Source organism: Streptomyces sp. NBC_00846, from assembly GCF_045207325.1.
In the GTDB taxonomy this organism is placed as follows: domain Bacteria; phylum Actinomycetota; class Actinomycetes; order Streptomycetales; family Streptomycetaceae; genus Streptomyces.
Window position 1 is genome coordinate 5,571,180 of the sequence record NZ_CP108846.1, and the last position, 114,665, is coordinate 5,685,844.

Here is a 114,665-nt window from a genome sequence, read left to right on the forward strand (position 1 = left end):
CGGGTGCAGGGCGAGGCTCCACGGGAAGTACGGCTCTTCGTCGCTGAATCCCGGGCGTGGCCCCGCCGATCCGTTGTGCGGTGCGCGCACGACCCGGTGTTCGGGGTCGTAGTTCGGCCCGCCGGGCAGATAGAAGTCGGCGAAACGGCGCGCTAGTTCGCGCAGTTGGGGGTCGCCGGGGTCGGCCAGGCACAGGCCGTAGAAGAGCAGCAGGCCCTCGCCCTGGTGGAACCAGTCGTAGCCGCGCTCCAACCCGTTCTGGAGCATGCCCATCTCGGTGAGCTGCGCGGACACACCGCTCCAGTGCCGCCGTGCGGCCGCCAGGAGATCCGCGCTGCCACCGAGGACGTACAGCGTGGGCCAGTTGAAGAACGGCTCGTAGAAGTCGTCCACGCCGTCGCGGCCGTCCGGGCCCACGCCGAGCGTGTCCCGGAAGACGAGGCGGCCGTCGCCCTCGGTGTAGCGGTCGGCGAAGAGCCGCCAGGCTTTGTCCTGGTAGGCGAGCAGCTCCCGCTGGAGCGTGGCCCAGCGGGGCATATCGGCGATGCTGCGGGTCGCCCGGAGCCGGGGACCGGGCACGGTGACGGCCGTCATCGACCCACCCCCTCACCCATGTTCGAGCCGCTGGTCCGTTGGTCCCTGGACATCGAGAACATCCTCCCCTCGCAATCGCCCATCGATAGCCGATGGTTAGACTCACCGGCGTGAGCCAGCCTGTCAATACTCGGGAACGGCACCTCGGGAGGATCCCGACCGTGATCGACTGCCATGTGCACCTGTGGGACCCGGCGTCGGGATTCCCATGGATCCGCCCGGGAAGCGTCCATCACAGGGCGTTTCGCATCGACGACCTGGGTGCCTCGGGGCCGGACGCGGCCGTGACCGGGGCGATCCTGGTCGAGGCGTCCCGCGGCGACGCCGGCGAGACACTTGCCCTGCGCGCATGGCGGATGAGCCGCCCCGACCTCGTCGCGGGGTACGTGGGAAACCTGCACGTCCATGGCGACGGCGGCCCCCGGCGCTTCCGCGCCCTGCTGCGCGATCTGGGCGACAGCCGCCCGAACGGCATGCGCCTGGGCGGTGCGAGCTGGGCGGACATCCCGGAAGCCGCTCACGTGCTGGTGCCCGAACTCGCGTCGGCCGGGCTGGTGTTGGAGATCAATCTGGGCTCCGGGGCGCTGCGGGCCGCGGCCGAGGCGGCCACCCGGCACCCCGGGCTCACCGTGGTCGTCGACCATCTCGGCAACCCGCCGAACCTCCGTACGGACCCGGGGGAGTGGTACCGGGACCTGGAGTGGGCCGCCTCGGTGCCGAACGTGGTCGTCAAGATCTCCGGCCTGCTCACCCAACAGCACGGCGTACCGCCCGAACGGACCGCGGAGTTGGTCAGGCACGTGGTGGGCGCGCTCGGCCCCGACCGGTGCCTCATCGGCTCCGACTGGCCGATCTGCCTGCCCCGCGGCAGCCGCACCGACTCCCTGGAGCTGTCCTGCCGCGGTCTCGACCGGCTCTCGGACGACGAGCGCGAGCGGGCCCTGCACACCAACGCCGTCCGGGTGTACGGACTGCGTGGTTGACAGTCGTCGAAGCACCCTGATTCGATTCCTTCGATGATCGATAGGCGATGAAAACTGCCCGGGCCCAACCGGCCCCGACCTCCGCGGAGATGCGACATGGCGTTGTTCGACCTGCCCCTGGAAGAGCTGGAGCGATATCGCCCGGCTCTGGACGAGCCCGACGACTTCGACGCGTTCTGGCTCGAAACCCTCAGTGAACAGGGGGACTTCGCTCCAACCGCGACGTTCGAACCGGTCCACAACAGGCTTGCCACGATCGATACGTACGACGTGACGTTCGCCGGATACGGCGGGCATCCCATACGCGGCTGGCTGCAACTGCCCGTCACCCGCACCGGACCGCTGCCCGCCGTCGTGGAGTACCTGGGATACGGCAGCGGACGCGGGGTCCCGCACGAGAAGCGGCTGTGGGCATGCGCCGGCTACGCGCACTTCGTGATGGACACCCGGGGGCAGGGCGCCGAGACGCCCGACCCCGATCCGGCCTCCGGCGACATCGCCTCGCCCGGCTTCCTGACCCGCGGCGTGCTCGACCCGCGGCGCTACTTCTACCGCCGCCTGTACACCGACGCCGTACGCGCCGTCGCCGCCGTACGCACCCACCCCGCGGTCGACCCCACGCGCGTCGCGGTCACCGGCACCAGCCAGGGCGGCGGCATCGCGCTGGCCGCGGGGGGCCTGGTCCCCGACCTCGTCGCCGTCATGCCGGACGTGCCGTTCCTGTGCCACTTCCCGCGCGCCACCACGATCACCGACAAGCCGCCGTACGCCGAAGTCACGCAGTTCGTGAAGCTGCACAGGGCGCACGCGGGCACGGTCGCCCGCACGATGGCGTACTTCGACGGCGTCAGCCTGGCCCGCAGGGCGAATGCGCCGACCCTGTTCTCGGTCGGACTCATGGACCGCATCTGCCCGCCCTCGACGGGGTACGCGGCGTTCAACCACTACGGCGCCGAAGGCGAGGTGGACCAGGCCGACAAGCACATACGCGCCTATCCGTTCAATGATCACGAAGGCGGCGGCCCCACCCACGAGGTCGTGAAATTGGAATGGCTGGCCAAGCAGCTGAACAGCGCGGCCTGATATTTTTCGGGATCCTTTCCTCCTGCGCCCCCACCGAGATTCCATCGATAGACGATGAGCGCGTACCATGAAGTAACTGGCTCGCCCCATCGCAGGATTGGGAATTCATGGCATCGAATGCGTCGGCTGGATTCGTCTCCACGCTGGCCACCAACAAGGACCGGTTCCGCAAGACCCTGATCTCCGACCAGGTCTACGAGCTGCTCCGCCAGGCCGTCGTCGACGGCGATCTCGCACCGAACGAGCGCGTGGTCGAGTCGGAGATCGCCCGGCGCCTGGGGGTGAGCCAGGCCCCGGTGCGGGAGGCGGTCAAGCGCCTGGCCCGTGAGGGCCTGCTCATGCACGTCCCGCGCCGCGGCCACTTCGTCGTCGAGATCTCCGCGCAGGACGCCGAGTACGCCCGACAGGTACGCGAGCCGCTGGAGCGACTCGCCGCGCAGCTCGCCACCGAACACCTCACCGACGACCACCTCCGCGAGCTCGACGCGCTGGTCGAGCGGATGCGGGACGCCGTCGCCGCGAATGATGTGAGCCTGTTCCGCGACGCCGACATCGAGTTCCACACCGTGGTGAGCCAGATCGCGGGCAATCCGTTCCTGGCCCGGATGTGGGAGGTCATCGAGCCGAGCCTGCGGACCCTGCGGGCCATCTCCGACCCCCTCTTCGAGGGGGACTGGAGCGCCATGGCCGAGGAGCACGGCCGGCTCGTCGGACTGTTGCGGTCCGGGGACGCCGGGCTGGCGGCCGCGGCGTTCGCCGACCACGCGGCCGGCCGCGGACCGGTCCCGGACGCGCGCGAGGTGAAGAGGAAGCCGCGCAAGGCCGCAGCCAAGAAGTGAGCACCACCCCAGCGCCACAGGCCCGAGCCAGACATCCGGCTCGGGCCTTCTTGCGGGGAAGCGGTCGTGGCTAACGGCGTGCGCCCGCCGTCCACTTCGGTGCCCCGTACTGGTAGGCGCCGAGGCTCGGTGTCGCATCCGTCGAGCCGTCATTGATGCCCGGCAGCGCGATCGCCTGGTTGCGCGCGGGAGAGTCGGCGGTCAGCCGGTAGTCGTGCCCGGCCGCGTCGACGAAGAGCGGATCGGTTTCGGCGGGCAGATTGTTCGAGAGTACGAGCCCGCCGTCGGTGGCACCGGTCAGACCGCGAATGGTGCCGATGTTGTTGTAGATCTTTGTGCCGGTCGACTGCCCCGGCTCCTTGACGTAGAACAGCGTCATTCCGCCGGTGTTGTTGTACACACCGTTGTTGTGCGAGCCGGTGCCCAGACCGTTGAGCATCACCGTGCCCTCCCGGTTGCCCCAGCCCACGTTGTTCGCGATCACCAGGTCGCTCTGCCCGTTGTCGGCGTAGACACCCGAGATCCCGAACGTGGTGAGCGTCGTGGCCGGCTCCGGATCGTGCAGCACATTGTGATCGATGGACGTCCCCATCATGAAGTCGCTGCAACAGGTGTAGATCGCGGCGACGTCGAGGCTGAGGCGGGCGTACCCCGAGATGTCGTTGTACGCGATCAGGTCCTTGCCCGGGGTGAGGCCCTCCACGGTGTTCCACTGGAGGTTGATGCCGCTTCGGCCGACCCGGCTGATCGTGTTGTGCGTGACCGTCTGGCTGTTGCCCTGTACGGCGACGCCCGCCGCGTACGTCCCCATGTAGTCGACATCGTGGATCACGTTGTTCGTGGCGGTGTTGTTCTGTCCGCGCAGCGCGATGCCGTTGCCCGCGCTCAGCGACAGATTACTGTTCACGATCTTGTTGTACGTTCCGTCGAGGACGATGCCGGTGTCGCCGACGCCGCGCGTCACCGTGCTGCCGCAGTCCGTGGCGCCGCGCGTGATGTCGGTGTAGTGCGACAGATATGTACCGTTGATCCCGTCCAGCGTCACGCCCGTGCTGGTCGGGCCCGTCTTGATGGTGGAGGCGAACAGTCCGACGCCCGCCACCGTGGTGTGGCTCGCGGCCGTCAGGTCGAAGGCCAGCGCCCGGGTCTTCGCCTCGATGGTGTGCGCGGCGGGGCTGTCCTCGCTGTAGAGGTACAGACGCTTGGCGGCCGGGTCGTAGAACCACTCGCCGGGGCGGGAGAGTTCACCGATCTTTCCGGCGAGGGCGTACCGCGTCTCCTTCGGTACGACCTTGTGCACGCACGGGGGCGCCACGTCGAGCGTCACCGAGCCGACGGCGGAGCTCTTCACCGTGCCGGTCGCCGAGATGTACCAGTAGCCGGTCAGGGCCCGCGCGCCGTCCCAGTACCCGGCGGGCCGAGTCAGGGCCTCGTCCGCGATCGTCGCCTCCGCGCTCCCCGCACCCGCGTACTGCAGCGTGGGGTCGAGCAGGTCGAGCCCCGGGTAGGGCCATTGCGCCTCGACGCCCGCCTTCTTGTCGGTGAAGACCTGCACGGTCGTCACGTCGGAGCCCAGGTCGACGGAGGTGCTGTAGACGTGTCCGGCCGCCACGGCGTCGCTGAACGCCGAGTTCTGGGCGTACGGATCACTCTTGGCGATCTCCATGACGTCCGCGCCGGTGACGGGTGAGAAGCCGCGCACCGGCGCGGTCCCGCTCAGTGTCACCTTCGCCCCTGGCGCCGCCCGGTAGGTGATCGGCAGCCCGGCGGTGCCCGACCGGGCCGGCGCGACGGTCTCGGCGTACGTACCGGACTGGATCAGACAGGTGTCTCCGGGCTCCATGACGTCGGCACACCGCTGGATGTGTTGGAATGCCTGACCCGTGGTGGTGCCCTTGTTGGAGTCCCGGCCCGACGGAGCGACGTGATAGACCGCGCCCGCCTGGGGCTTGTGCGGGTGCGCGGTGGCCGGAACGGCGGCCGCCACCACGGACAGCGAAGCGAGCAGGGCGGCTGCGGACCACGACCCCTTACCGGGGCGTGGCCACCATCTCCTCGACATTGGATGGTCCTTTCTTCTCTGGAGGGGAACGATCCGCCCGCTCATCCCTTCACCGCGCCCACCGTCAGACCGCTGATGATGTGGCGCTGCATGTAGATGAAGAAGATGATCACGGGCGCGACGGCGAGCAGAAGGTTGGGGAACACCTTCGTCAGATCGGTGGAGTACTGGCTGATGCCTGCGTAGATCGCCGTCGTCACCGTGTAGTGACCGGACGACGGGCTGAGCAGGATCTGGGGCGAGATGAAGTCGTTCCAGATCCCGATGGAGTTGAGGATCAGGACGGTGACGACCGCCGGACGCATCAGCGGGAAGACGATGGTCCAGAACGTCCGGTAGCGGCCCGCGCCGTCGATCGTCGCCGCATGGTCGATGTCCACCGGGATCGTGCGGATGAAGCCCACGAACAGGAAGATGCTGACCGGCAGCGTCGAGGCCACGTCGTGCGCGACCAGACCGGTCACGGTGTTGGCGAGACCGACCTCGCGCAGTACGTAGATCACCGGGATGATCACGGCTGCGCCGGGGATGAACGTGCCGGCCAGGAAGTACAGCAGCACCAGCTGCGTCCGCTTCTTGAGGCTGCGCGCGATCGCGTACGCCGCCGGTCCCGCCAGCGCGATGCACAGCACGTCCACGGTGACGACGAGGAACAGCGTGAAGCCGTAGCCGCCGATGACGTTGTACTGCGGATTGCTGATGGCGGCGGACATGTGCTCGAAGGTCAGACCGCTCAGCGGGATCGAGAACGGGCTGTCGAGGATGTCCTGCTGTGACTTGAAGGCGTTCACGACGAGCAGGTACACCGGCACGATCATGACGACGAACAGCGGGCCGAGGAGCACCCAGCGCAGGGGCGAGCGGGACTCCCGCTGTTCCGTCAGAGAGACCTCCGGGGCGGGAACCGGTGCGATCCGCGGTCTGTCGTGGACCTTTGGTTCAGTGATGACCACCCTCGGCTCCTAACCGGTCGCAGCTTGGTCTTGGCGGTTGCGCAGCGCGGTCACGACGAGGGCGAGCACGGCGGAGACGACCATCAGGAAGACCGCCTGGGCCGTTGCGTAACCGACCTTGGTGCCCTCGAAGGACCGGGCGAGAATGAGATAGGTGAAGGTCTGCGTCGAGCCGGCCGGACCGCCGCCGGTGAGGCTGACCACGATGTCGTACGCCCTCAGCAGGCCGACCAGGTTCAGTACGGTCGCCACGGTGACCACGGGCGCGATCATCGGGATCACGATGCGCAGATTGATCTGCCGCCTGCTGGCGCCGTCGATCGCCGCGGCCTCCAGGAGCTCGGCCGGGACGGTCTGCAGGGCGGCCACGAACAGGACGACGTTGAAGCCGAATCCGGCCCACACGATGACACCGATCAGCGTGTACAGCGCGAACTTTTCGTCGAAGAGAAAGCCGATCGGCTCCATGCCGAACTTGGCGAGGGTGTTGTTGACCGCCCCGTTCGTGCCGAGGATCGCCGCCCACAGATAGCCGAGGATCAACGCGCTGATCACGTGCGGGAAGTAGGCGACGGCGCGGAAGAACGAGTTCGTACGCGACCGGCTCTTGAGGATCAGTGCGTACACCAGGCCCGCGCCGACCATCAGGGCGGTGCCGATCAAGGTGATCAGCGCGGTCACGTACCAGGCGTCCGTCGAGCTCGGGTCGTCGAAGAGGTGCTTGTAGTTCTCCCACCCGATGAGGTTCGCGGTGGAGAAGCCGTCCCAGTCCGTGAAGCTGAGGTAGATCGCCACGCCCACGGGCACGACCGTCAGCACCGTGTACAGGAGCACGGCCGGGCCCATCATGCCGAACGTGACGGCCGCCTCGCGGAAGCGGGCTCGCCTGCGGCCGGAGCCGGGGGCCGCCGGGGCGGCGACGGAGCGCCGCCCCGGCTGCGTCAGTTCTGCGAGTTCCACCACTTGTCCAATCCGCCCGCGGCATCCTTCGCGGAGGTGCCCGTGTACAGGGACTGGATCTGCTTGTTGAGCTCGTCGCTGAACCCGGCGATCGGCTGGTTCTCACCGGACTTCACGAGCACCGACGGCGTCTTGTCGAGGATCTTCTGCACCGCGGTGCCGAGGCTGGACATCGGGTAGCTGAAGCCCGTGCGCAGATTGCCGTCAGCGGCGAGCTGGCTCTTGATCGCTTCCTTGTCGGTGACCAGCCACTTCACGAATTCGATCGCCTCGGCCTTGTGGTGCGACTGGTTGACCACGGCGTAGGGGTTCGAGACGTTGCCGAACTGGCCGGACGGGTAGGCGCCGTCGGTCGGCATCGTGAAGACACCGATCTCGTCGCTCTTCTTCGCCGCGTCCGCCGCGGGCACGAAGAAGGAACCCATCATGTACATCGCCGACTTGCCGTTGAGGAAGGCCGTCTGCCCGTCGGCGTACGTCAGCCCCAGCGCGCTCTTCTCGAGGTACCCCTTGTCGATCCACTGCCCGTAGCGCTTCAGGTACGGCACATAGCCGCTGTCGGCGAAGGAGACCTTGCCGTCGTTGCGCTGTTTGATCCATTGGGGGTTCTCGGTGAGCACACCGGCGTCGGCCATCATCGAGAACTGCCCGCCCGTCACCCACTGGCCCGCGGTCTGCAGCGGCTTGTAGCCCGCGGACTTCAGACTGCCCATGGCGGCGGTGAACTGATCCAGCGTCTGGATCTTCGACGCGTCCACGCCGGCCTTCGCGAAGGCCGCCTTGTTGTAGAAGACCAGCGACTGGATCTGCTCGCCCACGCCGACCATGTATGTCTTGCCGCCGACGGCGTACTGGTCGACCAGCGGTGTGTCCTTCGTCCAGGCCTGGTCGGACAGGTCGGCGAAGAGCTTGGTCGTGTCGGGGGCCGGGATGATCTGCTGGGCGATGTCGGGCGGGTCGCCGGCGGCGAGGTCCTGGGTGAGCTTGGCGTTGGCCGAGATCGTCCCCGTCAGCTCCAGCTTCACCTTCACGCCGGGATGGCTCTTCTCGTACTTCGTGAAGAGGCCTTTCCAGTACTGCTCCGTCAGGTTCGGCGAGATGTTGACGATGATGCGGAGAGTCGTACCCTCCGCGGCCCCGTCGGACCCGCTTCCCCCGCAGGCGACGGCGGATGCCATCACGAGCGGAGCCACGGCGAGTGCGGAGGCTCGGTGCCACATGGTTCTCATCGGACACGCTCCATTGCATAGTCGTGAATAATCGATAGCTGACGTGCAAGTGCAGGCGTTCGTTCGAGTTCGTCAAGAAGGGGAAGGGGGCGCGTCCGAACGGTGCGGTCGGGTCCCGGTAGGAGCTCGTAGTAATCGCCTATCGATTACTGATGCTATGGGCGGCATCCCGCATGTACAAGGGTGCTGCCGAAACCGCTTGCTCCCGTTCTCGGCGGCCCTGTCATGGATGCAACTCCTCGTTGCCCAGGAAGAGTTCGACCACCGGCAGCAGTACGTCGGGCCGCGAGGTGGGCAGGGTCAGGGTCAGGGTGCCCGGCGGCTGGCTCGGCGGGGCCAGGTTGTTGTGTTCGTGGCGGGCGCCGTCGACCTCGTGGAAGGCGATCTCCGAGCCGTCGTGCAGCAGTTGGGCATAGCGAACCCGCCCGGCCAGGCCAGGAAGATGTAGGTGATTGAGCGGCCAGGCGAGCAGGTGCAGGTACAGGCGGCGGCCGCGCTGCGTGTACAGGGCGCTCGCCGGCGGCCGGAAGGAAGAAGGTCCCGCACCGTGTACGGCGCGGGCGTGCAGGGCGCTCCACTCTCCGATGGCCCGCAGGGTGTCGCGCGCCCGCTGATCGAGCGAACCCCTTCCGGTAGGGCCGACGTTGAGGATCAGATTTCCGCCGCAGGAAACGGACTGGACCAGCATGCGGACCAACTGGGACGGGTCCTTGTAGTCGTGGTTGTCGCGGTCGTAGCCCCAGGACCCGTTGAGCGTATGGCACGCCTCCCACAGCACCGGCGCGCCGTCGCGCTCCAGCGGCCGGTCGGGCTGGTACTGCTCGGGCGTCACATAGTCACCGGGTACGCCCAGCCGGTCGTTCACGAGGATGTCGGGCCGCAGCTCACGGACCGTTTCGATGAGCTCTTTCGCCCCCCACTGCTCCGGCCCCATACCTGGATACGTGAAGTCGAAGAAGAGCAGGTCGACCTGTCCGTAGTTGGTGAGCAACTCACGTATCTGGCCCTGCATGTACGACCGGTAACGCGCCAAGTCCGCCGCCTCCCGCCCGCCCTCCGAGCCGCGCAGCGGATGGTGCTCGTCGACCGGGAAGCCGGGGTGGTGCCAGTCGAGGAGTGAGTAGTAGAGGCCGACCCGCAGGCCCTCGGCGCGCATCGCCTCCGCGAACTCGGCCACCAGGTCCCGGCCGGCCGCACGCACCGAGGTGTAATCGGTCAGCGACGAGTCGAAGAGGCAGAATCCGTCGTGGTGCTTGGCGGTGAGCACGGCATAGCGCATCCCTGCTTCCCTTGCCGCCCGGGCGAGTTCCCGCGCATCGAAGAGGTCGGGGTCGAACCGCTCCAGGTAACGGTCGTATGCCGCCTGGGACATGGCCTCCCGGCTGCGTACCCATTCGTGCCGCGCGGCGAGGCTGTACAGGCCGAAGTGGACGAACAGTCCGAAGCGCGCGGTCTCGAACCACCCGCCGGGTGCAGTGGGCACGGAAGACTCCTGACGGATTGACAGCACTAATCGATAGGAGGTTATCTACCATCGATAGACGATGATGTCACTGGTGTTGCGTGCGGGGAGCGCGCGGAGAGGCACGTAAATGAACCCGAGCAGGGATCAAGAAACGTCGACGGCGGGGGAGACCTCGACCTACGAGTCGATGCGGTCGCCGGTCCACACCTCGTCCTTCCGGAGGCCGACACGGCGGATGGTGGAGGCACTTGAGGACGTGAGCGCGGCGACCGCCTGCGCGAAGCTGCACCAGATGGGCATCACCCGGACCTTCATCGACGGGCCCGTGCCGCTGCACCGGGAACCGGACATCAAGATCACCGGAGGTGCGGTGACCCTGCAGTTCCTGCCGCAGCGCGAGGACGTCTTCAACGGCGCCGCACAGGAGGACATCGAGCGCAAGACCCCGCTGTGGGGGGTGCTGGAGTCGATCACACCCGGCGACGTGCTGGTGATCTCGGCGCAGGCGAGCCACTTCACCGGCTGTCTTGGCGACATGCTGGTGCGCTACTTCAAGCTGCGCGGTGGCGCCGGGATCGTCGTGGACGGGCGGGTGCGGGACGCGGCCCGGATCCGGGCCCTCGGCGTGCCGATCTGGTGTACCGGAGTCACCCCGCACTACGCCTCGCAGACGGAGCTCTTCCCCTCCGCGTTCAATGTGCCGGTGGGTGTCGGCGGCACACTGGTCACGCCGGGGGACCTGATCGTGGCCGACGAGGACGGCGCCGTGGTCGTACCGCAGGACCGCGCGGTCCCGCTGGCCGAGGACTCGCTCCTGCACCAGGACCGTGAGGCGTTCGCACGCCGCCGCCTCGACGAGGGTGGCCTGCTCTCCGACTACTATCCGCTCACCGGTGAAGGGCTGGACGAGTATCTGGCGAGCAAGTCCGGGACCTGACCACTTGCGGGTTCTGTACGGGGACGGCTTCGTCCCCGTACAGATGGCGCGGGCGGCGCACCGGCCTCAACGGAAGCCGTAGTAGAGGGAGTTGTGCACGGTGTCCGGAAGATAGAGCACATCGTGACCGTCCGAGTCCCGCCGCACCGCGAGCCGGTCCGCGCTCACGCCCGGAGCGGCGGACTGCGCGGTCCAGGCCCCGCCCACCGACTGCGTTGCGGCAAAGACCCGGTCGGTGCCCGAGGTGGTCACGTAGTAGATCCGCTTGGTGTCCGTCTCGTCCCAGGTGATGCCGAGGGCGGCTGCGGTCTGTCCGCCGGCGTACACGGTCTTGCTGACCCAGTCGCCGCCGCTCGGATAGGCGTAGTACACGCGGAAGTTGCCGCCGCTGTCGGCCGAGCGGTAGCGGTAGGCGACCTTCGGGGTGGAGCCGTCGAGGGTGAGCTTGGCACTCTGCACCGCAGGACCGGCGTACGCGTTGTCGATGCTCCACTCCTCGCCGGTGGTCAGCTGCTGGATCACGTCGGAGGTGTCGGGCGTCACCGGGACGGTGAGCGCCGCACCCGTACTGTCGGCGAAGTCGCCAGTCGCCGGGTCGAAGCGCAGGTAGGAGAGCTGGTGGCGGAACCCGGTCGCCGGTGCCTTGGCCCACTCGTACAGCAGGTGCACACGCCCCTCGCCGTCGACTGTCAGGTCGTCGGGGTACACGGAGCGGTTCAGCGCGCCGGCGAACGTGGCAACCACGCTCCAGCGCGCCGCTGCGTTGTCCCAGCGGTAGAGCTTGCCGGGGCGCTGATCGGCGCCGGCGCCGACACGGGCGGCCAGGTACAGATCGCCGTTGGGCGCCGTGGCGACGATCGGATAGGTGATGCCCTGGCCCTGGTCGGGCAGTTCGGCCGCATGGTCGGTGACGTCCCCGCCGGGGGCCTCGGTACGGAAGTAGCGCCAGGCGTCGGCGTGCATGGAGGCGAACACATGCAGACGTCCGTTGCCGTCCCGCGCGACGGACGGCTGGTTGTGGCCGTTGTCGTCAGGGAACTCCGCCTGCGCCCCGCTCCGGTCGAGTAGCGGCAGCAGGCTCCAGACCCCGTCCGGGTCGCGCCGCGCGATGGCGGGCCGGTGCGTGGCGGCCGTCGAGCCCGGCTCGTTGAAGGCGAAGTACGTGTACTGGCCGCGGCCCTTGTACGTGGCGACCGGCGTCCACCAAGCGGCCTGGTTCGACGAGTCCATCGCGTACGGGACCTTCTCGATCACCGTCGCCGCGGCTGCCGTGCTCTGCGCGGTGTCGGCCCGGGCGGCCGGGACGGGCAGGAGCAGGGCGGCCAGGGCCGTGGCCGAGGCGGTGTACGTGCGTACCGTGGGACGTCGCAAGATGAGCTCCTTCGCGGGTGCGTGCGCGGGTGTGGAGGTGACGCGGACGGCAGCGGCCCGAGGGCCGGCCGGCGCGGTCGTCGTGCGGGGTACGGAGCAGGGCCAGGCGGGGGTCGTGCGACGCTCGCCTGGCCCGGACTACGGCGCTCGGCCTCAGCGCTTGATGAGCGCGGCGGCCTCCTCGCCGGCCTGCTTCATCGCGTCCTTCGGCTTCGACTTGCCGACGAGGACGGCCTGCACCTGCTTGGCGACGGCCTCCTCGATCTGGGCATTCTGCGCGAACTGCCAGAACGGGCTGCCGGTCGCCGTCTTGGTGATCTTCTCGGTCCACTCCGTGGTGAAGGTGTCCTTGGCGACCTCCGGGGCGGCCAGACCCGCGGTGGTGGACGGCGGCAGTGCGCGCGCGGCGAAGTACTCGGAGGTGGTGGCCTGGTCGGTGGTGGTGTGCAGCGCGAACTCGGTCGCCGCGTCCTGCCCCTTGCCCTTCACGATCGCGATCACGCCGCCCCACAGCAGCGCCTGCGGCGTGTCCCCGGCCTTGAGCACCGGACGCTCCATCGGCTGCATGGCGTTGGCCAGCGTCTTGTCCTTGGACTGGGCGGAGGTCACGCCCTTGCCGATGATCGCGTCGTCGTAGAAGGCGGCCTTGCCCTGCCCGAACAGGGCGCGCGCGTCGAAGCGGTCCACGTCGGCGGCGATCAGCTTCTCGTCGTGCAGCTTCTTGTACCAGGTGACCGCGTCGATCGAGGCGTCGTCGCCTATCGTGACCTTCCCACCGTCGAGCAGCTTGCAGCCGAAGGTCTGCATCCACGGGAAGATGTCCTTGAGCTGCGCGACCTTGGTGGCAGCGGCATACGGCACGACACCGCCGCCGAGCCCCTTCAGCTCCCGCAGCGCGGCCTCGAACTCCTCAACGGTGGTGGGGTGCTTCTTGATCCCGGCCTTCTCCAGGAGCTGGGAGTTGGCGATCACACCGATCGATCCGGTGTTCCACGGCAGCCCGTACTGCTTGCCGTCGTACGTGCCGCTGTTCAGCGCCACGTCGGTGTAGCCGCCCTTGCCGGCCACCGATCCGAGGTCGGCCAGCTTGCCCATCTGCGCTATCGCGGCGAGCCAGGCGATGTCGAGGTGCACCGCACCTGTCGTCTCCCCGCCGCCCAGCTTGAGGGTGAGCTGGCTCAGGTACTCGTTGTACGGGTACGAGACCGCGCGGATCGTGGACTTCTCGGCCTTCTCCCATGCCGCGATGATCTTCTCGATCGAGGGCTTGGCGGCCTCCTCGTTGAGCGACCAGGAGGTGAAGTCGAAGTTCTTGGACTTCGGGTCGCCGCCGTTGGAGGTGCTGCCGGCGCCGGACGGTGCACAGGCGCCGAGCACACCGGCGCCGGCCACACCGAGCGCGCCGATGCCGAACATGCGCAGCGCGCCGCGCCGGCTGATGCCAGAGGTGGTCATGATCTCTCCATGGGGGAGTGAGCGGGAGGGGAGGTACGTGAGGGTGCGGGTTGATCCCGCGGGTTCAGCTCTTGACCGAACCGGCGGTCATGCCGCCGACGAGGTAGCGCTGCAGGAACATGAAGGCGACGACCACCGGGATGGACACGATGAGCGAGGCCGCCATCAACTGGGGCCAGGCGGTCTGGAATTCGCCGATGTAGGTGGAGACGAGGCCGGGAGGCAGGGTCTGCTTCTCCTTGTCGGCCAGGGTCAGCGCGAAGATGAAGTCGTTCCAGCCGCGTACGAAGGCGAAGAGCCCGGCGGCGATCATCCCGGGCGCGGCCAGCGGCGCCACGATGGAGTGCAGCGTCCGCCACCGGGACGCGCCGTCGATGGACGCCGCCTCCAGCAGGGCGTCCGGGATGGTGTCGAAGATGCCCTTCAGCATCCAGACGCACAGCGGCATGGTGAACGTGGTGAAGGAGAGCACCAGGGCGGTGTACGTGTTGAGCATGCCGAAGCTGGAGAAGACGGTGTACAGCGTCACCAGCAGGAGCGCCTGGGGGAACATCTGGGAGGCCAGCACCAGGTGCATCAGCGACCGGCGCCCGCGGTAGCGGAACTTGGAGAACGAGTAGCCCATGTACGTGGCGACGACCACGCTCAGCACGGCGGTGATCGAGGCCACGATGAGCGAGTTGATCATGTACTTGATCAGCTGGTCGTTCTCGGCGAGGGCCGTGAAGTTACTGAGGGTGAGATCGGCGGGTATCAGCTTCGGCGGGAACTGGAAGGTCGACTCGGGGGTGCTCAGCGCGGTGGCGAGCAGCCAGTAGACCGGCAGCAGACCGAAGGCGCCGATGACGACGACCGCACTCCAGGCGGCGATCCGCGAGCGCAGCAGGTCCTTGCGTATACGGCGCCGAGCGCTGCGCCCAGCCCGCGTGGCGGACGGCCGCGGCCGGTCGACGGCGGACAGCGGGGTGGAGGTGGTGGAGGCCATCAGGCGTCGCCCTTCCGCTCGGTGATCCTGAGGTAGACGGCGACGAGGAGGAGCAGGAGCAGCATCCACAGTCCGCCCAGCGCGGTGGCCCGGCCGATGTCGAAGCCCTTGAAGGCGGTCTGGTACACGGCGGTCGCGAACGTCTCGGTGGTGCCGGCCGGTCCGCCGCCGGTGAGGACGTAGATGGTGTCGAAGTGCTGGAAGTTCCAGATGAACTCCAGCAGGAGCACGATCTGGGCGACACCGCGGACCTGCGGCCAGGTGACGGCGAAGAAGCGCCGGATCGAGCCCGCCCCGTCCATCGAGGCCGCCTCGTGCAGCTCCCTGGGCACGGTCTGCAGACCGGCCAGGAGCATCACCATCATCCAGGGGAAGCTGGCCCAGGTCTTGGTGACGATGACGGCGAGCATCGCGGTGCCGGGCTGACCGAGCCAGGCGACGGACTCGTCGATGAATCCGGTCTTCATGAGGACGCCGTTGAGCACCCCGTAGTTTGCGTTGAAGATCCACATCCAGAGGAAGGAGACCACCACGCCCGGGATCACCCAGGGGAACAGGAACAGGCCGCGCAGGAAGCCGCTGCCCTTGAGGCCGGTGTTCAGCGCGAGCGCGAGCGCGAAGCCGAGCGCGAAGGGGACGAGCGTCGCGCCGACGGTGAAGACCAGCGTCTGCTCGAGGATCGTGAGGAAGTCGCCGTCCAGCCAGTATGTGAAGTTGTCCAGGCCGACGAACTCCCGGCCCGGCAGCCGCAGATCCTGCTTGAAGAAGCCGGTGAACAGCGCCGACAGCAGCGGGTAGAAGATGATCGCCGCGAACAGGGCGAGTCCCGGTGCGGTCAGCAGCAGGGCGAACGCACCGTTGGAGAGCCGTCCGCCGGTCCGCTGACGGGGCGGGGGCGCCTTCTGGGGAGGTGCGGCCGTACTCATGGGTGTGTCCTCTCAAACGGGGCGGGAGCGCCGGGGCCCTGCGTGAACGCCATCCATGCTCCAGTGAATACAAGTTGCAGCATGCGGGATCGTTCTCCATATAGTGCGATGGCGTCAACCCTTTTGGTCGGTGAATCGCCGGTTCTGTGCAGGACCGGCGAACTCGCCCCACCTGCTCGGAACTTCAACTTCGGCTCGCGACAGCCGGGTCGGTGCCCCATAACCGGAACTTACAACGAATCCCACTGGCTGAACAGTAGTTGCACAATATGGATGTGATGTACGTTCAAGGTTGCTCCGCTGTGCCGGGGAGTATCCGAGCTTCACACCAAGGAGGCCGCACCGTGCGGGAAGAAGAGGTCCATTACGACATCGCCGTGATCGGCGGCGGATTGGCGGGGACCTGCGCGGCCATCGCCGCGGCCCGGCTCGGCCGACGCGTCGCCCTGGTCAACAACCGGCCCGTCCTGGGCGGCAACGCCAGCAGCGAGATCCGCGTCTGGGTCTGCGGCGCCACCGCACACGGCGTGCACCGCTGGGCCCGCGAGACCGGAATCATGGGCGAGCTGTACACCGAGAACCAGTACCGCAACCCCGAGGGCAACCCCTACTACTGGGACCAGGTCGTCCTCGACGCCGTCCGTGCCGAACCGAACATCGACCTCTACCTCAACACCGACGTACGCGAGGTCGACGCGAGCGGCCCCGACGACAGCCGCGAGGTGCACTCCTGCACCGGCTGGATGGTGGGCTCGGAGCGCCGCATCACCTTCCATGCGCGCCAGTTCCTCGACTGTACCGGTGACGGCCTGCTCGGCCACCTCGCCGGCGCCCGCTACCGCATAGGCCGCGAAGCACGGACCGAGTTCGACGAGCCCTGGGCGCCGGCCGAGGCGGACCAGGCGCTGCTCGGCTCGACGATCCTCTTCCACACCAGGGACACGGGCCGGCCGGTGAAGTTCGTACCGCCCGCCTACGCCAAGGACCTGTCGACCACGCCCATCCTGCACAACCGCATCCTGAGCACCGGGGACAACGGCTGCGACTACTGGTGGATCGAGTGGGGCGGCGAACTCGACACCGTCCACGACAACGAGCGCATCCGTGACGAGCTCCAGGCCGTGATCATGGGCATCTGGGACCACATCAAGAACTCCGGCCAGTTCCCCGACGCGGCGAACCTCACCCTGGAATGGGTCGGCAGTCTCCCCGGCAAGCGCGAGTACCGCCGCTTCCTCGGCGACTACGTCCTCACTCAGCAGGACATCCTTCAGCAGCGCCAGTTCGCCGACCGGATCGCCTTCGGCGGCTGGTCCGTCGACCTCCACCCCGTACAGGGCATGTACGCCGACGAGCCCGGCGCCCGCCAGCGATACGCGGACGGCATCTTCCACATCCCGCTGCGCTCCCTGTACTCGGCGAACGTCACGAACCTGCACTTCGCCGGGCGCAACATCTCCGCCACCCACATCGCCTTCGGGGCCACCCGCGTCATGGCCACCTGCGCGACACTCGGCGAGGCCGCGGGCACCGCCGCGGCCCTGTGCGTCGCCGAGGGCCTCACGCCGCGCGAACTCGCCACCACGCGACCGGAACTGGTACGCCACACCCTGCTGCGCCAGGACGCCTCCGTGATCGGCCTCGCCGACGACGACCCCGACAACCTGGCGCGCACGGCCCGCGTCACCGCCTCCTCCCACCTGACCCGTCTGGCCGCCGAACCCACACCGGCCACGCCCGGCACCCCGTACCCCCTCACCCGCGACCTGGCCCTCCTGCTTCCGGTCGACCCCGCACTCGACACGGTCGACCTCCTCGTCCACGGCGCCCCGAACGGCCAGTCCCGCGAACTCACCGTGGAACTGTGGAGCACGGGCCACCCCGAAAACGCGGTCCCCACCGACCACCTCCTCACGACCACTGTCACCGTTCCGTCCGACGGCCCCCACTGGGTCACGGCCCGCCTCGACCACCACCCCGACACCCCCCGGAACGCGATCCTCATCGTCCGAGCCTGCGCGGACACGGCCCTGGTCCTCCTCCCCGAACGCACCGACGGTGTCCTCGCCCTGCGCAGGAAGGCCGAGGGAGACGCGGCCGTCGACCACGACATCCCGGAAGAAGACGGACAACTGGTCCTGGAATGGCAGGCCCGCGGCCTGCGCCGCCAGACCTTCGCCTTTCGGGCGGCCCCCGACACCATGGCATTCCACCCCGAACGGGCCGTAGGCGGATACCAACGTCCCTACGGTGGCCCGCACATGTGGTCCTCCGCGCCGGAGGACGCCGCTGAGTGGCTCCGTCTCGACTGGCACGACGAGCAAGAACTCGCGGAAACGCGCCTGGTGTTCGACGACGACGTCGACGAATACCTCAACAACCTGCACCGCCACCGCACCCCGTACGAGGTCATGCCGGAACTCGTACGCGACTACCGCATCCAGAGCCGCGACGCCGCCGGTACCTGGCACACACTCCTGACGGTGACGGACAACCGACGCCGCCACCGTGTACACGAACTGAAGGCCGCGGACGGCAGCCCCGTACGCACCGACGCACTACGGCTCGTGGTCGACGCGACGCACGGAGCACGGCACGCGCACGTGATCGCCTTCAAGGCGTACGGCGCCTAGCCACATGGCGAAGGGGTCGGGTGGAGGCTGATCAGCCTCCACCCGACCCCTTCGCCATGTACCTCAGAGCGCGCCAAGTGCCTGACTGATGGCGTCGGCGGCCTCGATGACCTCGCGTACGAGGGCGAGGCGCTGCCCCTCGGTATCGGAGCGGTCCCCGAGCAGCGAGGTCGGGCCCCACAGGGAGATGGCGGCGACGACGTCCCCCGAAGCGTCGCGGACGGGCGCGGCCAGGGACGCGCGGCCCAGGGCGCGCTCCTCGGCTTCGACGGCGTAACCGGTGCGCCGGACGGTGTCGATCTCGGTGTCGAGGAGGTCGTGACTGGTGGTGGTGTACTCGGTGTGCGCGTCGAGAGGTTCCCCCAGCAGTTTGCGACGCTCTTTGGGGGCGAGGCCGGTGAGCAGACACTTGCCGATGCTCGTGGCATGCAGCGGGGCGGTGTGTCCGGCCTGCGTATAGGGCTTGGGGGCGCGCGTGCCCTCGAAATTGCACAGGAACATCAGCTCGGTACCGCGGCGTACGGCCACGTTGGCCCCGAGCCCGGTGCGGGTGGCGAGGTCCTGGAGCACCATGCGGGCGGCCCGGTGCACGGGGTGGCGGTTGGTGGCGGTGGCGGCGAGGGGGAGGAGGCCGAGGCTGAGCCGGTAGAGATTGCTGACCGGATCGCGTTCGACCATGTCGAGGCGTTCCAGGGTGGACAGCAGGCGAGAGGTGGTCGACGAGCCCAGTCCGGTGAGCTCGGCGACGTCGGAGACACGGAGTTCGGCCCGACCGGAGTCGAGTGCGCGCAGCACCGAGACTGCTCGTTCGACGCTCTGGTTCGTCCCGACATCAGTCGCCCGCGTAGCCATGACCCTCCTCGTTTTGCAAATCGCTTGCACAATCTGCATCAGCATATCGCGCGTGATCGACGCCCGTACCTGAAATCAGCGACAGGTTCCGCGACGTCACCCGGGCCAGACGCGGGTGACGTCGCGGAACTGCCGGCATTCACCGGGCCGGCTGAGCTGGCCCGACACCACCACTCAGTCCGCCTCCGACAGAAAGCGTCGCTGGACCTCTTCCAGGGCCGCCGTTTCGGCCCGCTCGTCCGGGTGGTCGAAGTGCCCCGCCCGCAGAACGAAGAGTTCGCGCGGCCCGGCCAGTGCGTTGTGCACCGCGAACTGCCCCGGTGGGGGTACCGCCGGATCGAACAGGGCGGCACCCACATGCACCGGGATGCGAAGGTGCCGGGCCGCTGTCGCGGCGTCGAAGTACGCCAGGACGTCCAGCACCGAGGGCTCCTCGGCGAGCCGCGTACGCACCGACTCTCCGCTGCCCGTGCACGGCAGTGTCACCCGGAGCGGATGGTTTCCGAAGGTCGGCACCGTGAGGCCGGCGGCATGGAAACGGTCGTCCCAGGGGAGCGCCAACGCCCCGATGCCGCCGCCGAAACTCGTGCCCAGGTACGTCAGCCGCCCGGCAGCCTCCGGCACCAACCCCAGCAGTGCGGTGGCCGCACACCAGACATCCGCCACACACCCGCCGATGAGGTACGACTCCCGGGCGCCGATGCCGTGCAGAACGTGCCCCGCCGAGTTCGAGGGAACGCCGGGCAGCAGGCTCCGCGTTCCGAGCCCGCGCAGGCAGGGCCAGATGGTCGCGGTCCCCGGCGGGGGTTGCCAGGGGTCCGGGGCCGCCCGGCCTCCGTATCCGTGTGTCGCCACACAGCCCTGCGTAACGCGGCCATCGGCAGGGACGGTCAGCCACCCGCCGATGCGGACGCCGTCGACGGATGTGTACGAGACGTCGGCGACCCGCACGCCGTCCACGGTGGCCCAGGGTCCCTCGATCCGAGGCGCCGGGTCGACGCGTAGCGCACTCGCGTAGCGCTCCTGCCAGAAGTCGGCGAAGCCGTCCGGGCCTGGCGGGGCCCCCACCGCAAGGAGGCGCGGCAGGTCGTAGCCGTAGGTGGGGTCGAACGGCAAATCATGCTGAAGCGAGCTGAGTTCACTGCCGTCTGACGTGAACGGATGGGTGGGCAAGATCTCTCCTTGTTCGGTGTGCGAAGTGACCGGCACGCCCTTCCGGAACAGCTCTCGACACGACGTACCCTGTCCTGCCGGCGCTGAGCCCCCGGTACGGGCTTGACCTGCCGACTCAACGGTCACGTCCCGCTGGGCGGTGTAGTCACGGCAGCTGTTTCGATCAGGGCGGCGGCGAGTCGGTCCAGGGGCGGCGGGGTTGGGGAAGACCTGGACGACGTCGGTCCGTCGTTTGATCTCCCGGTTCAGGCGCTCCAGTGGATTCGTCGACCAGATCTTCTTCCCGTGCGCGGGTGGGAAGTACGCGAACGCTGTGATGTCTCCGGCTGCCTCCAGCAGTATGGCCTTGACCGAGGGGAAAACTGCCGTGCGAGCATGTCGACCACCACGTCCCGCTGATTGCGGACGGCTTGGGCGAAGATCATGCGGATGGTCGCGGCCACCAGGCCGCTGTGCGAGTCGCAGATCACCAACTGGACGTGGTCCAAGCCGCAGGCCCGCAGACGGCGCAGGAGCTCGGCGCAAAACGGCTTCGACTCGCTGTCGCCGACCATCAGCCCGAGGACCTCGCGGTGCCCGCCGGCGGAATCCCCGTCGCGATCATCATCGCCTGCGAGACAATACGGTGATTCATCTGCGCCTTGCAACAGGTCGCGGCTAGGAGGATGTAGGGGGAACACAGTGTGATTCAGGGCCCGTTCCTTGAACGCGGCCAGTTCCACATGCGCTTTCGGCACAGCTTCGGGCACGAGCGAACTGCGCCAGGCGGTTCTGCACGGGAGCGGGCCTCAGCGGCGAGGATGCGAACTGCGTCAACGTGGCCGCTGCGCCCGACGGCACGCTCCTGTTGCGTGAGAGCGACGACCTGGACGTGATACTCGTCGCAACCCGGGCGGGCCTGTCTGCTCTGCTCGCGTCGGTTAAGGCGAACGGGAGCCTTGGGGTGCAACCCTGAGTGACGCTGTCACTCATCCACTACGGAGCGTAGAGGTGATCGGCCACCAGGCACGAGTGATCACGTACAAGGAGACCTATCGCCAGTCCCTGATCGAGGACTTCTCCGCAGCGCGCAAGGAGCCCGACATCGCGATCTCCGTCGACATGCTGGACACCGGCATCGACGTACCGGAGGTCGTCAACCTGGTCTTCGCCAAGCCGGTCTTCTCCAAGACCAAGTTCTGGCAGATGATCGGCCGTGGCACCCGGCTGCGCCCGGCGCTGTTCGGGCCGGACGAGACAAACCCCGACCACGCGAAGGAGAATTTCCGGGTCTTCGCGTCGTCGCCAAGCGCGGTGTGCTCGACGTCGGAGACCTGTACGAAGTCGGCAGTCCCTTCCATGACCGCGCGCCCGGTGGTCCGGACGACCTGTTCTCGCTTGAGGAGATCGACGACCTGAAGATTGTCTTCATCGGTCTGCAGAGCACAGCGAAACCCACCGCACTGGCCGCGTAGGAATCTACGCTGGGCCGCATGACGATCCGCGCCGTCCTCTGGGACATCGACGACACGATCTTCGACTACACAGGTGCCGACAGCGTCGGCATGCGCAAGCATCTCGAACAGGAGGGTCTGCCCGGCGGATACGACTCCGTCGAGCAGGCCCTCGTCGCGTGGCGGGCGATCACCGATGTGCACTGGGCGCGGTTCGCGGGCGGGGAGACGGACTTCCAGGGGCAGCGCCGGGACCGGGTCCGGGAGTTCGTCTCGCGGGCGCTGGACGACACCGAGGCCGACGACTGGTTTGCTCGGCACGCGGCCCACTACGAGGCCGCCTGGTCGCTCTTTCCCGATGTGGTGCCGACCCTGGACCGGTTGGCGGACGGGTTCCGGCACGGGGTGCTGTCGAACTCCAGCATCCACAACCAGGACCGCAAGTTGCGCACGCTCGGCGTGCGGGAGCGGTTCGAGGCCGTGGTGTGCGCCGTGGAGCTGGGCGTCTCCAAGCCCGAGGCCGGCGCCTTCCACGCCGCCTGCGACGCGCTGGCGCTGGAACCGCAGGAAGTCGCGTACGTGGGGGATGAACCGGACATCGACGCGAGTGGCGCGGTCGCCGCGGGGCTGATGGGGATCTGGCTCGACCGCGGCGGCCGCGGCGGCCGCCCCGAACTTGTCCGTATCAGCCGGCTCGATCAGCTGCCCGGCCTGCTGGGGCCTGCCCGGCCCTGATCCGCCGGACAAGCCCTGGCGGGCAATACCCGTTTTGGAGCGCCGGACACCTTCGGGTAATGTTCTTCCTGCGCCGCCCGAGCGGGACGGAAGATCCGGACGGGAAGCGCAAGCCGAACAAAACCCTTCCGGGGGTTGCGTTTTGGTGGGCTATGGTGTAATTGGCAACACTACGGTTTCTGGTACCGTCATTCTAGGTTCGAGTCCTGGTAGCCCAGCGCAGAAATGCAACAGTAGTAACAAGCCCCCGTTGTGTAGCGGCCTAGCACGCTGCCCTCTCACGGCAGTAGCGCCGGTTCGAATCCGGTCGGGGGTACAGATCCTTCCCGCGAGATCATCTGGGTCGCACCCACGCTCTCGATGCAGGATCGCTAGGGCCCCCGTTGTGTAGCGGCCTAGCACGCTGCCCTCTCACGGCAGTAGCGCCGGTTCGAATCCGGTCGGGGGTACTTGCAACACCATGGGCTATGGTGTAATTGGCAACACTACGGTTTCTGGTACCGTCATTCTAGGTTCGAGTCCTGGTAGCCCAGCGCAGAAATGCAAGAGCAGTAACAAGCCCCCGTTGTGTAGCGGCCTAGCACGCTGCCCTCTCACGGCAGTAGCGCCGGTTCGAATCCGGTCGGGGGTACAACAGAGCAGCAGACAAGGGCCCTTCACTTCGGTGAGGGGCTCTTTTGCTTGTCCCCCCCCCGCTATGTCGCCCCGTCAAGTACGGGACCATTACCGGGACTTGATGGAGGCCGCCACGACGCTGGGGCGGCCAGGACTTTCTTCCGTACGTCAGCCGTTGCGGCGCAGGGCCTCGCTCAGCCTCGCCGCCGAGTCGATGACCGCCTGGGCGTGCATCCGGCCCGGGTGCCGGGTCAGCCGCTCGATCGGTCCGGAGACCGAGACGGCGGCGACCACCCGGTTCGAGGGGCCGCGCACCGGCGCGGAGACCGAGGCGACGCCCGGCTCGCGCTCGCCGATCGACTGGGCCCAGCCCCTGCGCCGTACGCCTGAGAGCGCCGTCGCCGTGAAGCGGGCGCCCTGGAGGCCGCGGTGCAGGCGCTCCGGCTCCTCCCAGGCCATCAGGATCTGGGCCGACGAGCCGGCCTTCATGGTGAGCGTGGAGCCGACCGGCACGGTGTCCCGCAGGCCGGACAGCCGCTCCGCCGCCGCCACGCAGATCCGCATGTCGCCCTGTCGCCGGTAGAGCTGCGCGCTCTCGCCCGTGATGTCCCGCAGGTGGGTGAGCACCGGTCCCGCCGTGGCCAGCAGACGGTCCTCGCCCGCCGCCGCCGCGAGTTCCGCCAGCCGGGGGCCGAGAATGAAACGGCCCTGTATGTCCCTCGCCACCATCCGGTGGTGTTCCAGTGCCACGGCCAGTCGATGGGCCGTGGGTCGTGCGAGCCCGGTCGCCGCGACCAGCCCGGCGAGGGTGGCCGGACCGGACTCCAGGGCGCTCAATACCAGAGCCGCCTTGTCGAGAACGCCGACGCCGCTAGAGTTGTCCATACGACGATACTCCCGTCTCACTCTGTGAAACGCAAGTTCAATTTTCGGTGGAAGTTGCGAACCTGTGGGGGTGGCCGCACAACGGCCCCGTAGCCACCGCCCCGCACGGGGTCCGGACGGCAGCGCACCGAATCTCTAGTTGGGCCGGCGAAGACGCCGGCCGGAGGGAAAGCGATGGGTAGGACACTCGCGGAGAAGGTCTGGGACGACCATGTCGTCCGGCGCGCCGAAGGTGAGCCCGACCTCCTCTTCATCGATCTGCACCTGCTGCACGAGGTGACCAGCCCCCAGGCCTTCGACGGCCTCCGGCAGGCCGGACGCCCGGTGCGGCGCCTCGACCTCACCATCGCGACCGAGGACCACAACACCCCGACCCTCGACATCGACAAGCCGATCGCCGACCCGGTCTCCCGCGCCCAGTTGGAGACCCTGCGCAAGAACTGCGCGGAGTTCGGCGTGCGGCTGCACCCGCTGGGCGACGTCGAGCAGGGCGTCGTGCACGTGGTCGGTCCGCAGCTGGGTCTCACCCAGCCCGGCACCACGGTCGTCTGCGGCGACTCCCACACGTCCACGCACGGTGCCTTCGGCGCGCTGGCGTTCGGCATCGGCACCAGCCAGGTCGAGCACGTGCTGGCCACCCAGACGCTGCCGCTGGCCCGCCCCAGGACCATGGCGATCACCATCGACGGCGAACTGCCCGACGATGTCACGGCCAAGGACCTGATCCTGGCGATCATCACCCGGATCGGCACCGGCGGCGGCCAGGGCTACATCCTCGAATACCGCGGCTCGGCCATCGAGAAGCTCTCGATGGAAGCCCGGATGACCATCTGCAACATGTCGATCGAGGCCGGCGCCCGGGCGGGCATGATCGCCCCGGACGAGACCACCTTCGACTACCTGAAGGGCCGCGACCACGCCCCGCAGGGCGAGGACTGGGACGCCGCCGTCGCGTACTGGAGGACGCTGCGCACCGACGACGACGCGGTCTTCGATGCCGAGGTCGTCATCGACGCCGCCGAACTGGCGCCGTTCGTCACCTGGGGCACCAACCCCGGCCAGGGCGCGCCTCTGTCGGCCAACGTCCCCGACCCGGCTTCGTACGAGGACGCCTCGGAGCGCAACGCCGCCGAAAAGGCCCTGGAATACATGGGGTTGACCGCCGGCCAGGCGCTGCGCGACATCAACGTGGACACCGTCTTCGTAGGCTCCTGCACCAACGGCCGGATCGAGGACCTGCGCAATGCGGCCGCGATCCTGGACGGCCGTAAAGTCGCGAGGGGGGTACGGATGCTGGTCGTCCCGGGCTCCGTCCGGGTCGCCCTGCAGGCCGTCGAGGAGGGCCTGGACAAGGTCTTCACCGCCGCGGGCGCCGAATGGCGGCACGCGGGCTGCTCGATGTGTCTCGGCATGAACCCCGACCAGCTGGCCCCCGGCGAGCGCTCCGCCTCCACCTCGAACCGCAACTTCGAGGGCCGGCAGGGCAAGGGCGGCCGCACACACCTGGTCTCCCCGCAGGTCGCCGCCGCGACCGCCGTGCTGGGCCACCTGGCCTCGCCGGCCGACCTGTCCGACGCCCGTACGCCCGCCGGAGTCTGAGAATCATGGAAGCTTTCACCACACACACCGGCCGGGCCGTCCCGCTGCGCCGCAGCAACGTCGACACCGACCAGATCATCCCCGCCCACTGGCTGAAGAAGGTCACCCGCGACGGCTTCGAGGACGGACTCTTCGAAGCCTGGCGCAAGGACGAGAACTTCGTCCTCAACCGCCCCGAACGCAGCGGTGCCACGGTGCTGGTCGCCGGTCCCGACTTCGGCACCGGATCGTCCCGCGAACACGCCGTGTGGGCGCTGCAGAACTACGGCTTCAAGGCCGTCATCTCCTCCCGGTTCGCCGACATCTTCCGCGGCAATTCGCTGAAGAACGGGCTGCTGACCGTCGTGCTCGACCAGAAGATCGTCGACGCGATCTGGGGGCTGACCGAGGCCGACCCGACGGCCGAGGTCACCGTCGACCTGGAGGCGCGACAGGTCCGCGCCGCGGGCATCACCGCCGACTTCGAGCTCGACGAGAACGCCCGCTGGCGCCTCCTGAACGGGCTGGACGACATCAGCCTCACCCTTCAGAACGAAACGGACATCGCGACCTATGAGGCGGCGAGGCCGAGCTTCAAGCCGCGTACAATTAACGCCTGAGCAGCGCGTTTCCAGGACTGCGCCCCCTGCCTTCTGGTAGGGGGCGCAGTCGCTTGTTGAGACCCCGTCGGGCGACAACTCGCCCCAGATGGCACAATCGGTGCATGGAACGCGACAGCCAACTCAAGCTTTACGGCCAAGTCGCCGACCGATTGAAGGAAGCGCACACAAGAGTGCGCACACTGCAAGTCCCGGAGGGCGTAAGGATGGCGCTGTCCCGGAAGCTGTTGGTCATCACGGCCGCGGCTAAGCACGATCTCCCGGATGCGGCAAGGCGTCTGGACCGGTTGATGAAGGACCTCGATGAGGGCCGATTCCCCGAAGGTGACTGACTCTGCGGAACTGTGCAGCGGTCGACTTCGTTGCGGCACTAGGGTGATTAGCCCGTTTCGTGTTTGATTTGCGGTATATATCTGCCTAACGTGCGAAAACGCTTGAACACTTTCGTTCAAGCAATGTCTCCGAAGGGGAAGACGTGAACAAGGCGCAGCTCGTAGAAGCGATTGCCGACAAGGTCGGCGGCCGTCAGCAGGCCGCGGACGCCGTTGACGCGGTGCTCGACGCGATCGTCCGTGCGGTTGTCGCGGGGGACCGTGTTTCGGTCACCGGCTTCGGCTCGTTCGAGAAGGTCGACCGCCCCGCCCGCTACGCCCGCAACCCGCAGACGGGTGAGCGGGTGCGGGTCAAGAAGACCTCGGTTCCCCGTTTCCGCGCGGGACAGGGCTTCAAGGACCTGGTGAGCGGCTCGAAGAAGCTCCCCAAGGGCGAGGTGGCCGTGAAGAAGGCGCCCAAGGGCAGCCTCACGGGCGGTGTTGCCCGTACGACGGCCAAGGCCGCGGCCAAGAAGGCCGTGGCGAAGAAGGCCGTGGCGAAGAAGGTCACCGCCAAGAAGGCCGTGACCGCCGCGAAGACCACCGCGGCGAAGAAGACCACCGCGAAGAAGGCGGCTCCGGCCGCCAAGAAGACCACGGCGGCGGCGAAGAAGACCACGGCCGCGGCGGCGAAGAAGACGACGGCGGCCGCCAAGAAGACCGCGCCCGCCAAGAAGGCCACGGCGAAGAAGGCGCCCGCGAAGAAGACCACGGCGCGCAAGACCACGGCGAAGAAGGCCACCGCGCGCAAGAAGTGAGGCCGGGCAGCGTGCAGCTGCAGACACGCGCCGGGCCGGGCTCCCCTCGGGGAGCCCGGCCCGCGGGCTGTTGCGGGCAGGGTGCGCGCGGCCGTTCAGAACGTCTGCAGGGTCACCAGGGTGATCCGCAGATCCGCCCCCTCGCCGACGCCTTCGATCCGCACCCGCTGCCCCGGACGCAGCAGCCGCAGCCCGCCCGCGTCGAAGGCCCGGGCGTCGAACTCCACCGGGGTCCCGTCGTCGAGCAGCACACTGCCGGTGCGGGTCTCGGGGTCGTACGTGTACGAGGTCGCCTGCATGTACGGAAGCCTATCGGTCCAGCGGGAAGAGGCCCGCGGCCCAGTGCCCCGAGGTGTGCGGGCCGGTACCCAGGGCCAGCGCCGCCCGCAGATCGTCGCCGGTGTCCACGTCCTGGCGGACCGAATCGATGCCGGTCAGCGTGATTTCCACCGCGCCGGAGTCCAGGTGCCGGGCCCGGGAAGGGCCGCCGAAAGCCGGACGCAATTCCACTCCCGGTGCTGCCGAAAGAAATGTTGTTCCAATTCCTGCCGAATCGGTGACAAATGCACGGGGAAATGTGGCGGAAAAATCGAGGACCCGGGCCAGTTCCGCGGGACGCAGCGCGGGCAGGTCCGCGTTGAGAGCGGCGACCGCCGCGCCGGGCCGCCCGGCCCGTGCCGTCCGTTCACCGTGTGCCAGGGCGGCGTTGAGCCCGCGATCCGGTTCGTCGGGCACGACGCGGGCCCCGAGGGCCGCGAGAGCCGCCCCCGCCTCAGTGTCGTCCGTGACGACCACCACATCCCGGACCGCCCGGCAGGACAGGGCGGCGGCCACGGTGTCCCGGGCGAACGCGAGGGCGAGCCGTGGGCGCAGTGCGGCGCCCGTCGCGGACGCGAGCCTGCTCTTGGCCCGTGCCAAGGGCTTCAACGGGACGACCAGAGTCCAAGGACCGGCCGGGTCGGTGTTCGTGGCTATCTCCCCCTCGATGCGCGTCGCCGCTTATTCTCGCCTGCCGGTGCGAGAACCCGGAGGGTCGGCCCCGAAAGCGGGGCGTACGGTGTTCTCGACAGAGCAGGGGCCTGGGGCGAGACTTGACCGTCGGTAGCCAGGCAGAGTTCAGCCCCATAGAGGAAGGTGTCCGAGTGTCCCGCCGCAGAATCGGCTTCTGGTACCGCCTGGCGGCGGTGATCGCAAAACCGCCGCTGGTGGTTCTGTTCAAGCGTGACTGGCGGGGAATGGAAAACATTCCGGCCGACGGCGGATTCATCACTGCGGTCAATCACAACTCGTATCTGGACCCGCTTTCCTACGGACACTTCCAGTACAACACCGGACGTGTGCCACGGCTTCTCGCGAAGGCCGGCCTCTTCAAGACCCCCTTTGTCGGAATGATGCTGCGCGGCACCGGACAGATCCCCGTGTACCGCGAGACGACCAACGCGCTGGACGCCTTCCGGGCCGCCGTCGACGCCATCGAGCGCGGTGAATGCGTCGCCTTCTACCCGGAGGGCACCCTCACCCGCGACCCCGACATGTGGCCGATGGCCGGCAAGACCGGCGCCGCCCGCGTCGCGTTGATGACGAAGGCCCCGGTCATCCCGGTCGCCCAGTGGGGCGCCAACCTCGCGATGCCGCCGTACGCCAAGGAGAACAAGTTCCGGTTCTTCCCTCGCAAGACCCTCCAGGTGCAGGCCGGACCGCCCGTCGACCTCTCCCGCTTCTACGACGAGGAACCGACGCCCGACCTCCTGCGCGAGGCGACCGAGGTCATCATGGCCGCGGTGACCGAGCAGCTGGAGATCGTACGGGGCGAGAAGGCCCCCGCGGAGCCGTACGATCACCGCAGAGCTCGTGCAGAACAGCGGCGCAAGGCCGAAGGAAAGGGACCCAAGTGACGCACCCCGTAAAGGCAGCCGTCTTCGGAACCGGCTCATGGGGTACGGCCTTCGGCGTGGTTCTCGCCGACGCCGGCTGCGACGTCACCCTCTGGGGCCGTCGCGCCGAAGTCGCCGAGGCAGTCAACACGACCCGTACCAACCCGGACTACCTGCCGGGAATTGAACTCCCCGCGTCGGTCCGGGCCACCACCGACGCGGCCGAGGCGCTGCACGGCGCCGACTACGCCGTGCTCGTGGTGCCTTCGCAGACCCTGCGCGCCAACCTCGCCGACTGGGCCCCGCACCTCGGCTCCGACACCGTCCTCGTCTCGATGATGAAGGGCGTCGAACTCGGCACCGCGAAGCGGATGAGCGAGGTCATCGAGGACGTCACCAAGGTGACCCCGGACCGCGTCGCCGTCATCACCGGCCCCAACCTGGCCAAGGAGATCGCCGAACGCCGCCCCGCCGCCGCCGTCGTCGCCTGCCAGGACGAGTCCGTGGCCCAGCGCCTCCAGAGCGCCTGCCACACCCCGTACTTCCGCCCGTACACCAACACCGATGTGGTCGGCTGCGAACTCGGCGGCGCGGTCAAGAACGTCATCGGTCTCGCCGTGGGCATCGCCGACGGCATGGGCCTCGGCGACAACGCGAAGGGCTCGCTCATCACCCGGGGCCTCGCCGAGACGACCCGGCTCGGCCTCGCCATGGGCGCCGACCCGCTGACCTTCTCCGGGCTCGCGGGCCTCGGCGACCTGGTCGCAACCTGCTCCTCGCCGCTCTCGCGCAACCACACCTTCGGCACCAACCTCGGCCGCGGAATGACGCTCCAGGAGACGATCGCGGTCACGAAGCAGACAGCCGAGGGCGTCAAGTCCTGTGAATCGGTGCTCGATCTGGCGCGCAGGCACGGCGTCGACATGCCGATCACCGAGACGGTCGTCGGCATCGTCCACGAGGGCAAGCCGCCCGTGGTCGCGCTGCGCGAGCTCATGTCGCGCAGCGCGAAGCCCGAGCGACGCTGACGACGGGCCGGGGAAGCGCGCAGAGCGTTGAACGTTCGCGGTCACCGCTCCAGCGGCCCCGGCCGCGCTGACGCGAGGGGTACCAGCAGGTACGCTCGACGCGATATGAGCAGCGAGAACCTCCCCCAGAGCCCGGAGCAGCAGCTCCGCAAGCCGCGCGTGGCCGTCGTGTTCGGCGGCCGCAGCTCCGAACACGGCATCTCCATCGTCACGGCCGGCGCCGTCCTGAACGCCATCGACCGGACGAAGTACGACGTCCTGCCGATCGGCATCACGACGGACGGCCGCTGGGCGCTCACCGCCGACGAGCCCGAACGCATGGCCATCACGGACCGGAAGATGCCGGATGTGGCCCAGCTGGCCGAGTCCACCGAGGGGGGCGTGGTCCTCTCCGTCGACCCCGGCAACCGTGAAGTGGTGTACAGCGAGCCCGGCTCGGTCCCCAAGGCGCTCGGCGAGGTCGACGTCGTCTTCCCCGTACTGCACGGCCCGTACGGCGAGGACGGCACCCTGCAGGGGCTCCTGGAGCTCTCCGGTGTGCCCTACGTCGGCGCCGGGGTGCTCGCCTCGGCCGTCGGCCAGGACAAGGACTACATGAAGCGGGTCTTCACCTCGTTCGGACTGCCGGTCGGCCCGTACGTCGTGGTGCGCCCCCGCGAATGGGACGCGGACCCCGCCGCCGTCCGCAAGCGCATCGTGGACTTCGCCGGGGACCACGGCTGGCCGCTCTTCGTGAAGCCCGCCCGGGCCGGCTCGTCCATCGGCATCACCAAGGTCGACGACCTCTCCGGTCTCGACGAGGCGATCGAGGAGGCCCGGCGCCACGACCCCAAGTTCCTCGTCGAGTCGCTGCTGCGGGGCCGCGAGATCGAGTGCGGGGTGCTGGAGTTCGAGGACGGTCCGCGCGCCAGCGTGCCCGCCGAGATCCCGCCGGTCACCTCGCACGACTTCTACGACTTCGAGGCCAAGTACATCGATTCGGCCTCCGGGATCGTGCCCGCGCCGCTCACCGAGGAGCAGACCGCCGAGGTCCAGCGGCTGGCGGTCGAGGCCTTCGAGGCCGTGTCCTGCGAGGGCCTGGTGCGTGCCGACTTCTTCCTCACCGAGGACGGCGGCTTCGTGATCAACGAGATCAACACCCTGCCGGGCTTCACCCCGATCTCCATGTACCCGCGGATGTGGCAGGAGAGCGGTGTGAGTTACCAGGAGCTGGTGGACCGGCTGATCCAGGCCGCGTTGAACCGGCCGACCGGCCTGCGCTGAGACGAGTCCCGCGCCGTAGGGCGTGCACTCCCGTCGTGGAGGGCACGCCCTACAGGCTGCTGGGCACCGTCTTCGTGATCGCCGGGCCGAACGCGGCCAACGGGCTCGCGTCATGCGCGTAGGCCGTCGAGAAACTCACCTCGACGTACGCCTTGCGGAAGGTGGTCGTAAAACGCGGACCGGCGTCTTCCGGCTGCTCCAGCAGCCAGTTGACGCCGTCCGCCTCGGTGGCCTTCGCCGAGGGGTCGTCCATCTTCGCGGGCCGGGGGACACCGCAGCGCAGTACGATCGCTCCGTCCCCCCACTCGGCGATCAGTTCGGACTCCGTCCCGGTGCCACCGCGGCCGAGTCCGGCAACGGTCCTCGGCAGCTCCTTGTGCAGTGCGCGGCAGTAGGCTGCGGCTTCCGGAGACGGGGTGGGAACCGTGATCGACGCCGCGGCGTCCGTCGAGGAACAGCCCGCCGCGGCCAGCAGCAGTGAGGCAACGAGCGGACCGAGAAGCACGGGATGGCGGAAGCGGCGGCGCGATGATGTCACCGGCCCAGCGTAGACGGGGACTACAGATGAACGACCGGGCAGGTCAGGGTTCGCGTGATGCCTTCCACTTGCTGGACCTTGGCGACCACCATGCGGCCGAGTTCATCGACCGTGTCGGCCTGGGCGCGCACGATCACGTCGTAGGGGCCCGTGACGTCCTCTGCCTGGATCACTCCCGGAACTCTGGCGATGGTCTCGGCGACGGTCGACGCCTTGCCCACCTCGGTCTGAATAAGGATGTACGCCTGTACCACGGAACCTCCAGGACGGCCACGAGGATCGTGTGGGGATGGGAAAGGGACGCCACGGTATCGCGTTGCCGCGAACCGCGGGGAGACCTGCGGGGCGGTTGACGTCCACAGCGTGGCGCTCACACAGCACAAGTTGACGTATCTCTTGACAGTACCGACAGCAGAGACGGCACGCGACCGCAAGCGCGACGGGGCGAAAGGGGGACGGACATGACGATGGGAACCGGTGCAGACTGCTCTCTGCGGCGGCGGCCGGTCCACGGCCTGGACCCCCGGCCGCCGAAGCAGCCCGGACGGACGTCCGGCGCGACAGATGAGAGGTGAGACTCGGTGAAGGGAACCGTGGGCGAGTTGGGGGAGTTCGGGCTCATCAGGGAGCTGACTTCCCGGCTCACCACCACTCCGGCGGTACGGCTCGGCCCCGGCGACGACGCCGCGGTGGTGTCCGCTCCCGACCGCAGGGTCGTGGCCAGTACGGACATCCTGCTGGAGGGACGGCACTTCCGCCGCGACTGGTCGACCGCATACGACGTCGGCCGCAAGGCCGCCGCCCAGAACCTCGCCGACATCGCCGCCATGGGGGCCGTGCCCACCGCGCTGCTGCTCGGCCTGGTCGTCCCCGCCGAACTCCCGGTCGCCTGGGCCGGCGAGCTGATGGACGGCATCCGTGACGAGTGCCAGGTCGCCGGCGCGGCCGTGGTCGGCGGCGATGTGGTGCGCGGCGAGACGATCACCGTCTCGATCACCGCACTCGGCGATCTGCGCAACCACGAACCGGTCACCCGGTCCGGCGCCCAGCCCGGCGACGTCGTCGCCGTCACCGGCTGGCTCGGCTGGTCCGCCGCCGGTTACGCCGTGCTCTCCCGCGGTTTCCGCTCGCCCCGCGCCTTCGTCGAGGCCCACCGGCGCCCCGAACCGCCGTACCACGCGGGCCCCGCGGCCGCCGGGCTCGGCGCCACCGCGATGACGGACGTGAGCGACGGACTCGTCGCCGACCTCGGGCACATCGCCGAGGCCAGCAAGGTCCGGATCGACCTGCGCTCCGGACTCATCGACATCCCCTCACAGATGTCCGACATCGGGCAGGCCGTCGGCGTGGACCCGCTGCAGTGGGTGCTCACCGGGGGAGAGGACCACGCGATCGTCGCCACCTTCCCGCCGGACGTGAAACTGCCCGCCCGCTGGAAGGTGATCGGCGAAGTCCTCAACCCCTCGGCGCTGCCACAGGTGACGGTCGACGGGGCGCCCTGGACCAGCAAGGGCGGCTGGGACCATTTCGGCGGCATCGAGGACGCCCAGTAGATTCGGCGTATGCCCCTGTCTGCTGCCGTACCCGCCCGTGTGCTCACCGTCGCCGGATCCGATTCCGGCGGTGGTGCGGGCATCCAGGCCGATCTGAAGACGATGCTCGCGTTCGGCGTGCACGGAATGAGCGTGCTGACCGCCGTCACCGCCCAGAACTCGCTGGGCGTGCAGGGCGCCTGGGAACTGACCGCCGAGGCCGTCACCGCCCAGTACCGCAGCGTGGTGGACGACATCGGTGTGCAGGCGGTGAAGACCGGCATGCTGGCGTCGGCCGCCCTCGTGGAGACCGTGGCCGAACTCCTCGCGGGCACCGCGGCCCCGGTCGTCGTGGACCCGGTCGGGGTCTCCAAGCACGGAGATCCGCTGTTGGCCGCCGAGGCGCTCGATTCCGTACGGACGAAACTCCTGCCGGTCGCCACGGTCGCCACCCCGAACCTGGACGAAGTGGCGCAACTCACCGGCGTGCACGTCACGGACGAGACCGGAATGCGGCATGCCGCCACCGGGATACTGGCTTTCGGGCCGCGCTGGGTCGTCATCAAGGGCGGGCATCTGCCCGGCGACCCCGTCGATCTGCTGACGGACGGCACCGCGGAGCACTGGCTGCGCGCACCCAGGCACGACAACCGGCACACCCACGGCACCGGCTGCACGCTCGCCTCGGCGATCGCCTGCGGACTGGCGCTGGGCCAGGACGTGCCCACGGCCGTAGGAGGCGCGAAGGCGTACGTCACCGGGGCGATCGCGGCCGGATTCCCGCTGGGCGCCGGGATCGGCCCCGTCGACCACGGCTGGCAGACGCGCACCGGGTGAGGACGCACCGCAGCACAGCAAAAAGCCGGTCCACCGAGGTGGACCGGCTTTTTGGGCAACCGGAAGGCTGCGCTACGACGGGAACGTCAGCGCGCGACCTTGCCGGCCTTGATGCACGAGGTGCAGACGTTGAGCCGCTTCGGCGTCCGACCGACCACGGCACGCACGCGCTGGATGTTGGGATTCCAGCGACGGGACGTACGGCGGTGCGAGTGCGAAATGTTGTTGCCGAAGCCCGGCCCCTTGCCGCAGACGTCGCAGTTGGCAGCCACGGGTCACTCCAAAGACTTCAGGTGCACTTACAGTGAATTCCGGCGCGCCGGATTCATTTGACTGAAGTGGCGGCACCGGGGGAATGGCCCGACTCTCATCGGGCAACCGAAGCAGCATACAACGGCTGCGTCGGTAGAACGAAACTACCATGGGTTCCGCCGCCCCCCGTCCCGCCCCTGTCGCCGCCGGACCCGGCGCGCGGGGACTACTCTGCGGTGCAGCCGGCCACCCACGGCCGTTCTTCGAGGAGGACCGACAGGTGCCGCAGACCGCCGACGAGATCGACGCCGTCGCGGTGCGTACCTGGTGCTCACTGGCGCTGGAGGCGCTGGGCCGGGAGCGCGAGGCGATCGACGCGATCAACGTGTACCCCGTCGCGGACGGGGACACCGGTACGAACCTCTACCTCACCGTCGAGTCCGCGAACCAGGCCGTCGAAGCCGTCTTCGCCGCCCATGAGACCGGTACGACCGTGCCCGTCGCCGCCGACGTGGTACGGGCCATGGCGCACGGAGCGCTGATCGGTGCCCGCGGGAACTCCGGCACGATCCTGGCCCAGTTGCTGCGCGGGATGGCCGGGGTGCTGGCCGGCGGGCACGACGCGGACCACCTGCGCCGGGCGCTCACGAGCGCCGCGGCCGCTGCCTGGCAGGCCGTCGCCCACCCCGTCGAGGGCACCGTGCTCACCGTGGCCACCGCCGCCGCCGAGGCCGCCGGGCGCACCGCGGACGACGCCGGAACCGCGGCGGTCGCGCGGGCGGCGTACGAGGGGGCGCGGACGGCCCTGGAAGCGACCCCCGGACAACTCGCCGTCCTCAGGCGCGCGGGCGTCGTGGACGCCGGGGGGCGGGGCCTGGTGACCGTGCTCGGGGCGCTCGTCGAAGCGGTCTCCGGTCGGGCGCCCGAGCGCCGTCACGTGGCCGCGCCCACGCTTCCGGTGCCGGACGACTGCGCGGTGGCCGACGCGGAAGGCGGACCGGCCTTCGAGGTCATCTACCTGCTGGAGGCCACGGACGGCGCCGTGGACCGGCTGCGGACCCGGCTCGACGGACTCGGCGACTCGCTCGTCGTGGTGGGCGGCGACGGGCTGTGGAACGTCCACGTGCATGTCGACGACGCGGGTGCGGCGGTGGAGGCCGGCGTCGAGGCGGGGCGGCCGTACCGCATCCGGATCACCCACTTCGGCGCGGACCGGGTGCACCCCCACGCCGAACCCGTGCAGCGCGCGGTCGTCGTGGTGGTTCCCGGCGACGGGCTCCGCGGCCTGTGCAAGGAGGCCGGGGCGACGACGGTCCTGGCGCGCCCCGGGGAGCCGCCCGCCAGCGGCGAACTCGTCGATGCGATCCGCCGGGCGCACGCCCGCGAGGTGGTCCTGCTGCCCAACGACGCCGAGTTGCGCCACACCGCCGCCGCGGCCGCCGAGCAGGCCCGCGCGGAGGGAGTCAGGGTCGCCCTGATCCCGACCCGGGCCGCCGTCCAGGGCATCGCGGCCCTCGCCGTCCACGAACCCGGCCGCAGCTTCGACGAGGACGTGGTCGCGATGACCGCCGCGGCCGGCGCCACCCGCTACGCCGAACTGGCCGTCGCCGAGCGGCAGTCCTGGACCATGGCGGGCATCTGCCAGGCCGGCGACATCCTCGGCCTGATCGACGGCGACGTTGCGGTCATCGGCGAGGACGTACCTGAAACGGCCCGTAACGTGCTGGACCGCATGCTGGCGGCGGGCGGCGAACTGGTCACCCTGGTCCTCGGCGAGGACGTCCCCGACAGCCTCGCGGACGCGCTGGAGGAGCACGTACGCGAGGGCTATCTGGCGGTCGACACGGTGGTGTACCGGGGCGGCCACCAGTGCGCTCCGCTGCTGATCGGGGTGGAGTAGGGCGGCACGGCCCCGCCCAGTACGGGTCGGGCAGGGCCCCGCCCGGCACGGGTCCCCAAGTGCCGCACGGGCCCCGCTCGCTCGGATCACGCCGGGCCCGCGCCCCCCGGCGCGTGCGTCGCCGCGTTGTCGCCGGCCTTCCCCGGGTCCCGGGCCCCGGGACGCGGACCGAGCTCGACCGGGGGCCGTGCTCATGGGATCCTGTCCCAGGGGCGTGGCGACGGTTCCGACCAGGGGATTTTGGCGTCCCGGGTGGTGCCCACCGGACATCTGTCAGTGGTGTGGTGTGCAATGGATCGCGTGTCTGCGTTCGATGAACCCCTCAAGAAGCTGCTCGGCGGAGCCACCGCGAAGGTGATGGCCGACCATCTCGACCTGCACACGGTCGGTGATCTGCTGCACCACTACCCGCGGCGGTACGAGGAGCGCGGCCGGCTCACGGCGCTGACCGACCTCCCGCTGGACGAGCATGTGACGGTGGTCGCCCAGGTCGCCGACGCCCGCGTCGTGATGTTCAACAACGGCCGCGGCAAGCGCCTCGAAGTGACCCTCACCGACGGCAGTGGCCGCCTCCAGCTCGTCTTCTTCGGCCATGGCGTCCACAAGCCGCACAAGGAACTGCTGCCGGGCCGAAGGGCGATGTTCGCGGGCAAGGTCTCCGTCTTCAACCGCAAGATGCAGCTGGCCCACCCCACGTACCAGCTGCTGGACGCCGAGTCCATCGACGGGGCCGAGGCCACGGAAGCGGTGGACGCCTTCGCCGGGCGGCTGCTGCCGATCTACCCGGCCTGCAAGCAGCTGGACTCGTGGCGGATCGCCAAGGCCGTCGACACCGTGCTGCCCAGCGCGCGGGAGGCCGTCGACCCACTGCCGCCGAGCCTGTGCGAGGGGCGCGGGTTCATCCCGCTCCCGGAGGCGTTGCTGAAGGTGCACCGTCCGCAGACCAAGGCGGACATCGCCCAGGCCAGGGACCGGCTGAAGTGGGACGAGGCATTCGTCCTCCAGGTCGCACTGGCCCGCCGCAGATACGCGGACACCCAGCTCCCGGCGGTCGCCCGGAAACCCGCCCACGGCGGACTGCTCGACGCCTTCGACGCGAAGCTGCCGTTCACCCTCACCGAGGGGCAGCGGAAGGTCTCCCAGGAGATCTTCGACGACCTGGCGACCGAGCACCCGATGCACCGGCTCCTCCAAGGGGAGGTGGGCAGCGGGAAGACCATGGTCGCGCTGCGCGCGATGCTCGGCGTCGTCGACGCGGGCGGACAGGCCGCCATGCTCGCGCCCACCGAGGTGCTCGCCCAGCAGCACCACCGGTCCATCACGGAAATGATGGGCGAGCTGGCCGAGGGCGGAATGCTGGGCGGCTCCGACCTCGGTACGAAGGTGGTGCTGCTGACCGGGTCCATGGGGATGGCGGCCCGCCGTCAGGCGCTGCTCGACCTCGTCACCGGCGAGGCCGGGATCGTGATCGGCACGCACGCGCTGATCGAGGACAAGGTGCAGTTCCACGACCTGGGCCTGGTCGTCGTCGACGAACAGCACCGCTTCGGGGTGGAACAACGCGACGCGCTCCGGTCCAAGGGGAAGCAGCAGCCGCACCTGCTGGTCATGACCGCCACCCCCATTCCCCGTACGGTCGCCATGACCGTCTTCGGTGACCTGGAGACCTCCGTACTGGACCAGCTGCCCGCCGGCCGTTCCCCGATCGCCAGCCACGTCGTCCCCGCCAAGGACAAACCGCACTTCCTCAGCCGCGCCTGGGAACGGGTCCGGGAAGAAGTGGAAAGCGGACACCAGGCCTACGTGGTCTGCCCCCGCATCGGCGACGACGCCGAGGACGAGACGGCAGGGAAGAAGGGGAAGAAGCAGGCACCCGAGGACGACGGCGAGAAGCGCCCCCCGCTCGCCGTCCTGGAGATCGCCGAACAGCTCGCCAAGGGCCCGCTCACCGGGCTGCGCGTCGAGGTGCTGCACGGCAGGATGAACCCCGACGACAAGGACGACGTGATGCGCCGCTTCGGCGCGGGCCAGGTCGACGTCCTCGTCGCCACCACCGTCATCGAGGTTGGGGTCAACGTCCCCAACGCCACCGCGATGGTCATCATGGACGCCGACCGGTTCGGGGTCTCCCAGCTGCACCAGCTGCGCGGCCGGGTCGGCCGCGGCTCCGCCCCCGGACTCTGCCTGCTGGTCAGCGAGGCCCACGAGGCGAGTCCGGCCCGCGCCCGGCTGTCGGCCGTCGCCGCCACCCTCGACGGCTTCGAACTGTCCCGGATCGACCTCGAACAGCGCCGTGAGGGCGATGTCCTCGGCCAGGCCCAGTCCGGGGTCCGCTCCTCGCTGCGGATGCTCACCGTCATCGACGACGAGGAGGTCATCGCCGCCGCCCGCGCGGAGGCCGCGGCGATCGTCACCGCCGACCCGGAGCTGGAACACCTGCCGGAGCTGCGGACCGCGCTGGACGCGCTGCTCGACAAAGAGCGCGAACAGTACCTCGACAAGGGGTGACGGGTGCGCGGGCGTGTGTCGGAAGTCCCGCCGTCCGCCCCAAGGGCGGGCCCGGCGGCGTCTGGTGCGTGCGATCGCAAGGCGGAGGGTCGTCCTCGTACTGGACGTACCTGTATGAGCCGGACAACGCAGCGAGCGTGCGGGCCAGGCGTCGCCGGGCAAGCGGGACTTCCGAGACACGCCCGCGGGCCCGATCCGCCGCGACGCCATATCGTGGATGCCACGGCGCCGCAGCATCCTGCGGGCCACCCACGAACCGAGGACCAGACACCCATGACCCGCGTGATCGCCGGCTCGGCCGGCGGACGCCGCCTGGCCGTCCCGCCCGGCACCGGCACCCGCCCCACCTCCGACCGAGCACGCGAGGGCCTCTTCTCCACCTGGGAAGCCCTCCTGGGCAGCCTCCACGGCACCCGTATCGCGGATCTGTACGCGGGCTCCGGCGCCGTCGGCCTGGAAGCGCTCTCGCGCGGCGCCGTCCACGCCCTGCTCGTCGAGACCGACCCCAGGGCCGTCCGCACCGTCCGGGACAACGTCCGCACGCTCGGACTGCCCGGCGCCGAAGTCCGTACCGGCAAAGCAGAACAGATCGTGACAGGGCCGGCGCCCGCGGAGCCCTACGACGTGGTGTTCCTGGACCCGCCGTACGCCGTGACCGACGACGATCTCGCCGAGATACTGCTCACACTCCGTACCCAGGGGTGGCTCGCAGCCGATGCGCTCGTCACCGTGGAACGCGGCACCAGAGGCGGGGAATTCAACTGGCCCAAGGGATTCGAGCCACTGCGGGCCCGTCGCTACGGCGAGGGAACGCTTTGGTACGGTCGCGCCGCCTCTACGTGCGAAGACGCACGATGACCGGACCGGAGAGCGAGGGAATCAAGTTGCGCCGCGCCGTCTGCCCGGGGTCGTTCGACCCCATCACCAATGGACACCTCGACATCATTGGCCGCGCCTCGAAGCTGTACGACGTCGTCCATGTCGCGGTGATGATCAACCAGTCCAAGAAGGGCCTCTTCACGGTCGACGAGCGCATCGACCTGATCCGCCAGGTCACCGCGGACTTCGGTAACGTCCAGGTCGAGTCCTTCCACGGCCTCCTGGTCGACTTCTGCAAGCAGCGCGACATCCCGGCGATCGTGAAGGGCCTGCGGGCCGTCAGCGACTTCGACTACGAGCTGCAGATGGCCCAGATGAACAACGGTCTCTCCGGCGTCGAGACGCTCTTCGTGCCGACCAATCCCACCTACAGTTTCCTGTCGTCCTCCCTGGTCAAGGAGGTCGCCACCTGGGGCGGCGACGTCTCTCACCTGCTGCCCCCGGTGGTCCACGCAGCCCTCGTGGAGCGCCTGGGAGAACGCTGATCCGGCGCCGAATATCTGGCCAACCGTCACCAGGTGTCGGGCGGGCGCCGACTGGCCGTACAGTCGTCCCGTCCGTCTCCAATCGGCAGTAGAGAGTGGCGAGCACACGGTGGACGTGCAGAAGAAGCTCGACGAGATCGTCGAGGCGGTCGGGAGCGCCCGGTCCATGCCCATGTCGGCTTCGTGCGTGGTCAACCGCGCCGAGCTGCTTGCGATGCTCGAAGAGGTGCGCGAGGCCCTGCCCGGCTCGCTCGCCCACGCCCAGGAGCTGATCGGCGGGCGGGAGCAGATGGCCGAGCAGGCCCGTCAGGAGGCCGAGCGGATCATCGAGGCCGCACACGCCGAACGCGCCTCGCTGATCTCCGGGACCGAGGTCGCCGTGCAGTCCCGCAGCGAGGCCGACCGCATCCTCGGTGAGGCCCGCCGGGAGGCCGATGAGGTCCGCGCCGAAGCCGACGAGTACGTCGACAGCAAGCTCGCCAACTTCGAGGTCGTCCTCACCAAGACCATCGGCTCCGTCGACCGGGGCCGCGAGAAGCTCCTCGGCCGCGGCCAGGCCTTCGACGAGCAGGGATACGAGGACCCGGACTTCGCCGAGGCCCCCGAGCGCAGCACCGACCCGGCCACGCTCCAGCGCCGCGCCGACGAGTACGTGGACACCAAGCTCGGCGCCTTCGAGGCCGTGCTCGCCAAGACCCTGGAGGCGGTCGGCCGCGGCCGGCAGAAGCTGCACGGCCGGGTCGCCACCGACGAACTCGGCGTCCACATGGCCGCCCAGGACGCGGCGGGCAACCAGGTCCGCATGAGCGACGAGGACCACTGGGCCGGCCTCGCCGAGCTGGCCACCCCGGAACCGCAGCCGGTGCACCAGCAGCTCCAGCCGCACTTCCCCGCCCAGGACCGGCCGGACTACGCGGAGACGTACGCGTACCAGGAGCAGCCGCAGCCGCAGCAGGACGTCTACGGGTACCAGCAGCAGCCCGACCCGTACGCCGCCTATCAGCAGCAGGGCTACGACCAGAGCCAGGCCCAGGCCCAGATCCCGGTCCAGGGGTACGACGGCTGGCAGCAGCAGCCCATGCAGCCCCAGCAGGCGCTCCAGCCGCAGGGCGAGAGCGCCCTCGACGAGACCAGCCTGTTCGACACCAGCATGATCGACCTGGACCAGCTGCGCCGGTACGAGCAGGAACGCTGACCGGTCGCGCCGGCGGCCCGGTCGCCACGGCGTCCGGGCCGTACAGGGGACCGGTGGACCGGATTGGGAGCTGGGCGGCGCGTCCAGTATCCTTGCTCTCCGGTCGCGCATGTCCGCGATCCAGGCTGCCCGTTTCGCATCCGAAACCGGGCGGCCCTCCCCACGCTGTGTGATGCACATGATTTCGAAAGCAGGAAAAGCCCTGAACGGCCACCTCGACCACCGAAACCCTCTCGTGTTCGATACGCACGAGCTGGGTCGGCGTCCCGGTGCCCTCCAGCGGCTGACCCGCACCGTGGACGCGCCCGGCTCACCGGCCCTCGGCATCGACGAGGTCATCGGTGTGCCGGAAGGCGCACCCGTGGAGCTGGAACTCCGTCTCGAATCGGTCATGGAGGGGGTGCTTGTCACAGGCACCGCCCGTGCGTCGGCCGAGGGGGAGTGCGTAAGGTGTCTGGAGCCGCTGCGCCTCGAGGTTGCGGCGGACTTCCAGGAGATGTTCTCGTACCCTGACGCCGATGACCGGGGCCGCAGCCACAAGGCGGAACCGGCCGACGACGCCGAGGACGACGAGGACAGGCTCTTCATCGAGGACGGCCTGTTCGACCTCGAACCAGTGCTGCGTGATGCGGTGGTGCTCGCACTGCCGATGCAGCCGGTGTGCCGGGAGTCCTGTGCCGGTCTGTGTTCCGAATGCGGAATCAGGCTGGACGAGAACCCCGGACACCACCACGATGCCGTGGACATCCGTTGGGCGGCATTGCAAGGACTCGCCGACACCGTTCAGGACGGCGAGAAGGACAACATGGGCGGCGCCGAAGCGGGCGTCGACGAGAAGCAGGAGAAGTAGCCGTGGCTGTTCCGAAGCGGAAGATGTCGCGCAGCAACACGCGCCACCGCCGGTCGCAGTGGAAGGCTGCGGTCCCCACCCTGGTTTCGTGCGAGCGTTGCCAGGAGCCGAAGCTGCAGCACATCGCGTGCCCCAGCTGCGGCACGTACAACAAGCGCCAGGTCCTCGAGGTCTGAGCGGCTGGTGAGAGGCCCGATGTCTGAGTTGTCCAACGCCAAGAAGCAGGCAGACAACGTCAACACAGCCTCGTCCCACACGCTTCTGGAAGGGCGGCTCGGGTATCACCTCGAGTCCGCCCTTCTGGTGCGTGCGCTGACCCACCGTTCGTACGCGTACGAGAACGGCGGTCTGCCGACCAACGAGCGGCTCGAATTCCTCGGGGATTCGGTGCTCGGCCTGGTCGTCACGGACACGCTGTACCGCACCCACCCCGACCTGCCCGAAGGCCAGCTGGCCAAATTGCGGGCCGCGGTGGTCAACTCGCGTGCACTTGCGGAAGTGGGCCGCGGCCTCGAACTCGGCTCCTTCATCCGGCTCGGCCGCGGTGAAGAGGGCACGGGCGGCAGGGACAAGGCGTCCATCCTCGCCGACACCCTTGAAGCGGTGATCGGCGCGGTCTATCTCGACCAGGGCCTCAGTGCGGCCTCGGAGCTGGTCCACCGGCTCTTCGACCCGCTGATCGACAGGTCCTCCAACCTCGGTGCCGGCCTGGACTGGAAGACCAGCCTCCAGGAACTCACCGCGAGCGAGAGCCTCGGCGTCCCCGAGTACCTCGTCACGGAGACCGGCCCGGACCACGAGAAGACCTTTACTGCTGCTGCTCGCGTCGGTGGTGTCTCGTACGGCACCGGCACCGGCCGTAGCAAGAAGGAAGCGGAGCAGCAGGCGGCGGAGTCCGCCTGGCGTGAGATCAGCGCCGCCGCGGAAGCGCGGGAGGCCGCGGCGAAGGCCGCTGCCGACGGAGGGGCCGCCGACACCCCTGCCGACCCGTCGCCGTCGTCGGACGTCGCTCCGGCCTGACCCCGAATTCCCCCCGGTGCCCTGCGCACCGGGGGGTTTTCGCTGTCCGGATACCCTGGGAACGTCCCTGAACGAGGAGCCACACCGTGCCCGAGCTGCCCGAGGTCGAAGTCGTACGGCGGGGTCTTGAGCGCTGGGTCACCGGCCGGACCGTCTCAGACGTCGAGGTGCTGCACCCGCGTGCCGTCCGTCGCCATCCCGCAGGCGGTGTGGACTTCGCGGCCCGGCTGGGCGGTGCCCGCCTCGGTCCGGCCATGCGGCGCGGCAAATACCTCTGGGTGCCGCTGGACGACGCCTCCAGCTCGCTGCTGGGCCACCTCGGCATGAGCGGCCAACTGCTCGTACAGCCGCAGGATGCCCCCGACGAGAAACATCTGCGCATCCGGATCCGCTTCCAGGACTCGCTCGGTACCGAGCTGCGCTTCGTCGACCAGCGGACGTTCGGGGGGCTCTCGCTCCACGAATGCGCCGCCGACAGCACGGACGGGCTGCCCGACACCATCGCGCACATCGCCCGCGACCCTCTGGACCCGGCCTTCGACGACGCGGCGTTCCACGCGGCCCTGCGATTGCGCCGTACGACGATCAAGCGCGCGCTGCTCGACCAGTCGCTGATCAGCGGAGTCGGCAACATCTACGCGGACGAGACGCTCTGGCGCGCCAAGCTGCACTACGACCGCCCGACCTCGACCCTCACCCGCCCCAAGTCGGCCGAACTGCTGGGCCATGCCCGCGACGTGATGAACGCGGCGCTCGACCAGGGTGGTACCAGCTTCGACAGCCTCTACGTCAACGTGAACGGCGAGTCCGGCTACTTCGACCGCTCCCTCGACGCATACGGGCAGGAGGGCGAGCCCTGTCACCGCTGCGGTACGCCGATACGCCGCCGGGCGTGGATGAACCGCTCCAGCTACTTCTGCCCGCGCTGCCAGCGGCCGCCGCGCACCGTTTCCTAGGCCGGGCTTCCCAGGGCCGGTTTCCTAGGCCCGGAGCTCCGGGCGAGGGTGGGCCTCGTCGTACCGGTCGCGGGCCCGGAGCACTTCGGGCATCCGGCCCTCGACGAGACCGATCAGCGCGAGCAGCCGTTCGGCGACCTGCCGGCCCAGGGGCGTCAGCTCGTAGTCGACGCGCGGCGGATTGGTCGGCTGGGCCTCGCGGTGGACCAGACCGTCCCGCTCCAGGGCGTGGAGCGTCTGCGACAGCATCTTCTCGCTCACCCCGTCGACCCGGCGACGGAGCTCGTTGAAGCGGAAACTGCCGTCGTACAGGGCTCCGAGCGTCAGGCTGCCCCAGCGGCCGGTGACATGCTCCAAGGTGCCGCGCGAGGGGCACTGCCTGGAGAACACGTCGAAGGCGAGCGCGTCCAGACGGGTCTTCTCGTCCATCCGGACAGCCTACGCCCGCACAGCGCTCACTGCCGGGATGCGCTTTCTCCCAGTGGGTGGACCTCTCAGAAGCCGAAGTCCTGGGTCCACCAGGGGCCGCCCGCGCCGAAGTGCACGCCGACGCCGAGCGTCTTGTAGTCGCAGTTGAGAATGTTTGCCCGGTGGCCGGCGCTGTTCATCCAGGAGTCCATCACGGCCTGTGCGTCGGCCTGGCCGCGGGCGATGTTCTCGCCGCCGAGCCCCTTCACCCCGGCTTCGGAGGCGCGGTCCCAGGGGGTCCGGCCATCGGGGTCGGTGTGGTCGAAGAAGCCCCGGGCAGCCATGTCGTCGCTGAAGTTCTGGGCGAGCGAGGCCAGTGAGGCGCTGGCCGTCACGGGGCTGCAGCCAACCTTCGAGCGTTCCTGGTTGACCAGGGCGAGCACGGCGGCCTGGGAGGAGGTGGCGGCGGCCGGCGCCGCGGACCTGCGGGTGGCCGGAGCGGAGGAGGCGGGGGCCTCGGGCGCGGCCGACGACTTCTCGGTGGTGACCGGCGCGGCGGTCTTCGACGATGTCGGAGAGGTCGGCGGCGGGGACGACTCCGTCCGCCCGGTCGGCTCGGACGTCCTCGACGGCTTGGCGGACGACGGGGATCCGGAGGGTGACTCCGCCTTCGTCGGGCCGTCGGCCCGCCCAGCGCCGCGACTGGCCTGGGCGGACGCACCGGCGCGGTCGGCCGGCGCGGTGGTCGAGCCGTCCGGGCCCAGCCGATCGGGGACCCCTTCGGTCCGCACCTGATCCGCGGCCGGGCCACCGCCGACCGAGTAGGTGTCGCCGCCCGGCAGCAGGCCGGAGGCGACCGCGACGGCCCCCACGGCAAGGGCGGCGGAGGCGCCGATCAGTCCGGTACGAACAGGTGTCCCGGTCCGCTTCCCGTGGCGCGCACCTCGGTGGCGCCCCGGGTCCCCCGCCGCGCGGTCCTGAACAGCAGGAGCTGCGGCGGAGCGTCGATGGCGTCCCATCTACTGAGCCCTTCTGACGGTCTGGACGCCGGTCCCGGCGTCAACACACCTCACCCGATCGGGTGAGGTTATTGCGACGGGACTGTACGCCATGGCTTCTCGGCAGAAAGTGCTCCGCGAGCAATCGGCCGGTTAGCGTTCAGGCATGAACGAAGACGTACGGCTCACCGCCTGGGTGCGCGGTCGAGTACACCAAGTAGGGTTCCGCTGGTTCACCAGGGCAAATGCTCTGGAGATCGGCGGTCTCACCGGCTTCGCCGTCAATCTCGACGACGGCAGGGTGCAGGTCGTCGCCGAGGGGCGACGTGAGAATTGCCACCGCCTGCTGGACTGGCTGCGCTCGGACGACACACCCGGGCGCGTCGACGGAGTCACTGAGATATGGGACACCCCACGCGGCGGTTACGACGGTTTCGCGATCCGCTGATCGGGGGCCGGTCAGGGCTCCGGATCGGGGGCCGTGTTCGGGCCGTGTTCGAAGGGTGGCGTGCGGTGAGGCGGCGGGGCGCTCATCTGCGTACACATGAAATGACCTGCGGAATGACCCGGTGGTTGCCAAGATTCGGTTGGCATGCCAGGCTGCGGCAGTAAGGATGATCTCCACGCCCCCGAGGGCCCCGCAGGAGAGTCGCGCCGCATGATCGTCAAGCCGCGCGCCCCAGGGCTGCCCGCCTCTACAGGGCGTGATCGTGTTGACCGTCAAACTTTTTGGTGAGACGCTGAAATCCCCGCGCACCGCAGCTGTTCGGCAGAGCTGTTTGGCAGCAGAACAGCAGTGAGTACAGAGCACTGCCGAGCACCGCGGGTGCGATTCCCTCACGACCCACACCGCATCGGTCGGTCACTCAGTGTGGAGGACCATCCATCATGGCAAAGGCGCTTCTCGGTTACGTCGGCGGTTCCGACCCGCGACTCCTCGCCGAGATGCGACGGCTCCAGCAACGCGTCCAGGACCTCGAATCCGAGCTCGTACGGATTCAGGACGAGAACGACGCGCTCAATGCCGCCGCCCAGCACCAAGAGTCGCTGCTCGACAGCATCGACATCGACGTACCTCAGGCGGAGCCGGCGCTGACCTGACCGATGGCCCTCGGGCCGGTCGGGCTGTACGCGTCAGTAGTCGTCCGAGAACATCACCCGGATCGTCGCCGGATCATTGAAGATCACTGCTCTTGATCTGTCACCTTCGTGACACATCCTTGATCCGTCAATGCCGCTGCACCAGTAACACCGCACGCAATACCGCACAAGATTTACAAGGGGCGCTTCGGCGTCCCTTCTTTCTTTTGCGCGGATCTCTCCGCTCGGACCTGCGCGGTACCCGCCCCGGACGTACACCCCTTCCCTTACCGTCTGATGTGCCCTGCACCTTCATCAGCGAAACCGAGAGCGAAAGGTAGAGTCCGGCGGCGTGCACCTCAAGGCCCTGACCCTGCGTGGATTCAAATCGTTCGCCTCCGCCACGACGCTGCGGTTCGAACCCGGTATCACGTGTGTCGTCGGTCCCAATGGGTCTGGCAAGTCCAATGTGGTGGACGCGCTCTCCTGGGTCATGGGGGAACAGGGTGCCAAATCCCTGCGCGGCGGCAAGATGGAAGACGTGATCTTCGCCGGAACGACCGGGCGCCCGCCGCTCGGCCGGGCGGAAGTAGCGCTGACCATCGACAATTCCGATGGCGCACTGCCCATCGAGTACGCCGAAGTGACGATCACTCGGATCATGTTCCGCAATGGCGGCAGTGAATACCAGCTCAATGGCGACACCTGCCGGCTCCTGGACATCCAGGAACTCCTCTCGGACTCCGGTATCGGCCGGGAGATGCACGTCATCGTCGGTCAGGGCCGGCTGGACTCCGTACTCCACGCCGACCCGATGGGGCGGCGCGCATTCATCGAAGAGGCCGCGGGCGTGCTCAAGCACCGCAAGCGGAAAGAGAAGGCGCTGCGGAAACTGGACGCGATGGGAGCCAATCTGGCCCGCGTCCAGGACCTGACCGACGAGCTGCGACGACAGCTGAAGCCGCTGGGCCGGCAGGCGGCCGTGGCACGCCGGGCCGCCGTCATCCAGGCCGATCTGCGCGATGCCAGGCTGCGGCTGCTCGCCGACGACCTGGTGCGGCTGCACACCGCGCTGCGTAGCGAGATCGCCGACGAAGCGGCGCTCAAGCAGCGTCGGGAGGCCGCGGAGGCGGAGCTCAAGGCGGCGCTGGCGCGCGAGGCGGAGCTGGAGGACGAGGTACGGCGGCTGGCGCCGCGGCTCCAGCGGGCCCAGCAGACCTGGTACGAGCTGTCGCAGCTGGCCGAGCGGGTGCGCGGCACGATCTCGCTGGCCGACGCCCGGGTGAAGAGCGCCTCGGCCGCCCCCGAGGAGGAGCGGCGCGGTACGGGATTCAGGGACCCCGAAAGCATGGAGCGGGAGGCAGCCCGCATCCGTGAGCAGGAGGCGGAGCTGACGGCCGCCCTGGAGGCGGCGGAACACGCCTTGGAGGACACCGCCGCCCATCGCGCCGACCTGGAACGGGGGTTGGCGGCCGAGGAACGCAGGCTGAAGGACGCCGCGCGGGCCATCGCGGACCGCCGCGAAGAACTCGCCCGGCTGCACGGGCAGGTCAACGCGGCCCGCGGCCGGGCCGGTTCGGCGCAGGCCGAGATCGACCGGCTGGCCGCCTCCCGCGACGAGGCGCGGGAGCGGGCGGTGGCCGCTCAGGAGGAGTACGAGCAGCTCAAGGCCGAGGTCGAGGGCCTGGACGCGGGCGATGCGGAGCTGGGCGTGCGGCACGATGCCGCCAAGCGGGAACTGGCGGAGGCGGAGGTGGCGCTCGCCACGGCCCGGGAGACGGCCACTGCCGCCGAACGGAAGCGGGCGGCGGTCGCGGCCCGCCATGAGGCGCTGGCCCTCGGCCTGCGCCGCAAGGACGGCACCGGTGCCCTGCTCGGCGCCCGGGACCGTCTGTCCGGACTGATCGGACCGGCTGCGGAACTCCTGACGGTGGAGCCGGGGTACGAAGTTGCGGTGGCGGCGGCCCTGGGCACGGCGGCGGACGCGATCGCGGTGACGGACCCGGCCACGGCGGCGGACGCGATCAGGCTGCTGCGCAAACAGGACGCGGGGCGGGCGGCGCTGTTGCTGGGCGGGGTGCGTGATCACGGCGGGGATGGTGGTGGCTCTGGTGCCTTTGGTGGCTCTGGTGCGACAGTTGCCTCTGGTGCGAGTGTTGCCTCTGGTGCGGGTGAGGGCGATGCGACCGCAGTGCCCGCCGGAAGTCTGCCCGTCGGAAGTACGGCTGCCGGAAGTCCGCCCGCCGTCGCCGTCCTCGTCGACGGGCCGGCCGAACTGGTGGGCACCGTACAGAGACTGGTGCGGGACATGGTGGTCGTCGGCACCCTGGAGGACGCCGAGGATCTCGTGGCCGCACGCCCGGAGCTGACAGCCGTTACCGCCGAGGGCGACATTCTCTCGGCCCGCTTCGCGCACGGTGGTTCCGCCGGAGCACCGAGCCTCCTCGAAGTGCAGGCGTCGGTCGACGAGGCCGCCGCCCAGCTGGAGGAACTGGCCGTACGGTGCGTGGAGTTGACCGAGGCGCAGCGGCTCGCCGGGGAGCGGCGCGGCGCGTGCGCCGGGCTCTTCGAGGAGCTGGGGGAGCGGCGCCGGGCCGCTGAGCGGGAGAAGTCCGGGGTGGCCCAGCAGCTCGGCCGGCTCGCCGGGCAGGCCCGCGGAGCAGCGGGCGAGGCCGAGCGGACGACCGCGTCCGCCGCCCGTGCCCAGGAGGCCCTCGAACGGGCGACGGAGGAGGCCGAGGAACTGGCCGAGCGGCTGCTCGTCGCCGAGGAGATGCCGGTCGAGGAGGAGCCGGACACCTCCGTACGCGACCGGCTCGCCGCCGACGGTGCCAACGCCCGCCAGACCGAGATGGAGGCCCGCCTCCAGGTCCGTACCCACGAGGAGCGGGTCAAGGGACTCGCGGGCCGCGCGGACGCCCTCGACCGGGGAGCCCGCGCCGAACGCGAGGCCCGGGCCCGCGCCGAGCAGCGTCGCGCCAGGCTGCGGCACGAGGCGGCGGTGGCCTCGGCCGTCGCGTCCGGCGCCCGTCAGCTGCTGGCCCACGTCGAGGTGTCCGTCGTACGGGCGGAGCAGGAGAGGGTCGCGGCCGAGGCGGCGAAGGCGGGGCGGGAACGGGAGCTGGCGGCCGAGCGTGACCAGGGCCGCGAGCTCAAGAGCGAGCTGGACAAGCTCACCGACTCCGTCCACCGCGGCGAGGTGCTCGGTGCCGAGAAGCGGCTGCGGATGGAGCAGCTGGAGACGAAGGCGCTGGAGGAGCTGGGCGTCGAGCCGGCCGGGCTGGCCGCCGAGTACGGCCCCGACCAGCTCGTACCGCCCTCACCGCCGGCCGAGGGCGAGGAGCTGCCGGAGGACCCCGAGCACCCGCGCAACCAGCCGAAGCCGTTCGTCCGGGCCGAACAGGAGAAGCGGCTCAGGTCGGCCGAACGGGCGTATCAGCAGCTCGGAAAGGTGAATCCGCTCGCCCTGGAGGAGTTCTCGGCGCTGGAGGAGCGGCACAAGTTCCTCTCCGAGCAGCTCGAAGACCTGAAGAAGACCCGGGCCGACCTGATACAGGTCATCAAGGAGGTCGACGAGCGGGTCGAGCAGGTGTTCACCGAGGCGTACCGGGACACGGCCCGTGAGTTCGAGGGCGTCTTCTCGCGGCTCTTCCCGGGTGGCGAGGGGCGGCTCCTCCTGACCGATCCGGACAATATGCTCGCGACCGGTGTGGACGTCGAGGCCCGGCCGCCGGGCAAGAAGGTCAAGCGGCTCTCGCTGTTGTCCGGCGGGGAACGCTCGCTGACGGCGGTGGCGTTGCTGGTCTCGATCTTCAAGGCCAGGCCCAGCCCGTTCTACGTGATGGACGAGGTCGAGGCGGCGCTCGACGACACCAATCTGCAGCGGCTGATCCGGATCATGGAGGAGCTCCAGGAGAGTTCTCAGCTGATCGTGATCACGCATCAGAAGCGGACGATGGAGGTCGCGGACGCGCTGTACGGCGTCTCGATGCAGGGTGACGGGGTCTCCAAGGTCATCAGCCAGCGGCTGCGCTGACGCTTCCCTCCACCTTCAAGGCTTCAACGCGTCAGTTGGAAGAGCCTTCGTCGAGTAGGCCCAAAAAACGCAATCTCGACTTCGGGATTTGAATGAATAATCTCTCTGGCTTGCTCCCTATCTTCAAGTGGTGGCAGGAGTGGAGTTATGCGCCACTTGGAAGGGCTTACCCCCTCAGTTCGGAGCTCGCCCCACACCTGACGACGCGGCCAGGCATCAGGAGTTCACGTGACCAGCACAGCGCAGGGACCGGCGTCCGGAGCCCGAGGGGCCCACCCGGACCACCTGGGCCATGTCATCTTCATCACGGCGGCCGCGGCGATGGGTGGCTTCCTGTTCGGCTACGACAGCTCCGTCATCAACGGCGCCGTCGAGGCGATCCGCAGCCGGTACGACATCGGCTCGGCAACGCTCGCCCAGGTCATCGCCATCGCGCTGATCGGCTGTGCGATCGGCGCGGCCACGGCGGGCCGCATCGCCGACCGCATCGGCCGCATCCGCTGCATGCAGATCGCCTCCGTGCTCTTCACCATCAGCGCCCTCGGCTCCGCGCTCCCGTTCGCCCTCTGGGACCTGGCGATGTGGCGCATCATCGGCGGTTTCGCCATCGGTATGGCCTCGGTGATCGGCCCGGCGTACATCGCGGAAGTCTCGCCGCCCGCCTACCGCGGCCGGCTCGGCTCCTTCCAGCAGGCCGCGATCGTCATCGGCATCGCCATCTCCCAGCTGGTCAACTACGGCATTCTGCAGCTCGCCGACGGGGACCAGCGCGGCAGGATCGGCGGCATCGAGGCCTGGCAGTGGATGCTCGGCGTGATGGTCGTCCCCGCCGTTCTCTACGGGCTCCTCTCGTTGGCGATCCCCGAGTCGCCGCGGTTCCTGATCTCGGTCGGCAAGAAGGACCGGGCCCGGAAGATCCTGGCGGAGGTCGAGGGCAAGGGCGTCGACCTCGACGCCCGGGTGACCGAGATCGAGACCGCCATGCACCGGGAGCACAAGTCCAAGTTCACGGACCTGCTGGGCAGCCGCTTCGGCTTCCTGCCGGTCGTCTGGGTCGGTATCGGCCTGTCGGTCTTCCAGCAACTCGTCGGCATCAACGTGGCGTTCTACTACTCGGCGACGCTCTGGCAGTCCGTCGGCATCGACCCGTCGGCCTCGTTCCTGTACTCGTTCACCACGTCGATCATCAACATCATCGGTACCGTCATCGCGATGGTGCTGGTGGACCGGGTGGGCCGCAAGCCGCTCGCGCTGGTCGGCTCCACCGGTATGGCCATCGCCCTCGCCTTCGAGGCATGGGCCTTCTCCGCTCCCCTGGTCGGCGGCAAACTGCCCCACACCCAGGGCATCGTGGCGCTCGTCGCCGCCCATGTGTTCGTGCTCTTCTTCGCCCTGTCGTGGGGCGTCATCGTCTGGGTCTTCCTCGGTGAGATGTTCCCGAACAAGATCCGCGCCGCCGCGCTCGGCGTCGCCGCGTCCGCGCAGTGGATCGCCAACTGGGTGATCACCGCGAGCTTCCCGAGCCTGGCCGACTGGAACCTGTCGGGCACGTACATCATCTACGCGTGCTTCGCCACGCTCTCGATCCCCTTCGTGCTCAAGTTCGTGAAGGAGACCAAGGGCAAGGCGTTGGAGGAGATGGGCTGATCCCCGCCGGTCAGGGGCGGGGGTGCCCGATCGCCTCGCAGAAGAGCCGCAGACTGCGCCACCCCTCCTCGACCGGCATCCCGCCACACAGCGGATGCAGCACCAGGCTGTCCAGTTCCCCGGCCGCCCCGGCGCACTCCTCCGGTGTGACGACCCGGTAGACCCCTTCGTCCCGCAGTTCCGCCACGGTCGTCGCCGCCGAACGCACAGCCGAGCGGATGTCCTTGGACTGCCAGGAGGCATACGTACGCGCCTCGTGCAGGAAGTGTTCGCCATACGTGGCCCATGTCCGGTCCGGGTCCTCGGACACATGGACCAGCGGCGTTGCGGCGGACGGCATCATGCAGAAGCCGTCCGTCCCGAACTCCGCACGCCGCTCGTGGTAGTACGCCTCCAGTTCCGGCAGATGCGCGCTCGGGAAGAGCGGCAGCCCCAACCGGGCCGCCCGTCGGGCCGCCGCCCGCGAGCTGCCGCCCACCAGCAGCAGCGGATGCGGCTGGGTGTACGGGCGCGGCGTGACCCGGACCGTACGGCCCCGGTACGGGAACGGCTCCCCGGTCCACGCCCGCAACAGGGTCTCCAGGAGCTCGTCCTGGAGCCTGCCGCGCCGGCCCCATTCGACGCCCGCCCGTTCGTACTCCTCGGGCCGGTAGCCGATCCCCGCCACCGTGACCAGCCGTCCCGCGCTCAGCAGGTCCAGGACCGCGATGTCCTCGGCCAGCCGCAGTGGATCGTGCAGCGGGCCGATGACCGCCGAGACGGTGACCGCGATCCGGCGGGTGGCGCCGAAGACCGAACCCGCGAAGACGAAGGGGGAGGGCAGCCAGGAGTTGGCGGCGCCGTGGTGTTCCTCGGTCTGTACGGTGTCGACGCCGTGCCCGTCGGCGTACGCGGCCATCTCCAGCGCCGCGCGGTAGCGGGCCGAGAGCGACTCGGGGGTGGCGGCGGGATCGACCAGATTGAACCGGACCACGGTGAACGCCATGGCACTTGGCCCCTTCGTCGGGCGGACTCGGCGAGGCGGGACACTAGCTGACGCAGCGTCAGAAGTGTAGGGGTGCGTCACTCCGGGGTCCGCCCCCGCGGCCCCGTTCGGCGGGCCGCGGCAGGAGTGCGTACAGCGCGGCGGAGACGACGATCGTGGCCGTCCAGCCCAGCCCGTGGCGCCCGATCCAGCCGTCCGCGAACGGTCCGGAGAACCACTCCACGCCGGTGAGGAGCAGGCCCGCCACCAGGCCCGTCGCCCACGCGGCCACGGCCGAGGCGGCGAAGCCTCCCGTGTGCCAGGGCGCTGGACGGCGTGGTGTCCAGGAGCGCCGCCGGATCGTATGTACGTCCCCGCAGCTGATCCACGCCGAAGACGCCGATCCAGGCCGGGAACGTCACTGCGAGCAGCGTCAGAAAGGAGACGAAGGAACCCATGAAGCCCGCCGCCGTCATCATCAGCAATGCGCCCAGGAACAGGCTGATGACGGCATTCACCCCGACCGCCCACGCGCGGGGGATCAGCACGAGAACGCTGAAGCAGCCGAAGAGGTACGTCGACCAGGTGGGGCACGCCCGCAGGGCGCGCACGCCCAGCCCCGACACCAGGAAGCTGATCCCCGCGAACGCGACCAGGGTCACCATGATCAGGGTGTTGCTGCTCACGATGCCGAAGAGCAGATTCAGTACGGCGAGCACGGCGTAGGTGCCGGTGATCGCGTTCACCGTCTCCCAGCCCCAGCGGGCGATCCGGATCAGCGCGCCGGGCAGCAGATTGCCGCGCTGGCCGAAGACGGCCCGGGAGAGCGCCATGCCCGGAGCCCCGCCCTCCTTGCCCGCGATCGACACCAGGCCCACCAGGCCGAAGCTTATGACCGGCCCGGCGATCGCGATGGCCGGCACCTGCCAGAAATTCAGTCCGCCGAGGGCGATGAGGCCCGCGCCCATGGTGAGCAGCGGCACGGTCGGGTTCGCGTCGGCCCAGGTGGGGAAGAGGGTCCGGGCCGGGCCGGTGCGCTCGCTCTCGGGGACGGGTTCCAGGCCGCGGGTCTCCACGGACGGGATCGTACCGTTACCCCCAAAAGGTGCATAACGGCCACGGTGATGCGGGGGTGATCCTCCGGGGCGGCCCACGCGGGCGGTCGTGACTGATACTGGGTGGGTTATGGAATTCGTCATCCTTGCTGTAGTCATCGCCCTGGTCGCGGTCGGCGTGATCAGCGGGCTCGTGGTCAGCAGCCGTAAGAAGAAGCAGCTGCCCCCGGCACCGTCGAGCACGCCGACCATCACTCCTCCCGAGCCCCATGTCGGCGAGGAAGCCGAAGTGCCGCGCGAGGAACCGCGCCGCACCATCGAGGAGGTCGGCCCCTCGGTGGCCGAGGCTCCCGTCGAGGAAGCCCCCGAGACCGTCGAGCCGGAGGCGCTCGCCGCCCCCGCCATCGAGGTGCCCGAGCCCACGGCCGGCCGGCTGGTCCGGCTGCGTGCCCGGCTCGCCCGCTCGCAGAACTCCCTCGGCAAGGGGCTGCTCACGCTCCTGTCCCGCGACAACCTCGACGAGGACACCTGGGAGGAGATCGAGGACACCCTCCTCACCGCCGATGTCGGCGTCGCGCCCACCCAGGAACTGGTGGAGCGGCTCCGCGAACGTGTCCGTGTCCTCGGCACCCGTACCCCCGAAGGACTGCGCGCGCTGCTGCGCGAGGAGCTCATCGCCCTGCTCGGCACCGACTTCGACCGTGCGGTCAAGACGGAGAGCGGCGTCGACACCCCGGGCGTCGTGATGGTCGTCGGCGTCAACGGAACCGGCAAGACCACCACCACCGGCAAGCTGGCACGGGTGCTCGTCGCCGACGGCCGTAGCGTCGTGCTCGGTGCGGCCGACACCTTCCGGGCCGCCGCCGCCGATCAGCTCCAGACCTGGGGCGAGCGCGTCGGCGCCCGCACCGTGCGCGGACCCGAGGGCGGCGACCCCGCGTCGATCGCCTTCGACGCGGTGAAGGAAGGCATCGCCGAGGGTGCCGATGTCGTTCTCATCGACACCGCGGGCCGGCTGCACACCAAGACCGGGCTCATGGACGAGCTCGGCAAGGTCAAGCGGGTCGTCGAGAAGCACGGGCCGCTCGACGAGATCCTCCTCGTCCTCGATGCCACGACCGGACAGAACGGCCTGGTGCAGGCCCGGGTGTTCGCCGAGGTCGTCGACATCACCGGCATCGTCCTCACCAAGCTGGACGGCACCGCCAAGGGCGGCATCGTCGTCGCCGTCCAGCGCGAACTGGGCGTACCGGTGAAGCTCATCGGTCTCGGCGAGGGGCCGGACGATCTGGCCCCGTTCGAGCCCGAGGCGTTCGTGGACGCTCTGATCGGCGACTGACACCACCTCGCGCGTACATGTACGTGTACGCGAAGAGCCCGACCGAGGGATGCAGCCGCGGTCGGGCTCTTGTGCTGTGCGCGGCCGCCCGCTATGGGTATGCCTCCGTGCCGGCGGCGGCGGTTCAGCCGCAGAGGGGCGCGCGATGGCAGCTGTACGCCAGCGTGCCCAGCAGCAGCCGCGCCTGCGGCGGCGAGGCCGCCGTGTCCAGCACCGGCGGGCGCAGCCACCGGACGGGGCCGAGGCCGCCCTCGTCGGACGGCGGGGCGGTGATGTGGTAACCGGACCCCAGCGCCCGCAGGTCCAGACCCGCGTCGTCCCAGCCCATCCGGTACAGCAGCTGCGGGAGCTCGGCGGCCGCCCCCGGGGCGACGAAGAACTGCGCCCGCCCGGCCGGTGTCACCGCGACCGGGCCGAGCGGCAGCCCCATCCGCTCCAGGCGCACCAGGGCCCGGCGCCCGGCCGCCTCGGCGACGTCGAGGATGTCGAAGGTGCGGCCCACCGGCAGCAGCATCGAGGCACCCGGCGCCCGGGCCCAGGCATCCGCCGCCGTGTCGAGCGAGGCGCCCGCGGGAACCTCGGGCGCGAAGTTCAGCGGATGGGCGCCGGGCGAGGGGCACCGCGCCTCCCCGCAGGAGCAGCGGCCGGCCGCGGCCCGCGCCCCCGGCGCGACGGCCCAGCCCCACAGCCCTGTGTACTCGGCCACTGCGGTGTACTCGGCCGCGCGGCCGCGACGCCGTGAGCCGGTGCGCATCTCACGGATGCCGCCGATCGTGAAGCCCATGCCCCCTCCAACGGGTCCGGCTCACCGGTGGTTACGACACGGAGTGCGTTCGTGACGCTCCGTCGTCGGTGTCGATCCGTGGTGCGCCGGTGCGCTGGGGGTGGCGCGACATGGTTCGCGCGCCCTGCCGTGCATCACTGCGCCCACTGCTGATCGCCGTGTGTCAAGTGAATCGCGCCCGGCGGGGACGGTGTTCATCCGAAGGGGTGGCGAATGGTGGCGATTCTGTAATCGTCGTCGCCGGGCCGGTGATCGTAGGATTACCGTCGGTACGCGAGCCATGGAAGTATCTGCGCCCATGGGTATGCCCGAGGCAACCCGATTTCCAGTTCGAGCGTATGCAACCTCCGTATGGGCGGCATCGAATCAGGGCATTCTGGTAATGGTTCGCGCGACGGTATTCGGCGGATGGGGGCGTTCCAGTGAGTGGCAGCGGCGCAGGCGATTCGAGTGCCGGTAAGCGCCCCAATGAGCAATTGGGCTCATGGTTCGTGCGCAGCGGCTGGTCGAAGGGCGAACTGGCACGGCAGGTGAACCGCCGGGCGCGCCAGATGGGCGCGCACCACATCAGCACCGACACCTCCCGCGTCCGGCGCTGGCTCGACGGTGAGCAGCCGCGCGAACCGATCCCGCGCATCCTCTCCGAGCTCTTCTCGGAGCGCTTCGGTTCCGTCGTCGCGGTCGAGGACCTCGGACTGCGCTCGGCGCGTCAGTCACCGTCCGTGTCCGGCGTCGACCTGCCCTGGGCGGGCCCGCAGACCGTCGCCCTGCTCAGCGAGTTCTCCCGCAGTGATCTCATGCTCGCCCGCCGCGGGTTCCTCGGTTCCTCGCTCACCCTGGCCGCGGGGCCCGCCCTGATCGAGCCCATGCAGCGCTGGCTGGTGCCCGTCACCGCCAACGAACGCGAGGAGCCGGAGTCGCCCACCGCGGCCCGCCGCCCCTCCCGGCTCTCCGGCCCCGAGCTGGATCTGCTGGAGTCCACCACCGCGATGTTCCGCCAGTGGGACGCGCAGTGCGGCGGCGGACTGCGCCGCAAGGCCGTCGTCGGACAACTCCACGAGGTCACCGACCTGTTGCAGGAATCGCAGCCGGCGGCCACCTCCAAGCGGCTGTTCCGCTGCGCGGCCGAACTGGCGGAGCTGGCCGGCTGGATGAGCTACGACGTCGGCCTCCAGCCCACCGCCCAGAAGTACTTCGTGCTCGCGCTCCATGCCTCGAAAGAGGCCCATGACAAACCGCTCGGTTCGTATGTTCTGTCCAGCATGAGTCGCCAGATGATCCACCTCGGACGGCCCGACGACGCCCTCGAACTGATCCATCTCGCGCAGTACGGCAGCCGGGACTGCGCCACCCCGCGCACCCAGGCCATGCTGTATGCGATGGAGGCCCGCGCGTACGCCAACATGGGTCAGCCCAGCAAGTGCAAACGAGCCGTCCGGATGGCCGAGGACACCTTCGACGACGTCGGGATCGACGGCGAGCCCGAGCCCGACTGGATCCGCTTCTTCTCCGAGGCCGAGCTCAACGGTGAGAACTCCCACTCGTACCGCGACCTTGCCTACGTCGCGGGCCGCAGCCCCACGTACGCCACGCTCGCCGAACCCCTCATGGCGAAGGCCGTCCAGCTCTTCGGCGAGGACGACGAGCACCAGCGGTCGTACGCACTCAACCTGATCGGCCTCGCCACCGTCCACCTCCTCCAGCGCGAGCCCGAACAGTCCACGGTGCTGGCCGAGAAGGCGCTGCTGGTCGCCAAGAAGATCCGCTCCGAACGCGTCAGCACCCGGCTCCGCAAGACCGTCGACACCGCTGCCAGGGACTTCGGGGACATTCCCGAAGTCGCCAGGCTCACCGACCTCCTCACCGAGCAGCTGCCCGAAACCGCCGGAGCGGTCTGAGCGGCCCCCCAGGCCCCGGCCACGACGACCACCCCGCACAGACCGACTTCGGCTCCCCCATCGCCAGGTCAGAGGGTGGTCGGCGTGGCCGGTTCGCGTTGCCGTTCCCGTACGGGAGAGTTCCTGCACAGGAGAGTCGTCACCGCACCGTATGCGGCCGCGGCCGCAGAGCGGGCCCGGCACCGGGTGCGCCACCGCCGGTTCATGGGGCCGTAACACACCGGACCTCTTCGTCACTGCCGTGAAACACCGTGCGGCATCGGCGGAAACCGTGCTGGGCGAATCTCATGGCTCATAACCGGCCCGCACCTTTTCCCAGTGGTCCCGCACGTGGTGCCGCTCATCCCGCCCGCACGCGGCCGCACCGACGACGAGGAGACGCCGATGCCCCCAGGCATCACGACGCTTGCCGCAGACGCCCCGACGCTGTCTGCCGCCAACACCGGGTTCATGCTCGTCTGCTCCGCCCTGGTGATGCTCATGACCCCGGCCCTGGCCTTCTTCTACGGAGGCATGGTCCGCGTCAAGAGCACCCTCAACATGCTGATGATGAGTTTCATCAGCCTCGGGATCGTCACGATCCTGTGGGTGCTCTACGGATTCAGCCTCGCCTTCGGGACCGATATCGGTTCCGTGCTCGGCTGGAGTTCGGACTACGTCGGTCTCAGCGGAATCGGCATCACCCAGCTCTGGGACGGCTACACGATCCCCGTCTACGTCTTCGCCGTCTTCCAGCTGATGTTCGCCGTCCTCACCCCCGCGCTGATCAGCGGCGCCCTCGCCGACCGGGTCAAGTTCACCTCGTGGGCCCTGTTCATCACCCTCTGGGTCACCGTCGTCTACTTCCCCGTGGCCCACTGGGTCTGGGGCGCGGGCGGCTGGCTCTTCGAGCTCGGCGTCATCGACTTCGCCGGTGGTACGGCCGTTCACATCAACGCGGGAGCCGCGGCGCTCGGCGTGATCCTCGTCATCGGCAAGCGCGTCGGCTTCAAGAAGGACCCGATGCGGCCGCACAGCCTGCCGCTCGTCATGCTCGGCGCCGGACTGCTCTGGTTCGGCTGGTTCGGCTTCAACGCCGGCTCGTGGCTCGGCAACGACGACGGCGTCGGCGCGGTCATGTTCGTCAACACCCAGGTCGCCACCGCCGCCGCGATGCTCGCCTGGCTCGGCTACGAGAAGCTCCGCCACGGCTCCTTCACGACCCTCGGCGCGGCCTCCGGCGCGGTCGCGGGCCTCGTCGCCATCACCCCGTCCGGTGGCGCGGTCAGCCCGCTCGGTGCCATCGCGGTCGGTGCCATCGCCGGTGTCCTGTGCGCCATGGCCGTCGGCCTGAAGTACAGGTTCGGCTACGACGACTCCCTCGACGTCGTCGGCGTCCACCTCGTCGGCGGTATCGCGGGCTCCCTCCTCGTCGGCCTCTTCGCCACCGGCGGCGTCCAGTCCGACGCCAAGGGCCTCTTCTACGGCGGCGGCCTCGATCAGCTCGGCAAGCAGGCCGTCGGAGTCTTCGCCGTCCTCGCGTACTCTCTGGTCGTCTCCGCCCTCCTCACCTTCCTCCTCGACAGGACGATCGGGATGCGGGTCGACGAGGACGACGAGATCTCGGGCATCGACCAGGTCGAACACGCGGAGACCGCGTACGACTTCAGCGGAGCGAGCGGCGGCGCGGCCCTGCGCACCACGGCCTCCGCGGCACCGGGCACGACGGCAGCAGCGCAGACCAAGAAGGTGGACGCATGAAGCTCATCACCGCAGTCGTCAAGCCCCACCGGCTCGACGAGATCAAGGAAGCCCTCCAGACCTTCGGCATCCAGGGCCTCACGGTCACGGAAGCCAGCGGATACGGGCGTCAGCGCGGCCACACCGAGGTCTACCGGGGTGCCGAGTACACCGTCGACCTCGTCCCCAAGATCCGCATCGAGGTCCTCGTCGAGGACGAGGACTCCGAACAGCTCATCGATGTTGTCGTGAAGGCCGCCCGAACCGGCAAGATCGGTGACGGCAAGGTCTGGAGCGTGCCGGTCGACACCGCGGTTCGCGTACGGACGGGCGAACGCGGCCCGGACGCCCTCTGACCGACGGCCCTCTGACCGACGGCTGCGAAGGCCGACGAAGGCTTACGGGCTCCGAAGGCCGACGGCCGCCGAAGGCCTACGGCCCCGCAACGAAAGGCAGCCGGGTGACGAGTACCGAAGTGACCACCGAATCCGACGACTCGGAGCCCAGCGGCTACGCGGCGGCCCGGCTGCGCCTCCTCCAGGAGAAGGCGCAGCCCGGGACGCCCCGCCGTGCGGCCCTCGCCGCACTCACCGACGACTGGCTCACCGCGCTGTTCACCGCCGCCGCCGACCGGACCGGCATCCGCGGCGCCGCCCTCGTCGCCGTCGGCGGCTACGGACGCGGTGAACTCTCCCCGCGCAGCGACCTCGACCTCCTGCTCCTGCATGACGGCAACGCCGACGCCGGAGCCATCGCCTCCCTCGCCGACCGCATCTGGTACCCCGTCTGGGACCTCGGCCTCGCCCTCGACCACTCCGTACGCACCCCCGCCGAAGCCCGCAGAACGGCCGGCGAGGACCTCAAGGTCCAGCTCGGACTGCTCGACGCCCGCCCCGTCGCCGGAAACCTCGGCCTCGTCGCCGCCCTGCGCACCGCGGTCCTCGCCGACTGGCGCAACCAGGCCCCCAAACGCCTCCCCGCCCTCGACGAGCTCTGCCGGGAACGCGCCGAACGCCAGGGCGAGCTGCAGTTCCTCCTCGAACCCGACCTCAAGGAGGCCCGCGGCGGGCTGCGCGACGCCACCGCCCTGCGTGCCGTCGCCGCCTCCTGGGTCGCCGACTCCCCCCGCGAGGGCCTCGCCGAAGCCCGCCGCACCCTCCTCGACGCCCGCGATGCCCTCCACCTCACCACCGGCCGCGCCACCGACCGCCTCGGCCTCCAGGACCAGGACCAGGTCGCCACCGCCCTCGGCCTCCTCGACGCGGACGCCCTGCTCCGCCAGGTGTACGAGGCCGCCCGCACCGTCTCGTACGCCACCGACGTCACCTGGCGCGAGGTCCACCGCGTCCTGCGTGCCCGGTCCGTACGCCCCAGGCTGCGCGCCATGCTGGGCGGCGGCAGGACCGCCGCGACCGAGCGCACCCCGCTCGCCGAAGGCGTCGTCGAAGCCGACGGCGAAGTGGTCCTCGCCCGTAGCGCCCGCCCCGAACACGACCCCGTGCTCGTCCTGCGCGCCGCCGCCGCGGCCGCCCAGTCGGAACTCCCGCTCTCCCGCCACGTCGTACGCCACCTCGCCACCACCGCACGCCCACTGCCGGTGCCCTGGCCCGCCGAGGCCCGGGAGGAACTCGTCACCCTCCTCGGCGCGGGCGAGGCGACCGTCCCTGTCTGGGAAGCACTCGAAGCCGAAGGGCTGATCACCCGGCTGCTCCCCGACTGGGAACGTGTCCACTGCCGCCCCCAGCGCAACCCCGTCCACACCTGGACCGTCGACCGGCACCTCGTCGAAGCGGCCGTACGCGCCTCCTCCCTCACCCGCCGCGTCGGCCGCCCCGACCTCCTTCTCGTCGCCGCGCTCCTGCACGACATCGGCAAGGGCTGGCCCGGCGACCACTCCGTCGCCGGTGAGGTCATCGCCCGCGACATGGCCGCGCGGATCGGCTTCGACCAGCACGACGTGGGCGTCATCGCCACCCTCGTACGCCACCATCTGCTGCTCATCGAGACCGCCACCCGGCGCGACCTCGACGACCCGGCGACCGTCCGCTCCGTCGCCACCGTCGTGGGCACCACCGCCACGCTGGAACTGCTGCACGCCCTCACCGAGGCCGACGCACTCGCCACCGGGCCCGCCGCCTGGTCCACCTGGCGCGCCTCCCTCGTCGCCGGCCTCGTTGAACGCGTCGCCGCCGTGCTCGCCGGCCGGGTCCTGGAAGAACCGGAACCCGTCGCGCACAGCGCCGAACACGAACGCCTCGCCATCGAGGCCCTGCGCACCGGCGAACCCGTCCTCGCCCTGCACGCCCAGGCCGAAACCCCGAACGAGGACGGCGAACCGGAACCCGTCGGCGTCGAACTCCTCATCGCCCTCCCCGACCGCCCCGGCGTGCTTCCTGCCGCGGCGGGCGTCCTCGCCCTGCACCGCCTCACCGTGCGGGCGGCCGATCTGCGTGCCGTGGAACTCCCCACCGAACTCGGCGCGGGCGCCGCCGCCGACCTGCTGCTGCTCAGCTGGCGGGTCGCGGCCGCATACGGCTCCCTGCCGCAGGCCTCCCGACTCCGCGCCGACCTCGTACGCGCCCTGGACGGCTCCCTCGACATCCGCGCCCGCCTCGCCGAACGCGAGGCGGCCTACCCGAGGCGGCGCGGAGTGAAGGCCCCGCCGCCGAGGGTGACTGTCGCGGCGGCCGGCTCGCAGCTCGCGACGGTGATCGAGGTACGGGCCCAGGACGCCCCGGGGCTGCTGCACCGGATCGGCCGGGCGCTGGAACAGAGCGGGGTACGGGTACGCAGCGCGCACGTGTCGACGCTGGGGGCGAACGCGGTGGATACGGTCTACGTCACGCGTGAGGACGGCTCGGTGCTGCCGGGTGTGGAGGCCGCGGCACTGGCAAAGGCCCTGGAGGATGCCTTGCGGTGAGGCGTGGGGGACCGTCCTCGCCGTCATGGAACGAATGGGGATGCTTCCCGTCGGCCGGGGGCGCTCCGGCATCCACCGCGTGCGCGCCCGGCGTGGACCCGCTCCCGGCACCCGCGGGGAGTCGTGCGACCGTGGCCGCTGCCCGGGATTTCTCCCGGCAGGGGTCATCGTTTCTCCCGAGCCGGATACCCTGGGGTACCGAATCCACTTTGCCCCCGACCCTGAGGACCGACGAGCGCCGTGTTCGATACTCTCTCCGACCGCCTTGCCGCGACTTTCAAGAACCTCCGGGGCAAGGGCCGCTTGTCCGAGGCGGACATCGACGCCACGGCCCGCGAGATCCGTATCGCCCTGCTCGAAGCAGATGTCGCGCTGCCTGTCGTCCGGTCCTTCATCGCCAAGGTCAAGGAGCGGGCGCGCGGCGCCGAGGTCTCCCAGGCGCTGAATCCGGCGCAGCAGATGATCAAGATCGTCAACGAGGAGCTCGTCGGCATCCTCGGCGGCGAGACCCGGCGGCTGCGGTTCGCCAAGAACCCGCCCACCGTGATCATGCTCGCGGGTCTCCAGGGTGCCGGTAAGACCACCCTCGCCGGAAAGCTCGGCCTCTGGCTCAAGGGCCAGGGCCACTCCCCGCTGCTCGTGGCCTGTGACCTCCAGCGCCCCAACGCTGTCAACCAGCTCAGCGTCGTCGCCGACCGCGCGGGCGTGGCGGTGTACGCCCCCGAGCCGGGCAACGGCGTCGGCGACCCGGTCCAGGTCGCCAAGGACTCGATCGAGCACGCCAGGTCCAAGCAGTACGACGTCGTGATCGTCGACACCGCCGGCCGTCTCGGTATCGACCAGGAGCTGATGCAGCAGGCCGCGGACATCCGCGATGCCGTCAGCCCCGACGAGATCCTCTTCGTCGTCGACGCGATGATCGGCCAGGACGCGGTCAACACCGCCGAGGCCTTCCGCGACGGCGTCGGCTTCGACGGCGTGGTTCTCTCCAAGCTCGACGGTGACGCCCGCGGTGGTGCGGCCCTGTCGATCGCCCACGTCACGGGCAAGCAGGTCATGTTCGCGTCGAACGGTGAGAAGCTCGAGGACTTCGACGCCTTCCACCCCGACCGGATGGCGTCCCGCATCCTCGACATGGGTGACCTGCTCACCCTGATCGAGCAGGCGGAGAAGACCTTCAGCCAGGAAGAGGCCGCCAAAATGGCCTCCAAGCTGGCGTCCAGCAAGGGCAAGGACTTCACGCTCGACGACTTCCTGGCCCAGATGGAGCAGGTCAGGAAGATGGGCTCCATCTCCAAGCTGCTCGGGATGCTGCCCGGCATGGGGCAGATCAAGGACCAGATCAACAACATCGACGAGCGCGACGTGGACCGTACCGCCGCGATCATCAAGTCGATGACCCCGAAGGAGCGCGCCGAGCCGACGATCATCAACGGCTCGCGCCGGGCCCGGATCGCCAAGGGCTCCGGTGTCGAGGTCAGCGCGGTCAAGAACCTGGTGGAGCGGTTCTTCGATGCGCGCAAGATGATGTCGAAGATGGCGCAGGGTGGCGGCATGCCGGGGATGCCCGGGATGCCGGGCATGGGCGGCGGTCCCGGCCGGCAGAAGAAGCAGGTCAAGCAGGCCAAGGGCAAGCGCAAGAGCGGCAACCCGATGAAGCGCAAGGCCGAGGAGCAGGCCGCGGCGGCCCGTCGCGAGCAGGCGGCGGCGCAGGGCGGCGCATTCGGGCTGCCGGCGCAGGACGACAAGAACTTCGAGCTGCCGGACGAGTTCAAGAAGTTCATGGGCTGATCGCCCGACGACATGCGTGAGGGGCGCCCACCGCCGGTGGGCGCCCCTCACGCATGTCGTCGCGTGCTCCGGTGCGGCGTGCCGTCCCGGCCGGGGGTCCGCGCTTCCCTCTCCGGGCCCAGTGGAAGGCCCTACAAGGGGCTATGGGTCGATTTCTCCTTTAGTGTCACATTCACTAGCTGTCGGCAGAGGAGCGCGCGTGACCAACCCCGTACCTCCCCGCGAGCGGCCCGATCAGCCCTGGCGCTCCGAGGGCGCCCCGCCGCCCCCGCCGCCGGGCCGGAAGATGCCGGGAGGCTGGGGCGGACTGCTGCTCGCCGCGCTCGCTGTCTATCTGATCGCCAATCTGGTGCTGTCCTTCTTCAACGGCGAGAAGGAGCCCACGATCGCGTACACGGAGTTCAGCAAACAGGTCACCTCGGGCAACGTCTCCAAGATCTACTCCAAGGGCGACGCCATCCAGGGGCAGCTCAAGAAGGAGGCGAAGTTCCCCGGAACCGACAAGAAGTACACCAAGTTCGTCACGCAGCGACCCGCGTTCGCGGACGACAACCTCTGGGCCGAGCTGGTCAAGGACGATGTCGCGGTCACCGCCCAGCCCGTCGTCCAGCAGCGCAGCTTCCTCGCCAACCTGCTGATCTCGCTGGCCCCGATGCTGCTGCTCGTCCTGCTCTGGGTGTTCGTCGCCCGCAGGATGGCCAAGGGCATGGGCGGCGGTATGGGCGGCTTCGGGCGCAAAGCCCCGCCCAAGCCCGTCGAGCTGGAGGCCGGCCGGCGCACCACCTTCCAGGACGTGGCCGGGATCGACGAGGTCGAGGGCGAGCTCAACGACGTCGTGGACTTCCTGAAGAATCCGCAGGCGTACCGGAAGATGGGCGCCCGGATGCCCGGGGGAGTGCTCCTCGCAGGACCGCCCGGCACCGGCAAGACGCTGCTCGCACGGGCCGTCGCGGGTGAGGCCGGGGTGCCGTTCTTCTCGGCATCGGCCTCCGAGTTCATCGAGATGATCGTCGGCGTCGGCGCGAGCCGGGTGCGGGAACTCTTCGCGGAGGCGCGCAAGGTCGCCCCCGCCATCGTCTTCATCGACGAGATCGACACCATCGGCCGGGCCCGCGGCGGCGGCTCCGGCATGGGCGGCCACGACGAGCGCGAGCAGACGCTCAACCAGATCCTCACCGAGATGGACGGCTTCTCCGGTTCGGAGGGCGTCGTCGTCCTGGCTGCCACCAACCGCGCCGACGTCCTCGACCCCGCCCTCACCCGGCCGGGCCGCTTCGACCGGATCGTCCAGGTCAGCCCGCCGGACCGGCGCGGCCGGGAGGCGATCCTGGAGATCCACACCCGGCAGATCCCGCTCGCCGACAATGTGAACCTGGCCCAGGTGGCCGGTACGACCCCCGGTATGACCGGCGCCGATCTCGCCAACCTCGCCAATGAGGCCGCGCTGCTCGCCGTCAAGCGCCGGCAGTCCGAGGTCAGCCAGACCGATCTCTCGGACGCCCTGGAGAAGGTCCAGCTGGGGGCGGAACGCTCGCTGGTCATGTCGGACGAGGAACGCCGCAGGACCGCGTACCACGAGAGCGGTCACGCCCTGCTCGGCATGGTCCAGCCGGGCGCCGACCCGGTCCGCAAGGTCACCATCGTGCCGCGCGGCCGGGCGCTGGGCGTCACCCTCTCGACGCCGGAAGCCGACAAGTACGCCTACACCGAGGAGTATCTGCGCGGCCGCATCATCGGCGCGCTCGGCGGGATGGCCGCCGAGCAGGTGGTCTTCGACATGGTCACCACCGGCGCGGAGAGCGACCTGGAGCAGGTCACCAACCTGGCCCGCGGCATGGTCGGCCGCTGGGGCATGAGCCACAAGGTGGGCAGGCTGACAGCGATCCCGAGCGACGCCCAGCAGGCGTACGGGCTCTCCGCGGCCCCCGCCACACTCGACGCGGTGGACGGCGAGATGCGGCGCATCGTCGACGAGTGCTACGAGGACGCGTGCCGGCTCCTGCGGGAAAACCGGCACAGGCTGGACTCGCTGGCCGCGGCACTGCTGGAGCACGAGACGCTGGACGAGGCCGCGGCCTATCGGGCGGCCGGGATCGCCCGTCTGGCCAAGTAGCCGCCGCGGGGCCCGGACGGTGCACCCGGGACTTCAGGTCGTGCACACGAGATAGCGGAAGACGTTCGGCATCCAGATCGTGCCGTCCTTGCGCAGATGCGGACGCAGAGCCTCCGCGACCTCCTTCGCCACCCGGTCCTGGTCCGTCGCCACCACCGCCGCGTCGAAGAGCCGCGTCGACAGCAGTCCCCGCACCGCGCTGTCCATGTCCGCGTACCCGAACGGGCACGCCACCCGGCCGGAACCGTCCGGGCTCAGACCGGCCCGGAACGCCACTTCCTCCAGATCGTCCCGCTCCCACGGCCGCCAGCCACCGGTGAGCGGCGCCCGGGCCCCGTCGGAGAGCCGCCCTGCCAGCCGCAGCACCGGCGCCGTCGCGCACCGCTCAGGCGGACCCCACCCGGCCAGCACGACCGTGCTTCCCCGGGCGGCCAGCCGTACGGCCGACCGCAGCGCGTCCACGAGCCGTTCGCCGTCACCGGATGAGCAGCCGATCGGAGTGAATGCGGTGATCAGGCTGTACGGCGCCCCGTCGGCCGAAGCTGCCGCGGACGGATCACCGTCGACGAGCCGGGCGTGCCCGGCCGGAGTTCCGGCATCGCTCCCCGGATCGGGCAGCAGCCGGCCGCGGGCGAGCGCGAGCCGTTCGGTATCGGTGTCGACGCCGGTGACGTGCGCGCCGCGCGCGGCCGCGATCAGCAGCGCGAGACCGGAGCCACAGCCGAGGGAGAGCAACCGGGTGCCGGTTCCCACTTCGAGCCGCTCGTACACCGCTTCGTACAGCGGTGCGAGCATCCGCTCCTGGATCTCGGCCCAGTCCCGGGCACGGGTACCCGGATCCACCGCAGTGGCCGTGTCCGCGTAGCTGTGGTGCCGGACGAGCGTTGGTGTCATGGAAGCGCCCCAATCCGCCGAGAGGTCGGTCGTGTCCGATCGGTCGTGCCCGAGTCGATGCTCCCCCCTGCGTGTCTGCGCCCGTTCCCCCCGTATGTCAGAGAACTGCGCATCCGCGCCCGCGTCCAGAGGTCTGATGGCAATGGTTGTGTGCTCCGGTGCTGCGCCCGTGCGTACGGCCCGTGGAGGCAGGGCCAGTCGCTCCGTGTGGTGGACGGTGTCGCCGTACGATGCGCGCCATGGCAAAGGCACCCGTTCTCACGCCCCAGGCCGAGGACTTTCCCCGCTGGTACCAGGATCTGATCAACAAGGCCGAACTCGCGGACAACGGTCCGGTGCGCGGCACCATGGTCATCCGGCCGTACGGATACGGCCTGTGGGAGCGGATGCAGCAGGAGTTGGATGCCCGGATCAAACAGGCGGGCGCCCGGAACGCTTACTTCCCGCTCTTCATCCCCCAGTCTTACCTGACACGCGAAGCCGAGCACGTCGAGGGCTTCGCGCCGGAGCTCGCGATCGTGACCCACGGCGGCGGAAAAGAGCTCGAAGAGCCCGTGGTAGTGCGGCCGACGTCCGAAACGATCATCAACGAGTACTTCGCGAAATGGGTCCAGAGCTACCGGGATCTGCCGCTGCTGATCAACCAGTGGGCGAACGTCGTGCGCTGGGAGATGCGCCCGCGGGTCTTTCTCCGCACGACGGAATTCCTCTGGCAGGAGGGCCACACCGCCCATGCCACCTACGAGGAGGCCCGGGAGTACGCCGCGTACATCCACCGGGACGTCTACGCGGACTTCATGGAAAACGTCCTCGGTATCGATGTGGTCCTGGGCCGCAAGACCCCGGCCGAGCGGTTCGCCGGAGCCGTCAACACCCTGACGCTCGAAGGAATGATGCGGGACGGCAAGGCCCTGCAACTGGGCACGAGCCACGAACTCGGCACCAACTTCGCCCGGGCCTTCCACACCAGCTATCTGTCCAGGGAAGGCAGGCAGGAGCTCGTCTGGCAGACCTCCTGGGGCTCCTCGACCCGCATGGTCGGCGGTCTGATCATGGCGCACGGCGACGATCACGGTCTCCGGGTGCCGCCGCGCCTCGCCCCCGTCCAGGCCGTCGTCCTCGCGGTCAAGGACGACGACGCGGTACTGGCCACGGTCCGGTCGGTCGGGGAGCGGCTGCGCGCAGCGGGGATCAGGGCCGAGGTCGACGAGCGCACCGACACCCCGTTCGGCCGCCGCGCCGTCGACTGGGAACTGAAGGGCGTGCCGGTACGGATCGAGCTCGGCCCGCGCGATCTGGCGGACGGCACCGCGATGCTCGCCCGGCGGATCCCCGGCGGAAAGGAACCGGTGGCCATCGACGCCCTGACCGAGCTGCTCCCGACGGTCCTGGAGGAGGATCAGGCAGCCCTGCTGCGGGAGTCCCGGAGCCGGCGCGAGTCGGCCACCAGCGAGGTCACGTCCGTCGAGGAGGCCGTGGAAGCGGCGGCCGCGGGCGGCTGGGCGCGTATCGCCTGGTCGGCCCTCGGCCCGGCAGGGGAGGCCCGGCTCGCGGAGCACGGGGTGTCCGTGCGGTGCCTGGTCGCCGACGACGGGTCCGTGCCGGACGCGGACGACGCCCCCGGTACTGTCGCCCTGGTGGCCCGCGCCTACTGACGCCCCACCCGCCTCCGGGGGCCGCCCGGCGGCCCGGCGTACGGTTGCCCGTCTACGCCCGGGCGTACGGGGCGCTACGTACCACCTTGGTGTGAGCTGTGAGGCTTCTCCGCAGATCAGCGCACCCGCCCTCGTCAGGACGCATCAATGGCAACTGACTGGTACGTGCAAATTATTTGGGATGGCCCGGAATCGGAACACCGGGGCCCTCGTGCTCGTTGTCACGACGTGAGCACGACACCACCTGTACTTGCCGCAGAGCTGGCGCAGGCGTGGGCCGACATTCAGCGGTACCACCCCGAGCTGCCCGATCTAGCCGCGCCAGAGTCCCTGATCGGAGAGTCCTCGTCCGCCTGTGGCGCCGAACTCTCCTTCGAGCGACTGCTCCATGAGGCAGTCCACGGCATCGCCGCCGCGCGAGGTGTCCGCGACACCTCGCGGGCCGGCCGCTACCACAACCGACGATTCCTCGCGATCGCCGAGGAGCTGGGCCTCGATCATGCCGAGGAGCCCCACCCCAGCAGCGGCTTCTCGCTGGTCACGCTCAACCCCGAGGCCAAGCGGAGGTACCGCCCGACGATCGAGCGGCTGCAGCGCGCCCTCAAGGCGCATACGGTCGCCACCGCCGCCGACACCAAGCGTTCCTTCCGCGGGCCGGCCGCCCGGCACGGCTCCTCCGGCGGGGGCGTCCGCGTCAAGGCGGTCTGCGACTGCGGACGCAATGTGCGGGTCGTCCCGTCGGTGCTGGCGCAGGCGCCGATCGTCTGCGGTGGCTGCGGGAAGCCGTTCCGTATCCCCGAGGGGGCGGTCGCGGTGGGGTGATCCGACGCGGTGTGGCACAATGGCTAGCTGTACTCGACAGTCGCATAGGACCCCTCTCTCCTCCGGCTGACGCGTCCATCGGGCACCCGAGTACCGCAACCCCACGTGGCATCTTCGTTGTGCCCAACCACGTCATAGACCAGGAGACACCACTTCCGTGGCAGTCAAGATCAAGCTGAAGCGTCTGGGCAAGATCCGTTCGCCTCACTACCGCATCGTCGTCGCCGACTCCCGTACCCGCCGTGACGGCCGGGCCATCGAGGAGATCGGCCTGTACCACCCGGTACAGAACCCCTCGCGCATCGAGGTCAACTCGGAGCGTGCGCAGTACTGGCTGTCCGTCGGCGCCCAGCCGACCGAGCCGGTTCTCGCGATCCTGAAGCTCACCGGTGACTGGCAGGCCCACAAGGGTCTCCCGGCCCCCGCGCCGCTGCTGCAGCCGGAGCCCAAGGCCGACAAGCGTGCCCTGTTCGAGGCCCTGGCCAAGGACACCGGCGAGGAGTCCAAGGGTGAGGCCATCACGCAGAAGGCGAAGAAGTCCGACAAGAAGGCGGACGAGGCTGCTGACGCGGCTGCGTCCGCCGAGTCGACCGAGGCCTGAGCATGCTCGAGGAGGCTCTCGAGCACCTCGTGAAGGGCATCGTCGACAACCCTGACGATGTGCAGGTCGCCTCGCGCAACCTGCGCCGTGGTCGCGTGCTGGAGGTCCGGGTCCACCCCGACGACCTCGGCAAGGTGATCGGCCGCAACGGTCGTACCGCACGCGCGCTGCGTACCGTCGTGGGCGCCATCGGCGGCCGTGGTATCCGCGTCGACCTCGTCGACGTGGATCAGGTTCGCTGACAGAGTTGAACACCGGCACGGGCCGGGGAGGGCCATGTGCCCACCCCGGCCCGTCGTCGTACTGCAGGGTCGTAGGACAGGAGAAACACAAGGTGCAGTTGGTAGTCGCGCGGATCGGCCGTGCCCACGGCATCAAGGGCGAGGTCACCGTCGAGGTGCGTACGGACGAGCCGGAGCTGCGGCTCGCGCCCGGGGCCGTACTCGCCACCGAACCGGCCGGCGCCGGACCGCTGACGATCGAGACCGGCCGGGTGCACAGCGGACGGCTGCTGCTGCGCTTCGAGGGCGTACGCGACCGTACGGCTGCCGAGGCCCTGCGCAACACGCTCCTGATCGCCGAGGTCGATCCGGCGGAACTCCCCGAGGACCCCGAGGAGTTCTACGACCATCAGCTCATGGACCTCGACGTGGTCCTCGCCGACGGTACCGAGATCGGCCGGATCACCGAGATCACGCATCTGCCGTCCCAGGACCTCTTCATTGTCGAGCGGCCGGACGGCAGCGAGGTGATGATCCCGTTCGTGGAGGAGATCGTCGCCGAGATCGATCTCGAAGCGCAGCGCGCCGTGATCACCCCGCCGCCCGGTCTGGTCGACGAGAGCCAGGCTGTGATCGACTCCTCGCGGGACGAAGACTGCGAAGCAGACGACGACGGGGACGAGGCGCCCGGGGCCGGGAAGGACGCCTGATGCGCCTCGACGTCGTCACGATCTTCCCGGAGTACCTGGAGCCGCTGAACGTCTCCCTCGTCGGCAAGGCACGCGCGCGCGGCCGCCTCGACGTGCACGTGCACGACCTGCGCGACTGGACGTACGACCGGCACAACACGGTCGACGACACCCCGTACGGCGGCGGCCCCGGCATGGTCATGAAGACCGAGCCGTGGGGCGAGGCGCTGGACGACGCGCTGTCGGCCGGGTACGAGGCCGGGGCGCACTCCCCGGTGCTCGTGGTACCCACACCCAGCGGCCGCCCGTTCACCCAGGAGCTCGCCGTCGAGCTCTCCGAGCGGCCGTGGCTGATCTTCACGCCGGCCCGCTACGAGGGCATCGACCGGCGGGTGACGGACGAGTACGCGACCCGCATGCCGGTCGTCGAGGTGTCCATCGGGGATTACGTGCTGGCCGGCGGGGAAGCCGCGGTACTGGTGATCACGGAGGCGGTGGCCCGGCTCCTGCCCGGCGTGCTCGGCAATGCCGAATCACACCGGGACGACTCCTTCGCCCCCGGCGCGATGGCCAATCTGCTGGAGGGGCCGGTCTACACCAAGCCGCCCGAGTGGCGCGGCAGGGGCATCCCGGACGTCCTGCTCAGCGGGCACCACGGGAAGATCGCGCGCTGGCGGCGGGATGAGGCGTTCCGCCGCACCGCCCTCAACCGGCCCGATCTGATCGAGCGCTGCGAGGCGAGCGCCTTCGACAAGAAGGACCGCGAGATCCTCTCCATCCTCGGCTGGTCACCGGAGCCCGGGGGCCGATTTTGGCGCAGGCCCGAGGCCGTGGAAGAATAGGCCGCCGCTGTCCGTCCGACGTGCGCCCCTGCCACAGGGGGAAAGCGACCGTTGTGTTCCCCATGGACATGGGGATGGTTCCGACGCCCGCCCGACGTGATCAGCACCCCGAATTCATCACTCTCCCGTCGATGACCTGTGGCATCGGCGAAGAAAGCAGACAACATGGCTTCCCTGCTCGATGGCGTCAACGCCGCCTCGCTGCGTACCGACGTCCCGGCCTTCCGCCCCGGCGACACCGTCAACGTCCACGTGCGAGTGATCGAGGGCAACCGCTCCCGTATCCAGCAGTTCAAGGGCGTAGTCATCCGCCGCCAGGGCTCGGGTGTCAGCGAGACCTTCACGGTCCGCAAGGTCTCCTTCAGCGTCGGCGTCGAGCGCACCTTCCCGGTGCACAGCCCGATCTTCGAGAAGATCGAGCTCGTCACCCGCGGTGACGTCCGTCGCGCCAAGCTGTACTACCTCCGTGAGCTGCGCGGCAAGGCCGCGAAGATCAAGGAGAAGCGCGACAACTGAGCTGACTCCCAGGTCCACAGGACGGCCGGATAAGCTCTGGCCCCGATGGACACGGAAGCCAAGCCCACGGAGCGCGACCGCTCCTTCGCACCCGCAGCAGGGTCGGAGGAGGGGTCGCGCTTCTCGCGTATCCCGGACCGGCTGACCGCTTCGATGTCATGGCGGCGGACCGCCGCGCTCGGTGCCGTCTGCTCGGTCTTCGTGCTGCTCGTCAGCGCCTTCGTGGTGCAGCCCTTCCTGATTCCCAGCGGCTCGATGGAGCCCACCCTGCGGGTGGAAGACCGGGTGCTGGTGAACAAGTTGGCGTACCGTTTCGGCTCCGTACCGCGGCGCGGCGATGTCGTGGTATTCGACGGCACCGGTTCCTTTGTGCAGGAGCCGCCCCGGGAGAATCCCGTCACCGGGCTGCTGCACGGTGCGGCAGCGTCCCTGGGCCTGGCGGAGCCCGCCGAGACGGACTACGTGAAGCGGGTGGTGGGCGTGGGGGGCGACCGGGTGGTCTGCTGCGACAAGCGGGGACGGGTCGAGGTGAACGGCAGCCCGGTCGACGAGGACTACCTGTATCCGGGCGATGCGCCGTCCGGGGTGCGCTTCGACATCGTCGTCCCCGACGGCACGCTGTGGATGATGGGCGACCACCGCAGCAATTCCCGCGACTCGCGCGACCACCTGGGAGAGCCGGGTGGTGGCATGGTCCCGGTCGACATGGTGATCGGCAGGGTGGACTGGATCGGCTGGCCGCTGGGCCGGCTGGGCTCGCTGCCGGACAGCGCGGCATTCGCCGGTCCACGGGTGCCGGGCGGGGCCCATGGGTAGCCGACGGCGGGGGCAGGGCGGAGACGATCCGGAGATACCGCCGCCGTCCGGCGCCGGGCCGGCGCCCGCGCGGTCGCTGCCGACCAGGGTGGAGCGGCGCAAGCTCGCCCGCAAGGTCAAGCGCCGGCGGCGCAGGTCGGCCGTCCGGGAGATCCCCGTTCTCATCGTCGTGGCGCTGCTGATCGCGCTCGTGCTCAAGACCTTCCTGGTGCAGGCCTTCGTGATCCCGTCCGGATCGATGGAGCAGACCATCCGGATCGGCGACCGGGTGCTCGTGGACAAACTGACGCCCTGGTTCGGATCGAGGCCCCAGCGCGGCGACGTCGTCGTCTTCAAGGACCCGGGCCACTGGCTCAAGCAGGAGAACACCGTCGAGAAGGACCCGCCCGTCGTCGTCAAGCAGGCGAAGGAAGCGCTGACCTTCATCGGGCTGCTGCCGTCGGACAACGAGCAGGATCTGATCAAGCGGGTGGTCGCGGTCGGCGGCGACACGGTGAAGTGCTGCGACAAGAACGGCCGGATCACCGTCAACGGCGTACCGCTCGACGAGCCCTATCTCTATCCCGGCAATCCGCCCTCCCTCATCAAATTCGAGGTAAAGGTTCCGGCCGGACGGATCTTCGTGATGGGTGATCACCGGTCGGATTCGGCCGATTCGCGCTATCACCTGGACGAGCCGGGACACGGCACGGTTTCCGAGGACGAGGTCGTGGGACGTGCTGTCGTCATCGCCTGGCCCTTCGGGCACTGGCGAAAACTGGAGGAACCGGCGACTTTCGACTCGGTCCCTGACGCGCGCGCCGGGACGGCTGCTGCCTCGGGCCCGTCGAATAGTGTGGTGTCCAAGGATCCCAACGGAATGATCCCTCTCCCGACCCCTGCGGAACTCCCGCTCGTTATGGGAGTGGTGGGCCTGCACCGGCTAGGGCGCAGGCGGTGGCACGGAGTAAGGAGTGGATGTGGGGGATTTGGCGGTCGGCGCACGATCCGGATACGAGGAACCCGAGGACCGGCCTGACAATCCGGAGAATGTCGAGTCCGCCGGGGCGACGGACCGCGCGGAGGGTGACGGCGACTCTCCGGACGACGGTGGTACGGCCCAGAAGAAGCCGCGCTCCTTCTGGAAGGAGCTGCCGCTGCTCATCATCATCGCGCTGGTTCTCGCGCTGCTGATCAAGACGTTTCTGGTGCAGGCGTTCTCGATCCCCTCGGACTCGATGCAGAACACGCTCCAGCGGGGCGACCGGGTGCTGGTCGACAAGCTGACCCCGTGGTTCGGCGCGGAGCCCAAGCGCGGCGAGGTCGTGGTCTTCCACGACCCGGGCGGCTGGCTGGAGAACACCCAGGCGGCCAATCCCAATGTGGTGCAGAAGTTCCTCAGCTTCATCGGACTGATGCCGTCCGCCGAGGAGAAGGACCTGATCAAGCGAGTCATCGCGGTCGGCGGCGACACAGTGGAGTGCAAGAAGGACGGCCCTGTCGTCGTCAATGGCAAGGCCCTGGACGACAAGTCGTTCATCTTCCCGGGGAACACCCCCTGCAACGACGAGCCGTTCGGCCCGATCCAGGTTCCCAAGGGCCGGATCTGGGTGATGGGCGACCACCGCCAGAACTCCCTCGACTCCCGCTATCACCAGGCGCTCCCGGGTGGCGGCACGGTCTCCAACGACGAGGTCGTCGGCCGCGCCATCGTCGTGGCCTGGCCGATCAACCGCTGGTCGACCCTGCCCGTCCCGAAGACCTTCGACCAGCCGGGGATCAATGCGGCGACGGGCCTGGCCCCCGGAGCACTCGGCGTGGCCGGTGCGCTGCCCATCGTGCTGTGGCGTCGCAGGAAGCTGACCAGCGGGCGTACCGCCGGGTAGTGTGCCGACTCGGATCAGCGGTTGTCGATCTCCGAGGTGGTGGCGCTGGGATGAGTGCAATAGGACGTACAGGTGACGGCCACGGCCGGCTCGGCAGCATGTTGTCGGGGCTGGCCGTGGCCGTCGGCTGTGTGCTCTTTCTCGGAGGCTTCGTCTGGGGGGCCGTGGTGTACCGGCCCTACACGGTGCCCACCGGGTCGATGACACCGACGGTGCATGCCGGTGACCGGGTACTCGCCGAGCGGATCGACGGCAGCGAGGTGCACCGCGGCGACGTGGTGGTCTTTACCGATCCGGCGTGGGGTGACATCCCCATGGTGAAGCGGGTCGTCGGGATCGGCGGCGACACGATCGCCTGTTGCGACAAGGGCCGGCTCACGATCAACGGCAAACGCGTTGAGGAACCGTATCTGCAGACCGAGGGGCCCGCCTCCTTGAAGAACTTCACTGCGGATGTGCCCAAGGGGCAGCTCTTCCTGCTCGGTGACGAGCGCAGTTCATCGTTGGACTCCCGGGTCCATCTGAAGGACCCGGGACAGGGTTCCGTGCCGCGCAGCGCGGTGCGGGCCCGGGTGGACGCCATCGCCTGGCCGATGAACGGCATGGTCGGGCGGCCGCCGGCCTTCGCGTCCTTCCCGGGCGGGGTGTCGTCGCCCGGGCCGTTACGGCTGCAGCTCGGCGCCATGGCGGCCGGTGTGGTGCTTATCCTCGGCGGTGCCGCGTACGGCCCGATCGCGGCGCGGTCCGCGCGATCGGACCGCAGGCGGGACAAGCGGGAAAGGGCGACGGCCGGTGCACACTGAGCAGCGGAAGGTCGCCCGGGTGGTACTCCTGGACCCCGACGACCGCATTCTCCTGATACACGGGTTCGAACCGGAGGACCCCCGGAGCACCTGGTGGTTCACCCCCGGTGGCGGCCTGGAGGGCGCGGAGACCCGGGAACAGGCCGCGCTGCGCGAGCTCGCCGAGGAGACCGGGATCACCGATGTCGAGCTGGGCCCGCTGCTCTGGCAGCGGCTGTGCTCGTTCCCGTTCGACGGGCGCCGCTGGAACCAGGACGAGTGGTACTTCCTGGCACGCACGACGCGGACCGCCACCGACACCAGCGGGATGACCGGGCTGGAGCAGCGCAGCGTCGCAGGTCTGAGGTGGTGGACCTCCGCCGAACTGTCGGCGGCGCGTGAGACGGTGTATCCGACCAGGCTTGCCGAGTTGCTGCGGACGCTGCTCGACGAGGGTCCTCCGTGTACGCCAATGGTTCTGGCCCCCGAAATCGCCTAAGCGCCCGGGGACACCGGGGCCTGGCGCACAATGGGGGCACGCACGGCTGAAGGGGAACATGCCAATGAGCGCCGAGGACCTCGAAAAGTACGAGACCGAGATGGAGCTGAAGCTCTACCGGGAGTACCGAGATGTCGTCGGTCTGTTCAAATATGTGATCGAGACCGAACGGCGCTTCTACCTCACCAACGACTACGAGATGCAGGTTCACTCGGTTCAGGGCGAGGTGTTTTTCGAAGTATCCATGGCGGACGCCTGGGTCTGGGACATGTACCGGCCCGCACGCTTCGTCAAGCAGGTACGCGTGTTGACATTCAAGGACGTCAACATCGAGGAGCTCAACAAGAGCGATCTCGAACTTCCGGGCGGCTGAGCCCGCTCTCCGGGGGAGACCCAGGGGGCATCCGAGGAGGATTCGAGGGAAGACCCGAAGGGGATCGCTCGTCGCCTCCGGAGGACTGCCCCCACCTTCGGGTGATCCCCGGCTTCGGGGGATCGATTCCCACCTCCGGGTGGCCGAGTTGTCCACAATCCACGAGTTGTCCACCAAGATCCACAAGCCGGGGCCGAACGCGTCAGAGTCGGTCCCGGAGGTGGTGCCGATATGAACGCACGGGGGGCACTCGGGCGGTTCGGCGAGGATTTGGCGGCGCGACTGCTGACCGAAGCAGGCATGTCCGTACTGGAACGGAACTGGCGCTGTCGTGCCGGTGAGATCGACATCGTCGCGTTGGACGGCGACGCACTCGTGGTCTGCGAGGTGAAGACCCGCAGGTCGGGTGCCTTCGAACACCCGATGGCGGCGGTCACGCCGGTCAAGGCGGATCGGCTGCGACGGCTGGCCGGGATCTGGCTCCACCGGCACGGAGGCCCGCCGCCCGGCGGGGTCAGGATCGACCTGGTCGGCGTGGTGCTGCCCAGACGTGGAGCGCCCGTCGTCGAGCATGCGCGCGGGGTGGCCTGATGGGGTTCGCGCGGGCGTGTTCAGTGGCGCTCGTCGGCGTCGAGGGCGTGGTGGTGGAGGTTCAGGCGGACCTGGAGGCGGGGGTGGCCGCGTTCACCCTGGTGGGGCTGCCGGACAAGAGCCTGGTGGAGAGTCGGGACCGGGTCAGGGCCGCGGTCGTGAACTCCGGGGCAGAGTGGCCACAGAAGAAACTCACGGTGGGTCTGTCACCGGCCTCCGTGCCGAAGGGCGGCTCCGGATTCGATCTGGCGGTGGCCTGTGCGGTGCTGGGTGCGGCCGAGCGGATCGATCCGGAGTCCATCGCCGATGTGGTGATGATCGGTGAGCTGGGGCTCGACGGTCGGGTGCGGCCGGTGCGCGGAGTACTGCCCGCCGTGCTCGCCGCGGCGGACGCCGGGTACCGCCAGGTCGTCGTGCCCGAGCAGACCGCGGGGGAGGCGGCGCTGGTGCCCGGGGTCTCGGTTCTCGGAGTGCGGAGCCTGCGGCAGCTGATCGCGGTGCTCTGCGACGAGCCGGTGCCGGAGGAGCGGCAGGCCCACGACGAGGGGCGCCCCGACACCATGCTGGCCGGGCTGATGGTGCCCGGTGCGGGGATCGGCACCGGGCTCGCCCGGGGGCCCGGCCAGGGCGACGGCAACCTGCCGGATCTCGCGGACGTGGCGGGGCAGTTGCGGCCCCGCAAGGCGCTGGAGGTCGCCGCGGCGGGGGGTCACCATCTGCTGCTCTCCGGGCCGCCGGGTGCCGGCAAGACCATGCTGGCCGAGCGATTGCCGGCGATCCTGCCCGTGTTGACGAGGAAGGAGTCCCTGGAGGTCACCGCGGTGCACTCGGTGGCCGGCATTCTGCCGTCGGGGGAACCGCTGGTTACCCGGGCGCCGTACTGCGCACCGCACCACTCGGCGACCATGCAGTCGTTGGTCGGCGGGGGCAACGGGCTGCCGAGGCCCGGTGCGGTCTCCCTGGCCCACCGAGGGATTCTCTTTCTGGACGAGGCACCGGAATTCTCCATGCGGGTGCTGGACGCGTTGCGCCAGCCACTGGAGTCGGGGCATGTGGTGGTGGCACGCAGCGCCGGGGTGGTGCGGCTGCCCGCCAGATTCCTGATGGTGCTGGCCGCCAATCCCTGCCCGTGCGGCCGGCACTCACTCAGCGGCGCCGGTTGCGAGTGCGCGCCGTCGACGGTCCGCCGCTATCAGTCGAGGCTCTCCGGGCCCTTGCTCGACCGGGTCGATCTGCGGGTGGCCGTCGATCCCGTCAGGCGCGAGGACCTGATGGGGCAGAGCGGCAGGGGCGAGTCGACGGCCACCGTCGCGGCCCGGGTCCGGGAGGCGAGGGCGCGGGCGGCACAACGGTTGGCCGGCACGGCGTGGACGACCAACAGCGAGGTGCCCGGCCACGAGCTGCGGACCCGGCTGGTCGTGGCACCGGGCGCGCTCATGGAAGCCGAACGGGACATGGAACGCGGCATACTCACGGCTCGGGGCCTGGACCGGGTGCTCAGGGTGGCGTGGACCGTCGCCGATCTGCGCGGTGCCGACCGGCCGGAAGCCTCCGACATCGCGGTGGCGCTGGAACTGCGGACCGGGATCCCCCGAGGCACCCTGACGAAGGCCGGAGCCTCATGACAGTGCGGGCGGACCATGACCAGGGGCAGCACCTGGGGCGCGCATCGGGGTGGGACCCGGAGTCAGGCGCGGGGCCCGAGCCAGGACCGGAGGGGGAGCCGGGAGCGGCGGTGAGCGATCGGGAACGCCTGGCGCGGGCCGCGCTGACCCGCATCCTGGAGCCGGGGGACGAGCGCGGCGGCCGATGGCTGCGCGAACTCGGCGCCGTCGAGCTGATACGGCGGATCACCACCAGGGACGGGGCGGCGGAGCAAATGACCGGAATGACTCCGAAACGTCTCGACGGGTACCGGTTACGGGCCGAGAGCGCCGAGCCCGAGCAGGACTTCGCGGCAGTCGCAGCACTCGGTGGACGGTTCGTCTGCCCCGGCGAGCGGGAGTGGCCCAGCCAGCTCGACGACCTGGGACACGCCAGGCCGATCGGCCTGTGGGTGCGGGGACCGCGCGATCTGCGGCTCTGGGCGCTGCGCTCGGTCGCCGTGGTCGGTGCCCGTGCCTGCACGCCGTACGGCTCCCACATGGCGGCGAGCCTCGGTGCGGGTCTCGCCGAGCTGGGGTGGGTGGTGGTCTCGGGAGCGGCGTTCGGGGTGGACGGGGCAGCTCATCGTGGCGCGCTCGCTGTCGATGGGGCGACGATGGCGGTCCTGGCCTGCGGCGTGGACGTCGCCTATCCCCGGGGCCACGCCGAGCTGATCGGACGCATGGCGGAACAGGGGCTCGTCATCGGCGAATTGCCACCATCCGATCATCCGACCCGCAGCAGGTTCATCCTCCGGAACCGGGTCATCGCCGCGTTGACGCGCGGGACGGTGGTGGTCGAGGCCGAATACCGCAGCGGTTCGCTGGTCACCGCACGCTGCGCGCAGCGGCTCGGCCGCTTCACCATGGGTGTGCCGGGCCCCGCCACCAGCGGGTTGTCGGCAGGAGTCCATGAACTGCTCCGCGGGGAAGGCATCCTGGTGACGGACGCCGCGGAAGTAGCCGAACTGGTGGGGGACATCGGTGAACTGGCCCCGGCCAGGCATGGCCCCGTACACCCCAGGGACCTGCTGGACGCCGTCTCCGCCAGGGTCCTCGACGCGCTGCCGTCGCGCGGGGCCGTCAGCGGGCGCGAGGTGGCCCGCGCGGCGGGAACCAGCGCCGACGAAGCGCTCGGCAGACTGTACGAACTGCACTCACTGGGGTTCGTCGAACGTGATGGCGACGGATGGCGGTTGACGCCGCGACGTATATGCAATGGCGACGCGCGGCGAGGCGGTACTTGACCTGGAGCATTCGGGTGAAAAGGTGATGCCGATGACCTCGGCGGATCCTTCAGCGACCCTTCCGGGGCCGGCGCACGCGGCGACGGCCCCGGAACTCAGGCATGTTGGATCGACCGGTATGGCACAGCGCCGATCCGCTGTCCTGCGCGGACCGCGACGCCTCAGTCACGCTACGCTCGCAAGGAATCCGATTCAGACACAAGTCCCCCAGCACTTCACAGCAGAACGGCTCAAGGCACCACATGCCCCAGCACACCTCCGGGTCTGACCGCGCGGCAGTACCACCGGCTGCGCGTGGCACTGTGCGCCCCCCTGCCCCCTCCTCGCTCGACGAGTTGTGGCGTTCCTACAAGTCCACGGGCGACGAGCGGCTGCGGGAGCAGCTGATCCTGCACTACTCGCCGCTGGTGAAGTACGTCGCGGGCAGGGTGAGTGTGGGCCTGCCTTCCAACGTCGAGCAGGCGGACTTCGTCTCCTCGGGCGTCTTCGGACTGATCGACGCGATCGAGAAGTTCGACATCGAGCGCGCGATCAAGTTCGAGACGTACGCGATCACCCGCATCCGGGGCGCGATGATCGACGAACTCCGGGCGCTGGACTGGATCCCGCGCTCGGTGCGCCAGAAGGCGCGGGCGGTGGAACGTGCCTACGCCACGCTGGAGGCGCAGCTGCGACGCACTCCTTCCGAGCCGGAGGTCGCTGCGGAAATGGGCATCGCGCTGGAGGAACTGCACGCGGTTTTCAGCCAGTTGTCGCTCGCCAACGTGGTCGCGCTGGAAGAGCTGCTGCACGTCGGCGGCGAGGGCGGCGACCGGCTGAGCCTGATGGACACGCTGGAGGACACCGCCGCCGACGATCCGGTCGAAGTCGCCGAGGACCGTGAGCTCAGGCGGCTGCTCGCCCGGGCGATCAACACGCTTCCGGAGCGTGAGAAGACGGTTGTCACGCTCTACTACTACGAGGGCCTCACGCTCGCCGAGATCGGCAACGTGCTCGGGGTCACCGAGAGCCGTGTCAGCCAGATCCACACCAAATCGGTGCTGCAACTGCGCGCGAAACTGGCCGACGCCGGCCGCTGACCCCCTCCTGGTGGCCGGTGCGGTTGTGGCTGCTTCGGGCACCAATAGGGGCCTTACGCGCCCTCTCGGACACCGGTCGCCGTAGAGTGGACGGGTGCCCAGGATTCGAGCGGCCTCGGTGGCCGAGCACCGGACCATGCAGCGCGACGCCCTCCTGGACGCCGCCCGCTCCCTGCTGTCCGAGGGCGGTACGGAGGCGTTGACCTTCCCCGCTCTCGCCGAACGCACGGGCCTCGCCCGGTCCTCCGTCTATGAGTACTTCCGCTCCCGTGCGGCCGTCGTCGAAGAGCTCTGCGCCGTCGACTTCCCCGTCTGGGCGGCCGAGGTCGAAGGCGCGATGGAGCAGGCCGCCACGCCGGAGGCGAAGATCGAGGCCTACGTACGGCGACAGCTCGACCTCGTCGGCGACCGCCGCCACCGGGCGGTCGTCGCGATCTCGGCGAGCGAACTGGACGCGGGCGCACGCGAGAAGATCAGGGCCGCGCACGGCGGGCTGATCGCCATGATCGTCGAGGCGCTCGGCGACCTCGGCCACGAACAGCCGAGGCTGGCGGCGATGTTGCTGCAGGGCTCGGTGGACGCCGCGGTGCGGCGTATCGAACTCGGCGTGGCGGAGGAGCCGGGCGTGATCGCGGACACCGCTGTCGCCATGATCCTGCGCGGCGTGCAGGGCGTACAGGACTGACGTCGGCGTCGCACGGCGGCGACGAGCAGAACGCCGGGGGCGGCGAGCCCGTCCCCGGCCCCCTCGGCCGAGGGCCGCGGCTCCGGTACGCCGAACACCGGCAGCAGCCGGGACGGCCCCCGCCGCAGCAGCCCGGGCGGCAGCAGCGACAACGGATCCAGATACGCGGCACCGCGCCGCAGCCCCCAGTGCAGACAGCCCGACGCGCAGTGGAAGGGCCCCGCCTCCATGACTGCCACGACCTGTCCCGCCACCACCTCCTCGTCCTTCGCGACCAGCGCGCGCACCGGCTCGTACGTGGTCCGCTGCGGTGGATCACCCGTCCCGGCCACCTCGATCGCCAGTACCCCGCGCCCCGCCACACGTCCCGCGAACGAGACCCGGCCCGAGGCCGCGGCGAGCACCGTCGTGCCCGGTTCCGCGGCGAGATCCACCCCGCGGTGGCCCCGCCCGTAGGCGTCGGCCGGCGGCTCCCATCCCCGTACGACCGCGGGCCGCCCGGACAGCGGCCACACGGCGGCAGGCGCGGCCCCCGTCCCTGCCGCTGTTGCGATCGGCGCACCGCACAGCGTCGCGAGAAGGGTCACCACCGCCACGAGCGCGGCCTCGCGGAAACGGAATCCGCGCACGAGCCGGAGTCGGCGCACGAGCCGGAGTCGGCGCACGAGCCGGAGTCGGCGCACGAGCCGGAGTCCGCGCACGAGCCGGAGTCCGCGCACGAGCCGGAGTCCGCGCACGAGCCGGAGTCCGCGCACGACAAGGGAAAGGGAAACGGTCGGATCGGGTGTGCATCGCATGGCAGAACGGTCCCGTGCCGCGCGGATTCGCGGGGATCATGGTCCGGATCTGTGGACTACCGACCGGTTGTGGACAACGCCGTCACCCGGCACCCGGCCCGTCCCGTACACTTCCTATGGCGATCCGGGTCACCGGGTCGACTTCGCACGCCCCGCCACCTCCCTCTCTGCGGGTGGTGGCCGCGCTCCTCGGTCCCTTGTGGCACGGCGCGTCGGGGCGTCAGGCGCGACAGCAATCCTGCGGTCGCGGCAACCGAGCACCTCAAGGAGTACGGCCATGGCCGTCGTCACGATGCGGGAGCTGCTGGAAAGCGGCGTCCACTTCGGTCACCAGACCCGTCGCTGGAACCCGAAGATGAAGCGCTTCATCTTCACCGAGCGCAACGGCATCTACATCATCGACCTGCTCCAGTCGCTGTCGTACATCGACCGCGCCTACGAGTTCGTCAAGGAGACCGTCGCCCACGGCGGCTCCATCATGTTCGTCGGTACGAAGAAGCAGGCCCAGGAGGCCATCGCCGAGCAGGCGACGCGCGTCGGCATGCCGTACGTCAACCAGCGTTGGCTCGGTGGCATGCTCACCAACTTCTCCACCGTCTACAAGCGCCTTCAGCGTCTGAAGGAGCTCGAGCTCATCGACTTCGAGGACGTGGCCGCCTCCGGCCTCACCAAGAAGGAACTCCTGGTCCTCTCCCGCGAGAAGGCCAAGCTGGAGAAGACCCTCGGTGGTATCCGCGAGATGCAGAAGGTGCCGAGCGCCGTCTGGATCGTCGACACCAAGAAGGAGCACATCGCCGTCGGTGAGGCGCGCAAGCTCCACATCCCGGTCGTCGCGATCCTCGACACCAACTGCGACCCCGACGAGGTCGACTACAAGATTCCGGGCAACGACGACGCGATCCGCTCCGTCACCCTGCTCACCCGCGTGATCGCCGACGCCGTCGCCGAGGGCCTCATCGCCCGTTCCGGTGCCGCCACCGGTGACTCGAAGCCGGGCGAGAAGGCCGCCGGCGAGCCGCTCGCCGAGTGGGAGCGCGACCTGCTCGAGGGCGACAAGAAGGCCGACGCCGAGGTGCAGACCTCCGCCGAGACCGAGAAGGTTGCGGACGCCGCCGAGACGCCGGCCGAGGCCGCTGCCGAGGCCCCGGCTGCCGAGGCCCCCGCCGCCGAGGCTCCGGCCGCGGACGCCGAGCAGGCCTGACACCTCCGTCTCCGTCACGGCTGAATGACGGCGGGGCCGGTGCCACGAGCACCGCCCCCGCCGTTTACCCGTAGATCTTTCAGACTTCGAGAGAGAAACACAGACTCATGGCGAACTACACCGCCGCTGACGTCAAGAAGCTCCGCGAGCTGACCGGCGCCGGCATGATGGACTGCAAGAAGGCGCTCGACGAGGCCGAGGGCAACGTCGACAAGGCCGTCGAGGCGCTCCGTATCAGGGGTCAGAAGGGCGTCGCCAAGCGCGAGGGCCGTTCTGCCGAGAACGGCGCCGTCGTCTCCCTCATCTCCGAGGACAAGACCTCCGGCGTTCTGCTCGAGCTGAAGTGCGAGACGGACTTCGTCGCCAAGGGCGAGAAGTTCCAGACCGTCGCCAACACGCTCGCCGCCCACGTCGCCGCGACCTCCCCGGCCGACCTGGCCGAGCTGCTCGCCTCCGAGATCGAGGCCGGCAAGACCGTTCAGGCGTACGTCGACGAGGCCAACGCCAACCTCGGCGAGAAGATCGTCCTGGACCGCTTCACGCAGTTCACCGGCGGTTACGTGGCTGCGTACATGCACCGCACGATGCCCGACCTCCCGCCGCAGGTCGGTGTCCTGGTCGAGCTCGACAAGGAGAACGCCGAGGCCGCCAAGGACGTCGCGCAGCACATCGCCGCCTTCGCCCCGAAGTACCTCAACCGCGACGAGGTCCCGGCCGAGACGGTCGAGAACGAGCGTCGTGTCGCCGAGGCCACCTCTCGCGAGGAGGGCAAGCCGGAGGCCGCCCTTCCGAAGATCGTCGAGGGTCGCGTCAATGGTTTCTTCAAGGACGTCGTCGTCCTGGAGCAGGCGTTCGCCAAGGACAACAAGAAGTCTGTCCAGAAGGTTCTGGACGAGGCCGGTGTCGCCCTGAAGCGCTTCTCGCGCATCAAGGTCGGCATCTGAGTCCGTCCGCGAACAACGGTGGACCCCGTTAGGGTCCAGTGCAGTCGTCGGCCGCACTCATGCCGTACGACCGCAGATCTGACGAGGAGGCCATTGCCGCTGAGGGACACCAGACCCACCGGCAATGGCCTTCTTCGTATGTGCACGAGGAGAATCTCCATGAACAAGGGCGCGGACGCCGCCAAAGGTGACCACAAGCGCGAGGACGGCAAGGTGCCCGGACGCTTCATGCTGAAGCTGTCCGGAGAGGCGTTCGCAGGCGGCGGAGGTCTCGGCGTAGACCCCGACGTCGTACACGCCATCGCCCGGGAAATCGCGGCAGTCGTCCGCGGCGGCGCGGAAATCGCGATTGTCATCGGCGGCGGCAACTTCTTCCGCGGTGCCGAACTTCAGCAGCGCGGCATGGACCGGGCCCGGTCCGACTACATGGGCATGCTCGGCACGGTCATGAACTGCCTGGCTCTCCAGGACTTCCTGGAGAAGGAGGGCATCGACTCCCGGGTCCAGACCGCCATCACCATGGGACAGGTCGCGGAGCCGTACATCCCGCTGCGCGCCGTGCGCCACCTGGAGAAGGGCCGCGTCGTCATCTTCGGCGCCGGTATGGGGATGCCGTACTTCTCCACCGACACCACCGCCGCCCAGCGCGCCCTGGAGATCGACGCCCAGGCGCTCCTCATGGGTAAGAACGGCGTGGACGGGGTCTACGACTCCGACCCGAAGACCAACCCCGACGCGGTGAAGTTCGACGCCCTTGAGTACAGCGAGGTGCTCGCCCGCGATCTCAAGGTCGCCGACGCCACCGCCATCACGCTCTGCCGTGACAACCAGCTGCCGATCCTCGTCTTCGAACTGACCGCCACGGGCAATATCGCCCGCGCGGTCAAGGGTGAGAAGATCGGCACGCTCGTGAGTGACCAGGGCACCCGGGCCTGAGAACCGGGGGGTCTTCCCGGGAAGCCGCGGGAGGGCCCGGGGCCTGTGGGGAACACCCCGGGACAGGTTCCGAAGGATGGACAACGGCCTGCCGGTCGGACACCGTGCAGGTGAGGACGCGACCCAGGACCCGCCGGGCCCGAGCACGCCGGGCCCACTCAAGACACGCAGGAGCACGTGGTGATCGAAGAAACCCTCCTTGAGGCCGAGGAGAAGATGGAGAAGGCCGTCGTCGTCGCGAAGGAGGACTTCGCCGCGATCCGTACCGGCCGTGCCCACCCGGCGATGTTCAACAAGATCGTCGCCGACTACTACGGCGCGCTGACCCCGATCAACCAGCTCGCCTCGTTCTCGGTGCCCGAGCCGCGCATGGCCGTCGTGACGCCGTTCGACAAGACCGCGCTGCGCAACATCGAACAGGCCATCCGCGACTCGGATCTCGGCGTCAACCCGAGCAACGACGGCAATATCATCCGAGTGACCTTCCCGGACCTCACCGAGGAGCGTCGTCGCGAGTACATCAAGGTCGCGAAGACGAAGGCCGAGGACTCCAAGATCTCCATCCGGGCCGTGCGCCGCAAGGCCAAGGAGATTCTCGACAAGCTGGTCAAGGACAAGGAGACCGGCGAGGACGAGGTGCGTCGCGCCGAGAAGGAACTCGACGACACCACCGCGAAGTACGTCGCACAGGTCGACGAGCTGCTCAAGCACAAGGAAGCCGAGCTGCTCGAAGTCTGATGAATGACTCTTCCTGGGGCGCCCCGCAGAGAGCCGGCCACTGGGGTCCGCCCGAGACGCAGGCAGCTCCGGCGGGTTCTGCATACGATGTGCATGGCGCCCAGCAGACTCGGCCCATGCCCATCGTGCCGGACGCCCCCGACGCAGGTAGAGACGCTGACGACCGTGATGACCGGGACCGGGGGGCCGCACGCCTGAGCGGCGGCCCCCTGTTCCGCGACGAGAAGCCGCAGGAGCCCATGTCCACCGCGCCGCCTCCCCCGCAGAAGAAACGTGCGGGTCGTGACCTGCGAGCCGCCATAGGGGTCGGTGTGGGGCTCGGCGCCGTCATCGTCGCCTCGCTGTTCATCGTGAAGGCCGTCTTCGTCGGTGTGATCGCCGTCGCCGTCGTCGTGGGCCTGTGGGAGCTCACCTCCCGGCTGGAGGAGCGCAAGGGCATCAAGGCGCCGCTCATCCCGCTGGCGGTCGGTGGCGCTGCGATGGTCGTGGCCGGATACGCGCGGGGTGCCGAGGGCGCCTGGGTGGCGATGGCGCTGACCGCGCTCGCGGTGCTCGTCTGGCGGATGACCGAGCCTCCGGAGGGCTACCTCAAGGACGTCACGGCCGGCGTGTTCGCCGCGTTCTACGTGCCGTTCCTGGCCACCTTCGTGGCCATGCTCCTGACCGCGGACGACGGACCGCAGCGGGTGCTCACCTTCCTGCTGCTGACCGTGGTCAGCGACACGGGCGCGTACGCCGTCGGCTGGCGCTTCGGGAAGCACAAGCTCGCGCCGCGCATCAGCCCCGGGAAGACCCGCGAGGGCCTGTTCGGGGCCGTCGCCTTCGCGATGGCCGCCGGTGCGCTGTGCATGCAGTTCCTGATCGACGGCGGTTCCTGGTGGCAGGGGCTGCTGCTGGGGCTCGCGGTCGCGGCCACCGCCACCCTCGGTGACCTGGGCGAGTCGATGATCAAGCGGGACCTCGGAATCAAGGACATGGGCACGCTGCTGCCGGGGCACGGCGGCATCATGGACCGGCTGGACTCGCTGCTGCCGACCGCCCCAGTGGTCTGGCTGCTGCTGGTGCTGTTCGTGGGCTCCGGCTGATCCCCCGAGCTCTACCTTCCTGACCTGGGCTTTTGCGAGTGAGGGTCCGTTGTCCACAGGGCGGCGGGCCCTCACTGTTCTGTCTGCGACACTGGATGGACCATGCCTAAGCCCGGAGAACTCACTTTCGTCGCGCCCCGCGGAGCCAAGAAGCCGCCGCGGCATCTCGCCGACCTCACGCCCGCCGAGCGCAAGGAAGCCGTTGCCGCGATCGGCGAGAAGCCGTTCCGCGCCCAGCAGCTCTCGCAGCACTACTTCGCGCGGTACGCGCACGACCCGGCGGAGTGGACCAACATCCCGGCCGGTTCGCGGGACAAGCTCGCCGAAGCGATGTTCCCCGATCTGATGTCCGTGGTCCGCCACATCAGCTGCGACGACGACACCACCCGTAAGACGCTGTGGAAGCTGCACGACGGGACGCTCGTCGAGTCCGTCCTGATGCGCTACCCGGAGCGGGTGACGATGTGTATCTCGTCACAGGCGGGATGCGGGATGAACTGCCCCTTCTGCGCCACGGGACAGGCCGGTCTCGACCGCAATCTGTCGACCGCCGAGATCGTGCACCAGATCGTGGACGGCATGCGGGCGCTGCGCGACGGGGAGGTCCCGGGAGGCCCGGCGCGGCTTTCCAACATCGTCTTCATGGGCATGGGTGAACCGCTGGCCAACTACAAGCGGGTCGTCGGCGCGATCCGCCGGCTGACCGACCCGGAGCCGGACGGGCTGGGGCTCTCGCAGCGCGGGATCACCGTCTCCACCGTCGGCCTGGTGCCCGCGATGCTCCGCTTCGCCGACGAGGGCTTCAAGTGCCGTCTCGCCGTGTCGCTGCACGCCCCGGACGACGAGCTGCGCGACACGCTCGTCCCCGTGAACACGCGGTGGAAGGTGCGTGAGGTGCTGGACGCCGCGTGGGAGTACGCGGAGAAGTCCGGCCGTCGCATCTCCATCGAGTACGCGCTGATCCGGGACATCAACGACCAGGCATGGCGCGGCGATCGGCTCGGCCGGCTCCTCAAGGGGAGGCGGGTGCACGTCAACCTGATCCCGCTGAACCCCACGCCCGGGTCCCAGTGGACCGCGTCGCGTCCCGAGGACGAGAAGGCCTTCGTCGAGGCGATCGCGGCACACGGGGTGCCGGTGACCGTGCGGGACACCCGCGGCCAGGAGATCGACGGCGCCTGCGGGCAGTTGGCGGCGGCCGAGCGCTGAGGCCGGAACGGCCCGTGTAACCTGGGCCTGAAATCAACTTCATAGAATCAACTTCATATTCCGACAGGGGAGCGCCACAGCGCTGAGAGTGCGGCACCGAGGACAGGTCGGCCGCAGACCCTCTGAACCTCGCCCGGGTCATTCCGGGTAGGAAGTTCGGTCATCAACTCATGCTGTTGCGCCCTGCCCGCCTCCCGTGGGCAGGGCCGCGTCTCTTCCTGGCCAAAACCCAGGAGGAATCCACAATGAGCACCACGCGCAGGACCAAGCAGCTCGCGGCGACGGCCGTTGCCGCCGCGCTCGGCGTCACCGCGCTTGCCGGATGCGGGAGTTCCGATACGTCGGACTCCGGTTCCGGCTCCGAGAAGAGCTCGGGCTCGAAGACCGTGACGCTCGTCAGCCATGACTCCTTCAACGCCTCCAAGGACGTGCTGAAGGAGTTCACCGAGCAGACCGGCTACACCGTCAAGGTACTGAAGAGCGGCGACGCGGGTGTCGCGCTCAACCAGGAGATCCTGACCAAGGGCTCCCCGCGCGGTGACGTGTTCTTCGGCGTCGACAACACCCTGCTCTCCCGCGCCCTCGGCAGCGGTCTCTTCACGCCGTACGCGGCGAAGGGCATCGACCAGGTGGCGTCCGATACCCAACTCGACGCCACCGAGCACCGGGTCACGCCGATCGACACCGGCGACATCTGTGTCAACTACGACAAGAAGTACTTCGCCGACAAGAAGCTCGCGCCGCCGCAGTCCTTCGAGGACCTGACGAAGCCCGCGTACAAGAACCTCCTCGTCACCGAGAACGCCCAGACCTCCTCGCCCGGCCTCGGCTTCCTCCTCGGCACCGTCGCGACCTACGGCGAGAAGGGCTACCAGGGCTACTGGAAGAAGCTGAAGAGCAACGGCGTCAAGGTCGTCGACGGCTGGGAGCAGGCGTACAACGAGGAGTTCTCCGGCTCCGCGGGCGGCAAGAACGCCAAGGCCGACCGGCCGCTCGTCGTCTCGTACGCCTCCAGCCCGCCCGTCGAGGTGCTCTACGCGAAGCCGCAGCCCACTGCCGCCCCGACCGGGGTCGCCACCGGGACCTGCTTCCGCCAGATCGAGTTCGCGGGGCTGCTGAGCGGCGCGAAGAACGAGGCGGGCGGCAAGGCCCTGCTGGACTTCCTGATCAGCAAGAGGTTCCAGGAGGACATGCCGCTCAACATGTTCGTGAACCCGGTCACCAAGGGCGCGAAACTGCCGGAGCTCTTCACGAAGTTCGGTGCAACGGTGGACAGGCCGACGACCGTCGCCCCGGACCAGATCTCCAAGAACCGTGAGCAGTGGGTCCAGTCGTGGTCCTCGCTCGTAGTGAAGTAGCGAAGACGCCCGTACGCGGAACGGGCGCGGGCGGGCAGGGCCCGGGCGGGACGGGCCCGGGCGGGACGGGTGCGCACCGGGACGGGCCGCGTGGTGAGGAGCCGCGCGGCCGCTCCGGGCACGCGGACGTCGCGCGCGCGAAGGCGCGGCGCGGGGGCGCGGCGCGGCTCGGCCTGATGACCCTGCCCGTCGCGTTCTTCGCCCTGTTCTTCGCCTATCCGGTCACCGCGATCGTCGGCCGTGGCCTGAAGGCTGACGGCGTCTGGCAGTTCGGCCGGATCGGCGAGGTGCTGACCCGGCCGGACATCCGTGACGTCCTCTGGTTCACCACCTGGCAGGCGCTCGCCTCGACCGCGCTGACCCTGCTGATCGCACTGCCCGGCGCCTATGTCTTCGCCCGCTTCGACTTCCCCGGCAAACAACTGCTGCGGGCGGTCGTCACCGTGCCGTTCGTCCTGCCGACCGTTGTCGTCGGGACAGCCTTCCTGGCACTGGTGGGACGCGGCGGGTTCATGGACGAGCTCTGGGGCGTGCGCCTCGACACCACCGTCTGGGCGATTCTGCTCGCCCATGTCTTCTTCAACTACGCGGTGGTCGTACGGACCGTGGGCGGGTTGTGGTCACAGCTCGACCCGCGGCAGGAGGAAGCCGCCCGGGTGCTGGGAGCCGGGCGGTTCGCCGCCTGGCGGCGGGTCACCCTGCCGGCCCTCGCACCCGCCGTGGCCGCCGCCGCGTTGATGGTCTTTCTCTTCACCTTCACCTCTTTCGGCGTCGTGCAGATCCTCGGCGGTCCGGGATACGCCACGCTGGAGGTGGAGATCTACCGGCAGACCGCCCAACTGCTCGCCCTGCCGACGGCCGCCGTGCTGACGCTGGTGCAGTTCGCCGCGGTCGGCGCGATCCTCGCCGTGCACGCGTGGACCGTACGGCGCAGGGAGACCGCCCTGAAACTGGTCGACCCCGCGCAGACCGCCCGCAGGCCGCGCGGTGCCGCGCAATGGGCGCTGCTCTGCGGGGTGCTGCTGTCCGTGCTGGTGCTGATCCTGCTGCCGCTCGGGGTGCTGGTGGAGCGCTCACTGGCCACGCCCGGCGGCCACGGCCTCGACTACTACCGTGCCCTGGGGTCCGTGGACGCGGGCGGCGGTACGTTCCTGGTCGCGCCGCTCGAAGCGGTCTGGAACTCCATTCAGTACGCACTGGTCGCGACGGTCATCGCGCTGGTCGTCGGCGGGCTCGCCGCCGCGGCGCTGACCCGGCGCACGGGCCGGCTCGTGCGCGGTTTCGACGCCTTGCTGATGTTGCCGCTCGGGGTGTCCGCGGTCACCGTCGGCTTCGGTTTCCTGATCACCCTGGACAAGCCCCCGCTGGATCTGCGGACTTCGTGGATTCTGGTGCCGCTCGCCCAGGCGTTGGTCGGCGTGCCCTTCGTCGTACGGACCATGCTGCCGGTCCTGCGCGCGGTGGACGGCCGACTGAGGGAGGCGGCCGCGGTGCTCGGCGCGTCGCCCCTGCGGGCCTGGCGGGAAGTCGATCTGCCGCTGGTGCGAAGGGCGTTGCTGGTCGCGGCCGGCTTCGCGTTCGCGGTGTCGCTCGGTGAGTTCGGCGCGACGGTGTTCATCGCGCGGCCCGACCGCCCGACGCTGCCGGTCGCCGTGGCCCGGCTGCTGGGACGGGCCGGGGAGCTCAACTACGGCCAGGCGATGGCCCTCAGCACCCTTCTGATGGTGGTCTGCGCGGTGTCGCTGCTGCTGCTCGAACGTATTCGCACGGACCGGTCCGGGGAGTTCTAGAGATGCTGACACTGGAATCGGCCACGGTTCGCTTCGGCGAGCGTGCGGCGCTCGACCGGGTGGATCTGGAGGTCGCCGAGCACGAGATCGTATGCGTACTGGGGCCGAGCGGCAGCGGCAAGTCGACGCTGCTGAGGGTGGTCGCCGGACTGCGTCCGCCGGACGGTGGCCGGGTGCTGCTGGACGGCGCGGACCAGGCGGGGGTGCCGGTACACCGGCGCGGTCTCGGCCTGATGTTCCAGGACCACCAGCTGTTTCCGCACCGGGACGTCGGCGCCAACGTCGCCTTCGGGCTGCGGATGCGCGGGGTGTCGCGGCGCGATCAGGAGCACCGGGTCGGCGAACTCCTCGACCTGGTGGGCCTGCCCGGCGCCGAACGGCGGGCCGTCGCCGCGCTGTCCGGTGGCGAGCAGCAGCGTGTCGCCCTCGCACGGGCGCTCGCTCCACGCCCCAAGCTGCTGATGCTGGACGAGCCGCTCGGCCAGCTCGACCGCGGCCTGCGTGAACGGCTCGTTGTCGAACTGCGCACGCTCTTCGGGCGGTTGGGTACGACGGTGCTCGCCGTCACCCACGACCAGGGAGAGGCGTTCGCCCTCGCCGACCGGGTCGTGGTGATGCGCGACGGGCGGATCGCCCAGGTGGGCACCCCGCTGGAGGTCTGGCAGCGGCCCGCCTCCGCCTTCGTCGCCCGGTTTCTCGGCTTCGACAACGTGGTGGAGGCGACAGTGACCGGCACGGCCGCCGACACGGTGTGGGGCACGGTGCCGGTGCCCGAAGGCTCGCCGCAGGGGGCGTGCGATCTGCTGGTGCGCCCGGCCGGCGTCCGGATCGGTGCCCCGGACGACGGGCTGCGCTGCACGGTCGGGAGGCGTACGTTCCGGGGCAACCACGTCGCCGTCCAGCTGATCCCGGAAGGTGCTCCGGTGCTGGAGGCGGAGTGCGCGCTGAGGGACGCGCCGGAGGAGGGCGCGGCGGTCGGGGTCGGCTTCGACGCGACGGAGACCGTTGTCCTGCCCGCTGCCTTCTGAGGGTCGTACTGCGCCTACCCGCTGCTGGTGCGCGCCGCCCGGGAAGCGGGCGATGCCGTGACCGGGGCGCGCTTCGACTTCGCGCTCGACGCGCTGCTGTCCGGATTCGAAAGGGAAGTGGCGCAGGGCTGTTCGCGCGACCGGGCGAACCACTCAGGCTCGCCGGCCGCAGCGCGCAGAGCCGTCGACCAGCGCGCGGCGACGTCTGGCGAGTTCCCCTGAGCCCTGCTGAGTCCTCGTTCCAGTGGGGAGGCGGATCTTCCTCATTCGTCGAGTAGCCCGCCATGCGGTAAGGGCGAACCCGGCCCGTATCAGTGCGGCGTATCCGGGTCATGCCCCTTCGACCGGACTCGCGTGGCCCGGCGGTGGCCGCGTCCACTGGACCGGCCGAGCGGCGTCCGACGGTTCCGTCCGCCGTTTCCCATGGTGTCCGTGCAAGCTGGAGGGGACACGCGGAAGGTCCGGAACGACTCATCGTAAGGACGGGAACAATGACCGGTTCAGCACGCGAGGGTATCGACATCACCCGCGTCCTCGACGCTCCGCGGGAACGCGTCTTCGAAGCGTGGACCACCCCCGAGCACTTCGCCGCCTGGTACGGCGGGGACGCCGAGGTTCCGCTCGACCGGTTGTCGATGGACGTCAGGCCGGGCGGCGCCTGGAGCCTGGTCATCGTGGTGCCGGGCACCGAGATGCCGTTCCACGGGGTCTACCGCGAGGTGGTCGCGCCGGAGCGGCTGGTTTTTACGCTGAAGGATGCCACCGCGCCCGCCGACATCGAGGGCGAGACCGTCACGGTCACGTTCACCGACCGGGGCGCCAGGACCACGGAAATGGTGTTCACGCAGCGCGGCGGCAACCTCACGGCCGAGCAGTACGCGGCGGCCGAGGACGGCTGGGAGGCCTTCTTCGACGCACTGGTGGCCCGTCTCGCGTCCCTCTGAACCGGTTCCGTTTTCCGGTTAGCGGCCGGCTCCCGGCCGCGGGTCCGCCGACAACCGGGCGAGCGCCTCGGGCGCCTCGTCCACCGTGTCCACGAGCGCGATTCGGGATCCCATCGTCCGGCCGTCGGCCAGCGCGCGCAGCAGCGGCCAGGCGGGCAGCTCCCGGGTCCAGTGCGTGCGGCCGACCAGCACCATCGGGGTCGGTCCGCCGCGCGAGCCGTAGTAGTTCGGCGTCGCGTTGCCGAAGATCTCCTGTACGGTGCCGGCCGCGCCGGGCAGGAAGATCACTCCCGCCGTGGAGCGGGCGAGCAGTCCGTCCTCGCGCAGGGCGTTGGCGAAGTACTTGGCGATGTTGTCGGCGAACGGGTTCGGCGGCTCCTGTCCGTAGAACCAGGTGGGGATCGACACCGAGCCGCCGCCGCCCGGCCAGCGTTCCCGTACGGCGAAGGCGGCCAGCGCCCACGCGGTGACCGACGGGAGGAACGAGGGGGTCGCGGCCAGCATCCCGCAGGCCTCGTCCAGCATCGGATCGGGGTGCGGCGCCGCGTACGCCCCGAGGTTCGCGGCCTCCATCGCGCCCGGCCCCCCGCCGGTCGCCACGGTCAGGCCGCCCCGGGCCAGGGCCCGGCCGAGCCGGGCCGCCGCCGCGTACCGCGCGCTGCCGCGAGCGGTGGCATGGCCGCCCATCACCCCGACGACGCGGGCGCCGACAAGGTGTTCGTCGAGCGCGTCGGAGACCGCGTCGTCGTGGAGCGCGCGCAGCATCGACGCGAAGGCGTCGCCACTCGCCCGGGTCTCCTGGAACCAGCGGTACGCGCGGGCATCGGGCGTCGCCGAGTAGCCGCCGTCCGTCAGCCCTTCGTAGAGCGCGTCGGGGGAGTAGAGCAGACCCCGGTACGGATCGAAGGGCAGCCCGGGCACCGGCGGGAAGACGATCGCGCCGTCGGCCCGGACCTTCGCCGCCGCTTCGGGCGCCATCCGGCAGCCGAGGAAGACCGTGCCGGACGTGTCGGCGGCCAGCAGAGCGGCGCTGCGGTCCGTGAGGTCGACGGACTGGACCCGTTGTCCGGCCAGCGTTCCGGCGGCGACCGCCGAATCGAACGCGGCGAGCGACTCGATTTCCGGACCGGACGGACCCGATGGAGTGGGTGGACCGGACGGTCCCGATGGGCCGGACGGTCCCGATAGGCCGGATGACCCCGATGGGCCGGTCGGACCCGTCGACCCCGACGGGCCGGGTACGGGTTTGCTGTCGTCCGGCTTCTCCACGGTGTCATGCTACGTAGCGGCCCAGGTGCGCGGGCGCCGCCCGGAGGCGGCGTCCTCACGCCGTCAGTGGCAGCGCCGCCAGCTCGGCGATCAGCCAGGTCAGCGGGGCGAAGACGAGCAGCAGCGCGGCTGCGCGCAGCGCTGTCGCGGCCCGGAGCGCCGAGGCGGGGACGCCGAGCGTCAGCAGCGCCTGCGCCGTCCGGGTGCGGTCCTGCCGGGCCTCCAGCGCCGAGGTCAGCAGCGTTGCCGTGGTGCAGCCGAGGACGAGCACCGCGCCCAGTTCCGTGAGCGGGCCGAAGGGGCGCGGCGCCGTCCCGTACAGCGCGTAGGCGGCGGCCACCGAGGAGAGCACCGCGCAGACCACACCGAGCGGCCCGCCGATCCGGCGCGCCTCGGTCATCAGCACCCGGCCGGCCAGCAGGCGTACGGCGCCGGGGCGCACCGCCTGCAGGAGCCGCCCGCACAGATACGCCAGACCGGGGCCTGCCATGGCCAGGCCGATCGCCGTCAGCGTCCAGCCCGCCAGTACTCCGGCCGGGGTGGCATCGAGCCTGCCGGGGAGGGGGAGCAGGCCGCGCCCGTCGCCGCCGCCCATGTACGCCTCGACAGCGAGGCCGGCCGAGGTCAGCGCCACCCCCCACGGCAACCCCGTCGGGGGCGCCGCCGGTGCCGGCGGCAGGTCCTGAGGCAGGGCGTCCACGGGGTCGTCGTCCCCGATCGTCGCCGAGACCCCGGACGTTGTCGAGACCGGCCGGTTGCGCAGCGCCAGCGCGCTCGCCGTCGCCGCGGACACCGGGACCAGGGCCAGCAGCACGAGCACCGCCGCGAGTGGCAGCGGGGCGTCCGCGGCGAGCAGCCCGGCCGCCGCGCCGTCGAACGGCAGTCCGGACAGATCACCGCGCAGATGGAGGAAGAGCAGGAGCGCCACCATCGACCCGAGGCTGCAGGAGACGGCGGTGGAGACCGCGGCGAGCACCGTGAGCTTCACCGGCCCGAGGCCCACGGCGGACAGCCCGGAACGCGGCCGGGTACTCGGATCCGTGCGGGCCACCGCGACCGCGAACTGCACGGTGGCGGCGAGCGGCACGAAGCACCACAACAGGCGCAGCACGGCCCCGGTGGAATGCGCCGGGTGCCCCGACGCGTAGCCCAGGGCGCACAGCAGCAGGAAGCCGACCCCGGCGGACGCGGCCGCGACCAGCAGCCGCCGCATCAGGACCAGCGGATGGGAACCCCGGGCTAGACGGAGAGCGAGCACGCCGAGCGGCCCTCCGCATCGGATACGGCGGGCAGGTCGACGGTGGCGACGCGGCGGCCGTCCAGCAGCGGGACCGCACGGTCGGCGAGGGCGGCGACCTCCGCGTCATGGGTGGCCAGCACGACGGTGATGCCGTGCGAACGCGCCGCGCTGGTGAGCGTGCGCAGCACATGGGACCGGTCGGTGCAGTGCAGGGTCGCGGTCGGTTCGTCGGCGAAGATCACCGCGGGTGAGGCGGCCAGCGCGCGGGCCACGGCGATCCGCTGGCACTGCCCCTGGGGCAGCGCGTGCGGTCGCTTCCTGGCACACGCGCCGATGTCGAGCCGCTCCAGCCAGTCCAGGCCGGTCTTCTTCGCCTCCCGGTGCGAAGTGCCGCGCAGCAGCAGCGGAAGGGCCACGTTCTCCCAGGCGTTCAGCTCCGGTACGAGCTGGGGCTCGGGGGCGATCCAGCCGAACCTGTCGCGGCGCAGCCGTTCGCGCAGCCGGGGGCCCATGGTGTGGACGGGGACGCTGTTGAACCACACCTCGCCCTGCTGGGGCACGAGTTGACCGGACAGGCAGTGCAGCAGGGTCGTCTTGCCGCTGCCCCTGGGGCCGGTCACGGCGAGGATCTCGCCGTCGCGGACGCCCACGGAGACGCCGCCGAGGGCGGGTGAGCCGTTGTGGGAGTGCTGCAGGGAACGCGCCCAGATCACGTCGTTGTCCGGCGGGGCCACCATGGCGTACACCTCGGTTCAGATCGTAATTCCCGTTCCCCCGTACGGGGGAACGAAGAGGGGGCCGATCGGTCACTCGGCACCGTAAGGATTCGAACCGCGGTGTGGGCACAGCACACGGCCCGGGTGCACCCCTTCCCACTCGAATGGGGGCATCCGGGCCGTGTGGACCGTATGAAGACGACCGCTGCGAGCCGGTCATCCGGTGGTCAAGCGGGGGTCAAGCCGCGGGTTCCGTCCGGTGGATCACCGCAGGACGGAACCCGGCCCGCCGGGCCGGCGGACAGGGGCGATCGGCCGGCCGATTCGTGGTCGGCCTGCCGGTCGCAGCGCTGTCAGAGCTTGGTCCACGCCTCGGTGAGGACGGTCCGCAGAATGCCCTCGATCTCGTCGAACGTCGACTGGTCGGAGACCAGCGGCGGGGCGAGCTGGACGACCGGGTCGCCGCGGTCGTCGGCCCGGCAGTACAGGCCGTTGTCGTACAGCGCCTTGGAGAGGAACCCGTACAGGACGCGCTCGGTCTCCTCGTCGGTGAAGGTCTCCTTGGTGGCCTTGTCCTTCACCAGCTCGATGCCGTAGAAGAAGCCGTTGCCGCGGACGTCGCCGACGATCGGCAGGTCGAGCAGCTTCTGCAGCGTCGTGAAGAAGGCGTTCTCGTTGTCCAGGACGTGCTGGTTGAGGCCCTCGCGCTCGAAGACGTCGAGGTTGGCGAGACCCACCGCGGCGGAGACCGGGTGGCCACCGAAGGTGTAGCCGTGCAGGAAGGTGTTGTCGCCCTCGTAGAACGGCGCGGCGATGCGGTCCGAGACGATGCAGGCACCGATCGGGGAGTAGCCCGAGGTCATGCCCTTGGCGCAGGTGATCATGTCCGGCACGTAGCCGAACTTGTCGCAGGCGAACATCGTGCCGAGACGGCCGAAGGCGCAGATGACCTCGTCGGAGACGAGCAGCACGTCGTACTTGTCGCAGATCTCGCGCACGCGCTGGAAGTATCCGGGCGGCGGCGGGAAGCAGCCGCCGGCGTTCTGCACCGGCTCCAGGAAGACCGCGGCGACGGTCTCGGGGCCTTCGAAGAGGATCTCCTGCTCGATCTGGTCGGCGGCCCAGCGGCCGAAGGCCTCGGGGTCGTCGCCGTGGATCGGGGCGCGGTAGATGTTGGTGTTCGGCACCTTGTGCGCGCCGGGGACCAGCGGCTCGAAGGGGGCCTTCAGGGCCGGCAGACCGGTGATCGACAGGGCGCCCTGCGGAGTGCCGTGGTAGGCGACCGCGCGGGAGATGACCTTGTACTTGGTCGGCTTGCCCTGGAGCTTGAAGTACTGCTTGGCCAGCTTCCAGGCGGTCTCGACGGCCTCGCCGCCACCGGTGGTGAAGAAGACCTTGTTGAGGTCGCCCGGCGCGTAGTCGGCGAGCCGCTCGGCCAGCTCGACGGCCTTCGGGTGGGCGTAGGACCACACCGGGAAGAAGGCGAGCTCCTGGCCCTGCTTGTACGCCGCCTCGGCGAGCTCGTGACGGCCGTGACCGGCGTTGACCACGAACAGGCCGGAGAGGCCGTCGAGGTAGCGCTTGCCCTGGTCGTCGTAGATGTAGGTGCCCTCGCCACGCACGATGGTGGGAACGGGCGCGTTCTCGTAGTCCGACATGCGGGTGAAATGCATCCACAGGTGGTCGTACGCGGTTCGGCTGAGGTCCTTGCTCACGGCTATCGGGTTCCCCACATATAGGTCTGCTTCTTGAGCTTCAGGTACACGAAGCTCTCGGTGGAGCGCACGCCGGGGATGGCCCGGATGCGTTTGTTGATCGTTTCCAGCAAGTGGTCGTCGTCCTCGCAGACGATCTCCACCATCAGGTCGAAGGAGCCCGCGGTCATCACCACGTACTCGCACTCGGCCATGGCCGACAGGGCTTCCGCGACGGGGTCGAGGTCTCCCTCGACATTGATCCCGACCATCGCCTGCCGCCGGAAGCCCACGGTGAGCGGGTCCGTGACGGCGACGATCTGCATCACGCCCTGGTCGAGCAACTTCTGAACACGCTGTCGTACGGCCGCCTCGGAGAGGCCGACAGCCTTGCCGATCGCGGCGTACGGACGACGTCCGTCCTCCTGGAGCTGCTCGATGATTGCGAGGGACACGGCATCGACCGCTGGGGACGATCCGCTCCCGGTCCTGGAGTCTGCGCTGCGACTGGCCACGCATCCACTGTGCACCGGGACTCGTCTGTCTGGCAACCCCAGATCGATGAAATTCGTTGTCTGAGGGTCTAGATCTCACTGAATCCGAAGTTCACGGCGGTTGGGCATGTCGAAAGCGTCACCTGAGCGACTAGGGTGGTCATCTCATCCACTGGACGTGTCGACAGGAGGGGTGGTTGTGACCACCGAGGTGCGCCGTCTGCGCAACTACATCAACGGAGAGTTCCGGGACGCCGCTGACGGGCGGACCATCGACGTGGTCAACCCGGCGACGGAAGAGGTCTACGCGACCTCCCCGCTCTCCGGCCAGGCCGATGTCGATGCCGCGATGGAAGCCGCCGCGGCCGCTTTCCCCGCCTGGCGGGACACCACGCCTGCCGAGCGCCAGAAGGCCCTGCTGAAGATCGCGGACGCCTTCGAGGAGCGCGCCGAGGACCTCATCGCCGCCGAGTCGGAGAACACGGGCAAGCCGATCGAGCTCACCCGCACCGAAGAGATCCCGCCGATGGTGGACCAGATCCGCTTCTTCGCGGGCGCCGCGCGGCTGCTCGAAGGCCGCTCGGCCGGTGAGTACATGGAGGGCCTCACCTCGATCGTCCGGCGCGAGCCGGTCGGTGTCTGCGCCCAGGTCGCGCCGTGGAACTACCCGATGATGATGGCCGTCTGGAAGTTCGCCCCGGCGCTCGCCGCGGGCAACACCGTCGTGATCAAGCCGTCCGACACCACCCCGGCGTCGACCGTGCTGATCGCCGAGATCATCGGCCAGATCCTCCCCAAGGGCGTCTTCAACGTCATCTGCGGCGACCGTGACACCGGCCGCGCGATGGTCGAGCACCCGACCCCGGCGATGGCCTCCATCACCGGTTCGGTACGGGCCGGTATGCAGGTCGCCGAGTCCGCCGCCAAGGACGTCAAGCGGGTCCACCTGGAGCTCGGCGGCAAGGCCCCGGTCGTCGTGTTCGAGGACACCGACATCGCCAAGGCCGTCGAGGGCATCTCCGTCGCGGGCTTCTTCAACGCGGGCCAGGACTGTACGGCCGCGACCCGTGTCCTGGTCCACGAGTCCATCCACGACGAGTTCGTCACCGCCCTCGCCCAGGCTGCCGCCGACACGAAGACCGGGCAGCCGGACGACGAGGACGTGCTGTACGGCCCGCTCAACAACGCCAACCAGCTGAAGCAGGTCAGCGGCTTCATCGACCGCCTCCCCGCCCACGCCAAGGTCGAGGCGGGCGGCCACCGGGTCGGCGAGAAGGGCTACTTCTACGCCCCGACCGTCGTCTCCGGCCTCCAGCAGGACGACGAGATCATCCAGAACGAGGTCTTCGGCCCCGTCATCACCGTCCAGAAGTTCACCGACGAGGCCCAGGCCGTCGCGTACGCCAACGGTGTCGAGTACGCCCTGGCCTCCTCGGTATGGACCAAGAACCACGCCCGCGCCATGCGGATGTCCAAGAACCTCGACTTCGGCTGCGTGTGGATCAACACCCACATTCCGCTCGTCGCCGAGATGCCGCACGGCGGATTCAAGAAGTCCGGCTACGGCAAGGACCTCTCCGCGTACGGCTTCGAGGACTACACCCGCATCAAGCACGTCATGACCTCGCTCGACGACTGACGCCTCGTCCGTTGTCGCGTACGGCCCCGGGTGCGAGCCCGGGGCCGTCTCCGTTCCGCGGGAATCGACAGGGTGTGCGGACGGAGCGGGTGCTGCTGGACGGTTGGTCCATTGCCCACACCCTCATCGGACCGGCATCCTGCGCAGGTGCGAGCAATCCCGAAGAACCCCATGTCCCGCCGGTCCCTGCTGCGCGCCTTCGGGGCCGGAGCAGCCGGAGTCACGCTGGCCGGCTGCGGAGTGCCCGCCGCCTATGTGCAGCCCGGTGACCGCGCCGGACGCGACGCCTCCGCGAGCGACCACTCCCTGCACTTCGCGAACTGGACGCTCTACATCGACACCGACGACGAGAACCCGACGAAGCGTCCCACCCTCGACGCGTTCTCCAAGCGGACCGGGATCTCCGTTGCGTACACCGAGGAGATCAACGACAACGACGAGTTCTTCGGGAAGATCAGCCCCTCGCTGATGAACCACCAGCAGACCGGCCGGGACCTGATCGTCATGAGTGACTGGATGTCCTCACGGTTCGTACAGCTCGGCTGGGTGCAGGAGATGGACCGGGCCAAGCAGCCCAATGTCGCCAAGTATCTGGATCCGCAGCTGCGTTCACCGGCCTTCGACAAGGGCCGCATGCACAGCGTCCCCTGGCAGTCCGGGATCACCGGTATCGCGTACAACCGCAAGAAGCTCGGCCGCGAGATCAAGCACCTGAGCGATCTGTGGGCGGACGACCTGAGCGGCAAGGTGACGCTGCTGTCCGGGCTCGACGAGTCCTTGGCGCTGCTGATGCAGGGCAACGGGGTCGACGTCACCCGCTGGAAGCGGGACGACTTCTACGACGTCTGCGACCTGGTCGAGAAGCTCGTCAAGAAGAAGCACATCCGCCGCTTCACCGGCAACGACTACATCAAGGACCTGTCGACCGGCGACGTACTCGCCTGCCAGGCGTACTCCGGCGACATCATCCAGCTCCAGGCGGACAACCCGGAGATCGAGTTCGTGGTGCCCGAGGAGGGCGGCGAACTCTGGGCGGAATCACTGATGATCCCCAACCTTGCCCGGCACAAGCGCAACGCCGAGAAGCTGATCGACTACTACTACGAGCCGGAGGTCGCCGCCGAACTCGCGGCCTGGGTCAACTACGTCTGTCCCGTCCCGGCCGCCCAGGAGGTGCTGGCCTCGTCCAAGGACAAGGAGACCGCCGGGCTCGCCGAGGACCCGTTGATCTTCCCCGACGACGCGATGCGCAAGCGGCTGGCGAGCAGCCGGGACTTCACGCCCGAGGAACGTACCGAGTTCTCGAAGAAGTGGAACTCCATCGTCGGCCTGTAGCCGTACCGTGCGCCGTGTGATCGAAGAGCTGGAGGTGCCGGAGCGGGCGCCGGGCCCGGCGCAAGCCGGGCCGCCGCCCGCCGCCCGCGGTCCGAGTCACCCGGCCGACGGGGCGCCGAAGGCTGCCACCACGATGTTCAGCGCCGTGGCATTCATGTCCTCGCCCTTGGCGTCCGTCGCGTTGACGCTGCAGACGAGCGTCCGGGAGAGATCACGGGTGGCCGCGACGGCCGTGTTGTAGCCCCAGCGGCCACCCGTCTTTCCTCACACCTCGCGCCCGCCCAGTCTCATCACCGACAGACCGGCGCTGTGGGCTGCGGGCCCGCCCGTGCCGTACTCGCGCACCGACGCGTCGGGCAGCGTGAACATCTCCTCCAGCAGTGGCCCGCGCACCACCTGCCCGCGAAACAGGGCCTGGGTGAACCGCTCCAGATCGGCGGTGGTGGAGATCAGATCACCCGCCGCCCAGGACTCCGTCGCCCCACACCGACACGTCGCGCAGCTCTCGTCCCCGACGACCCCTGCGAAGACCTGGTAGCCGTGGTTGTCGCCGCCGGAGCCGACGGACGGGATGCCGCTGGTGTGGTTCAGCAGCTGACGCACCGTGACCTTCTTGTGAGCCACCGGGATCAGCTCCGGCAGATAGTGCCGGACCGGCGTCCCGTCCCGTCTCCGAGATCGCGTCGAACGCCGCCTCGGCGCGCTCCGGAGCGGTGTGGAACGCCACCGGACCGGCTTCCGTCTGCACGGATCACCAGGCTCACCGCGTGCGAGAGGATGTCGTGCATCTCCCGCGCGATCCGGGCCCGTTCGCGGGCCGCCGCCTGCTCGGCCTCGATGCGGCGCGTCAGCTCAACTGCCGGGCCCGGTCCTCCACCGCCCGCAGATAGGCCTTGCGCGATGTCGGAACGGATGCGGTCGGGGGCGGGGACGGGGCGGTCTTCGGTCCCGTCTGTGCTCCTCCGGTTCCGGGCGCGGCATACGGCCGATGCCGCGCCGCTCATGATGCCGGACCGGTCAAGTGGAGCCGGTGGCCGAGGAGCCGGTGAGGACGCCGCGCAGGGCGGCGACCCGGTTGGTGGTGATCGAGTCGACCCCCTGTTGCACGAGGCGGCGCATGGTGCGCTTGGTGTCGGCGGTCCAGGCGGAGACCAGCAGCCCGTCCCGGTGGAGCCGGTCCGTCAGCTCCCGGTCCACCAGGCCGAACCGGTAGTTCAGCCACCGCGGCCGCACCGCGTCGAGCAGTGCGGGGCGCGGCGGCGCGAGCGTCGTCCAGGTCAGGGCGATCTCGGCGGCCGGGTCGGCGGCCCGCACCCGCAGCATGGCCTCGGAGCCCGCGCAGTAGTACGCCCGCTCGCCGGCCTCGCACTCGTGCACCACGCCGACGGTCCTCGTCACGGAGTCGTCGGTGGATCCGGGCAGATCGATCATGAGGCGGTGTGTCCCGGCGGCGAGCAACGCCTCGCGCAGGGTGGGCACCCCGCCCCCGGTCAGCTCGGTGAGCTCCTCGTGGCTCAGCCGGTCAAGGCGAAGATCGTGGCCCCACAGCCGCTTCAGCGTGGCGTCGTGCAGCAGGACCGGCACGCCGTCGCGGGTGACCCGTACATCGATCTCCACCGCGTCCGCTCCCCGTTCGAGGGCGGAGCGGATCGAGGGGAGCGTGTTCTCGCGCGCACGGTAGGGATCGCCGCGATGGGCTACGGCGGTGACAGTGGTGGCCATGGGGCCATTGTCACCGCCGTCGGCTCAGCGGCCCGTGTGCTCCAGCCAGTCCGTCGTGTACGCGTCGATCTCGGCGGCAAGCGCCCGCTTGCCGGCCGCGTCGAGGTACGACGCGTCGACCGCGTTCTTCGCCAGCGCGGCGAGGCCCCGCTCGTCCAGACCGAGCAGACGGGCGGCCACCCCGTACTCGTTGTTGAGGTCGGTGCCGAACATCGGCGGGTCGTCACTGTTGATGGTGACCAGGACGCCCGCCTGCACCATCTCCCTGACCGGGTGCTTCTCGATGTCCGCCACCGCGCGGGTCGCGATGTTCGACGTCGGGCAGACCTCCAGCGGGATGCGGTGCTCCGCGAGGTGGGCCAGCAGCTCCGGGTCCTGGACGGAGTGGGTGCCGTGGCCGATGCGCTCGGCGCGCAGATGGGTCAGCGCGTCCCAGACGGTCTGCGGCCCGGTGGTCTCCCCGGCGTGCGGCACGGAGTGCAGGCCCTCGGCGATCGCCCGGTCGAAGTAGGGCTTGAACTGCGGGCGCTCCACGCCGGCCTCCGGACCGCCGAGCCCGAACGAGACGAGCCCCTCGGGCCGTAGGTCCACGGCGAGCCGGGTGGTCTCCTCGGCCGCTTCGAGCCCGGCCTCACCGGGAATGTCGAAGCACCAGCGCAGGACGACTCCGAGCTCCTTCTCCGCGGCCTTGCGGGCGTCCTCTATCGCCTCCATGAACCCCTGCTCCGGGATGCCGCGCCGGGTCGAGCTGAACGGGGTGACGGTCAGCTCCGCGTACCGGATGTTCTGCCGGGCCATGTCGCGGGCGACCTCGAAGGTCAGCAGCCGGACGTCCTCCGGGGTGCGGATCAGGTCGACGACGGAGAGGTACACGTCGATGAAGTGCCCGAAGTCGGTGAAGGTGAAGTAGTCGGCCAGCGCCTCGGGGTCGGTGGGGACCTTCGAGTCGGGGTGGTGCGCGGCCAGTTCGGCGACGATACGGGGCGAGGCGGACCCGACATGGTGGACATGCAGCTCGGCCTTGGGCAGCCCTGCGATGAAGGGGAGCAGATCGGGCATCGGACTCTCCGGGGCGTGGAACGGTGGGGGTGCCGGGCGCGGTTCGGCCGGGCAGGGGACGGGGATCATCGTAGGCCGCCTCCTGCGAGGCGCAGGCGGGCCGTAGCATGACGGGATCACGATGGGGGAGGCCCATGTCAGACAACACAGAGCAGCCCGCGGGCGGGGGCACGCCGCGCGATCCGTGGGCTCCGCCGGACAGCAGAGTGCCGCTGGAGAAGCCGGCCGGCGATCCCCGGCAGCCTGCTGTGCACGATCAGCCGACCGTGACCTCGATGCCGGGGGCCGGGGACGGGCCCGCACCCGCCACGGCACCGGGATTCGGCGCGGGAGCGCAGACCGGGCCGGTGCCCGGCTCGGGTCCCGCGTTCGGCCCGGGAGAGGTGCCGCCACCGCCCGTCGCACCGAACGGACCGGGCCAGTCGGTCCCGCCGGCCGCGGGACAGTACGGCTACCCGGCCGCGCCCGTCCCGCAGCACGGCGGCTACCCGGGGTACCCCGGGTACGGCCAGACGCCGTGGGGCGGGCCGGCGCCCGCGAACGGTCTCGGCATCGCCGCGATGGTGCTCGGCATCATCGCTGTCGTGGGGTTCTGCATGTGGGGCCTGGGGGTCATTCTCGGTGTCCTCGCGCTGATCTTCGGCATCGTCGGCCGCGGCAGGGTCAGGCGGAACGAGGCGACCAACGGCGGCATGGCGCTCGCCGGAATCATCCTCGGATCGATCGGCATCGTCATCAGTGGGGCGTTCCTCGCACTCATGATCTGGGGCATAGCGAGCGGCGACTTCGAGGAGGGCGGCACGACCGGCGACCAGACCGTCTACGAGGAGCCCTACGCGTCGTAGCCGGTCGGTGCCCCGCACCGCAGCCCCGTAGCAACGACAACATCTCCACCCGGGGGCCGGGTGGGCGGAATCCGGCCCACCCGGCCCCCGGCCCGGCTCATCGCGCGCGCAGCTCCGCCCGCGCGTCCATCAGCGCGAAGCCCAGCAGATTCAGCCCCCGCCAGGTCGCCGGATCCTCCGCGCGCCGGTCGTCCGCCGCCAGCCCGATGCCCCAGACACGGTCCATGGGACTCGCCTCGACCAGGACCCGGTCCCCCGTGTTCAGCAGGAACTCCCGCAGCTCCGGGTGGTGGCCGAACTTGTGGACGCTGCCGGCCACCACCAGGGCGTACCGCTCGCGCTCCCACACCGCCTCGTCGAAACCGCGGACCAGCCGGCCCACCTTCTTCGCCTGGGCCGGGCTCTTCGCCGACACCGCCCGCTCCTGCGCCTCCGCGTCACCGAACAGCCGGGCCTTCGCGGCCATCATCCAGTGCTCGGCCGACGCGTAGGTCACGCCGTCGACCGTGAAGGGTGCCGGCCACCACTGACTGAGGCAGCTCGCACCGACGCTGCCGTCGGGCCGCGGGCGGTGACCCCAGAAGCACAGGTACTTCACTTTCTCGCCGCGCCGGGTCCGCGCCAGAAGACCGTCCATGTGTTCCATGCCACGCGAGTCTGGCATCCGCCACTGACACTCCGTACGGGGAATTCCGCACCGACGCGACACATGGTCGACAGATTCCGTTGCGTAACCAAAAGGCAACAACGGAATCACTTGTTGAGGTCGACCTCCTCTGTCAGGATCGGCAGTCAAATCGAACAGAAGCTACGCCGCCGCCGCATTCCGGGGCGTGCGGCGGAGGAGAACGTCATGGGCAACGGCATCCAGGTGCGGGACCGCTTCGCGGACGGCGCACAGTACATCGGCGGAAAGCTGCGGTCCGGTACATCGGGACGACACCACGACGTGGTGAACCCGGCGACGGGCGAGACCGTCTACACCTACGAACTGGCGGGCACCGCCGACGTCGACGCAGCCGTGGCGGCTGCCCGAGAGGCGTTCCCCGGCTGGTCGGGCGCGACGCCGGCCGAACGGTCGGAGGCGATGCACCGCTTCGCCGCCGTCCTCGCCGAGCAGGCCGACGACTTCGCGTACGTCGAGTCCCTCCAGTGCGGCAAGCCGATCAAGCTCTCCACCGAGTTCGACGTGCCCGGCACCGTCGACAACACCTCCTTCTTCGCGGGCGCCGCCCGCCACCTGGAGGGCAAGTCGGCCGCCGAGTACGACGGCGACCACACCTCGTACGTACGCCGTGAGGCGATCGGCGTCATCGGCTCCATCGCACCCTGGAACTACCCGCTCCAGATGGCCGCGTGGAAGATCCTCCCGGCCGTTGCCGCAGGCAACACCATCGTGCTGAAGCCCGCCGAGATCACCCCGCTGACCTCGCTGATGTTCGCCCAGGCGGCCGCCGAGGCCGGCATTCCGGACGGTGTGATCAACATCGTCACCGGCGCGGGCAAGGACGCCGGGGAGCACCTCGTCGGCCACCCCGACGTCGTCATGACCTCCTTCACCGGCTCCACCGCCGTCGGCAAGCGGGTCGCGGAGATCGCCACCGCCACCGTCAAGCGCCTGCACCTCGAACTCGGCGGTAAGGCACCCTTCGTCGTCTTCGACGACGCCGACCTCGAAGCCGCGGTCCACGGCGCGGTCGCCGGGGCGCTCATCAACACCGGCCAGGACTGCACCGCCGCCACCCGCGCCTACGTCCAGCGCCCCCTCTACGACGCCTTCGTGCAGGGCGTGGCCGAACTGATGGAGACCGTCCAGCTCGGCGACCCCTTCGACCCGTCGACCGACCTCGGCCCGCTGATCAGCCACGCCCAGCGGGACCGGGTCGCCGGCTTCGTCGAGCGCGCCCGCGCGTACGCCACCGTCGTCACCGGCGGCGAGGCGCCCGGCGGTGAACTGGCGGCCGGGGCCTACTACCGGCCGACGCTGGTCGCCGGTGCCGCCCAGGACAGCGAGATCGTCCAGTCGGAGATCTTCGGTCCGGTCCTCGTCGTGCTGCCCTTCGACACCGATGACGAGGGCATCCGCCTCGCCAACGACACCCCGTACGGACTCGCCGCCTCCGCTTGGACCCGCGACCTGTACCGCGCCAACCGCGCCACCCGCGAGATCAAGGCGGGCTGCGTCTGGGTCAACGACCACATTCCGATCATCAGCGAGATGCCGCACGGCGGATACAAGGCCAGCGGCTTCGGCAAGGACATGTCGTCGTACTCCTTCGAGGAGTACACGCAGGTCAAGCACGTCATGTACGACAACACCGCGGTCGCCCGCAAGGACTGGCACCGCACGATCTTCGGGGACCGATAGTCCGGCCGCCCCCGGCCACACACACCCGAAAGGGCAACGCGCATGGAGCAGTACGAGCCCGAGCGGCTCTCCGCGGCCCAACTGGCCGCGATGCGACGCAGTCTGACCAGTGGCCGGGGCGCCCTGACCCGCCGCTCGCTACTCCGTGCCTCCGGCATGGGGGCGCTCGCGATCGGCGGGCTGGGGACGCTGAGCGCCTGCGGCATCCCGCCCGCGATGCGGGAAGGGGACGCCGCGGCGGCCTCGGACGACCACTCGGCCGAGGAGAAGCAGGTCAACTTCTCCAACTGGACCGAGTACATGGACGTCACCAAGGACGGCAAGCACCGGCCCACCCTGGAGGCGTTCACCAAGCGCACCGGGATCAAGGTCAAGTACACCGAGGACATCAACGACAACGTCGAGTTCTTCGGCAAGATAAAGCCGCAGCTCGCGGCCGGCCAGGACACCGGCCGCGACATCATCTGCGTCACCGACTGGCTGGCCGCCCGCATCGTCCGTCTCGGCTGGGCGCAGCAGCTCGATCCGTCGAACCTGCCGCACGCCTACGCCAACCTCTCGGCCCAGTTCCGCACCCCCGACTGGGACCCCGGCCGCGCCCACTCGTACCCGTGGGCGGGCATCCCCACCGTCATCGCCTACAACGCCAAGGCGACCGGCGGCCGCAAGGTCGACTCCGTCAGCCAGCTGCTCGACGACCCGAAGCTCAAGGGGCGGGTCAGCTTCCTCTCGGAGATGCGCGACTCCATCGGGATGACCCTGCTCGACATGGGCAAGGACCCCGGCACCTTCACCGACGCCGACTACGACGCCGCGATCGGCCGGATCCAGAAGGGCGTCGACAAGAACCAGATCCGGCGCTTCACGGGCAACGACTACACCGCCGACCTCGACAAGGGCGACATCGCCGCCTGTGTCGCCTGGGCCGGCGACATCATCCAGCTCCAGGCCGGAAACCCGGACATCAAGTACGCCATTCCGGCCGCCGGCTACATCATTTCCAGCGACAACCTGCTCGTCCCGGTGAAGGCCCGGCACAAGACCAACGCCGAGAAACTCATCGACCACTACTACGAGCCGTCGGTCGCCGCCCAGCTCGCCGCATACATCAACTTCGTCTGCCCGGTCGATGGTGTGCGCGACGAACTGGCGAAGATCGACCAGGCGATGGCCGACAACGTCCTGATCCTTCCGGACAAGGAGATGGCGGCCCGGTCGCACGCCTTCCGCTCCCTGACAGCCGAGGAAGAGACGGCGTACGAAGAGAAGTTCGCCAAGCTCATCGGCGCCTGACCGCCGAGCCCTCCCCTCCACCGATCTCCCCTGACACCACTGGGACTGCGATCCATGACACAGCAGCAGACAGGCGGCGATGTCCGCCTCACCGGGATCAGCAAGACGTACGGCTCCTTCGCCGCCGTCAAGCCGCTCGATCTGAACGTCCCGCAGGGCTCGTTCTTCGCCCTGCTCGGCGCGTCCGGCTGCGGCAAGACCACCACCCTGCGGATGATCGCGGGCCTGGAGGAGGCGACCACCGGCACCGTCTTCCTCGGCGGCCGCGACATCACCGGTCTGCCCCCGTACAAGCGGCCCGTCAACACGGTCTTCCAGAGCTACGCGCTCTTCCCGCACCTCGACATCACCGAGAACGTCGCCTTCGGTCTGCGCCGGCGCGGGATCAAGTCGGTGAAGAAACAAGTCGACGAGATGCTGGAGCTCGTCCAGCTCGGCGACTTCGCCAAGCGCAAACCGCATCAGCTCTCCGGCGGCCAGCAGCAGCGCGTCGCCGTCGCCCGCGCCCTGATCAACCACCCGCAGGTGCTCCTCCTCGACGAGCCGCTCGGCGCCCTCGACCTCAAACTGCGCCGCCAGATGCAGCTGGAGCTCAAGCGCATCCAGACCGAGGTCGGCATCACGTTCATCCATGTCACCCACGACCAGGAGGAGGCCATGACCATGGCCGACACCGTCGCGGTGATGAACGGGGGCCGGGTCGAGCAGCTCGGCGCTCCCGCCGATCTGTACGAGAACCCGAAGACGACCTTCGTCGCCAACTTCCTCGGCACCTCGAACCTCATCGAGGGCGAGATCGTCTCCGCCGGCACGGACATCGTGGTGGCCGCGGGCGGCGGGAAGCTGCGGCTGCCCACCGACCGGTGTGCGGCCCCGACCGCGAACGGCGGCAAGCTGCTGCTCGGCGTACGCCCGGAGAAGATCTCGCTCGCGCTCGCCGACGACAGGGACGCGATAGCCGACGGGCGCAACCAGGTCACCGGCCGGATCGTCGACTCCAGCTTCATCGGCGTGTCCACGCAGTACGTGGTGGAGAGCCCGGCGGGCAAGGCGCTGCAGGTGTACGAGCAGAACGTCGAGAGGCGCGCGGGATTCACGGCCGGCGCCGAGGTCGTCCTGCACTGGAACCCGGTACACACCTTCGGCCTGGACGCCGCCCAGGACATCGACGCCGGTGTGGAGACGGTGGAGGACGCGGCGTGACCGTCACCCAGGAGGCGCCACCCGCGCCCGTCACGGAGCTGAAGGTCCGCAAGGCCTCCACCCGCAAGCGCCTCGTCCCGTACTGGCTGCTGCTCCCCGGCATTCTCTGGCTGGTCGTCTTCTTCGCCCTGCCGCTGGTCTACCAGGCGTCGACCTCCGTCCAGACGGGATCCCTGGAGAAGGGATTCGAGGTCACCTGGCACTTCCAGACGTACTGGGACGCGCTGAGGGACTACTACCCGCAGTTCATCCGGTCCCTGCTGTACGCGGGCACCGCCACGATCCTGTGCCTGCTGCTCGGCTACCCGCTCGCGTACCTCATCGCCTTCAAGGCCGGGCGCTGGCGCAATGTCGTCCTCGTGCTGGTCATCGCGCCGTTCTTCACCAGCTTCCTGATCCGTACGCTCGCCTGGAAGACGATCCTCGCGGACGGCGGCGCGGTCGTCGACGTACTGAACACCCTGCACGTCCTGGACGTCACCAGCTGGCTCGGCTGGACCGAGTCCAACCGGGTACTGGCCACACCGATGGCCGTGGTCTGCGGTCTCACGTACAACTTCCTCCCGTTCATGATCCTGCCGCTCTACACCTCGCTGGAGCGGATCGACGGCAGGCTGCACGAGGCGGCCGGCGATCTGTACGCCACCCCCGCCACCACCTTCCGCAAGGTGACCTTCCCGCTCTCCATGCCGGGTGTCGTCTCCGGAACGCTGCTGACCTTCATCCCGGCCAGCGGTGATTACGTCAACGCGGAACTGCTGGGCTCCACCGACACCAAGATGGTCGGCAGCGTCATCCAGACCCAGTTCCTGCGCGTCCTCGACTACCCGACGGCGGCCGCGCTCTCCTTCATCCTCATGGCGGTCGTCCTGATCATGGTCACCGTCTACATCCGCCGCTCCGGGACGGAGGACCTGGTCTGATGCCCGTACTGCGCTGGATTCGCCGGAATCTGATCGTCATCGCGGGTCTGCTGACCCTCGCGTACCTGATCCTGCCGAACATCGTCGTGATGGTGTTCTCGTTCAACAAGCCGAACGGGCGCTTCAACTACGCCTGGCAGCGCTTCTCCCTGGACGCCTGGAAGGACCCCTGCGGCGTCGCCGACATGTGCGGCACGCTCTCCCTGTCCCTGCAGATCGCCACCTGGGCCACCATCGGCGCGACGGTCCTTGGCACGATGATCGCCTTCGCACTGGTCCGCTACCGCTTCCGGGCGCGCGGCGCGATCAGCTCGCTGATCTTCCTGCCGATGGCGATGCCCGAGGTCGTCATGGCCGCCTCGCTGCTCACGCTCTTCCTCAACATGGGCGCGCAGCTGGGCTTCTGGACGATCCTCATCGCACACATCATGTTCTGCCTGAGCTTCGTCGTGACCGCCGTCAAGGCGCGCGTGATGTCGATGGACCCGCGACTGGAGGAGGCGGCCCGCGACCTCTACGCGGGCCCCGTACAGACCTTCCTGCGGGTGACGCTGCCGATCGCAGCCCCCGGAATCGCGGCGGGAGCGCTGCTCGCCTTCGCGCTCTCCTTCGACGATTTCATCATCACCAATTTCAACGCGGGCTCCACCGTGACCTTCCCCATGTTCGTCTGGGGATCGGCACAGCGCGGCACGCCCGTGCAGATCAACGTCATCGGCACGGCGATGTTCATCATTGCCGTACTGGTGGTTGTCGTCGGCCAGCTGATCGCGAACCGGCGGAAGAACAGCGCACGACCGTAAGTTCCTGAAGGAGTTGGAAACCATGGCCCCAAGTGCCATGCGTACTGCAGCACAATCACTCTCCGGCGCCAAGCCGGTCTCGTTCTGGCTGGACGACCCCAGCAGGCCCGAAGCGCTGCCCGCGCTCACGGGCGACGAGCACTGCGATCTCCTCGTCATCGGCGGCGGATACAGCGGACTGTGGACCGCGCTGATCGCGAAGGAACGCGACCCGGAGCGGGACGTCGTACTGATCGAGGGGAACGAGGTGGGCTGGGCAGCCTCGGGCCGCAACGGCGGATTCTGCGCCGCCTCCCTCACCCACGGCCTGCCCAACGGCCTGGAGCGCTGGCCCGACGAGATCAACAAGCTGGAGGAGCTGGGCGAAAAGAACCTCGATGCCATCGAGGCCGCCGTCGCCCGCTACGCCATCGACTGCGAATTCGAGCGGACCGGCGAAATCGACGTCGCCACCGAACCCCACCAGCTCGAAGAACTCCACGCATGGCACCAGGAAGCGGAGAAGCTCGGCTTCACCGGAGTGGAATTCCTGGACCGGGACGCGGTGCGCGCCGAAGTCGACTCACCGACTTTCCTGGGCGGGCTCTGGGACCGGAACGGGGTCGCCATGCTGCACCCCGCCAAGCTGGCCTGGGGCCTGAAGCGGGCCTGTCTCGACCTCGGGGTCCGGGTGTACGAGCACACCCGGGGTCTCGAACTGGCCGGGACCCCCGCCGCGATGGCGGTCCGCACACCGTACGGAAGGGTCTTCGCGCGCCGCGTCGCACTGGGGACGAACATCTTCCCGTCCCTGGTCAAGCGGGTGCGGCCGTACACCGTGCCGGTCTACGACTACGCGCTGATGACCG

Annotated in this window: 107 protein-coding genes, 5 tRNA genes, 5 pseudogenes and 1 riboswitch (2 of these 118 cut by a window edge); of the genes and pseudogenes, 81 read left to right on the plus strand and 36 right to left on the minus strand. The window is 69.6% G+C overall.

From position 1 onward, the window contains the following. Positions 1-594 carry the start of a hypothetical protein gene (locus OG936_RS25645; RefSeq protein ID WP_406497774.1) on the minus strand. 1,305 nt of this gene lie to the left of the window's left edge, so 594 of the gene's 1,899 nt are visible here — the first part of the coding sequence; its start codon is at positions 592-594; its stop codon lies beyond the left edge, outside the window. Positions 595-704: 110 nt separating this feature from the next. Between OG936_RS25645 and OG936_RS25650 the strand changes: the two genes are divergently transcribed. The 3 genes from OG936_RS25650 (at position 705) to OG936_RS25660 (ending at position 3,499) form a co-directional block, all read left to right on the plus strand. After that, complete coding sequence (locus OG936_RS25650) at positions 705-1,577, plus strand: amidohydrolase family protein (RefSeq protein ID WP_406497775.1); 873 nt, start codon at positions 705-707, stop codon at positions 1,575-1,577. Positions 1,578-1,673: 96 nt separating this feature from the next. Then, positions 1,674-2,660 carry an acetylxylan esterase gene (locus tag OG936_RS25655; RefSeq protein WP_406497777.1) on the plus strand — a complete coding sequence of 329 codons (987 nt, stop codon included), beginning with the start codon at positions 1,674-1,676 and terminating at the stop codon, positions 2,658-2,660. Between the two features lie 107 nt (positions 2,661-2,767). Continuing rightward, complete coding sequence (locus OG936_RS25660) at positions 2,768-3,499, plus strand: GntR family transcriptional regulator (protein ID WP_406497779.1); 732 nt, start codon at positions 2,768-2,770, stop codon at positions 3,497-3,499. Positions 3,500-3,569: 70 nt separating this feature from the next. Here OG936_RS25660 and OG936_RS25665 read toward each other — a convergent pair whose 3' ends face one another. From OG936_RS25665 to OG936_RS25685, 5 genes are all read right to left on the minus strand, one after another. Then, on the minus strand, positions 3,570-5,561 hold the full coding sequence (locus OG936_RS25665; RefSeq protein WP_406497781.1) for a right-handed parallel beta-helix repeat-containing protein: 1,992 nt from the start codon (positions 5,559-5,561) through the stop codon (positions 3,570-3,572). Positions 5,562-5,602: 41 nt separating this feature from the next. Then, positions 5,603-6,514, minus strand: coding sequence for a carbohydrate ABC transporter permease (locus tag OG936_RS25670; protein ID WP_406497783.1), 912 nt, complete (start codon positions 6,512-6,514; stop codon positions 5,603-5,605). Positions 6,515-6,523: 9 nt separating this feature from the next. Beyond that, positions 6,524-7,477, minus strand: coding sequence for a carbohydrate ABC transporter permease (locus OG936_RS25675; protein ID WP_406497785.1), 954 nt, complete (start codon positions 7,475-7,477; stop codon positions 6,524-6,526). Continuing rightward, positions 7,456-8,703 (minus strand): ABC transporter substrate-binding protein, encoded by a 1,248-nt coding sequence (locus OG936_RS25680; protein ID WP_406497786.1) that lies wholly within the window; start codon positions 8,701-8,703, stop codon positions 7,456-7,458. Before OG936_RS25680 ends, OG936_RS25675 begins: the two co-directional genes overlap by 22 nt. Positions 8,704-8,926: 223 nt before the next feature. After that, entirely contained in the window at positions 8,927-10,186 is a 1,260-nt protein-coding gene (locus OG936_RS25685; RefSeq protein ID WP_406497787.1) for an alpha-L-fucosidase, read from the minus strand. Between the two features lie 109 nt (positions 10,187-10,295). Here OG936_RS25685 and OG936_RS25690 point away from each other — a divergent pair, with 109 nt between their 5' ends. Beyond that, on the plus strand, positions 10,296-11,105 hold the full coding sequence (locus tag OG936_RS25690) for a ribonuclease activity regulator RraA (protein WP_406497789.1): 810 nt from the start codon (positions 10,296-10,298) through the stop codon (positions 11,103-11,105). A 66-nt stretch (positions 11,106-11,171) separates the two neighbouring features. Here the strand turns inward: OG936_RS25690 and OG936_RS25695 are convergent, their stop codons facing one another. The 4 genes from OG936_RS25695 to OG936_RS25710 all read right to left on the minus strand — a co-directional run bounded on the left by OG936_RS25695 (position 11,172) and on the right by OG936_RS25710 (position 15,842). Beyond that, entirely contained in the window at positions 11,172-12,476 is a 1,305-nt protein-coding gene (locus OG936_RS25695) for a BNR-4 repeat-containing protein (protein ID WP_406497791.1), read from the minus strand. A 153-nt stretch (positions 12,477-12,629) separates the two neighbouring features. Further along, a complete protein-coding gene (locus tag OG936_RS25700) occupies positions 12,630-13,931 on the minus strand; it encodes an extracellular solute-binding protein (protein ID WP_383751402.1) in 1,302 nt (433 codons plus the stop codon). 64 nt (positions 13,932-13,995) lie between these two features. Beyond that, complete coding sequence (locus tag OG936_RS25705; protein ID WP_406497793.1) at positions 13,996-14,916, minus strand: carbohydrate ABC transporter permease; 921 nt, start codon at positions 14,914-14,916, stop codon at positions 13,996-13,998. Next, positions 14,916-15,842, minus strand: coding sequence for a carbohydrate ABC transporter permease (locus tag OG936_RS25710; protein ID WP_406497795.1), 927 nt, complete (start codon positions 15,840-15,842; stop codon positions 14,916-14,918). Before OG936_RS25710 ends, OG936_RS25705 begins: the two co-directional genes overlap by 1 nt. Positions 15,843-16,186: 344 nt before the next feature. Between OG936_RS25710 and OG936_RS25715 the strand changes: the two genes are divergently transcribed. Beyond that, positions 16,187-18,475, plus strand: a complete 2,289-nt coding sequence (locus OG936_RS25715) for an FAD-dependent oxidoreductase (protein ID WP_406497797.1) — start codon at positions 16,187-16,189, stop codon at positions 18,473-18,475. Between the two features lie 63 nt (positions 18,476-18,538). Here the strand turns inward: OG936_RS25715 and OG936_RS25720 are convergent, their stop codons facing one another. From OG936_RS25720 to OG936_RS25730, 3 genes and pseudogenes are all read right to left on the minus strand, one after another. After that, a complete protein-coding gene (locus OG936_RS25720) occupies positions 18,539-19,327 on the minus strand; it encodes an IclR family transcriptional regulator (RefSeq protein ID WP_406497799.1) in 789 nt (262 codons plus the stop codon). A 174-nt stretch (positions 19,328-19,501) separates the two neighbouring features. Next, positions 19,502-20,500 (minus strand): acetylxylan esterase, encoded by a 999-nt coding sequence (locus OG936_RS25725; protein ID WP_406500608.1) that lies wholly within the window; start codon positions 20,498-20,500, stop codon positions 19,502-19,504. Positions 20,501-20,689: 189 nt separating this feature from the next. Further along, positions 20,690-21,219: pseudogene (locus OG936_RS25730) on the minus strand (transposase); the annotation flags it as partial. 83 nt (positions 21,220-21,302) lie between these two features. Between OG936_RS25730 and OG936_RS25735 the strand changes: the two are divergent. From OG936_RS25735 to OG936_RS25770, 8 genes and pseudogenes are all read left to right on the plus strand, one after another. Continuing rightward, positions 21,303-21,455 (plus strand): annotated as a pseudogene (locus tag OG936_RS25735) (DUF397 domain-containing protein); the annotation flags it as partial. Between the two features lie 35 nt (positions 21,456-21,490). After that, the gene (locus OG936_RS25740; protein ID WP_406497800.1) at positions 21,491-21,898 is read left to right on the plus strand and encodes a helicase-related protein; all 408 of its coding nucleotides are present in this window, start codon (positions 21,491-21,493) and stop codon (positions 21,896-21,898) included. 74 nt (positions 21,899-21,972) lie between these two features. Continuing rightward, positions 21,973-22,668 (plus strand): HAD family hydrolase, encoded by a 696-nt coding sequence (locus OG936_RS25745; RefSeq protein WP_406497802.1) that lies wholly within the window; start codon positions 21,973-21,975, stop codon positions 22,666-22,668. Between the two features lie 146 nt (positions 22,669-22,814). Further along, a tRNA-Gln gene (locus OG936_RS25750) sits at positions 22,815-22,886 on the plus strand. A 25-nt stretch (positions 22,887-22,911) separates the two neighbouring features. Then, positions 22,912-22,984: transfer RNA gene (locus OG936_RS25755), tRNA-Glu, on the plus strand. 60 nt (positions 22,985-23,044) lie between these two features. Beyond that, positions 23,045-23,117, plus strand: a tRNA-Glu gene (locus tag OG936_RS25760). A 12-nt stretch (positions 23,118-23,129) separates the two neighbouring features. Next, positions 23,130-23,201, plus strand: a tRNA-Gln gene (locus OG936_RS25765). A gap of 25 nt (positions 23,202-23,226) precedes the next feature. Next, positions 23,227-23,299, plus strand: a tRNA-Glu gene (locus OG936_RS25770). A 152-nt stretch (positions 23,300-23,451) separates the two neighbouring features. Here the strand turns inward: OG936_RS25770 and ndgR are convergent. After that, positions 23,452-24,168, minus strand: coding sequence for an IclR family transcriptional regulator NdgR (gene ndgR / locus OG936_RS25775; protein WP_383751423.1), 717 nt, complete (start codon positions 24,166-24,168; stop codon positions 23,452-23,454). Between the two features lie 174 nt (positions 24,169-24,342). On the opposite strand from ndgR, the gene leuC reads away from it, so the two are divergent. The 4 genes from leuC to OG936_RS25795 all read left to right on the plus strand — a co-directional run bounded on the left by leuC (position 24,343) and on the right by OG936_RS25795 (position 27,495). Beyond that, positions 24,343-25,767, plus strand: a complete 1,425-nt coding sequence (gene leuC / locus OG936_RS25780; RefSeq protein WP_406497804.1) for a 3-isopropylmalate dehydratase large subunit — start codon at positions 24,343-24,345, stop codon at positions 25,765-25,767. A 5-nt stretch (positions 25,768-25,772) separates the two neighbouring features. Next, complete coding sequence (gene leuD / locus OG936_RS25785) at positions 25,773-26,366, plus strand: 3-isopropylmalate dehydratase small subunit (protein WP_406497806.1); 594 nt, start codon at positions 25,773-25,775, stop codon at positions 26,364-26,366. Positions 26,367-26,470: 104 nt separating this feature from the next. Beyond that, positions 26,471-26,698 carry a hypothetical protein gene (locus OG936_RS25790; protein WP_093545158.1) on the plus strand — a complete coding sequence of 76 codons (228 nt, stop codon included), beginning with the start codon at positions 26,471-26,473 and terminating at the stop codon, positions 26,696-26,698. A gap of 143 nt (positions 26,699-26,841) precedes the next feature. Further along, positions 26,842-27,495, plus strand: a complete 654-nt coding sequence (locus tag OG936_RS25795) for an HU family DNA-binding protein (RefSeq protein ID WP_406497807.1) — start codon at positions 26,842-26,844, stop codon at positions 27,493-27,495. Between the two features lie 95 nt (positions 27,496-27,590). Here OG936_RS25795 and OG936_RS25800 read toward each other — a convergent pair whose 3' ends face one another. After that, positions 27,591-27,794 carry a hypothetical protein gene (locus OG936_RS25800; protein WP_351074089.1) on the minus strand — a complete coding sequence of 68 codons (204 nt, stop codon included), beginning with the start codon at positions 27,792-27,794 and terminating at the stop codon, positions 27,591-27,593. A 10-nt stretch (positions 27,795-27,804) separates the two neighbouring features. Then, entirely contained in the window at positions 27,805-28,482 is a 678-nt protein-coding gene (cofC, locus tag OG936_RS25805; protein WP_406500609.1) for a 2-phospho-L-lactate guanylyltransferase, read from the minus strand. Positions 28,483-28,637: 155 nt separating this feature from the next. On the opposite strand from cofC, the gene OG936_RS25810 reads away from it, so the two are divergent. The 3 genes from OG936_RS25810 (at position 28,638) to OG936_RS25820 (ending at position 31,660) form a co-directional block, all read left to right on the plus strand. Beyond that, positions 28,638-29,390 carry a lysophospholipid acyltransferase family protein gene (locus tag OG936_RS25810; protein ID WP_383751436.1) on the plus strand — a complete coding sequence of 251 codons (753 nt, stop codon included), beginning with the start codon at positions 28,638-28,640 and terminating at the stop codon, positions 29,388-29,390. Next, complete coding sequence (locus tag OG936_RS25815) at positions 29,387-30,397, plus strand: NAD(P)H-dependent glycerol-3-phosphate dehydrogenase (RefSeq protein WP_406497809.1); 1,011 nt, start codon at positions 29,387-29,389, stop codon at positions 30,395-30,397. The genes OG936_RS25810 and OG936_RS25815 overlap by 4 nt, the downstream gene beginning before the upstream one ends. 105 nt (positions 30,398-30,502) lie before the next feature. Then, positions 30,503-31,660, plus strand: coding sequence for a D-alanine--D-alanine ligase family protein (locus OG936_RS25820; RefSeq protein ID WP_406497810.1), 1,158 nt, complete (start codon positions 30,503-30,505; stop codon positions 31,658-31,660). Positions 31,661-31,709: 49 nt separating this feature from the next. Here OG936_RS25820 and OG936_RS25825 read toward each other — a convergent pair whose 3' ends face one another. Both OG936_RS25825 and OG936_RS25830 read right to left on the minus strand, forming a co-directional pair. Then, positions 31,710-32,198, minus strand: coding sequence for a DUF3515 domain-containing protein (locus tag OG936_RS25825; RefSeq protein ID WP_406497812.1), 489 nt, complete (start codon positions 32,196-32,198; stop codon positions 31,710-31,712). Between the two features lie 20 nt (positions 32,199-32,218). Next, positions 32,219-32,452 (minus strand): Lrp/AsnC family transcriptional regulator, encoded by a 234-nt coding sequence (locus tag OG936_RS25830; RefSeq protein ID WP_072487263.1) that lies wholly within the window; start codon positions 32,450-32,452, stop codon positions 32,219-32,221. A 327-nt stretch (positions 32,453-32,779) separates the two neighbouring features. On the opposite strand from OG936_RS25830, the gene OG936_RS25835 reads away from it, so the two are divergent. Together OG936_RS25835 and thiD are read left to right on the plus strand one after the other, a co-directional pair. Next, positions 32,780-33,751 (plus strand): thiamine-phosphate kinase, encoded by a 972-nt coding sequence (locus OG936_RS25835; RefSeq protein ID WP_406497814.1) that lies wholly within the window; start codon positions 32,780-32,782, stop codon positions 33,749-33,751. Between the two features lie 9 nt (positions 33,752-33,760). Continuing rightward, positions 33,761-34,567, plus strand: a complete 807-nt coding sequence (thiD, locus tag OG936_RS25840) for a bifunctional hydroxymethylpyrimidine kinase/phosphomethylpyrimidine kinase (protein ID WP_406497816.1) — start codon at positions 33,761-33,763, stop codon at positions 34,565-34,567. Positions 34,568-34,653: 86 nt separating this feature from the next. Here thiD and rpmB read toward each other — a convergent pair whose 3' ends face one another. After that, positions 34,654-34,839: a 50S ribosomal protein L28 gene (rpmB, locus tag OG936_RS25845; protein WP_030928661.1), complete on the minus strand. Its 186-nt coding sequence runs from the start codon at positions 34,837-34,839 to the stop codon at positions 34,654-34,656. 260 nt (positions 34,840-35,099) lie between these two features. Here rpmB and OG936_RS25850 point away from each other — a divergent pair, with 260 nt between their 5' ends. From OG936_RS25850 to mutM, 9 genes are all read left to right on the plus strand, one after another. Next, positions 35,100-36,719, plus strand: a complete 1,620-nt coding sequence (locus tag OG936_RS25850) for a DAK2 domain-containing protein (RefSeq protein WP_406497817.1) — start codon at positions 35,100-35,102, stop codon at positions 36,717-36,719. A gap of 291 nt (positions 36,720-37,010) precedes the next feature. Beyond that, the gene (recG, locus tag OG936_RS25855) at positions 37,011-39,227 is read left to right on the plus strand and encodes an ATP-dependent DNA helicase RecG (protein WP_406497819.1); all 2,217 of its coding nucleotides are present in this window, start codon (positions 37,011-37,013) and stop codon (positions 39,225-39,227) included. A gap of 273 nt (positions 39,228-39,500) precedes the next feature. Continuing rightward, complete coding sequence (gene rsmD, locus OG936_RS25860; protein ID WP_406497821.1) at positions 39,501-40,085, plus strand: 16S rRNA (guanine(966)-N(2))-methyltransferase RsmD; 585 nt, start codon at positions 39,501-39,503, stop codon at positions 40,083-40,085. A 26-nt stretch (positions 40,086-40,111) separates the two neighbouring features. Then, positions 40,112-40,591, plus strand: a complete 480-nt coding sequence (coaD, locus tag OG936_RS25865) for a pantetheine-phosphate adenylyltransferase (RefSeq protein WP_266752491.1) — start codon at positions 40,112-40,114, stop codon at positions 40,589-40,591. Positions 40,592-40,700: 109 nt separating this feature from the next. Next, the gene (locus OG936_RS25870; RefSeq protein WP_406497823.1) at positions 40,701-41,786 is read left to right on the plus strand and encodes a cell division initiation protein; all 1,086 of its coding nucleotides are present in this window, start codon (positions 40,701-40,703) and stop codon (positions 41,784-41,786) included. A gap of 178 nt (positions 41,787-41,964) precedes the next feature. Beyond that, complete coding sequence (locus OG936_RS25875; RefSeq protein WP_383751462.1) at positions 41,965-42,636, plus strand: YceD family protein; 672 nt, start codon at positions 41,965-41,967, stop codon at positions 42,634-42,636. Between the two features lie 2 nt (positions 42,637-42,638). Beyond that, positions 42,639-42,812, plus strand: coding sequence for a 50S ribosomal protein L32 (gene rpmF, locus OG936_RS25880; protein WP_003965982.1), 174 nt, complete (start codon positions 42,639-42,641; stop codon positions 42,810-42,812). A gap of 19 nt (positions 42,813-42,831) precedes the next feature. Beyond that, positions 42,832-43,656, plus strand: a complete 825-nt coding sequence (rnc, locus tag OG936_RS25885; RefSeq protein ID WP_406497826.1) for a ribonuclease III — start codon at positions 42,832-42,834, stop codon at positions 43,654-43,656. A gap of 86 nt (positions 43,657-43,742) precedes the next feature. Next, positions 43,743-44,612 carry a bifunctional DNA-formamidopyrimidine glycosylase/DNA-(apurinic or apyrimidinic site) lyase gene (gene mutM / locus OG936_RS25890; protein ID WP_406497828.1) on the plus strand — a complete coding sequence of 290 codons (870 nt, stop codon included), beginning with the start codon at positions 43,743-43,745 and terminating at the stop codon, positions 44,610-44,612. Positions 44,613-44,636: 24 nt separating this feature from the next. On the opposite strand, the gene OG936_RS25895 is transcribed toward mutM, so the two are convergent. Next, a complete protein-coding gene (locus OG936_RS25895) occupies positions 44,637-45,041 on the minus strand; it encodes a winged helix-turn-helix transcriptional regulator (RefSeq protein WP_406497830.1) in 405 nt (134 codons plus the stop codon). 65 nt (positions 45,042-45,106) lie between these two features. Beyond that, complete coding sequence (locus tag OG936_RS25900) at positions 45,107-46,039, minus strand: CAP domain-containing protein (protein WP_406497831.1); 933 nt, start codon at positions 46,037-46,039, stop codon at positions 45,107-45,109. A gap of 145 nt (positions 46,040-46,184) precedes the next feature. On the opposite strand from OG936_RS25900, the gene OG936_RS25905 reads away from it, so the two are divergent. The 4 genes from OG936_RS25905 (at position 46,185) to OG936_RS25920 (ending at position 52,781) form a co-directional block, all read left to right on the plus strand. Next, a complete protein-coding gene (locus OG936_RS25905; protein WP_406497832.1) occupies positions 46,185-46,466 on the plus strand; it encodes an acylphosphatase in 282 nt (93 codons plus the stop codon). Positions 46,467-46,906: 440 nt separating this feature from the next. Next, a complete protein-coding gene (locus tag OG936_RS25910; RefSeq protein WP_018551753.1) occupies positions 46,907-47,119 on the plus strand; it encodes a hypothetical protein in 213 nt (70 codons plus the stop codon). A 331-nt stretch (positions 47,120-47,450) separates the two neighbouring features. Then, a complete protein-coding gene (locus tag OG936_RS25915; RefSeq protein ID WP_406497834.1) occupies positions 47,451-51,134 on the plus strand; it encodes an AAA family ATPase in 3,684 nt (1,227 codons plus the stop codon). Between the two features lie 228 nt (positions 51,135-51,362). Further along, positions 51,363-52,781, plus strand: a complete 1,419-nt coding sequence (locus OG936_RS25920; RefSeq protein ID WP_406497836.1) for a sugar porter family MFS transporter — start codon at positions 51,363-51,365, stop codon at positions 52,779-52,781. A 10-nt stretch (positions 52,782-52,791) separates the two neighbouring features. Here OG936_RS25920 and OG936_RS25925 read toward each other — a convergent pair whose 3' ends face one another. Together OG936_RS25925 and OG936_RS25930 are read right to left on the minus strand one after the other, a co-directional pair. Beyond that, positions 52,792-53,766 carry an LLM class flavin-dependent oxidoreductase gene (locus OG936_RS25925; RefSeq protein WP_406497838.1) on the minus strand — a complete coding sequence of 325 codons (975 nt, stop codon included), beginning with the start codon at positions 53,764-53,766 and terminating at the stop codon, positions 52,792-52,794. A gap of 58 nt (positions 53,767-53,824) precedes the next feature. Next, positions 53,825-54,821, minus strand: a pseudogene (locus OG936_RS25930) (cytosine permease). A gap of 109 nt (positions 54,822-54,930) precedes the next feature. On the opposite strand from OG936_RS25930, the gene ftsY reads away from it, so the two are divergent. Then, complete coding sequence (gene ftsY, locus OG936_RS25935; protein ID WP_266748910.1) at positions 54,931-56,139, plus strand: signal recognition particle-docking protein FtsY; 1,209 nt, start codon at positions 54,931-54,933, stop codon at positions 56,137-56,139. Between the two features lie 124 nt (positions 56,140-56,263). On the opposite strand, the gene OG936_RS25940 is transcribed toward ftsY, so the two are convergent. Continuing rightward, positions 56,264-56,923 (minus strand): bifunctional DNA primase/polymerase, encoded by a 660-nt coding sequence (locus tag OG936_RS25940; RefSeq protein ID WP_406497840.1) that lies wholly within the window; start codon positions 56,921-56,923, stop codon positions 56,264-56,266. 422 nt (positions 56,924-57,345) lie between these two features. Here OG936_RS25940 and OG936_RS25945 point away from each other — a divergent pair, with 422 nt between their 5' ends. From OG936_RS25945 to ftsH, 6 genes are all read left to right on the plus strand, one after another. Further along, the gene (locus tag OG936_RS25945; RefSeq protein ID WP_406497841.1) at positions 57,346-58,821 is read left to right on the plus strand and encodes a hypothetical protein; all 1,476 of its coding nucleotides are present in this window, start codon (positions 57,346-57,348) and stop codon (positions 58,819-58,821) included. A gap of 384 nt (positions 58,822-59,205) precedes the next feature. Next, on the plus strand, positions 59,206-60,561 hold the full coding sequence (locus OG936_RS25950) for an ammonium transporter (protein WP_406500611.1): 1,356 nt from the start codon (positions 59,206-59,208) through the stop codon (positions 60,559-60,561). After that, complete coding sequence (locus OG936_RS25955; RefSeq protein ID WP_383751515.1) at positions 60,558-60,896, plus strand: P-II family nitrogen regulator; 339 nt, start codon at positions 60,558-60,560, stop codon at positions 60,894-60,896. The genes OG936_RS25950 and OG936_RS25955 overlap by 4 nt, the downstream gene beginning before the upstream one ends. Positions 60,897-61,000: 104 nt before the next feature. Further along, positions 61,001-63,460 (plus strand): [protein-PII] uridylyltransferase, encoded by a 2,460-nt coding sequence (locus OG936_RS25960; RefSeq protein WP_406497843.1) that lies wholly within the window; start codon positions 61,001-61,003, stop codon positions 63,458-63,460. Positions 63,461-63,700: 240 nt separating this feature from the next. Continuing rightward, a complete protein-coding gene (gene ffh, locus OG936_RS25965) occupies positions 63,701-65,251 on the plus strand; it encodes a signal recognition particle protein (RefSeq protein ID WP_383751520.1) in 1,551 nt (516 codons plus the stop codon). A 199-nt stretch (positions 65,252-65,450) separates the two neighbouring features. Beyond that, positions 65,451-67,364 carry an ATP-dependent zinc metalloprotease FtsH gene (gene ftsH, locus OG936_RS25970; RefSeq protein WP_406497846.1) on the plus strand — a complete coding sequence of 638 codons (1,914 nt, stop codon included), beginning with the start codon at positions 65,451-65,453 and terminating at the stop codon, positions 67,362-67,364. 33 nt (positions 67,365-67,397) lie between these two features. Here ftsH and OG936_RS25975 read toward each other — a convergent pair whose 3' ends face one another. Next, the gene (locus OG936_RS25975) at positions 67,398-68,258 is read right to left on the minus strand and encodes a class I SAM-dependent methyltransferase (protein WP_406497848.1); all 861 of its coding nucleotides are present in this window, start codon (positions 68,256-68,258) and stop codon (positions 67,398-67,400) included. A gap of 239 nt (positions 68,259-68,497) precedes the next feature. Here OG936_RS25975 and proS point away from each other — a divergent pair, with 239 nt between their 5' ends. From proS to OG936_RS26065, 18 genes are all read left to right on the plus strand, one after another. Further along, the gene (gene proS, locus OG936_RS25980) at positions 68,498-69,913 is read left to right on the plus strand and encodes a proline--tRNA ligase (protein ID WP_406497849.1); all 1,416 of its coding nucleotides are present in this window, start codon (positions 68,498-68,500) and stop codon (positions 69,911-69,913) included. A gap of 228 nt (positions 69,914-70,141) precedes the next feature. Continuing rightward, entirely contained in the window at positions 70,142-70,735 is a 594-nt protein-coding gene (locus OG936_RS25985) for a hypothetical protein (protein WP_406497851.1), read from the plus strand. A 157-nt stretch (positions 70,736-70,892) separates the two neighbouring features. Then, entirely contained in the window at positions 70,893-71,336 is a 444-nt protein-coding gene (rpsP, locus tag OG936_RS25990) for a 30S ribosomal protein S16 (protein ID WP_383751530.1), read from the plus strand. Between the two features lie 2 nt (positions 71,337-71,338). Beyond that, entirely contained in the window at positions 71,339-71,578 is a 240-nt protein-coding gene (locus OG936_RS25995; RefSeq protein ID WP_005311361.1) for an RNA-binding protein, read from the plus strand. 92 nt (positions 71,579-71,670) lie between these two features. Further along, entirely contained in the window at positions 71,671-72,267 is a 597-nt protein-coding gene (gene rimM / locus OG936_RS26000; RefSeq protein WP_406497853.1) for a ribosome maturation factor RimM, read from the plus strand. Further along, the gene (gene trmD / locus OG936_RS26005) at positions 72,267-73,088 is read left to right on the plus strand and encodes a tRNA (guanosine(37)-N1)-methyltransferase TrmD (RefSeq protein WP_406497855.1); all 822 of its coding nucleotides are present in this window, start codon (positions 72,267-72,269) and stop codon (positions 73,086-73,088) included. The genes rimM and trmD overlap by 1 nt, the downstream gene beginning before the upstream one ends. A 165-nt stretch (positions 73,089-73,253) precedes the next feature. Beyond that, positions 73,254-73,604: a 50S ribosomal protein L19 gene (gene rplS, locus OG936_RS26010; protein WP_093899094.1), complete on the plus strand. Its 351-nt coding sequence runs from the start codon at positions 73,254-73,256 to the stop codon at positions 73,602-73,604. Between the two features lie 45 nt (positions 73,605-73,649). Continuing rightward, complete coding sequence (lepB, locus tag OG936_RS26015; protein WP_406497857.1) at positions 73,650-74,420, plus strand: signal peptidase I; 771 nt, start codon at positions 73,650-73,652, stop codon at positions 74,418-74,420. Continuing rightward, a complete protein-coding gene (gene lepB, locus OG936_RS26020; RefSeq protein ID WP_406497859.1) occupies positions 74,413-75,438 on the plus strand; it encodes a signal peptidase I in 1,026 nt (341 codons plus the stop codon). Before lepB (OG936_RS26015) ends, lepB (OG936_RS26020) begins: the two co-directional genes overlap by 8 nt. After that, a complete protein-coding gene (gene lepB, locus OG936_RS26025) occupies positions 75,389-76,285 on the plus strand; it encodes a signal peptidase I (RefSeq protein ID WP_406500612.1) in 897 nt (298 codons plus the stop codon). Before lepB (OG936_RS26020) ends, lepB (OG936_RS26025) begins: the two co-directional genes overlap by 50 nt. Before the next feature lie 50 nt (positions 76,286-76,335). Further along, positions 76,336-77,088 (plus strand): signal peptidase I, encoded by a 753-nt coding sequence (gene lepB, locus OG936_RS26030; RefSeq protein WP_383751541.1) that lies wholly within the window; start codon positions 76,336-76,338, stop codon positions 77,086-77,088. Beyond that, positions 77,078-77,566, plus strand: coding sequence for an NUDIX hydrolase (locus tag OG936_RS26035; RefSeq protein WP_266748933.1), 489 nt, complete (start codon positions 77,078-77,080; stop codon positions 77,564-77,566). Before lepB (OG936_RS26030) ends, OG936_RS26035 begins: the two co-directional genes overlap by 11 nt. A gap of 64 nt (positions 77,567-77,630) precedes the next feature. Further along, positions 77,631-77,939 (plus strand): DUF2469 domain-containing protein, encoded by a 309-nt coding sequence (locus OG936_RS26040; protein ID WP_003965949.1) that lies wholly within the window; start codon positions 77,631-77,633, stop codon positions 77,937-77,939. 231 nt (positions 77,940-78,170) lie between these two features. Continuing rightward, entirely contained in the window at positions 78,171-78,530 is a 360-nt protein-coding gene (locus OG936_RS26045; protein WP_266748934.1) for a YraN family protein, read from the plus strand. After that, on the plus strand, positions 78,530-80,155 hold the full coding sequence (locus OG936_RS26050; protein ID WP_406497861.1) for a YifB family Mg chelatase-like AAA ATPase: 1,626 nt from the start codon (positions 78,530-78,532) through the stop codon (positions 80,153-80,155). Before OG936_RS26045 ends, OG936_RS26050 begins: the two co-directional genes overlap by 1 nt. Positions 80,156-80,265: 110 nt before the next feature. Then, positions 80,266-81,420, plus strand: a complete 1,155-nt coding sequence (gene dprA / locus OG936_RS26055) for a DNA-processing protein DprA (protein ID WP_406497863.1) — start codon at positions 80,266-80,268, stop codon at positions 81,418-81,420. Between the two features lie 242 nt (positions 81,421-81,662). Beyond that, positions 81,663-82,499, plus strand: coding sequence for an RNA polymerase sigma factor WhiG (gene whiG / locus OG936_RS26060; protein WP_266748964.1), 837 nt, complete (start codon positions 81,663-81,665; stop codon positions 82,497-82,499). A gap of 118 nt (positions 82,500-82,617) precedes the next feature. Beyond that, positions 82,618-83,184: a TetR/AcrR family transcriptional regulator gene (locus OG936_RS26065; RefSeq protein WP_406500613.1), complete on the plus strand. Its 567-nt coding sequence runs from the start codon at positions 82,618-82,620 to the stop codon at positions 83,182-83,184. Positions 83,185-83,396: 212 nt separating this feature from the next. On the opposite strand, the pseudogene OG936_RS26070 reads toward OG936_RS26065, so the two are convergent. Continuing rightward, positions 83,397-83,981, minus strand: a pseudogene (locus tag OG936_RS26070) (peptidoglycan DD-metalloendopeptidase family protein); the annotation flags it as partial. 277 nt (positions 83,982-84,258) lie between these two features. On the opposite strand from OG936_RS26070, the gene rpsB reads away from it, so the two are divergent. From rpsB to OG936_RS26125, 11 genes are all read left to right on the plus strand, one after another. Continuing rightward, positions 84,259-85,182 carry a 30S ribosomal protein S2 gene (rpsB, locus tag OG936_RS26075; RefSeq protein ID WP_266748965.1) on the plus strand — a complete coding sequence of 308 codons (924 nt, stop codon included), beginning with the start codon at positions 84,259-84,261 and terminating at the stop codon, positions 85,180-85,182. Positions 85,183-85,289: 107 nt separating this feature from the next. Continuing rightward, a complete protein-coding gene (tsf, locus tag OG936_RS26080; protein WP_406497865.1) occupies positions 85,290-86,126 on the plus strand; it encodes a translation elongation factor Ts in 837 nt (278 codons plus the stop codon). A gap of 159 nt (positions 86,127-86,285) precedes the next feature. Further along, complete coding sequence (pyrH, locus tag OG936_RS26085) at positions 86,286-87,062, plus strand: UMP kinase (protein ID WP_266748968.1); 777 nt, start codon at positions 86,286-86,288, stop codon at positions 87,060-87,062. Positions 87,063-87,242: 180 nt separating this feature from the next. After that, positions 87,243-87,800, plus strand: a complete 558-nt coding sequence (frr, locus tag OG936_RS26090) for a ribosome recycling factor (RefSeq protein WP_406497867.1) — start codon at positions 87,243-87,245, stop codon at positions 87,798-87,800. Next, a complete protein-coding gene (locus tag OG936_RS26095) occupies positions 87,800-88,885 on the plus strand; it encodes a phosphatidate cytidylyltransferase (RefSeq protein WP_406497868.1) in 1,086 nt (361 codons plus the stop codon). Before frr ends, OG936_RS26095 begins: the two co-directional genes overlap by 1 nt. A 102-nt stretch (positions 88,886-88,987) precedes the next feature. Continuing rightward, entirely contained in the window at positions 88,988-90,094 is a 1,107-nt protein-coding gene (rlmN, locus tag OG936_RS26100; RefSeq protein WP_383751571.1) for a 23S rRNA (adenine(2503)-C(2))-methyltransferase RlmN, read from the plus strand. A 55-nt stretch (positions 90,095-90,149) separates the two neighbouring features. Continuing rightward, positions 90,150-90,266: riboswitch (TPP riboswitch) on the plus strand. A gap of 73 nt (positions 90,267-90,339) precedes the next feature. Continuing rightward, positions 90,340-91,452, plus strand: a complete 1,113-nt coding sequence (locus OG936_RS26105) for a thiamine ABC transporter substrate binding subunit (protein WP_406497870.1) — start codon at positions 90,340-90,342, stop codon at positions 91,450-91,452. 176 nt (positions 91,453-91,628) lie between these two features. Then, positions 91,629-93,242, plus strand: coding sequence for an ABC transporter permease (locus OG936_RS26110; protein ID WP_406500615.1), 1,614 nt, complete (start codon positions 91,629-91,631; stop codon positions 93,240-93,242). 2 nt (positions 93,243-93,244) lie between these two features. Continuing rightward, positions 93,245-94,270: an ABC transporter ATP-binding protein gene (locus OG936_RS26115; protein WP_406497872.1), complete on the plus strand. Its 1,026-nt coding sequence runs from the start codon at positions 93,245-93,247 to the stop codon at positions 94,268-94,270. A gap of 27 nt (positions 94,271-94,297) precedes the next feature. Continuing rightward, a complete protein-coding gene (locus tag OG936_RS26120; protein ID WP_406497874.1) occupies positions 94,298-94,492 on the plus strand; it encodes a hypothetical protein in 195 nt (64 codons plus the stop codon). A 269-nt stretch (positions 94,493-94,761) separates the two neighbouring features. Then, complete coding sequence (locus OG936_RS26125) at positions 94,762-95,214, plus strand: SRPBCC domain-containing protein (protein WP_266748977.1); 453 nt, start codon at positions 94,762-94,764, stop codon at positions 95,212-95,214. 18 nt (positions 95,215-95,232) lie between these two features. Here OG936_RS26125 and OG936_RS26130 read toward each other — a convergent pair whose 3' ends face one another. The 5 genes from OG936_RS26130 to OG936_RS26150 form a co-directional block, all read right to left on the minus strand. Continuing rightward, the gene (locus OG936_RS26130; protein WP_406500616.1) at positions 95,233-96,333 is read right to left on the minus strand and encodes an LOG family protein; all 1,101 of its coding nucleotides are present in this window, start codon (positions 96,331-96,333) and stop codon (positions 95,233-95,235) included. A gap of 205 nt (positions 96,334-96,538) precedes the next feature. Then, the gene (locus OG936_RS26135; RefSeq protein WP_406497875.1) at positions 96,539-97,741 is read right to left on the minus strand and encodes a hypothetical protein; all 1,203 of its coding nucleotides are present in this window, start codon (positions 97,739-97,741) and stop codon (positions 96,539-96,541) included. Beyond that, positions 97,723-98,460 carry an ABC transporter ATP-binding protein gene (locus tag OG936_RS26140; RefSeq protein WP_406497877.1) on the minus strand — a complete coding sequence of 246 codons (738 nt, stop codon included), beginning with the start codon at positions 98,458-98,460 and terminating at the stop codon, positions 97,723-97,725. Before OG936_RS26140 ends, OG936_RS26135 begins: the two co-directional genes overlap by 19 nt. 332 nt (positions 98,461-98,792) lie before the next feature. Further along, positions 98,793-100,172: an aspartate aminotransferase family protein gene (locus tag OG936_RS26145; RefSeq protein WP_406497879.1), complete on the minus strand. Its 1,380-nt coding sequence runs from the start codon at positions 100,170-100,172 to the stop codon at positions 98,793-98,795. Next, complete coding sequence (locus tag OG936_RS26150; protein WP_266748981.1) at positions 100,157-100,663, minus strand: Lrp/AsnC family transcriptional regulator; 507 nt, start codon at positions 100,661-100,663, stop codon at positions 100,157-100,159. Before OG936_RS26150 ends, OG936_RS26145 begins: the two co-directional genes overlap by 16 nt. A gap of 163 nt (positions 100,664-100,826) precedes the next feature. Between OG936_RS26150 and OG936_RS26155 the strand changes: the two genes are divergently transcribed. From OG936_RS26155 to OG936_RS26165, 3 genes are all read left to right on the plus strand, one after another. Further along, positions 100,827-102,266 carry a gamma-aminobutyraldehyde dehydrogenase gene (locus OG936_RS26155; RefSeq protein ID WP_406497881.1) on the plus strand — a complete coding sequence of 480 codons (1,440 nt, stop codon included), beginning with the start codon at positions 100,827-100,829 and terminating at the stop codon, positions 102,264-102,266. 171 nt (positions 102,267-102,437) lie between these two features. Next, the gene (locus OG936_RS26160) at positions 102,438-103,601 is read left to right on the plus strand and encodes a PotD/PotF family extracellular solute-binding protein (protein ID WP_406500617.1); all 1,164 of its coding nucleotides are present in this window, start codon (positions 102,438-102,440) and stop codon (positions 103,599-103,601) included. 16 nt (positions 103,602-103,617) lie between these two features. Beyond that, positions 103,618-103,842 (plus strand): hypothetical protein, encoded by a 225-nt coding sequence (locus OG936_RS26165; RefSeq protein WP_406497883.1) that lies wholly within the window; start codon positions 103,618-103,620, stop codon positions 103,840-103,842. A 23-nt stretch (positions 103,843-103,865) separates the two neighbouring features. On the opposite strand, the gene OG936_RS26170 is transcribed toward OG936_RS26165, so the two are convergent. The 4 genes and pseudogenes from OG936_RS26170 to OG936_RS26185 all read right to left on the minus strand — a co-directional run bounded on the left by OG936_RS26170 (position 103,866) and on the right by OG936_RS26185 (position 106,382). Continuing rightward, a complete protein-coding gene (locus OG936_RS26170) occupies positions 103,866-104,225 on the minus strand; it encodes a hypothetical protein (protein WP_406497884.1) in 360 nt (119 codons plus the stop codon). Between the two features lie 31 nt (positions 104,226-104,256). Next, positions 104,257-104,443 (minus strand): annotated as a pseudogene (locus tag OG936_RS26175) (histidine kinase); the annotation flags it as partial. A gap of 175 nt (positions 104,444-104,618) precedes the next feature. Continuing rightward, complete coding sequence (locus tag OG936_RS26180) at positions 104,619-105,323, minus strand: glycerophosphodiester phosphodiesterase (RefSeq protein WP_406497886.1); 705 nt, start codon at positions 105,321-105,323, stop codon at positions 104,619-104,621. A gap of 24 nt (positions 105,324-105,347) precedes the next feature. Then, positions 105,348-106,382, minus strand: coding sequence for an adenosine deaminase (locus OG936_RS26185; protein ID WP_406497888.1), 1,035 nt, complete (start codon positions 106,380-106,382; stop codon positions 105,348-105,350). Positions 106,383-106,516: 134 nt separating this feature from the next. On the opposite strand from OG936_RS26185, the gene OG936_RS26190 reads away from it, so the two are divergent. Beyond that, positions 106,517-107,227: a DUF4190 domain-containing protein gene (locus OG936_RS26190; protein WP_406497890.1), complete on the plus strand. Its 711-nt coding sequence runs from the start codon at positions 106,517-106,519 to the stop codon at positions 107,225-107,227. A 97-nt stretch (positions 107,228-107,324) separates the two neighbouring features. Here the strand turns inward: OG936_RS26190 and OG936_RS26195 are convergent, their stop codons facing one another. Further along, positions 107,325-107,864 (minus strand): NADAR family protein, encoded by a 540-nt coding sequence (locus OG936_RS26195; protein WP_406500618.1) that lies wholly within the window; start codon positions 107,862-107,864, stop codon positions 107,325-107,327. 216 nt (positions 107,865-108,080) lie between these two features. On the opposite strand from OG936_RS26195, the gene OG936_RS26200 reads away from it, so the two are divergent. The 6 genes in view from OG936_RS26200 to OG936_RS26225 are tightly spaced (at most 54 nt apart) and all read left to right on the plus strand, a layout consistent with a single transcriptional unit that may run on beyond the window. After that, a complete protein-coding gene (locus OG936_RS26200) occupies positions 108,081-109,595 on the plus strand; it encodes a gamma-aminobutyraldehyde dehydrogenase (protein ID WP_406497892.1) in 1,515 nt (504 codons plus the stop codon). A gap of 42 nt (positions 109,596-109,637) precedes the next feature. After that, positions 109,638-110,888 (plus strand): spermidine/putrescine ABC transporter substrate-binding protein, encoded by a 1,251-nt coding sequence (locus OG936_RS26205; RefSeq protein WP_406497894.1) that lies wholly within the window; start codon positions 109,638-109,640, stop codon positions 110,886-110,888. 54 nt (positions 110,889-110,942) lie between these two features. Then, positions 110,943-112,091 (plus strand): ABC transporter ATP-binding protein, encoded by a 1,149-nt coding sequence (locus tag OG936_RS26210; protein WP_406497896.1) that lies wholly within the window; start codon positions 110,943-110,945, stop codon positions 112,089-112,091. Further along, positions 112,088-113,014, plus strand: a complete 927-nt coding sequence (locus OG936_RS26215) for an ABC transporter permease (RefSeq protein ID WP_383751615.1) — start codon at positions 112,088-112,090, stop codon at positions 113,012-113,014. The genes OG936_RS26210 and OG936_RS26215 overlap by 4 nt, the downstream gene beginning before the upstream one ends. Then, positions 113,014-113,817, plus strand: a complete 804-nt coding sequence (locus OG936_RS26220; protein ID WP_406497898.1) for an ABC transporter permease — start codon at positions 113,014-113,016, stop codon at positions 113,815-113,817. The genes OG936_RS26215 and OG936_RS26220 overlap by 1 nt, the downstream gene beginning before the upstream one ends. Positions 113,818-113,839: 22 nt before the next feature. After that, positions 113,840-114,665 carry the 5' portion of an NAD(P)/FAD-dependent oxidoreductase gene (locus OG936_RS26225; protein ID WP_406497899.1) on the plus strand. It continues 590 nt past the right edge of the window, so 826 of the gene's 1,416 nt are visible here — the first part of the coding sequence; it begins with the start codon at positions 113,840-113,842; its stop codon lies beyond the right edge, outside the window.

What these genes read in the sequence shown, in the direction of transcription:
- whiG (WP_266748964.1), top strand. Translation starts at nt 81,663, where the DNA reads ATGCCCCAGCACACCTCCGGGTCTGACCGCGCGGCAGTACCACCGGCT.
- tsf (WP_406497865.1), top strand. Translation starts at nt 85,290, where the DNA reads ATGGCGAACTACACCGCCGCTGACGTCAAGAAGCTCCGCGAGCTGACC.
- OG936_RS26125 (WP_266748977.1), top strand. Translation starts at nt 94,762, where the DNA reads ATGACCGGTTCAGCACGCGAGGGTATCGACATCACCCGCGTCCTCGAC.
- OG936_RS25690 (WP_406497789.1), top strand. Translation starts at nt 10,296, where the DNA reads ATGAACCCGAGCAGGGATCAAGAAACGTCGACGGCGGGGGAGACCTCG.
- OG936_RS26190 (WP_406497890.1), top strand. Translation starts at nt 106,517, where the DNA reads ATGTCAGACAACACAGAGCAGCCCGCGGGCGGGGGCACGCCGCGCGAT.
- ndgR (WP_383751423.1), bottom strand. Translation starts at nt 24,168, where the DNA reads ATGGACAACTCTAGCGGCGTCGGCGTTCTCGACAAGGCGGCTCTGGTA.
- leuC (WP_406497804.1), top strand. Translation starts at nt 24,343, where the DNA reads ATGGGTAGGACACTCGCGGAGAAGGTCTGGGACGACCATGTCGTCCGG.
- OG936_RS26040 (WP_003965949.1), top strand. Translation starts at nt 77,631, where the DNA reads ATGAGCGCCGAGGACCTCGAAAAGTACGAGACCGAGATGGAGCTGAAG.
- recG (WP_406497819.1), top strand. Translation starts at nt 37,011, where the DNA reads ATGGATCGCGTGTCTGCGTTCGATGAACCCCTCAAGAAGCTGCTCGGC.
- pyrH (WP_266748968.1), top strand. Translation starts at nt 86,286, where the DNA reads ATGAACAAGGGCGCGGACGCCGCCAAAGGTGACCACAAGCGCGAGGAC.
- OG936_RS26200 (WP_406497892.1), top strand. Translation starts at nt 108,081, where the DNA reads ATGGGCAACGGCATCCAGGTGCGGGACCGCTTCGCGGACGGCGCACAG.
- OG936_RS25790 (WP_093545158.1), top strand. Translation starts at nt 26,471, where the DNA reads ATGGAACGCGACAGCCAACTCAAGCTTTACGGCCAAGTCGCCGACCGA.
- OG936_RS25905 (WP_406497832.1), top strand. Translation starts at nt 46,185, where the DNA reads ATGAACGAAGACGTACGGCTCACCGCCTGGGTGCGCGGTCGAGTACAC.
- OG936_RS25955 (WP_383751515.1), top strand. Translation starts at nt 60,558, where the DNA reads ATGAAGCTCATCACCGCAGTCGTCAAGCCCCACCGGCTCGACGAGATC.
- OG936_RS26195 (WP_406500618.1), bottom strand. Translation starts at nt 107,864, where the DNA reads ATGGACGGTCTTCTGGCGCGGACCCGGCGCGGCGAGAAAGTGAAGTAC.
- lepB (WP_406497857.1), top strand. Translation starts at nt 73,650, where the DNA reads ATGGACACGGAAGCCAAGCCCACGGAGCGCGACCGCTCCTTCGCACCC.
- thiD (WP_406497816.1), top strand. Translation starts at nt 33,761, where the DNA reads ATGCCCCTGTCTGCTGCCGTACCCGCCCGTGTGCTCACCGTCGCCGGA.
- OG936_RS26050 (WP_406497861.1), top strand. Translation starts at nt 78,530, where the DNA reads ATGGGGTTCGCGCGGGCGTGTTCAGTGGCGCTCGTCGGCGTCGAGGGC.
- rsmD (WP_406497821.1), top strand. Translation starts at nt 39,501, where the DNA reads ATGACCCGCGTGATCGCCGGCTCGGCCGGCGGACGCCGCCTGGCCGTC.
- OG936_RS25665 (WP_406497781.1), bottom strand. Translation starts at nt 5,561, where the DNA reads ATGTCGAGGAGATGGTGGCCACGCCCCGGTAAGGGGTCGTGGTCCGCA.
- leuD (WP_406497806.1), top strand. Translation starts at nt 25,773, where the DNA reads ATGGAAGCTTTCACCACACACACCGGCCGGGCCGTCCCGCTGCGCCGC.
- OG936_RS26110 (WP_406500615.1), top strand. Translation starts at nt 91,629, where the DNA reads ATGACCCTGCCCGTCGCGTTCTTCGCCCTGTTCTTCGCCTATCCGGTC.
- OG936_RS25925 (WP_406497838.1), bottom strand. Translation starts at nt 53,766, where the DNA reads ATGGCGTTCACCGTGGTCCGGTTCAATCTGGTCGATCCCGCCGCCACC.
- OG936_RS25950 (WP_406500611.1), top strand. Translation starts at nt 59,206, where the DNA reads ATGCCCCCAGGCATCACGACGCTTGCCGCAGACGCCCCGACGCTGTCT.
- OG936_RS26185 (WP_406497888.1), bottom strand. Translation starts at nt 106,382, where the DNA reads ATGCCCGATCTGCTCCCCTTCATCGCAGGGCTGCCCAAGGCCGAGCTG.
- OG936_RS26205 (WP_406497894.1), top strand. Translation starts at nt 109,638, where the DNA reads ATGGAGCAGTACGAGCCCGAGCGGCTCTCCGCGGCCCAACTGGCCGCG.
- OG936_RS25680 (WP_406497786.1), bottom strand. Translation starts at nt 8,703, where the DNA reads ATGAGAACCATGTGGCACCGAGCCTCCGCACTCGCCGTGGCTCCGCTC.
- OG936_RS26220 (WP_406497898.1), top strand. Translation starts at nt 113,014, where the DNA reads ATGCCCGTACTGCGCTGGATTCGCCGGAATCTGATCGTCATCGCGGGT.
- OG936_RS25655 (WP_406497777.1), top strand. Translation starts at nt 1,674, where the DNA reads ATGGCGTTGTTCGACCTGCCCCTGGAAGAGCTGGAGCGATATCGCCCG.
- OG936_RS25910 (WP_018551753.1), top strand. Translation starts at nt 46,907, where the DNA reads ATGGCAAAGGCGCTTCTCGGTTACGTCGGCGGTTCCGACCCGCGACTC.
- OG936_RS25660 (WP_406497779.1), top strand. Translation starts at nt 2,768, where the DNA reads ATGGCATCGAATGCGTCGGCTGGATTCGTCTCCACGCTGGCCACCAAC.
- OG936_RS25940 (WP_406497840.1), bottom strand. Translation starts at nt 56,923, where the DNA reads ATGGGCTTCACGATCGGCGGCATCCGTGAGATGCGCACCGGCTCACGG.
- rlmN (WP_383751571.1), top strand. Translation starts at nt 88,988, where the DNA reads ATGCCTAAGCCCGGAGAACTCACTTTCGTCGCGCCCCGCGGAGCCAAG.
- OG936_RS25975 (WP_406497848.1), bottom strand. Translation starts at nt 68,258, where the DNA reads ATGACACCAACGCTCGTCCGGCACCACAGCTACGCGGACACGGCCACT.
- lepB (WP_406497859.1), top strand. Translation starts at nt 74,413, where the DNA reads ATGGGTAGCCGACGGCGGGGGCAGGGCGGAGACGATCCGGAGATACCG.
- OG936_RS25820 (WP_406497810.1), top strand. Translation starts at nt 30,503, where the DNA reads ATGAGCAGCGAGAACCTCCCCCAGAGCCCGGAGCAGCAGCTCCGCAAG.
- OG936_RS25875 (WP_383751462.1), top strand. Translation starts at nt 41,965, where the DNA reads ATGATTTCGAAAGCAGGAAAAGCCCTGAACGGCCACCTCGACCACCGA.
- OG936_RS26115 (WP_406497872.1), top strand. Translation starts at nt 93,245, where the DNA reads ATGCTGACACTGGAATCGGCCACGGTTCGCTTCGGCGAGCGTGCGGCG.
- OG936_RS25720 (WP_406497799.1), bottom strand. Translation starts at nt 19,327, where the DNA reads ATGGCTACGCGGGCGACTGATGTCGGGACGAACCAGAGCGTCGAACGA.
- rpsB (WP_266748965.1), top strand. Translation starts at nt 84,259, where the DNA reads ATGGCCGTCGTCACGATGCGGGAGCTGCTGGAAAGCGGCGTCCACTTC.
- OG936_RS26160 (WP_406500617.1), top strand. Translation starts at nt 102,438, where the DNA reads ATGTCCCGCCGGTCCCTGCTGCGCGCCTTCGGGGCCGGAGCAGCCGGA.
- OG936_RS25700 (WP_383751402.1), bottom strand. Translation starts at nt 13,931, where the DNA reads ATGACCACCTCTGGCATCAGCCGGCGCGGCGCGCTGCGCATGTTCGGC.
- OG936_RS25800 (WP_351074089.1), bottom strand. Translation starts at nt 27,794, where the DNA reads ATGCAGGCGACCTCGTACACGTACGACCCCGAGACCCGCACCGGCAGT.
- OG936_RS25900 (WP_406497831.1), bottom strand. Translation starts at nt 46,039, where the DNA reads ATGGGACGCCATCGACGCTCCGCCGCAGCTCCTGCTGTTCAGGACCGC.
- trmD (WP_406497855.1), top strand. Translation starts at nt 72,267, where the DNA reads ATGCGCCTCGACGTCGTCACGATCTTCCCGGAGTACCTGGAGCCGCTG.
- OG936_RS25995 (WP_005311361.1), top strand. Translation starts at nt 71,339, where the DNA reads ATGCTCGAGGAGGCTCTCGAGCACCTCGTGAAGGGCATCGTCGACAAC.
- OG936_RS25705 (WP_406497793.1), bottom strand. Translation starts at nt 14,916, where the DNA reads ATGGCCTCCACCACCTCCACCCCGCTGTCCGCCGTCGACCGGCCGCGG.
- proS (WP_406497849.1), top strand. Translation starts at nt 68,498, where the DNA reads ATGGCAAAGGCACCCGTTCTCACGCCCCAGGCCGAGGACTTTCCCCGC.
- OG936_RS26095 (WP_406497868.1), top strand. Translation starts at nt 87,800, where the DNA reads ATGAATGACTCTTCCTGGGGCGCCCCGCAGAGAGCCGGCCACTGGGGT.
- OG936_RS25745 (WP_406497802.1), top strand. Translation starts at nt 21,973, where the DNA reads ATGACGATCCGCGCCGTCCTCTGGGACATCGACGACACGATCTTCGAC.
- OG936_RS25710 (WP_406497795.1), bottom strand. Translation starts at nt 15,842, where the DNA reads ATGAGTACGGCCGCACCTCCCCAGAAGGCGCCCCCGCCCCGTCAGCGG.
- rnc (WP_406497826.1), top strand. Translation starts at nt 42,832, where the DNA reads ATGTCTGAGTTGTCCAACGCCAAGAAGCAGGCAGACAACGTCAACACA.
- OG936_RS26045 (WP_266748934.1), top strand. Translation starts at nt 78,171, where the DNA reads ATGAACGCACGGGGGGCACTCGGGCGGTTCGGCGAGGATTTGGCGGCG.
- rplS (WP_093899094.1), top strand. Translation starts at nt 73,254, where the DNA reads ATGGCTTCCCTGCTCGATGGCGTCAACGCCGCCTCGCTGCGTACCGAC.
- OG936_RS25895 (WP_406497830.1), bottom strand. Translation starts at nt 45,041, where the DNA reads ATGGACGAGAAGACCCGTCTGGACGCGCTCGCCTTCGACGTGTTCTCC.
- lepB (WP_383751541.1), top strand. Translation starts at nt 76,336, where the DNA reads ATGAGTGCAATAGGACGTACAGGTGACGGCCACGGCCGGCTCGGCAGC.
- OG936_RS26210 (WP_406497896.1), top strand. Translation starts at nt 110,943, where the DNA reads ATGACACAGCAGCAGACAGGCGGCGATGTCCGCCTCACCGGGATCAGC.
- OG936_RS26180 (WP_406497886.1), bottom strand. Translation starts at nt 105,323, where the DNA reads ATGGCCACCACTGTCACCGCCGTAGCCCATCGCGGCGATCCCTACCGT.
- OG936_RS26140 (WP_406497877.1), bottom strand. Translation starts at nt 98,460, where the DNA reads ATGGTGGCCCCGCCGGACAACGACGTGATCTGGGCGCGTTCCCTGCAG.
- ftsY (WP_266748910.1), top strand. Translation starts at nt 54,931, where the DNA reads ATGGAATTCGTCATCCTTGCTGTAGTCATCGCCCTGGTCGCGGTCGGC.
- OG936_RS26105 (WP_406497870.1), top strand. Translation starts at nt 90,340, where the DNA reads ATGAGCACCACGCGCAGGACCAAGCAGCTCGCGGCGACGGCCGTTGCC.